Below are 115,343 nucleotides of genomic sequence, written 5' to 3'. Positions count from 1 at the left end.
GTGGCACCGGACAGGTAACCGGCCGCGCCGACCACCGCGAAGCCCAGGCCGACCGCCTGCGCGAACCGCGGCGGCCGCTCGTCCTCCAGCTCCTGCGGCGGCCCGAGACGGGGACGCACCAGCCGACGGTAGAGCCAGCCGTACGGGGACCAGCGCAATCCCAGGATCGCGCCGAGGGCGAAGACGACGGCCTGGGCCACGAGCGCCACGCCGCTGCCGGTGGCCAGGACCAGAAGGAGGACAAGGGTCGTGAGCCCGGCGGCGAAGCGCGGCCCACGCGGGTCGATTCGGACGGGCACAGCGGGGGTTCGGTCGGGCATGACGTACTCCGGGACGATACGGACGGATCCTGATGAATCGGGCGCGTGGTCAGCGACACGCGGCGGACCACACCCGACCGAAGTCGATGTGGGCCCTGATGACCAGGTGCGTCGCGGAGTACATACGGCCATTGCAGCAGCGACCCCCGCCGCGGTCAATCACCGCCCACCTGCTGGGCATGCGGGTCGCCCCTGGGGAGTTACGTGACATATTCACCCGTAATTTTCTCTATGCCGTTTTGATTCTTCCTGTGATTCAACCCACCGTGGCGTGGCGGTCTCCCTCCTCCGTTCGGCGGGGTTCGCGCGCCGTCCGGCGCAACTCCCGCCCGCCGTCAGCCCACTGACTTCTCGGCAGGAAACCGTCTGTCCCCCGGCCGCCGGGAGCCCCTCGTGCGGCGCAGCAGTGGCCCGGTAAGCACTGGATAAGTTGTGCCGGTGCACGGACCGGACAGCTGGCTGAGGCGGGCCTCCAAGGGCCTGCTCTGCGCTTCCGTGTGCCTGCTGCTGGGCGCGGTCAGCCACGTCGCCGCGGGCGGCCGACTGCCTGGGCCCGGTGGACTGGGTCTCATCCTCGCCGCTCTGACCGTTGCGGGCACCACCCTGTTCGGCGGTCGCCGACGGCGCTTCGACGTGACCACGCTCGCGCTGGGCGCGACGCAGTTCGGTCTCCACCTGGCGTTCCACCACCTGTCGATGTCGGACGGCAGCCACTCGGCCGCGATGACCGCGATGCCTGGCAGGGCCGCCGAGCACCACGCGACGCCCGGCCATGCGCCGGGCGCACATGCAGGCATGGACATGGCAGGCATGGACATGTCGAGCATGGCCCACGCGGGCTCCGGGCATGCGATGACCGCCGGGATGACACTGGCGCACGCCGTGGCCACGCTCGGGACCGCGCTGTGCGTCATCTACGGGGAACGGATTCTGCGGCGCCTGGCCGCCCTGGTCCTGCCACGTCTGCGCTTCGCCGCCCCGTCCACGCTCCCCGTGCCGCCCAAACGGCAGCTGCCACCGCCCTACGCCCCCGGCCATGCCCGCCTCGGCGTCCTGTTCACCCGCTGCCGCCCCCGGCGAGGCCCTCCCCCGGTGATTCCCGCCTGATCGCTCGTACGCGATCACGACACCCGTCGCTCTCGCGGCGACTCCCATCACCTATCGGCTTCGCTGTACGCGCCGCCCGCAATGAGCCTCGCGTACCCCTTTTGGGGAACACACATGTCTTCAACCATCATCGATCAAGAGCAGCAGAGACCCGTTTCGCCCGCCGAGCCGGCGCCCCCGAGGCGCCCCCGGCAGGCCGTACGGGCCCTGCTGGTACGGCTGCACTTCTACGCCGGGGTGTTCGTCGCCCCGTTCCTGCTCGTCGCCGCGCTCACCGGCCTGATCTACACGTTCGCGCCGCAGCTCGATCAGCTCGTCTACGGCGACCAGCTGCGCGTCGAACGGGTCGGCGAGCAGGTGCGTCCGCTGTCGGAACAGGTCGCCGCGGCACGTGCCGCGCACCCGGAGGGCAGCCTCGCCTCCGTCGTCACTCCGGCCGAGCCGGAGGACACCACCCGCGTGGTGCTGTCCGTGCCCGAGCTGGACGAGAAGCAGCGCACGGTCTTCGTCGACCCGTACACCGCGAAGGTGCGGGGTGAACTCACCACCTCGTGGGGTTCGACGCCGCTGACGTCCTGGCTCAGCGACCTCCACAAGAACCTGCACCTCGGCGAGACCGGGCGCCTCTACTCGGAGGTGGCCGCGAGCTGGCTCTGGGTGATCGTCGCGGGCGGCCTCGTGCTGTGGATCGGCCGCGCCCGCGGGCAGCGCGCAAAGTCCCCGCGGGGCGTCCTGCTGCCCGACCGCGCCGCCCGCGGTGTACGCCGGACCCGGAGTTTCCACGCGGCGACGGGCGTCTGGCTGGCCCTCGGCCTGTTCTTCCTGAGCGCCACCGGTCTGACCTGGTCCCACTACTCCGGCGACCGCTTCGGGCAGCTGCTCGACGCGGCCAAGGGCCACGCGCCGGAGCTCGACACCCTGCTGCCGGGCGCCCGGCCCGCGGCCGAAGCGGCGGGCGGCGAGCACGCGGGCCACGTCGGCCACGGCGGTGCCCACAAGAGCGCGGACCCGGATCCGGCCGCCTTCGACGCGGCCCTCGCCGCTGCCCGCAAGAGCGGGCTGGGCGGCACCGTCCAGGTGACGCCTGCCGTCGATCCCTCCAGTGCCTGGACCGTTGCCCAGAAGGACAACGTCTGGCCGGTGCACTACGACCAGGTCGCCGTCGACACCGCTATGGGCGAGGTCACCGCGCACACCCGATGGGCGGACTACCCGCTCCTCGCCAAGTTCAGCAAACTGGGTGTGCAGGGGCACATGGGCGTGCTCTTCGGCATCGTCAACCAGATCGTGCTGGCCGTCGTGGCACTCGGCCTGGTTCTCGTGACCTTCTGGGGCTACCGGATGTGGTGGCAGCGCCGCCCGACGCGCGAGGACCGCGCCGCCCGGCTGGGCAAGGCGCCGACCCGCGGCGCCTGGCGCGGCCTGCCACTGCCGGTCCTCGTCCTGGGTGCCCCGGCGCTGGCCGCACTGTGCTGGGCACTGCCGGTCCTGGGCGTGACCCTGCTCGCCTTCCTGGTACTGGACGTGGCCATCGGTCTCGTACGCCGGGCCCGGCCGGCCTAGCGGAACGGGGAGGGCCCGGCGGCACCTTGCCGCCGGGCCCTTCGCCGCCAAAGATCGCGCCGCGATGAGCGTCAGCTCACGTAAATGGGTTCCGTGCAGTAGAAGCTGCTCGATGTCGGCTCGATGCAGACCCTGATCGGATCGAAGTTGGGGTCGTTGAAAAAGGCTCCGACATTGTTGTTGAGGCACTGACCGACTGAGAGCGTTACCGTCTTGTCGTAAAGCCGATCCAGCGTCTTGAAGTCCTGGCCTATGATCTCGACGCTGGTCCTGGTGCTCTGGTGGTTGCACACGTTGAGCCAGGCGCTGCCGTCGTTGTAGTAGTAGTTGTTGCCGCTGACGAAGAACCAGTCGAGATTCTGGCCACTTATCTGGTTCGCACTCGCGGCTCCCGCACTCGTGAACGTGAGCGTGAGAGCTGCGGCGCCGGCCAGGATTCCGACTAGACGCATCTTCATCATGTGGTTCCCCCCATGAGGTAGAGGTTTGCCTGACGGTGGGTGCTGTCGGGCTTTTCCGGTTCGAACGGACAGACCTCCGCAGCACGGCGAGGAGCCTAGGATCGCCAACGGTCGTCCAACAACGCCCTGGGACAACCCGGGACAGTCTTGGACGGCCGTCCCCACACCCGCGGTCGCGCTACCACCGGTCAGGTCACCGAGCCAAACGACAACGACCTCTCAGGAACCCGGCATCACTCGCCCGGATACGGCAGCAGCCCCTTGTCCGTCCTCTCCCACGCCGCCTTCAACTCGCCCAGGAGCTTCGGCTCGTCCACGGCGCGGTCGGCCTGTTCCCGCCGGTCCTCGGCCAGGTTGAACAGCTGGTCCTGGCCGCCCTTGCCCCGGTAGTACTTCCAGTCCCCACGCCGCAGCGCCCGCTCCCCGCGCACGCGCCAGAACAGTTCGCGCTCGGCGAGCCGCTCGCCCTTCAGCAGGTAGGGGGCAAGGCTCGTGCCGTCCAGCTTGTACGCCGGGTGCGGCCGTGCCCCGCCGATCTCCAGGAGCGTCGCGGTCCAGTCCGGGGTGAAGACCGGCTCATGGCTGACCTGCCCGCCGTCGAGGCGCGCGGGCCACCGCACGATGGTCGGCACGCGGATGCCGCCCTCCTTCAGCGAGGACTTGTTGCCCGACAGGGGCCAGTTGTACGAGAAGCGCTCACCGCCGTTGTCCGAGGCGAAGAACACGAGGGTGTCCCGCTCCTGCCCGGACTTCTTCAAGGCGCGCAGCACCTCACCGATCGACCGGTCCAGGTCCTGCACCATCTCCGTGTACTTCAGTAGGGAGCCGCCGTCCTGGTGCCAGAGCGCCCCCTTCTGGCCCGCCTTGACCCTGCGTACGATCTCAGCGCTCTCCTCCTCGTCCCCCTCCGCGATCCAGGGCCAGTGCGGGGTGGTGAAGTTGAGGTTGAGCAGCCACGGCTGGTCGCGGTGATCACGCTGGACGTACTCACTGGCGCGCTCGGTCAGGATGCGCGTGTAGTAGCGCAGATCCTTGTACTCGGCATCCCCCTCCCGTACGTCCCCTTCGTACAGGTCGTACTCTCCACCGAGCCCCAGCTTCGAGTAGTACTCCAGAGCCCCGCCGAAGTTCCCGAAGAACTCGTCCCAGCCCGACTTCGTGGGCGAGTAGTCCGGCAGGTACCCGCAGTGCCACTTGCCGATGAGCGCGGTCGCGTAGCCCGCGTCGCGCAGCAGCGAGGCCAGTGTGGGATGCGTCGGTTCGAGCCCGACGGACCTGTCCGCGATCGTCTCCGCGAGACCGCCCTTCGTACGTCCGGGAAAGCGCCCCGTGTACAGGCTGAACCGCGTCGGCGAGCAGGTCGCGGACCCGGCGTAGGCATCCGTGAACCGCACCCCCTGCCGCGCGAGCCGGTCCAGGTTCGGGGTCTTGATGTGCGGGGCGCCGTAGGAGGAGAGATCGGCCCAGCCGAGGTCGTCACCGAGGATGAACAGGATGTTGGGCCGCTTGCCCCGCCGGTGCGGCGCGGCCTCGAACGGCCTTTCCTCCAGCGGGGTTTGGGCCTGGGCATCGGCAGCGGACACGCCGACAGCAGCCACGGTGGCGCCCGCCGCGACGGCACCGCCGAAGGCACGCCGGGACAGCTTGGATTCGTACGAGGACACAGTGCACTCCTGAGCAGGGCACGGCGCACCACGGCGTCACGTACCCGAAGAGAGTCGAGAGGGAGTCGGTTCAGGCAGCGCGACGACAGATGGCGCTCGCGACACGGACCAGGTCGACGTGGCGGCACTCCACAAGCGTGACCGTCGGGTCACCGGGCAGCTGCATGAGCCAGGAGCCTCGCCGAGGGGCTGCGCACGTGTCAACGAAAAGGCCCGCCTGTTCACACGGGCTTCGTACTGCGCACCTCAGCGGATACGGGACGGGATCTCGGGCACCGCAACGGGACGTAGCACCGTGAGCGACTCTTCTTGGCGAGCCATCATCGCAAAGGGGAACCTGTCGATTTCCAAGCAGAGATCGACATCGTCCGGGTGGTATCCGCTCCGCAGCCCAGCGGCGAGGTCTGCCGCGGCACGGGAACTTCTGGCTCGGTGGAGATACGGGGCCGCCTCGACATGGCCTCCGGCCATACATTCACCAATGTATTGGGCACAGGCCAGGTCCTCGTCGGCCCGGCCTCCCTCGCCGGTGACAACGAACGTCACCGGACCGGAATCCTTGCTCTGCAGGAACCGCGCGGTCGGGCCCGCAACCACGAAGCTCGCGCACAGGACCAGCGGTGCGTTCGCGACGGCCAGCGCGCCCACGGTTCCCGCCGTCGTCTTCTGCACCAAAGTACGACCAGCGAAATCGCACGACCTGAGCAGACCAGGTGAGTTCACCGCGTCGAAGCCGGCTGCTGGAGCTCCGTCCTTCAGCGCCAGCCAACCCGAGTGGCTCTCCTTCAAGGCGAGTGCCTCGCTCTCCGTTGAGGCCAGGACGAGCCGCTCGACGCCACGCGAGAAGGCCCAGGCCGCCACGGTGAAGGCACGCATGACGTCGATGACGACTGCGACACGGGGAACTCCGGTCAACTCCGGTATGCCAACAAAGTGATGATCCATCGCACCATTCTGACGCCCCTGGATCAATGCAGTGGCCGCCCTCGACAGGGATGCGGAGAGCCTCGCCGCGAACCGGGGCGGCCGGGCTCGCGGCGAGGAGGCGCGTTCCGGGAAGGTTCAGCTTCCGGTGAGGGTGATGGCCAGGTCCGTGATGTTCAGGGGGAACTGGCCGACGGCGGTGGCTTCGCCGGTGAAGAGGTTGATGCTGTAGAGGGACGGCGTGCTCGCGCCGTACGGGGTGAGCGAGGCGAAGGCGATGTTCGAGTTCGTCTTGCCGTTGGTCAGGTTGCTGAAGATGTCCAGGCCCGCGTTGGGGCTCGCGTCGAGGGTGAGGGAGCCGGTCGGGGACAGGGTGCCGTTGTTGGCGGGCGCCTGGATCACGACCTGGTCCGCTTTGGTGTCGATGTCGAACAGCGTGGTCGCGGTGGCCCCGTTGAGGTCGTTGTTCGTGTAGGCGGCCGCGGTGACAGCCCTGGCCGGACCGGTGGCCGGCGGGGTGGTCAGGGTGGTGTCCTCGACCGTGGTGTGGTCGTGGAGGTTGTGCCGCAGGTTCTGGCCGTTGTCGCTGATCACGCGGAGCCGGTCGGCCGCCGGATTGAAGTCGACGTCGAAGTTGGTGCCGTACAGCGCGACCTGGAGCTGGGAGACCTTGGTGACGACCACGTCCGCGGTGGCCGGCGGTGTCTTGATCGTGTAGATGCCGCCCTGGTCGCCGACTCCGTACATCAGGCCGTCCTGGACCCGGTAGTCGATCCCGATCAACTTCTGGTCGCCGACGAGGCCGGTGACGGCCCTGACCCAGTCGAGCACGGTGGGCCGGTCGGTGGTGAAGGTGGCCATCAGGGTGCCGTCGCCGGTGATCCCGTACGCCCGCAGACCGGCGGCGGCGCCCGAGGCGCTGCTCGGCATGCTCAGCGCGAGCGTGGTGGAAACGGACACGACCGCGACGGCCGCGGCGACGCCCCGTCTGACCCCTGTGCTGACTCTGGTTTTCCTTCCTGCCTTCACTGGTTTCTCCCTTCCGTCTGAAATCAAGTCAGTACTTGCCGCACGCACGCGAATAAGAGGGAGTGACTCCCAAGTGATGCGCCGACTGGTTTGCGGAGCGCGGCATGGGGCGGTCATCGCCGACGCTTCCCCACGCGCGGGTATGTGGTTCCCATTAAGCCCACGCCGTCAGGGCCCCACAAGCGGATAGGACACCAAGAGGGCCACCTCCCGGGAACTTTGCGCACTGTGACAAAGTCGCCGCAGATACGCCCATCATCAATTCACGCGGCGTGATGAACGTCGTCCGGTTTTCGACTGACGAAGGTTCACCGCGACGGACATGCTCCCGTCCATGGGGAGTCTCTTCGCGGAGCTGGCCCGGCAGGCGTCAGCCAACGCGTGCCGGGAGGTCGAGGCGTACGTACGCGAGATCCCGGAGCTCGGAACCCTGGACGCGTCCCCCCGGGACAGGGCCGAGACGTTGGAGTACGCACTGTGGCTCAGGCGTCGTACGAACGAACTCGCCCCGAGCAGCGGCGCGTTGACCGAGGGCGACCTCTCCTACATCGCCTCGATGGGCGAGACACGGGCCGATGCGGGCATGTCGTTGGAGTCGCGGCAGCAGGTCCTGCGACTGCATACCGCGCTCATGCTGCGCGAGATCAACGAGGCGACCGACGCCCAGCGCGGCGGCGGAGTCGACGAACTCATGTGCATGATGAACTGGTTCGCCCCGCAGGGCGTGCGCGGCATCGGCGCCTACTGCCAGGGATTCGTGAGGGTGCTGCGCCGCCGCCTACCGTACGTCGAGCAGGTCGCCCTACTGGCCCGGTCGTTGCTGATCGCAGACCCCATGGCGGCGGAACTCGCCCTGGCCGTGGGCATGGAGCTGCCCGAACACTGCGCGGTGACGGTGATCCGGGTGCCGGACAGCCCTGTCGGCGACCGTGACCTGGCAAGCGAGATCGAGGCACTGGTGAAGAGACACCAGGTGCCGGTCGTGTGGTGCCCGCAAGGCGCAGGCGGGGGCGGTGAGCTGATCGCCCTGGTACCCCTGCTTCCCGGCACCGCCGAGTCCGTACGACGGCACGCCGCACCCGACCTCGTATCCGATCTCGTACGGGACTTCGGTGAAGCTCTCGGCCGCCCCTGTGCCGCCGGGACCGCCACCGCACCGGCGTCCGAGCTCGCCGGTGCCCTGGACCGGGCCCGGCGGATCAGCCGGGCGGCCCCGCTGCGACGGGCGTCCGCGCGGCTTCGGCCGCACACCCTGGCGGACGTGTTCGTCGAACTCGCCGTCGCGGACGTACCGTTCGCCGACGACTGGCTCCGGACGGTGGCCCGGCGCCTGGCCTCCGGCCCGGACCTCCTCGTCACACTGGACGCGTACTACGGCTACGGCATGAGCCGCGGGCCGACGGCGGCTGCGCTCAACGTCCACCCGCGCACCCTGGACTACCGCCTGCGTCGGGTACAGGAGCTCACCGGCATCACCCGGGCTCGACACACGGCGTACGGATCCTCAGCTCGGTCGTCGCGCGACGCCTTTCGGGAGCGTGGCGCTGAGCCGGACGGACGCCTTTTGGAGTCCGGGGAACTTCCGTGCCACGGAGGGGCGCTCGGCAGGCCGCTCCGGCTCAGCTACGCCGCCTTCAGGTTTGCAGGTCCGCCAACTTCTTCTTTGCCGCAGCGAGTTTGGGCCCGTAGGTACTGGGGTCCGCCGCGTTGAGCTGCGTGTAGAGATCGACTGCTTCTTGGAGGAGTGCGATGGCGCGTTGCTTCTGACCGGTGCCGACGAGGAAGTCGGATGTGGGTGACATGAGCCAGTCGGCCAATTGCGGGCGGTAGGAGGGTGTTCTGGCGGCGAGGATGCGCAGGTTGTCTACGGCCTGTACCGCGAAGTCGGCTGATTTCGTGCGGAGCTCGGGCTTGGGCCACAAATGACCCGCCACCTCCATGGCACCCGAGGAGAACTGGGACGCGAGCTCGTCGTCGTTCGGAGATTCCTTGATGAGTTTGCGGTACAGGTCGACAGATTCGTCTCCCATGGCGACTGCTTCGTCCCAGCGGCCGACCATGGCAAGGAGCGACGCTGTCGGCGCAGCCGTCCAGTGTGCCAACTGGCGTCGGTACGACGGATTCCGCGCGGCAAGGGCCCGCAGGGTGTCCATGCCCTTGGCGGCGAGGTCAGCCGCTTTTACTTGCAACTCAGGCTTGCCCCACCACTTACCGGCGACCTCGACCGAGGCCCACGAGACACGATAGGCAAGGTCATCGTCGTTCGGATTCTCGGCAGCGAGCTTGCGATACAGACTGACGGATTCCTCACCAAGGGTGACGGCCTCGTCCCAGCGGCCGACCGCGGCGAGGAAGGCCGCGGTGGGGGACGTTTCCCACTGCGCCAGGTCACGCCGGTATGACGGCGTTCTCGTAGCAAGGGCCCGGAGGTTGTCCATACCTTTGACGGCGAGGTCGGTCGCTTTGGCCTGCAACTCAGGCTTGCCCCACCACTTCCCGGCAACCTCGATCGACGCCCACGAAACACGGTACGCGAGCTCGTCATCATTCGGGTTCTCGGCGGCGAGCTTGCGATACAGGCTGACGGCCTCCTCACCAACCGCCACAGCCTCGTCCCAACGACCGACCATGGCGAGGAAGGCCGCTGTCGGTGAAGTCGCCCAGTGGGCCAGTTGGCGCCGGTACGAGGGATTCCGCGCGGCCAGGGCCCGCAGGTTGTCCGTGCCCTTGACGGCGAGATCCGTCGCTTTCGCCTGCAACTCAGGCTTGCCCCACCACTTTCCCGCAACCTCGATCGACGCCCACGAAACACGGTACGCGAGCTCATCGTCGTTCGGATTCTCGGCAGCGAGCTTGCGATACAGACTGACGGATTCCTCACCAAGGGTGACGGCCTCGTCCCAGCGGCCGACCGCGGTGAGGAAGGCGGTGGCCGGGGCCACTTCCCACTCCGCCAGCTGACGCCGGTAGGACGGGTAGTCGGCCGTCAGCGGGCGCAGTGCCTGAACGGCATCCACCGCCAACTGGGCACCGACGTCCCGGTTGTCGAGGAGGCTGAAGAACATTCCCGCCATGCTGACCAGCGCCTGGAACCCTTCGGCCATCTTGCTTTCGTTCACTTCAGTCGAATGGTGGATGACGGTGCTGCGCGCCATGGGGTCCACCGTGCCGGGAGCGGAGAGCACTTTGGGGCCGGTCCAGCGGCCGAATTGCTCCAGCATGCGGAATTCGCAGAGGCTCTTGTCCGTGCGCGGCACGATCACCGATGCGAATCCGTTGTCGTACTTCACCGCCGAGACCGGTGCTCCCGGCGCGGCGAAACCGGCACCGCTGATCCTTACCGGAGTGGCCCAGGAACTGTTGTTCTGCTCCCAAGTGACATACAGCGCACCGTCGTTACCCACGATGAACGCATCGAGCTGATGGAAGTCGCCCTCATCCGACTGGGTGACACTGGCGACACCGGCGCCGGGCGGGGCGAAGCGCGACGAGGTGAGCGCGATCGGGTGGGACCAAGCGCTGTTGTTCGCCTCCCACAGCACGTACAAGACACCGTCATTGCCCACGACGAACACGTCGAGCTGGTCGTTGGCCTGCCGCCCCGTGGCAAGAGTCGCGCCGGGTGGAGCGAAACGGGGCGGGGTGAGCGCGATCGGCTGGGACCAGGGACCGTTGTTCGCCTCCCACAGCACATACAAGGCCCCATCGTTACCCACCACGAACACGTCGAGCTGGTCGTTGGCCTGTCGTCCCGTGGCGAGCGCGGCGCCGGGTGGGGCGAAGCGGGGCGGGGTGAGCGGGATGGGCTGGGACCAGGCGCTGTTGTTCGCCTCCCACAGCACGTACAAGACACCGTCATTGCCCACGACGAACACGTCACGCTGGTCGTTGGCCTGGGCGCCGGTGGTCAAGGCCGCGCCCGCAGGGGCGAAGCCCTTCGGCGTCAGAGCCGCACGCTGGCGGGCGCCGGGAGTGCTGAAGGGCCACCACGTGACCCAGAGCACGCCCTCGTTGTCGACCACGAACGCGTCGGCCTGGCGCTCGGACTGAGTGGCGCCCGCCACCCCGGCCACCGCTGGGGCGACGCCCGGATCGCCGATCGGCACTGCGGGCGCATAGGCGCCGACACCATCGGGGCTGGGGCTGTCGAACGAGTAGTTCATGAATAATCCGCCGTTGAGACCCACCGCAACGACGAAGCTGGAGCCCACGCGGTAGCTGCGGCTCAACGCGGCGGTCGGCGGTCTCCCCTGACTGGCCGCAGCGACGGCCGGCGTGCCGATCCCTGTCACACCGGCGGCCAGGGCCACTCCTCCGGCGGTCCTGAGTACCGTACGACGCGACCATGCCTGTCTGTCCATGAGCTCTCCCGATCGTGTTGGGTCGGTCGAAAAGACTGGGGCGACACCACGGAGCGTCCTGCACCGGTGCGGCGGATGCCAGAGTGCCCCGAGGGATTGGCGTGATGGGGGCAGCGACCAGTCCTGTCTCCTCTGACGCCCACTGCACGGACTCTGCCTGCACACCTGTTGCACTGCTGCGGGTGTGTTGCCTGCCCCCGGTTCGGCGAACAGCGCCGGACCGCCGTCAGGATGGACCTCGCAGAGGTCGTCTGTCGCGCCCCGGTCCGGTGAGTGGACCGCGACGCCCCCCGGCCCAGCCCGACACTGATCGTCGTCTGCGAGGTGGGTTGCGGGGTGGAGGCACACATACCTTCAGCACAAAGGCCGTAAAAATGAGCCGACGGCCAGCGGGTGCTGGCCGTCGGTGTCATCTGCTCGACCTCGCGCCGAGGCCTTCGCTGGGTCAGCCGAGCTTCTTCACCTGCGCGTCGATCACGGCCCTCGGCTGCTCCGCCTTACCGGCGAGGCTCTGGGCGTAGAAGGTGGCGAGCGTGGAGCCCTTGCGGACGGCGACCAGGTGGGCGGTGCCGGTCTCGCCGTCCAGGTCCGCGGTCAGGGTGAAGGCAACCGCCTCGTCGCCCGCGGTGTAGGAGGCCGGGGCAACCTTGGTGAAGGGGGTCCTGTCGCTTCCGGCGATCAGGGCGAAGCCGCCCGCGCAGTCCGTGCCCGCCTTCTTCAGGGCAGCCAGGGCATCGGCCGCGCCCTGGCCGTTGTAGGAGGCCACGGTGTCGGCGGTGACCGTGGCGCCCAGGGCGTCGAGGCCGGCCTTCGCCTTCTCCTCGGCCGAAGCGTTCGCGCCCGGCCCCTTGGGTACGGCCACGACCTTGCGGGTCGCGGTCGCGCCGGGCTTACCGGCGCCGCGCAGCGCCATCACGTCGACCAGCGGCGTGCACGCGGCCTTGTCGGTGGTGACGGTCTTGCCCGTGGCGAAGTCCGCCGCGGTGGCCTTGGCTACCTTGTGGTCCTTCAAGTCGGCCTCGGCCAGCACGAGGTTGTCCACCTCGGCCTGCGACAGGGCCTTGGCTCCCGAGGCCGCGGGCGCGCTCGCCGAGGTCTTGCCCTTCGGCTCGTCCTCGGCCGACTTCCCGTCCGACCCGCAGGCGCTGACGAGCAGAGCCAGCGAGAGCGTGGAGACGGCGAAGGCGGTACGGCGGACAGTGGTGCGGCGCATGATGGGATCAGCTCTCTCTGGATCGGGGGACGACGACGCCTGCGCGCTCGGCCCATCGGGCCGTGGACCTGCGGAAACGTCGTGTGCAGATCAATTTATGCGCCGTCACATCTGCGAAGGCCGCCCCTGCGGGGCAGCACCCCCGATCGTGATGACGGCGCGACCTCACCTGCATCCGATCGAGATTGAGATCCGTACAACCTTCCCACCTGCTGCTACGGGCACCGCGAAAGAGCGGGCCGACGCCCGTGTCCCGCGCCGCAGCGAATGCGGCGCGGGAGCAATGGGAGGAGAGTCAGGGGCTGACTGCCGCCCCGGGCCCGGAGCAGCCCAACGGCGTTACGGGATGGGTGTGATCGGTACCCCGACGGCCACCGGGACCGTTTCCGTATGGCCGTTGGCGTCCAGCGCGTCCGTCAGGAACGTCTGGGTGGTGGCCGTGAAGCGGCAGCTGATGGCGCACACCCGGTAGCGGACGACCGCCCGCGCGCTGCCCCCCGCCGGGATCGAGCCCACCGTCTGCGGCACCGGGCCGAGCCGGGTGATCCGGGAGTCCGTGGGCAGGGCGTCCACCAGTTTGACGCCGAAGGCGTCGCCAGGGCCGGTGTTGCGGATGCGGTACTCCACGCTCAGCGTGCGTGTGAAGTAGTTGTTGATCCCGCCCCAGAAGGCGCGCTGGGTGACGGCGACCTGCGGCTGCAGGAGCGTGACGTTCCCCGAGAGGTTCAAGGTCCACAGCTTGCCGGTGCCCGGGGTGACATCGGAGGTCACCGTGAAGGTTCCGCTGCCCGTGGCACCGCGGTAGGCGTTCGCCGGGGCGGTGTCCGGCACGACGCTCCAGGTGCCGGAGCCGCTCACCGTGGTCCCGTTGTAGGACAGGGCGGGCATGGCGCAGTCGCCCGAGGTCAGGGCCAGGGCCAGGGTCCCGCGCGCGTTGGTCAGGGCGACCCGGGCTTCGGTGCCCGGGAGCGCGGCTTGGGTGGCGCCGACGCGGAAGGGCAGGTCCACGCTCAACTGGGAAGCGAGCGAGGAGAAGACGCCGGGGTTGAGCGCGGTGCTGCCGGTCAGGTGCCGGGTCGCGTCGAGCGGCCCCGAGGGGCAGCCCGCGGCGCTCGTCACGGCACCCGCCGCGCTGGAGGCGCTCACGCTCACCGGGTCCGGCGCGCGGCTCGCCACCGCTTCCCGGCCCACCGCTCCTGCCGGGGCCGCCGTCGGCGCCAGCCACACCAGAAGCCCTATCAGGACGACCGCCGCCCGCCGGGCTGCGGAGCGTGCACGCGGTGCGGTCGTACCTCTCATGGGCATTCCTTCTGACAGCTCGACAGTCGACGACCGCGCAGCCTATACACCCAAAACGGGCATTACCTGCAATGCGTGCCCCGCATACGAGTGACAGTCCCCGCCACCTTGAACGTGGTGCTCCGAGCCCCGGTCGCGCCCATCGCCCCCTGTGCGAGCCGCCTCAGTCCTTCGTCGGTGTCTGTGGTTGGTCGCCCAGGGAGATCAGCAGGGTGCGCAGGATCCGCTCCAGTTGCTTGCGCTCGGTGGGGGCCAGTCCGCCCAGGAGGCGTTCCTCGTTGGCCAGGTGGTGTTCCACGAGGTCCTCGATGGCGCGGATGCCCGCGTCCGTCAGAGAGATGAGGACGCGGCGCCGGTGGGTGGCGTCGAGCTCGCGGTCGACGAGATCCTTGTCGACCAGCCGGTCGATGCGGTTGGTGAGCGCCGCCGAGCTGACCATCGCTGCCGTGCTGAGCTCTCCCGCGCTGACGGTGTACGGCGGGCCCGAGCGGTAGAGCGTCGCGAGGACGTCGAACTCCCACGGCTCGACGCCGTACTGCGCGAAGTGCTCTTTGAGGGCCCGCTCAAGCAGGCGGGACGCACGCGACAGGCGGCCGATGACGGCCATCGGCGAGCAGTCGAGGTCGGGCCGGACCTCCTGCCACTGCCGGATGATCGCGTCCACGCCGTCGCCCGGTGGGGTTGCCGCCATGTTTCCTCCCTTGGGGTCTTGCTGTCTCGCGCCGACCGGCTGCCGAGCCGATTTCACCACGAGCTTAACACTTCGACGTCGAAGTTTTTGACGCCACCCGAACCCTGTGGTTAATATTTCGACATCGAAATTTTCGACCTAGCGCCCAGCAGGGCGCTCGGCTTCCGCGAAAGGTGATCCCCGTGAAGGTCCTTCTCATCGGCGCCTCCGGCTACATCGGCTCCGCAGTCTCCGCTCACCTCGCCGACGCCGGTCACCAAGTGGTCGCACTGGTACGCACCGACCGCCCGGACGCCGGACACGAGCAGCGCGTCGGCGACGTGACCGACCCCGCCTCCCTCACCCGCGCCGTCACCTCCGACATCGACGCCGTCGTCCACCTCGCGTCCCCGACCGGCGACGCCGCGGTGGACGCCGCTGCGATCACCGCGCTCACCGACCCGCTGCGCGGCACCGGGCGCGCGTTCGTGTACGCGAGCGGCGTCTGGGTCCTCGGCGCCACCGGCCCGGCCGCCGCCGACGAGAACGCCCCGGTCAACCCGCCGCCGATCGTGGGATACCGCCCGGCCATCGAGCGCCAGATCCTCGACACCGCCGACGCCGGCGTGCGGGCGACGGTCATCCGCCCCGGCATCGTGCACGGAAACGGCGGCGGCATACCCGCGATCCTCGTCGGTCTCGCCCGCAAGCACGGGACCCCGATGTACGTCGGCGAGAAGGCCGTGCACTGGCCGATGGTGCACGTCGACGACCTGGCCGACCTGTTCGTCGCCACCGTCGAGAAGGCGCCCGCCGGCAGCCTGTGGCACGGAGTCACCGAATCCGCGGTCCCGGTACGCGACCTCGCCGTAGCGGCCGGAGCGGCGGCCGGGGTCGGCGGCGAGCCGCAGCCGTGGCCCCTGGTGGACGCCCGCGCGCAGCTCGGCGCACCGTTCGCCGACGCGCTCGCCCTCGACCAGACCGTCAGCGGGAACGCGGCACGCGAAAGCCTCGGCTGGCTGCCGCGGCGCGCGGGAGCGGTCGCCGACGTACGCGAGGTCTCGTACCCGCAGGTGAACACGGACGGCATCGAGGTGTTCGGCGCGGCGGACGGGCAGGAGGCCGACGTAGAGGCCATCGTCCGCTTCGTGGCGGGCGTCCAGTACGCGCAGCAGAACGAGCTCGTCGACGCGTTCATGAGCAACTTCCGCAAGCAGCACCCGGTGTGGACGACCGCGCACGGCAAGCGTCTGTCGGGCTGGGACGAGATCGACGGCTTCACGCGCCAGGTGCTGCCCGGCGCGATGAAGCAGTCGACGGCCACCTACGAGGTGGTACGGATCCTGTTCGTCCGCCCGGACGTCGCCGCGGTCAACGTCCACCAGCGGCCCGTCGCCCTCGACGGACAGCCCATCGAGGACTACCCGGAAGGCCGCCCGATGTACGTCCTCGCCAAGGACAACGGCCGCTGGCGGATCGCGGCCGCGCAGAACACCCAGGTCTTCGCCGGCTGACACGCCGGACGCCTGCCCGGCGCGGCTCCGATGGCATCGCCATCGGAGTCGGCCGGGCTCATCCGGTCCACGCTCTGGACCGAGGGTGGCCTGCCACAACCTGTTTTGCCATGATCGCCCGGTGACCGATGACCAGCGCATACACCCGTCCAAGGTGGCCGACGACCGCGCGTCGCTCCTCTCGTTCCTCGACTACCAGCGGGCGACCCTCGCCATGAAGTGCGCGGGTCTGACCGGCGAGCAGCTGAAGCGGAAGGCCATCCCGACCTCTCAGCTCACACTCCTGGGCCTGGTGCGGCACGCGGCCTCGGTCGAGCGGAGCTGGTTCCGCCTCGTCATGAACGCCGAGGACGTCAGGCCGCCGTGGCCGGGCGAGGTCGACGGCACGTTCGCCGAGTTCCACGTCGAGGACGCCGACCCCGAGGAGGCGTTCGAGGTCTGGCACGAGGAGTGTGCCCAGGCCCGTTCGGTCGCCGCCTCCTTCCACGGCGTCGACGACACCGTCGGCTTCCGTGGTGAGACCATCTCGCTGCGTTACGTCCTCACCCACATGATCGAGGAGTACGCGCGCCACAACGGCCACGCCGATCTGCTGCGCGAAGCGATCGACGGGGCCGTCGGCGAGTAGAAGCCGCGCGGAACGGGCTCAGATACGGCTCCTGGCCGCGACCAGCGCCTCCTTGACCTCCCGCGCCACCCGGGCCGCGTCCTCAGGGTTGTTCACCACGTCGGTGTGGTTCATGTCGACGACGAGGACGTCGCTGGCCGAGTAGTGCTTGTGGACCCAGTCGTCGTAGCCGGACCACAGAGTGCGGTAGTACTCGACGAGAGCGTCGTCCTGCTCGAAATCGCGGCCCCGCAGCCCGATGCGGTGCATGACCGTCTCGAAGTCCGCCTTCAGGTAGACCATGAGGTCGGGCGCCTTGCGGTACGGCAGGCCGTCGATCTCACGCATCATCTCGGCGAGCAGCCCCTCGTACACCCGCATCTCGAGGGAGCTGATCCGGCCCAGATCGTGGTTGACCTTGGCGAAGTACCAGTCCTCGTAGATCGACCGGTCCAGGACGTTGTCGCCCTGCTTGTACGCCTCCTTGATCGAGGCGAACCGCGTCTGCAGGAAGTAGAGCTGGAGCAGGAAGGGGTAGCGCTTGGCCTGGATCTCCTCGGGGCTCGCCGTGTAGAACAGCGGAAGGATCGGGTTGTCGTCCACGCTCTCGTAGAAGACGGTGCTCCCCAGCTCCTTGGCGAGCACTTCGGCCACGCTCGTCTTGCCGATCCCGATCATGCCACCAACGCAGATCACTGCCATACCTCACTTCTCCCCGGGGTCATCTGTGCGCGGGCGGGCGGCCCACATCGCCGAGACGCATGCCGACGGGGGCACCCACTCCCCCACGGCCTTCGTGCTCAGCCTCATGTGGTCCTCGTCCAGGCCAAGGCCCCGGCGCAGGCCGGGGTCCTGGACCAGCCGGACCGGCCGTTGCGCACGTGCCGCGCGCACCGCGACGCGCCCACCCTCTCGCGGCCACCCTGAAGAATAAACGGCCCCGCGACCAGGTACCGCCATCGAGGAGGGCCGGGGCCCGTCCTCGATGACGGCAACCTGGCCGACGCCGCCTACCGTCTGCTGCCGGCCTGGCGGCCCGGCCTCACCTCAGGTGCCGGGTGAAGAAGTCGGCGGCAGCGTCTCCCGCGAACTGGGGGACGCCGGTGTGCCCGCCTATGTTGGCGTGCAGCGTCTTCTCCTGGGAGCCGAAGGCGTCGAACAGGTCCAGGGCCGCCTGCCGGTCGTTGCCTTCGTCGTCCCACTGCAGCAGGACGTGCAGCGGAATGGTGACCTGCCGGGCCTCCTCGAACATGATGCGGGGCACCAGGCTCCCGGCGAACAGGACGGCGGCCGAGATACGTGGCTCGACCACCGCCAGCCGGGTCCCGATGGAGATCACTCCCCCCGAGTACCCGACCGGCCCGCCGATCCCGGGCAGCGCCAGGAGGGCATCCAGGGCGGCCTGCCATTCCGGGACCGCCCGGTCGACCAGCGGGAGGACGAGCCGGTCCACGATCTCCTCGCCGACCGGCCCGCCTGCCTCCATCGCCCGGCGCAGGTCGGCGCGGGCCTGGTCGACGGCGGCCAAACGGGGCCGGTCCCCGCTTCCGGGGAGCTCGATGGTGGCCGCGGCGAAGCCGTCCGCCACGGCGTCCCGGGCCCGGGCCACCAGCCGGGGGTACATCTTGTCCAGTCCGAGCGGGGGGTGGCCGAGCAGGATCAGCGGCACCGGTGCGGATGCGGACGCCGATGCGGGTGTCCACAGGATGCCGGGGATGTCGCCGAGGGTGAATCCGCGCTCGACGACGCCGTCGTCGAGACGCTGTTCAGAGGTGAAATGCATGGTCGTGCCTTTCGGGAGTGCACAGAACGGCGCTCCCGGACGACCTATCGCCCGACCGTGACCCCGGAGGGGAGCACCCATGTCGTTACTGCGTTCACGGGTACCACCTCCTCGTTCTCTCGCACGGCCTCCGGAACGGTAGCAGTGGCCGACGTGGTCCGCCAACGGGTTTTCGCGGCGGCTGGCGACCACAGGACGGCCGAGCGTCAGCCGGTGGAGGCGACGCGGGCCATCTGCTGGTCGGCCAGCGTGCGCTGGGCGCGGAAGTTCTCGCGGTAGGCGTCGTGCACCGCCGCGTCGTCGTACTTGAGGAGCGCCTCGTCGTTCGTCGTCAACGCGCTCTTCGTGTACGGGTGGCTGCCAGTGAAGACGATCTTCTGGTCGGCCTTGCCGAGGTATGTCCCGTCGATCAGAAGGTACTTGGAGTGCGTCGCCATGGCGTTCCGCGTCTTCGGGTCGCCGTCGCCGTCGTCCGCGTCGTCCAGCCGGTGCAGCTCGATCCCGCCGAACCTGGTCGGCTTGGACAGCTGGTCGGCGATCGCCGTACCGGCTCCTTCGACGTCGAGGTAGCGGTAGACGATGTCGACGTAGCAGCCCGCCTCGTCGAGCTCCCACAGCTTCTTGGCGACCTCGGGCCGGGTGATCTGGTGCATCGCGACCCGGACGACGGTGCGGCCGTCCTCGGTGCCGTGGCCCGCAGAGTTCCCGTAGCAGGCGGGCTGCCCGTTCACCGGGTTGTCGACGGTGTTGAGGATGTTGAGGATCGGATCGGAGGCGGCCCGGGGGAAGAAGTACGCCTTCGCGTTGCCCGCCGGGTACTCCGTCGGGTAGTCGGTGACCTGCGCCTTCGTCCCGGCCTGGGCAGCCGCGAGATCGTTGAAGTAGCCGGTGTACGCGGTGTACAGCGCGGTGTTGCCGACCACGCTCAGCGCGTCGTTGAAGGCGTGCTGCCGGTCCCACGGTGTCTGGTTGGCGGACGTCTGCACCACCACGTTGTCGACCGGGACCGTACCGGTGCCGCTGCCGGTGGTGCGGGAGAAGAGCACGAACTTGTTGTGGTTGACACCGTGGAAGGAGTCTCCCGGGTTCGGGTCCTTGGCGAGGCACGCCTGGTTCTCCGCGCACACCCGCACCCATGAAGTGCCGGACCCCGTGGCGGGCTTGAGGCCTTCGACGAGCTTCGGGTACGTGACCTTGCCCGCCCAGTGGAGCAGGCTCTCGTTGTCCAGGACGACCTGGACGTTCACGCCGCGCTGGTGCGCCGCGGTCAGCCGGGCCGCGAGGTAGTCGGAGCCGAGCACGTACATCGACATCTTGATGTCCGAGCCCTTCTGGGCCCCGTCGACGAGCCGGGCTATGTGGCCGAACACCGCGTCCTGGGCGGCCGTGCTCCCCGTCGGGTCGTTGAACACCGCGCCGGTGGTGACGAGCGGCGCCGGGTCGGCAGCGGCGGGGGCGGGAGCGGCCGCGAACAGGCCGGACGCCCCCAGCGCCAGGGCGAGCAGAGATCGGGTCTTCTTCATGGCGCACACTGTAACCAGCCGTATACCCGGGCTCGGGGCACCCCCGCCTTGCCCGGAACAGCAGGTCAAGACCCCCCCGGGGGTGGTCTCGGCAGGCAGTGGACTTCAGGACACCCGAAGTGGGGCGAGGGCCTGTTCGAGGACGGAGACGACGTGCTCGATGTCGCCGTCGGTGAGGTGCGGGTGAAAGGGCAGCGACAGGACCTCTCGCCCGAGCCGCTCGGTGACGGGCAGCGGCAGGGTCCACTTCGCGAACGCGGGCTGCACGTGGTTCGGTGGGTATTGCACGACCACGTCGATCCCGCGCTCACGCATGAACTGCCAGACGCGGTCGCGTTGGGGAACCCTGACGACGCACAGGTGCGGGACGGTGTGCGCCACGTCCACGTCCACCAGGTCGACCGCCGGTACGTCCCGCAGGGCTTCCCGGTAGGCACACCACAGGTCCTTGCGCGTCTCCTCGGTGGTGGGGAAGCGGGCGAGCTGGGTGATCCCGATCGCGGCGTTGATCGAGGACATGAAGTACCGGAACCCCGTTGCGGCCACCCGGTAGGTGGTGGACGCCGCCCTCTGCTCGGCGGACTCCACCACGCCGAGCATGCGCAGGCCGCGCAACCGGTCCGCTTCCTGTCGGTTTCGCGGGATGACCATGCCACCCTGGCCACACGTGAGGTTCTTGATCGGCCCGAAGGAGAAGCAGGTCAACTGACCGGTCCCGCCGACGCGCCGACTGCCCTCATACGAGCCGAACGCGTGCGCCGCGTCCTCGACCACCACGATGCCCCGGTCCGCGAGAGAGTCCCGGGCCGCCTCCAGGTCGACGGCCCTGCCACCGAAGAGAACAGGAACGACAGCGGCCGTAGCAGGGGTGACGGCGTCGAGCACCGCGTCGGCGGTGATGCGCAACGTGCCCGGGTCGACGTCCACGAAACGGGGGCGCGCGCCACTGGCCAGGATCGCCTGGATGGTGGCGCAGAAGGTGAGCGAGGGCACGATCACCTCGCTGCCGGATCCGACGCCCGCGGCGACGAGGGCGGTGTGCAGAGCGGCTGTGCAGGAGGACAGTGCCACCGCGTCCGGAACGCCGAGGAAGTCGGCGACCTCGCGTTCGAACTGCTCGGTGACGGCGCCGTGCCCGAAGTGGCCGCTCTCCAACACACGGACCACGGCCTCGTACTCGGGACCGTACAGGCGAGGGCTGGCATTGCGCCCGACTCCCGGGCGTGTAGCGGCGGGCAGCGCAACCATCACGGGCCTCTCTCCAGATGGTCGATGATGCTGGTCCCCAGGTCTTACCAGAACCTCCCCGGCCCAGAGCGCAAACGCGCCCGTCCGGGTGCGCACACCCCGACCGAGACCCGAGCCGCCGCCGGCGAGCCCACCTGCCCCGCTGCCTGCTTCGGCCGCGGGGCAGGGCTGCGATCGGAAGGGGTGATCAGGCGACGCGCTTGAGCGTCCAGGCGTTGTTGTTGAAGCCGGAGTTCGGGAAGGCGACGCAGGAACCGCTGTAGTACGAGCTGGTCTGGACCCAGCCGGCGGGGTAGTACGTGGACCCGCAGGCCTGGACGACGGTGCCTATGGGCAGGCCGGTGAGCTGCTTGATCTGCTTGATGTTCGGGGCGAAGTTCTGGCCACCGCAGGCGTTGCTGTAGCCCCAGTTGACGTCGACGTAGCCCGCCGGGGTGGCGGTGTTCGCGCAGGTGGTCGTCACGTCACCGGGAGCAGCCTGGGCGGGCGCGGCCGAGAGGGCGAACACCGCGGCGGCACCGGCGAGGGCGATGGTGGTGGTGCGCAGACGGGTCATGGTGGGCTCCTTGGATCCGAAATCGGCCAACTTGATATGTCGTCCTGTTTTTACGGCCTGACCCAGCAAGCACAACAGATGGTTTCCGGTCTCAAAGATCACGCCATCTCCTCGAAACGAACACAAGTCGCACCCCAACACTGGCTCCACGAGGCCGAATCCAGGCAAAATGGCTGGATGACGTCTACACCCATGGTTCCGGGCGCCAACATTCAGGTCGCCGCCTCCGTCGTACGTACCGAACTCATCTGGAAGACGGCGGACGGTGGCCCCGACGCCGACGCCTCCGCGCTGCTGCTCACCCAGGAGAGACGGGTCCGCGACGACAGCGACCTCGTCTTCTACAACCAACCACGCCATGCGTCCGGCGCCGTACGGCACTTGGGCAAGCACGACGACGGAGACGCCGTCACCGACACGGTCGAGGTGGACCTCACGGCGTTGGAGCCGGATGTCGCACGAGTCTCCCTGTGCGCGTCCGCCGACGGCGGAACGTTCGGTGAGCTGGTTGGGCTGCGGATGCGGCTGCTGGACGTCCGGACCGGGGCGGAACTCGCCCACTTCGACATGGCGGCGACGACCGAGACGGCGTTCATCGGCGGGGAGCTCTACCGGCGCGGCGAGGAGTGGAAGTTCCGGGCCGTGGGACAGGGATACGCATCCGGGTTGGCCGGACTGGCCACGGACTTCGGCATATCGGTGGCCGAGGAGCCGGAACCCGAGCCCGCGGTGACGTCCGAGCCCGCGCCCACACCGTCGCCAGCGGAACCGCAGGGTGAGAAGGGTCTGCCCGTGGACATGCGCAAGCGCCTGGACCTGCGCAAGCAGCAGGTCGCCATCTCCCTCACCAAACACGGCGCACAGGGCGCCAGAGCACGGGTGGCATTGGTCCTCGACGCCTCAGGATCGATGTACGCTCTCTACCGCGAGGGTGTGGTCGCCGATGTGGTGGAGCGGATGGCCGCCGTGGCCGCCCAACTGGAGGACGACGGCACGCTGCAGGTCTGGGCGTTCGCCACGGAGTCGACCCCGCTGGCCGACCTGCGGATCAGCGAACTGCCCGGCTGGCTGCAGACGCACGTTCCGTCCGGACAGGGCGCGGAGTTCAAGCGGCTGGTGAAGCGCCGGGGGTTCTTCGGCCGCAAGGCCCACGAGGAGTTGCAGAGCATCGGGTGGGAGAACGACGAGCCGAAGGTCATCGCTCAAGTCCGCGCACACGTCCGGGAGAACCCGGCAGCGGTACCCACCCTGGTGCTCTTCTTCTCCGACGGCGGCGTCTACAAGGACGCGCAGATCGAGCGGGAGCTGCGCGAGGCGGCCAAGGAGCCGGTCTTCTGGCAGTTCGTGGGGCTGGGGCGATCCAACTACGGCGTGCTGCAACGATTCGACACGCTGACAGGCCGGCACGTCGACAACACCGGCTTCTTCGCCGTCGACGACATCGCGCAGGTCTCCGACGAGGAACTGTACGACCGCCTGCTGTCCCAGTTCCCCTCCTGGCTGACGGCGGCCCGCGCGGGCGGCGTGCTGCCCGCGTAGCATCTGGCGCCAGGGCGGCCTGGACACCCACCCGCGCCCTCGCACGAAGTGACCACGAGGACATGGTTCGTGCTGTGGGCACGGGATGGGATCCGGATGACGGTGCGGCCGCAGGGCTAAGGCCTGGCGCGGGTCAGGTCGCATCTCCCTTCCGTGCACGACCGCCGCAGCCGTCCGGCAGAGACGGTCTCCGCGAGGCCGATCGCCCAGCACATCGGGCAGCCGCGCAGCGCGATCAGGCCGAGCGGAGCGAGCAGCAGGCTCACCAGGCCGACGACCGGTAGCAGGGCCAGGGATCCGGCGAGCGCACCGAAACCGACGGCGCCGCGCGCCAGATGGCGCGGGACGGTGACGCTGGCGAAGCCGCCGCGCGTCGGCGCCTCGCGCGCATCGGCGGAACCGGGCGTGGCGGGGCGTGTCATCGTGGTCGTGTCGTGCGTCATCGTCGGTTCCCCTCGTCGCGCACCAATTCGCCGCCCAGTGCCTCGCGTACGGTCGAACGGGCTCGGTGCAGACGGGACTTCATCGCGGCGTTGCTCAGCCCGAGCCGGTCGGCGACCGTGCGGCCGGGCAGGCCCTGGATGTCCCGCATGACCAGCACCTGCCGCTGGTCGTCGGGCAGGGCGGCGACGGCGGCCGCGACGCGTTCGGCTTCCAGGCGCAGCAGGAAGTCCTCCTCCGCGGACCGCGTGGCGCCGCCGAAGGCGTCGCCCCGGCCCGACGTACCGAGCCGGTCGGGCTCCTCGGCCGGTCCACGGCGGAGCAGCGCGCGGCTGCGGCGCAGGCACTCGTTGCGGACGATGCGGAACATCCACGATGCCAGCGCCCCGGAGGCGCGCAGCATCCCGATCTTGCGGTAGAGGATGATCAGCGCTTCCTGGGCGGCATCCTCGGCGTCCTGGGGAGTGGCACACAGCGTGTGCGCGAAGCGGTGCACGTGCGGGTAGGAGCCGTCCACCAGTGCGGTGAGGGCTTCGACGTCGCCGCGTTGCGCCGCGGCGACCATGCTCCCGCCGGGCCAGGTGTGGTCAGCCACGCTGACGCCTCCGGCGGCGCAGCAGCGTGGCAGTGCACGCGCACAACAGCAGCGCGGCGGCCGCGGCGGCGATGACGACGGTGGTCATGGGGTCCTCCTGGTGGAGTACGGGGCGGACACGGTCGTCCGCACGCCCATAAGAGGCACGGCGTGCTCCAAAGGATTCACCCCGGTTCACAGACCGGTGATTCAGTTGTCTGCTTGCCTCCAACTGCTGACCTGCGCGGTCAGGTCAGCGGACCTGGATCGTGATGTACGAGATGTTCTGCCGGTACGGCGCCGCGCACGAGGCCTTCGAGGTCTGGTACCACTGCACCCACGGACCGTTGAACGCGTACCTCTCCCCGTTGACACCATCCAGGCAGGTGATCACCACGCGCTGCTGACCTGGTCCGTAGTGGCAGGTGGAACTCGCGGTGGCGTGGTCCAGTTTCGTCGACTGGCAGCCGTGCGGGGCGGCGCTCGCCGGGGTGGCGAATGCGACAGGCATCGCGACGGACACCCCCGCGAGGAGCAGCGGCGCGGTGAGCAGAAGGGGCATTTTCTTGCGGCGGCGCATGGGATTCCTCTCCGATCGGTTCCTTGCACGGTGCCGCATGCCGCGCCGGACATCAACACGCGGTGTCGTACGGGTCTCGGCACGGCACGTCGTTCTCGGCGTGAGCGAGGCCGACGAGCTGGGCGTAGCGCTGCGTGGCCCGGTATTCGCTGGGGGACATTCCGGTGGCCGTGCGGAAGGCGCGGGAGAAGCCGTCGGGTTGGGGGTAGCCCCAGCGTGCGGCGATGGCGTGGATCGTGAGGTGCTGCAGGGCCGGGTCCGCCAGGTCCTTGCGGCAGCGGTCGAGTCGTTGCTGTCGGATGAGGGCCCGGGGTGTGGTGTCGTTGTCCTGGAAGACGCGGTGCAGGTACCGCAGGGAGAGATGGTGGGCCGCGGCGATGGTTTCCGGCCCCAGGTCGGGGTCGGGCAGATGCTCGGCGATGAAGGCACTCATCCGCAGGAACAGCGCCCGCTGACCGGAGGCACCGGACAGGGCAGGGCCGCCGGATGAGGCGTCCTGGTCGAGGTGGTGCGCCAGTACGGTCGACAGCAGGTCGAGCGCGGTGGCTTCCAGGCGGGTGGCGTCCTGCGCTGTGTACTGGGCGTACTCGTCGGCGAGTCCGCCCAGGAACTGGCCGAACAGACGGCCGACGCCCTGTGTCCACGGCAGGGACAGGCCGTACAGCCGGGTGAACTGCTCGCGCGGGAGGCGCAGGAGCTTCTTCGGGAACTGGAAGATGAGATGCCGGGCGGGGGTGTCGCCCGCATGGATCTCGATGGGGTGCGAGCTGTCGCCGAAGCCCATCTCTCCGCGCTTGAGCAGGGTTCGCTGCCGGCACTGTTCGATGCCCACCGCTCCTGACGTGGCGAGGATGACCCGGAGCATCTCCGGGTCGGACTGCCGGATGTGCCGGGGTGTCCGTTGCGCGATCACGGAGGCGTACGACGAGACGACGGAGACCTGCCCGGCACCCAGGGGCATCATCTCGATCCGCGCTTGGAAGGTTCCCGCCTCCAGGGGGGTGACGCGCTGGGGCACCCGCGCCATGGCCATGGCCCCGGCCCACGCCCCCGGCCGCTCGCTGACGGGAAACTCGGCGGTGTCGACGACTGTTGAACGCATCCCTACCTCACACACACTCTGGCAACAGTGATCCAAAACAGCCAGCAAAGTGCAGCCCGGTCGAGAACCGACAGAGCGTTCCACGCCAACAACCATGCGCTGGGAGCCAACGACGCCTCAGACCCCCTCGCCCAGAATTGAGGTGTCTTCGCAGAGGTCATGTCGCACAGGGCGCAGGGCCGTTACCCGCCAGCATCTGCGAACGACGTCCGCGAGCCCAGCCGTGGCGGCCTGCCCGGGGCTGACGCTCGTGACCGCGAAGGCCCGGGCATCCCCAGCGGAATGCCTGCCCATCACGGCACGCAGACCAACTGCCCGGCCTGGCAGCGGCCCCCGCACCCCGGGCACCGCACCCAGCCCGACTCCTCCAAGGCGCTGCCCGGATCCGCCCACCTCATCCCCCGGGCGTCCACCCCCACGTGTTCAGGAAGGTTGTCCATGACCGACGTGCTGCGCGCGCCCAGTGAGGCGCCCCGGCGGGACAGGAACAGGCTGCCCGCGACCACCCGTCCCACCCGGCTGCCCTCGCTGACCGGACTGCGGTTCCCCGCCGCGTTCCTGGTCTTCATCAGCCATGCCGGACTGACCCTCCCCCAGGTGCGCCTGCTGGGAGACGACAACCTGGCCATGGACCTCAACAGGGCCACGGAAAAGGCCGGCGCGCTGGGCGTCACCTTCTTCTTCGTACTCAGCGGCTTCGTGCTGACCTGGTCGGCCCGTCCGACGGACACGGCCCGGGCGTTCTGGCGCCGCCGGTTCGTCAAGGTCTACCCGAACTACGTGATCACCTGGGGCCTGGCGATGCTCCTCTTCGCCTCCGCCTACACCCCGACCCGGGTGGCGCTCGCCAACCTCTTCATGGTCCACGTATGGATACCTGACATCCAGTACCTCCTGAGCGTGGATATGCCAAGCTGGTCGCTGGCGTGCGAGCTGGTCTTCTACGCCTCGTTCCCGCTGCTGCACCGGCTGTTCCTGCGTATCGATCCGGCACGCCTGAAGTACTGGATCGGCGGAGTGCTCACGGCGATCATCCTCACCCCCCTGTTCGCCTACCAGGTGCTGCCCGACTCGCCGACGCTCCAGCTCAACACCTCGACGTCGGGGAACACCTCGGTGAAGCAGTTGTGGTTCGCGTACGACCTCCCGCCGGTGCGCCTGCTCGATTTCGCGCTCGGCATGCTGGTCGCGCACGCGGTGCTCAACGGGCGCTGGCGCAACATCGGCCTCGCCTGGTCGAGCCTGCTCCTGGCGGGCAGCTACTGGCTCGCCCAGGAGTCGGACTTGCTCTACGCCCAGCGCTCCACCTCGATCATCCCGATCGTCCTCCTGATCGCGGCGGCCGCGATGGCCGACGCGAAGGGGAGGTTCACCATCTTCCGCAACCGCACGATGGTGTGGCTCGGCGAAATATCGTTCGCCTTCTATCTCATGCACTCCATCGTGCTCATCTACGGCCGCAAACTCCTGGGACACGACCTCTACTCGACGCCCGTCGCATTGGGGTTGATGGCCGCGCTGCTCGCGGTGTGCGTCCTGACGTCCTGGGCGCTCTACGCCCTCGTCGAGCGGCCGATCACCCGCCACTGGTCGACATCCCGGCGGGTCAAGGCCGCGGCGGGTTGAGTGGGCTGCGGTGAGAACCGGGGAGCCGGGCCACCTGCCGGTGGCCCGGCTCCGCGGTTCTCACTCTCCGAATGCATCTGGCGCCAGGGCCAGTTGGACAAGTGGCGCGGTGGTGGGACGAGGCGAGCCGCCCTCCGGTTCATCGGTCACCGCGAATGCCCTGCTCCCGAAGGCGAGCCCGGTGACCACGAACGGCTGTTCGCTGTGCAGCAGCCCGGCCGAGCGCGGCGCCTTGCCCTGATCCGCCATCACCCACAGTTGCCGAACGCGTCCTTCGGGGGCCGCGCCGAGTCCTGACACGGTCACCACGGCGCGGTGCAGACCGGGCGCGGTGACCGCGCTGATGCCGCGGCCCCGCCCGTCCCGCTCCGTACTGGTACGCGCGTCGGGAGCCGCGAGCACCTCGCCGATCGACCGTGCCCGGGCCCGTTCGGCATCGAGCCGGTCCTGGGTGCGGTTCAGCTGCACCCCGAGCAGCACGGCGCCGATCAGCGCGAGCGCGGCGGTCGTGGCCGTAGCGAGGACCAGCGGGCGGCGCACGGCAGACGTCCGGGGCGACGGAACGGGCGCCGCCCGCTCCTGCTCAGTCGTGCGTACGTCCCTGAGTACCCGTTCCCGCAGCGCGTCCGGGGCCGGGCGGGCGGCGGCGCGGCCCAGGCGCTCGCTCCCGGCGGCGAGCTCGCGTACCTCGGCGGCGCAGGCGGCACAGCGGGCCAGATGGCGTTCGAAACGGCGCAGCTCGCGCGGCTCCAGGGCGTTGAGGGCGTAGGGGACGGCGAGGGAATGGACGCGTCTGATCCGGCTGAGGGCGGTGCGGAGGCTCATGCGGCGCTCTCCAGGCATTCTCGCAGCCGCAGCAGCCCGTCCCGCATCCGCGTCTTGACCGTGCCGAGCGGAACGGAGAGCCGCTGGGCGACCTCCCGGTAGGTGTAGCCGTCGTAGTACGCGAGCGTGACCGACTGGCGCTGGAGCGTGGTGAGCCGGTCCAGGCAGCGGCGGACCCAGTCGCGTTCGAGACCGCTCTCCACCTCCTCGACGACCTGGTCGAAGGCGGGCCCCTCGGAGCGCCGGGCGGCCTTCTCCTCCCGCTCGCCTGCCGCCCGCGCCGAACGCACCCGGTCCACGGCCCTGCGGTGCGCGAGGGTGAGTACCCAGGACAGCGCGGTGCCGCGCCCCGGGTCGAAACGGGCGGCGCAGCGCCACAGTTCGAGCAGCACCTCCTGCGCGACCTCCTCGGACTGGGCGGGGTCCCTCAGCACCCGGCGCACCAGGCCGTAGACCGGCCCGGACACCAGGGCGTACAGCTCCTCGAACGCCTTCTGGTCCCCGCCGGCTACCAGGACCAGCAGCCTGTCGGCCTCCACCGGCTCCCCCCTCTCCGCGGGCGCCATTGTCCCGTCGCGGGTCCTTCGGAGCGAGAGGCGCACATGGATTGCCCGCGCCCCCAATCCGCTGCGAGCCGGGCTCCGAATGGCTTCTCGTCAAGCACTCCACCGCACGTACGAGAAGGACGGAAGCGATGACACCGAACACCAGGAAGAGGCCGGCACGCCGCTCCATCGCCGTGCTGGCCGCTGGTGCGCTGGCCGCCGGGGGGCTCGCAGCCGCCGGTGCGTCCGCGCTGCGGCCCGGGGCGGCGACCGCCTCCAGCCACCGGGAGGCCCCGCTGATCTCCGGGCAGCCCCAGTACGACAACACCGATGTGTACGCGTTCGTCAGCCCGGACCGGCCGGACACGACGACGCTCATCGCCAACTGGACGCCGTTCGAGGAACCGGCGGGCGGCCCCAACTTCTATCCGTTCGCCGCCGACGCCCAGCACGACATCCACATCGACAGCGACGGGGACGGTCAGGGCGACCTGCTGTACCGCTGGACGTTCACGAACCACACCAAGAACGGCAACACGTTCCTCTACAACACCGGTCCGGTGACCTCGCTGGACGACCCCGACCTCAACTTCACCCAGACGTACGACATCGACCTGCTCAAGCTGAAGGACCAGAAGGTCGTCTCCAGCACCAAGCTCGCGCAGGGCCTGCCGGTGGCGCCGTCCCACGTCGGCCAGGCGTCCATGCCCGACTACGGCAAGCTGCGCTCGCAGGCGGTGCGCCAACTGCCGGGCGGGACGACGGCGTTCGCGGGCCAGGCGGACGACCCGTTCTTCCTCGACCTGCGGGTCTTCGACCTGCTGTACGGCGGGAACCTGTCCGAGGTCGGCAAGGACACCCTCAAGGGCTACAACGTCAACACGATCGCCCTCCAGGTGCCGACCGTCCAGCTGCGGCAGTCGAAGCAGCAGCCGGTCGTCGGCATCTGGTCGACGACCCAGCGCAAGAACGCCTCGGGCGGCTGGAGCCAGGTGTCCCGGCTCGGGATGCCGTTGGTCAACGAGGTCGTGGTGCCGCTCAAGGACAAGGACAAGTTCAACGCGTCCGCGCCGTGGAACGACGCCGACTTCCTTCCGTACGTCACCAAGCCCGAACTGCCGAAGCTGATCGAGTCGATCTACAAGATCAAGGCCCCGGCGGAGCCGCGCAGCGACCTGGTGTCGGTGTTCCTGACCGGCGTGAAGGACCTGAACCAGCCGCCGAAGGTACGCCCGGCGGAGATGATCCGGCTCAACACCGCCATAGCGCCGAGCAGCTCGCCCAAGCGGCTGGGCGTCCTCGACGGCGACACGGCGGGCTACCCCAACGGCCGTCGGCTCGCCGACGACGTGGTGGACATCTCGCTCCAGGTGGTGGAGGGCGAACTGACCGGCGCCAAGAACGACTTGGGCGACGCGGTCAACGCCAACGACGCGGAGTTCGGCAAGAGCTTCCCGTACGTGGCGCTGCCGGCCTCCGGTTCGCGGGGCCCGCTCGCCGGCAAGGGCGGCCAGAAGACCACCGAGGAGGGCGACGGGACCCGCACCCAGCTCACCGGCGGGGCGCGCCCCGCCTCGTCCGGCGGCGGTGACGACACCCTCCTGATCGCCTCGGCGGCGGGCGGCGCTGCGGGCGTGGTCCTGATCGGCACAGGCCTCGTGTGGTGGCGGCTGCGGCGCCGGGAGATCAACGCGTAGCGATCGCCCCGTGGGGGCCAGGGCCGCACCGGGGACGGCCCAGGCCCCCACGTCCTCACCCCGTCCCGCGGCCCTCTTCGAGACCGCGCTCTCGCACCGCTCCTTCCGCCTGCTGAAAGGATCCGACATGACAGGCACCCAGGCCGTGCCCCCGCCCCGGGGGCGCAGGAGGGTCCTGCGCCGGAGCGCCGTCGCCCTGGCGCTCGCCGCCGGGCTCAGCGCCGGAGCGCTCGCCTTCGACGGCCAGGACGCGCCGCGCGCTCCCGCCGTGACCGCCGCCCCCGCCGGCCGCCTCGACCCGGCCGACCTGCCACGCGGCATCACCGCTCTGCAGGCCCACCTCAAGGCGCAGCCCAAGGACGCCACCGCGTGGGCCTCGCTGGGAGCCGCGTACGTCGAGCAGGCGCGGACCAACGGCGACCCCAGCCGCTACGCGCAGGCCGAACAGGCCCTGGAGCACTCGCTCAAGCTGCGGCCCACCGACAACGACGGCGCACTGGCGGGGCGCGCCGCGCTGGCCGCCGCCCGCCACGACTTCACCGGCGCCCTCACCGCCGCCGACAGCGCGCTCGCCGTCAACGGCTACGACGAACTCGCCCTCGCCCTGCGCATCGACGCCCTGGTCGAACTCGGCCGCTACGACGAGGCGTTGGCGGCTGCCCGCACGGCCGACGGCCGCAGGCCCGGCATCCCCGTCTTCACCCGGCTCGCGTACGTCCACGAGCTGCGCGGCGACACCGAGGCCGCCCACCGGATCCTGGCGCAGGCCCTCGACTCGGCCACCGGCCCCGGTGACCGCGCCTACGTGGCGACGGCACTGGCCCAACTCGCGCTCGGCAACGGCCGGTTCGCGGAGGCGGGGCAGCAGGTCGACACGGCACTGCGGGCCGCCCCCGACTACCTGCCCGCCCTGGAGACCCGCGCCCGTGTCCAGTACGCGCGGGGCGACCTGCGGTCGGCGACCCTCGGTATGGAGCAGGTCGTCGCCCGCTATCCGCTGCCGAGCCAGCTCGTCGCACTGGGTGAGCTGTACGAGACGGCGGGGCGGGGCGCGGACGCCCGGGCCCAGTACCGCCTGGTCGCCGCCTGGACCGCGCTGGCCCACGCCCACGGCGTCGACACCGACCTGGACACCGCGCTGGCCGAGGCGGACCACGGAGACCCGGCGGACGCGCTGCGCGCGGCCCGCGCCGAGTGGGCCAAGCGGCGGACCGTGCACACGGCGGACGCCCTCGCCTGGGCGCTGCACGTCAACGGACGGGACGCGGAGGCCCTTCCGTACGCCGAACGAGCCACCGCACCCGGCTACCGCAACGCCGCCTTCCTCTACCACCGAGGCGTCATCGAGCGCGCCGCCGGAAACACCGCCGCGGCCCGCCGCGACCTCACCGCCGCGCTGGCGCTCAACCCGGCTTTCTCACCCACCGGTTCACAGCTGGCCCGCCAGGCTGTGGCCGCCCTGAAGGGAGCGTCATGAACCGGCCCCGGCCTCTTCGGCTCGGCACGGTCGCGGGCGGAGCGCTCCTCGCCGTCGCCGCACTCGTCGGCCCCCTCCTGGCCTCCACGGCGTCGGCCGCCGCCCCCGCGCACCCCCTGGGCAACTTCACCGTCAACCACTACGAGGGCCTGGTCGTCGCCCCCGGCAAACTCACCGTCGACCACGTCGAGGACCTCGCGGAGATCCCCGCCACCCAGGCGCGGGCCGCCGAGATGACCGCGGACGAGCGGTCCGCCTGGGCGGCCGAGCGGTGCCGGGCCGCCGCCCGGGACAGCACGGTCACCGCCGCCGGACGGCCCGCCGCCCTCACCGTGGAGAGCGGTTCCGCGCAGGTCCGGCCCGGACAGGCCGGGCTCGTCACACTCCGGCTCGAATGCCTCCTCGCCGCTCCCCTGCCCGACGCGGCCGAACTGGCCGTGGACTTCCACGCTCCGGCCCGGCACGGCCCCGGCTGGCGCGAGATCACCGCACGGGCCGATCGCATGACCCTCAAGGCGGCCTCGGTGCCCACTCGTTCGGTCTCCGACCGGCTCGTACGCTATCCGGCCGGCCTGCTGTCCTCACCGCCCGACCGGACCTCGGCCGAGCTGCGCGCCGCGCCCGGCGGACCGCCGCTGGCCACGGACTCCCCCGGCCCCGCCGCCACCGGGGTGCTGCCGCGCGGCGCCGACCGCTGGACCCGGGCGCTGACCGGTCTGGTGGCTCGGCGCGACCTCACCGCCGGCTTCGCGGCCCTGGCCCTCGGCACCGCGCTGCTGCTCGGCGCGCTCCACGCGCTCGCCCCCGGGCACGGCAAGACGATGATGGCGGCCGCCGCGGCCGCGGGCGGACGCGGTTCACTGCGCCAGGTGCTGGCGCTCGGCGCCTCGGTGACCCTCACCCACACCCTCGGGGTGTTCGCACTCGGCGGCCTGATCGCCGCGGGCTCGGCGGCGACGCCCTCGGTGGTGTCCTGGCTGGGCGTGGTCAGCGGCGCACTGGTGGCGGGCGCGGGCACGGTCCTCGTACGCAGGGCATGGCGCAACCGGCGCCACCAGAAGGAACACCCGCACGGGCACGGGCACAGTCACGAGTCCAACTCTCCTCACACGCACGGCCATTCACACCCGCACGACGACCACCATCACGATCACCACCGGCCCGTCGGCCTGCGCGGAACCGTCCTGCTCGGGTTCGCGGGCGGGCTCGTGCCCAGCCCCTCGGCCGTCGTGGTGCTCGTCGGGGCGGCGGCGCTCGGGCAGGCGTGGTTCGGGGCCCTGCTGGTCCTCGCGTACGGGGCCGGGCTCGCCCTCACCCTCACGGCTGCCGGGTACGCGGCGGTCCGGATCGGGGAACGCCTCGTGCGACTGGGGCGGACACGGACGCGCGGACGACTCGCCGCAGCGGCCAACCGGTTCGCACCGCTCGGCACCGCGTTCGTGGTGCTCTTCCTGGGATGCGGGTTGGTACTCAAGGGGGCGGCGGCCGCCTTGGGCTGAGCGACTGGGGAGTGGTTCCTCTCCTCTGCAACCGGACCCGGCACGGCTCGGTGATCCGGATCATGCCCACGATTACTGCGCGGCGCAGCAAATGCGCTACTCTTCTGCGTAGCGCAGTCAATGCGTCTCGCAGTAATAGAACCCTTTGGAGAATCATGCTCACCGTCGCCGTCACCGGGGCCACCGGCGCCCAGGGTGGAGCCACCGCCCGCGCCCTGCTGTCTGCCGGCCACCAGGTCCGCGCCCTCACCCGCACGCCCAGCTCACCCGCCGCCGACGCCCTGCGCGGCCTCGGTGCCGAGATACGTCACGCCGACTTCGACGACCACCCCTCGCTGGAGGCCGCCCTCGCCGGAGCGGACTCCCTCTTCGCGGTCACCACCCCGTTCGGCACCGACACCACCATCGAGGTGCGGCAGGGCAAGGCACTCGTCGACGCGGCGGCCAAGACCCGTATCGAGCACATCGTGTTCACCTCCGCCGCCCACGCCGACCGCAACACCGGCGTCCCGCACTACGACAGCAAGCAACTCATCGAGCACCACCTGCGTGCGGCGGGAGTTCCGTGGACGGTGATCGCCCCGGCCGCCTTCATGGACAACTACGCCAGCGGCTGGACCCTCGACGGGCTGCGCGGCGGCACCTTCGCCTGGCCGATGCCCGCCGACCAGCCCCTCACGCTCATCTCGGCCGCCGACATCGGCGCCTTCGCCGCGCTGGCCCTGCAGCGCCGTGACGAGTTCACCGGCCGCCGCATCGACATCGCCTCCGACGAGCTCACTCCCGCGCAGATCGCGGAAACCCTCACGACGGCCACCGGCGTCGCGATCGCCCACCAGGAGGTACCCCTGGCTTACGTCCGGACCCACTCGGAGGACCTGGCAGCCATGTTCGAGTACTTCACCACCGTCGGCCTCGACGTCGACGTCACCGGGCTGCGTCGCGACTACCCCGAGGTCGGCTGGCGCAGCTTCACCGACTGGGCCGTTACCCAGGACTGGCCCACCCTCCTGCCCCAGGCGCCCACACCTCACTGACCTGCCGGAGCCTCAGACCCGCACCACGGAGGGACGCCTCATGAACGGCTGGGCACACCGCCCGCTACGAGAATCCATGACCCACCTTGCCATTACCGCAAGATTCCGTGCCAGGCCGTGGTGCGCCTGCCCACACTGGGCACCCACCGACGCGAGGAGTCTTGAATGAGCACCACCGATGCGGTCGCGTTCTGGGACCGCCACTACGCGGCCCGGCCGTCAGCCGACAATCCGCAACCCAACGCTCGCCTCACCGAGACGGTGATCAGTCTGACGCCCGGTCACGCGCTGGACCGCGGATGCGGCGCCGGCGGTGACGCACTGTGGCTCGCCCGCCGGGGCTGGCACGTCACCGCCACCGACATCTCGGCCGTCGCGGTCGAACGTCTCACCACTCTCGCCCAATCACACGGCCTGGGCGACCGCGTGAGCGCCGTGCGGCACGACCTGCACACGTCCTTCCCGCCCGGCGACTTCGACCTGATCTGCACACGCCCTTGGACCTGGACCGGACGGCCGTCCTGCGGGCGGCCGCCCACGCCCTGCGCCCGGGCGGAAGGCTGCTGGTCGTCGACCACGGCTCGGCCGCACCGTGGTCTTGGTACCAGGACGCCGACACCCGCTACCTCAGCCCGCAGGAAGTCGCCGCCGGTCTCCAACTGCCCCCGCGGACATGGACGATCGATAGGGCCGACACACCCCGCCGGACCGCGACCGGGCCGGACGGGCGCACCGCCGAGGTCACCGACCATGTCCTTCTCGTCCGCCGCACCGCCTGACTCGGCGCCCGACATGGCCAACGACGAAAGAAGGCGAGCCCCGATGGCCGGCACCACCCACGGCAACCGCCGTCGCGACACCCCGCCGCCCCGGACCGGAAGCAGCGAAACCGAGGTGTTGCGCGGATTCCTCGACTACCTCCGGGCCTCCATCGCCGCGAAGGTCGACAGCACATCCGAGCCACAGGTCCGCACGGCCGCAGTGCTCTCGGGCACCAACCTGCTCGGCCTGCTCAACCACCTGACGTACGTCGAGCGTTCGCTGTTCCTCGGCGACGACGTCACCGACTGGCAGGCCACGTTCCAGGCCGCCCCGGCGGACAGCGTGACCGATGTCGTGGCCCGCTACCGAGACACCATCGAGCGTGCGAACGACGTGCTCGACGGGTGCACCGATCTCAGCGCACCCGTCCCCCGACGACGGCCGGGGCGCGCCGGTCCCAGCGTCCGCTGGGCCTTGACCCACATGATCGAGGAAACCGGCCGTCATGCGGGCCACGCGGACATCCTCCGCGAACTGATCGACGGGTCGACCGGCCGCTGATCCGCCTTCGACACGAGCGCGGCGGTCGAGCCGGTGCGGCACCTCAGTGGGCCGGAGCGGGGTCGGTCCTCTTGCGGGCGCGGTACGCCGCTGCCTTGATCTTGTTGCCGCAGGACTCCATCCCGCACCACTGCCGACGCATCCCCCGTGAACGGTCGATGTAAGTGCGGGTGCACTCCGGGTTGCCGCACTCCTTGAGCAGGGGGACGTCCGGTCCGCTCAGGAGCTCGATGGCCTGGCGGGCCACCATGGACAGGGCTTCTTCCGGCGTTGCCTGCGTCCAGCGCCCCGACGGGGTCAGCTGGGGCACTGCGGACGGTTTGCGTGCCGCGTTGTTGAGTACGGTCAGTGCCGCCCTGTCGTAGTCTTCCGCGAGCCGACGGGCGGTGACCAGCTGATACATGGCTTCCCGTACGGTCGTCGCCTCGTCGACGTCGGTCTCCCGGCTCGGGGAGACCGCGTCGACGATGCCCGACTCCACGTACCACGCGTTCAGCCTGTCCGGCGTCACGAACATCTCGAAGCACAGCGAACGGCGCGCTCGGAGCGTGGCGACGAAGTCGAGCGCCGGGTTTCCGCAGACGAAGACATGGTCGAGGTTCACATCACCATTCTGGCAGGTGACGGTATGCCCGACAAGTTCCTCACAGCCCCAGGTCGACGGCGAGGCAGGAGAAGGACCGCCATGAGCCCTCGGGATTGAAGGCGTACCGTGCCGGGTCGCTCGCCGTCGCCGACTTCTCTTTGACCATGTCCTCTTGGCGGATGCGCTCCGGCAGACTGCCGAACCGCGCTCGTCGCGCCGCCGCACCACTGTCCGTTATCTGCGTGCTCTCCATGACTGGACTCCGTTCGGTCGCTGCTCGGACTGGCGGAACAAGCTCACGTACGTCACCTGACCAACAGGTGAGACTTCAGATGCGGCTCACGTCGACGACGGCCTGGGAGAAGGCGGCGGGTGCCTCCTGCGGCAGGTTGTGGCCGACTCCCTTCAGGGTCCGGTGCTCGTACTCGCCGGTGAACCTGTCGCGGTACGAGGCGCCGTCGCCCGGAGCGGTGAAGGGATCCCGTTCGGGGTCGAGGGTGATGGCGGGAACACCGATGAACGGCCGTGCGGCGAGCCGCCGTTCCAGGAGGTCGTAGCGGCGTTCCCCGTCGGCGAGCCCCAGCCGCCAGCGGTAGTTGTGGATGACGACGGCGGCGTAGTCGGGGTTGTCGAAGGCCTCGGCGGTGCGCTCGAAGGTGCCGTCGTCGAAGTCCCACGTCGGGGAGACGGTTTCCCAGACGAGCCTGGTCAGATCGTGGCGCAGGGTCTTGTCCTCCATGGCGAGCCTGCCTCGCTCGGTGGCGAAGTAGTACTGGTACCACCAGGTGTGCTCAGCGCTGGCGGACAGCGGCTTCAGGTTGGCCTCAAGGTTGGTGATGAGGTATCCGCTCACCGAGACGAGGGCCTTGCAGCGGTCGGGCCGGAGCGCGGCGATGATGTCGGCGGTGCGCGAACCCCAGTCGAAGCCGGCCAGAACCGCCTTCTCGATCTTCAGGGCGTCCATCAGGGCGATGATGTCGAGCGCGATGGCGGACTGCTGGGCGTTGCGGAAGGTCCGCTCGGAGAGGAAGCGCGTCGTGCCGTGGCCGCGCAGGTACGGAACGACTACTCGGTAGCCCGCCTCGGCCAGCATCGGGGCGACGTCGACATAGCTGTGGATGTCGTACGGCCAGCCGTGCAGGCAGATGACGGCGGGGCCGTGGGCGGGGCCCAGTTCGGCGTAGCCGACGTTCAGCAGGCCGGCCCTGATCTGCTTCAACCGCGAGAAGGCGGCGTGCGCGACGGGGGCGGCGGACGCCGCCGTTGCCGTGGACGCGCGCCGCGGAGCGGCGGACGCGGCCCGCGACCCGTGCACCCCCGCCAGCGAGACCGCAGCCGCGCCCGTACCCAGTCCCACAGCCGTACCGAACCCACGCCTGTTGATCATGTGACGCCCCTCGCTCGTTCACGTGTACCGACGATGCGCGCACTCCGACTGTCGCACGGGAAGACGTCACCAGTCAAACCGGTGACGCACTCACTTCAGGTCCTACCTCAACGACGTCGGACACCAGCTGGCACCTCCGGCAGGTTGCGGTCACCCTTAACCAAGGGTGATGATGCAATTACCCTTCGAAAGCGCACGCCGCTGCCACGCGCTTGATTCCGGCAAAAGAAGAAGGGCACCCATGCCGATCGCCGAAATGAACTGGAACATCCTCTGGTCCAGCACCGGAGGCGGCACGCTGGAGATGAACATCGGCGCCCAGAAAGCCGTGGGACAGGTCAGCCTGGGGCAGGCCGATGGCGAAGGCCTTTGCAATTCGGGCATTCGCGGCTTCCGGACACGCCCGAATCCCGCAGGGCCGGAGAACGTGACGGATTTCGGCGACAACTTCTACAACTGGCCGAACACCGTGTTCGACGAGCATCTGACAAGCGTCACGTTCGCGCTCGCGCTCGGCTCAAGGCAAGAAGGCACCGCCGTTTGCAATATCTTCCGATGGAGCTGATCACATGCTGTCGCAAGACCCTCTCGGCGGAACGGACGGACCCGTAGAGCCCGAATCACGGTATGTGTTTGTCGTGTACAACAGAGGCAGCGGGGCAATCCACCACATTCATCAAGTGGTCAACCTGCCCGGAGCCGAGGTCCGCACCCGCGAACAGATGGAGCAGACCGCTCTTGGTTACGTCTCCCCTGAGACGAGAGAACGGGAATCGGCTGACCTCGCGGTGCTGAGCGTCCCCCATCACCAGCTGGAACGGGGGAAGTTCTACCGTGTCGACCATGAACGGCAGGTGCTGGCGACTGTGGAACGGCCACGCTAGTCCAGACCCTGACTAGAGCCTGTCCGAGGCGTCGGGTGACGGGCATGTCGGCGGATCGTTCTGTCGGTTTGTGGGACGGGGCGATCTGTGTGACACCGCCTGGGCTCGGCAGCCGCGGCGGTCGCCCCACCAGTTTCGACCGGGCACGCTATTCCCCGAGAAACGAAGTAGAGCGGACCGTCAACGCGCTCAAGGGCTTCCGGTCCGTGGCAACCAGGTACGACAAGAGAGCGTACGTTTTTCACGGCACGGTCACCCTCGCGGCGATCCGGCTCTGGCTTCGCTGATGGTCCGCTCAACAGCCCATGAGGACTCGTGGGGGCCGACCCCAGGCAGGTGTGGTGCCGGTTTCACGGCCCGTAGATCAGGGTCCACCGCTGATTGGGTCGTCCGTCGTAGTCATTGGTCACAACCGGAGACTCGTTGGCCCCGCCCCATCCGCGGTCGGGTTCGAGGGCGCGGCCAAAGAGGTTGGCGATCCGGGCGGGGTCGGCGCTGTGGGCGGGGTCCACGTACCAGAGCTGATCCACGTTGGTGAACGATCTGTCGCAGTCGCTCAGCCACGTCGCCCAGCCGGCGGGCCCTTGGGCATAGATTCCTCCGTCCTCACTCGAGCAGCTGTCTCGACCTCAGGCAGCAGCCCCATGTACTTGGAAACAGGGAGACCCCACCGGACACGCTCCAGGTGGCCACGCCGCCGCTCGGCATGGCCACCCCTGCACCCGCACACGCCGGCTCACTCCTGGGGCAGGGCCTCGAGGAGCCTGCGCAGGGAAGCCGTGTTGTTGCCGAACTGGTTGATCGCGGGCGCTCCCCGGTGGGACGGGCCGTAGCCGTGCTTGAGGAAGTTGGCGAACGAGCCGCTGGCGCTCAGGTCGACGAAGAAGTGGCGCTCGGGCTCCGGGAACGCCGACGCCATCAGCTCGTCGAACCGGATGCGCTCGCGGACCACGTCCCACAGGTAGCGCTCCCGGTGCTCCGGCGCGCCCGGGTCCACGGTCGCCGCGTGCGTGGCGGAGTACAGCGGCAGGCGTGCGGAGCGCAGCGGGACCGCCCGGGCCGCGTCCATGACGTCCGGGCGGATGGTGTCCAGGTGCGGGGAGTGGAAGGCCTGGCGGACCGGGAGGCGCACCGCGATCACGCCCTCCCGGTCGAGTCCGGCGCGCAGCTCGGCGAGCCGGTCCGCCGCGCCGCTCACCAGGAAGTTGCCGTCGTAGTTGACCCCGGCGAGGGTCACCGCGCCGAACAGGTCGGGCCGGTCCGCGAAGAGCGAGGGCGCGGCCAGGACGCTCAGCATGCCGCCGTCGTCATGCTGCGCGAGCAGCCGGGCCTGGCGCATCACCAGCCGCAGCCCGTCCTCGAAGTCCATGGAACCGGCGACGGTGGCCGCGATGTACTCCCCCAGGCTGTGGCCGAGGACCGCGTCGGGCCGCACCCCCTCCTCCCGGAGTGTCTCGGTGAGGCTGTAGCCGATGCTGTAGAGCGCCGCGTGCGTGGTGAGGACGGAGTCGTACTCCTTGCCCTTGCGCGCGTCGTCGTAGACCGCGTCCACCAGGGAGGCGCCACCCGCCGCCCGGTGGGCCGCGCTGCACCGGTCCAGGGCGCGGCGGAATACCGGGTGGGTGTCGTAGAGCTCGCGACCCATCTGCTGGTACTGGGTGCCCTGGCCGCCGTACATGAACACCAGCTCGGTGCGCGGCCGGGCGCTGACCGCCGGCGCCGGGGGTTCCTCAGGCAGCGGCAGCGGGTCCTTGAGGATCTGGTCGGCGAGTTTGGCCAGGACCCGGCCGGGGCCGATCTCGTGGAAGGTGCGGTACCCCTGGCCGATCAGCCAGGAGATGGACTCGTACCACTTCACAGGGCTGGATATCTGGCGCGTCAGATACTCGGCGTACCCCTGCTTCGGGTAGTAGCGGGCCGTGTAGTTCGCGACGACCGGGATCGTCAGCTCCCGCAGCTCGAACCTGGCGAGGTAGCGGGCGAACTCCTCCTCCACCTCCTTCATGCAGCGCGAGTGGAAGGCCGCGCTCACGTTCAGCGGGATGAAGGCCGCGCCCGCGTCCGTGAAGGCGGTGCGCAGCTCGGGGGCGAAGACCTCGTCGTACTCGCCGGAGACGATGCACTGCTGACGCGAGTTGATGTTGGCGATGTCGAGGTTGCGGAACGGCAGGCCCTGGAGGATCTCGTCGACCCGCCGCTGGTCCAGGCGGACGACCGCCGCCATCGCGCCCTTGGGTGCCCGGCTCATCAGCTCGCCGCGCTTGCGCACCAGTTGGAGCCCGGTGAGGAAGTCGAAGGCTCCGGCCGCGAACAGCGCGCAGTACTCCCCCAGGCTGTGCCCGGCCACCACGTCGGGCAGCTCGCCGCCCGCTGTACGGTCCAGATAGGTGAGGGCGTTGACCACATAGAGGGCGGGCTGGGTGTACTCGGTCCTGGCCAGCACCTTGTCCGGGTCGCGCAGGCAGAGGTCCTCGATGGAGTAGCCCAGGCACGCGTCGGCCTGGGCCACCAGCTCCGGGAACTTCTCGAAGAGCCCCTCGCCCATGCCCTTGTGCTGCGAGCCCTGGCCGGGGAAGACGTAGACCGATTTCATGAGTAACTCCCGTACGTTCCGAGCCGTTGGCCCAGCAGGGCCGCTGTTTCCCGCAGCAGGTGCTCCGCGACGGCGGCCACCCGGCGCTCGCGCCACTTCTCCAGCGGGGTGTCCCGCACCCAGGCGTTGAACGCGCCCATGGCCGGGCCGCAGTGGATCTGGTAGTCGACGCGCTGCTCGGTGCTGCCCGCCATGGCCAGGCGGGTGGAGTGGACGAAGTACCAGCGGAAGACAAGAGCCATCTTCTGCTTGGGGCTGCGCTCGATCTCCGCGAGCCGTTCCGGGAAGCGCCGGGCGACATGGGCCCGGGTCTCCGCCCAGACCTCGTCGATGGAGCGCCGGAAGAACCTTTCCTCCAGGGTGGTGCGCGTGCGCGCGTCCAGGTCGTCGAGCGAGTCGTGGCGCAGATACAGCTCGTACAGCTTCTGGGCGCGCGCCGGGAAGAACAGCCCCTTGCGCACCGCCTGGACCTTCGCGCCGACCTCGAACATGTCCCCGGCGGGCGCGTAGTCGGTGTCGTGGACGCCGAGTTCCTGGAGGATGTCCTTGACGGCGTCGCTGGTGCCCGCCTCGACCGTGCACTGGTTGATGGAGCCGGTCACGACGAAGTCGGCGCCCAGGGTGTAGGCGGCGAGCGCCGCCTCCGGGGTGCCGATGCCGCCGGCCGCACCCAGGCGCACCGGCTCCGGGTACCCCTGCTCCTCGCCGATACGGTCGCGCAGCGCGCGCATCGCGGGCATCAGCACGTAGGCGTTGCCGCCGTCGGTGTGGCCCGCCGAGTCGGCCTCGACGCACAGGTCCTGGGCGAGCGGCAGCCGCGCGCCCAGCTCGGCCTGTTCGGCGGTGACCAGGTCGCGCTCGACCAACTCCCGTACGAGTTCGGGCGGCGCGGGCCGCAGGAACCGCTCGGCCACCTCGGTGCGGGAGACCTTGGCGACGATGTGGTGGTCCTGGACCACGTTCCCGGCGGTGTCGCGCGAGAGTCCGGCCAGGCGGTAGCGCACCAGGGGCAGCGTGGGGCGGACGTAGGCGGACGCCTCGACCGTGCGCACGCCGTGGCGCAGATACAGCTCCACGGTACGCATCTCCAGGTCCGGCTCCTGCGGGTTGCTCAGCAGGTTCACGCCGAACGGCTGGCCCTGGTGGAGCTCCCGGCGGATCCGGGTCAGGGCGTCGTCGATCGTGTCCAGGCCGAGGCCGCCGGTGCCGAAGAAGGAGAGCAGACCGGCCCGGCCCATCGCGGTTACCAGCTCGACCGAGGCGATGCCCTTGTACATCGCGCCCGCCGCATAGGCGTACCGGACACCGTGCACCTCGCGGAACCGCGCGTTGCCGAGCGCCTCGGGCGGCACGGTGAATTGCATGGGGGCCTCGGTGGGTCGGGGGGTTTCGACGGGCTTGGGTGTGGTGTCCAGGGGCTCGGCGGGGGCCGCCTCCCACGGGAACACGCCCTCCTGCGCGTACCGCTGGATGGCCCGGACGTTCTCCGGGTCCTCGAAGACCAGGCGGTTGGTGGCCAGCGCCGCGCTCCTGGCGTGCTCGGGCACCGGCGACAGCTCGCGCAGATACGCCTTGTACCGGGTGACCGCCTTCTTCGACAGCCGTCCGAGCCGCTGGAGGTGGGTGCGCAGCAGCGCCTCGCTGTCCGGCCCGTACGCGTCGACGAGCCCCCACTCGCAGGCCCGCGCCGCGTCGGCGGTGCGGGTCGTGGCGGCGAGGTAGTGGGCGTGCTGGAAGCCGGTGCGGCGGATCAGGAACGGGAGCACCACGGCCGGTATGAGACCGAAGAGGAGCTCGGAGAGGCTGAAGGTGGCGCTCTCGTCGGCGATCACCACATCGCTGGCGGCCACCAGCCCGACCCCGCCCGCGTTCGCCTTGCCGCGCACGTGCGCGACCGAGAGGAAGTCGCCGTACGCCAGGAGACGGAACAGGTCGAACAGCGGCTCGGGGTCGGCCGCCGTGCGCCCGCCCTCCCGGACCGCCGCACCGATCGCCCCGAAGTCGGCGCCGAAGCAGAACACTTCGGGCAACCCCTCGAGCACCACCACGGTGGCGGACGAGCGCGAGGCTCGGGCCAGGACCTCGGTGAGCTCGCGCACCAGGGTCTCGTTGAGCGCGTTGTCCGCCTCGGGCCGGTGGATCCGCACGTACCAGGTGGTGCCCTGCTCGCGCAGCCGCAGCGTGGTGGGGGCCGTTCCGTGCGTCAGCCCACCCATGCGTACTCCCGGTGGTAGTCCTTGATCTCCCGCAGGACGAGCCGGGGCCCGCCGCCGTTGCCGGTCACGACGACGAGGTCCTGGTTGACGGCCGTGTCGCGGGTGCCGAAGCGGATGAAGTCGCGGTCGCTCAGCAGCCGGTCGTACTCGTCCAGGGAGAGCCGGTAGCGGCCGTCCAGATGCGCCTCGATGGCCATCTCCCTCAGCCGGGCGGCCCCGTCCGGGGTGACCACGCCGCTGTAGAACTCGGAGCAGCAGCCCGACCCGTAGGAGAAGCAGCCCAGGCGCCGGGGCGCGTCGAATCCGCCGTTGCAGACGGTGCTCGCCAGCGACAGGAAGACCGTCGCGCCCATGATGTTGCCGACCCGGCCGCAGTACTCCAGGCCCGGCATCACCCGGCGCTCGAAGTCCTCGGCGATCTCGGCGCCCTTCGCCTTGGCGACCTTGCGCATCATCGTGCGGTGGGCGCCCTTGACCATGCCGCCGAAGGGCGTGTGGAAGGCGAGGTACTGGAAGGAGTCGCGGTAGTCGGCGCCCGCCACCTTCTTCTCGTACGCCCGGTAGGACTGCTCGCAGCAGTCCAGGTACGACATCAGGGACAGGTCGACGTCGCCGGACTCGCTGTCGGGGGCCGGACGGCAGGTGTCCATGACCTCGTAGCCGTAGTAGCCGCTGGCGCCCACGTCGAGCTGGAAGACGTGCGGGGTGTCACTGATCAGCATGGCGACCGCGCCGGCGCCGCCGCTGGGCTCGGCGTACGCCCACTCCTGGGCGGCCGCCTCGTCGCCGTCCTCCAGCAGGTAGCGCGAGATGTCGGTGGCGATGACCAGCGCCTTCGCGCCCGGCGAGGTCTGCGACAGGATGAAGTTGCAGGCCATCTGGAACCCGGCGGTGCCCGCGTAGCAAGCCTGCTTGAGCTCGAACATCCGGCAGTTGCGGCTCAGACCCAGCTGGTCGTGGAGGTAGGTGCTGGTCGACTTGGAGAAGTCGATGCCCGACTCGGTGCAGGTGATCAGCAGCTCGATGCTGTCCTTCTCCTCGGCGCTCAGCCGGTCGAGGAGCGGCCGGGCGGCGTTGGCGCCGAAGGTCACCGGGTCCTCGAAGGGCAGCGCCACGGTCTTCTCCCTCATCAGGAGGTTCTCCAGGCGCGGGAGGTCGAGCCCCCGGTGCTGCGCCAGTGCCTTGACGTCCAGCACTGCCGAGCCGCCAAACACGTTCATCGCTTCGATACCGACGCGGGACATGACCTTACGCTCTCCGTGATTCGCACTTGCTCATGCAAAGTGCCGTGTTGATGCCGCCGAAGCCCATGCTCAGGCTCAGACAGTGGCCGACCTCGGCCTCGACCGCCTCACCGCGCACCCAGCGCAGCCGGTCGTCAATGGGCTCCACCAGATTGCGGGTGGGGTGCAGCCTGCCGTGCCGCATCTGGAGCAGCGCGGCGACCGCCTCCACCGCCCCGGCCGCGGTGAGCCCGTGCCCGGTGATCGACTTTGTGGCGTTGACCCGGGCCCGGGTGAGCCCGGCGGCCAGCAGCGCGTCGGCCTCGGTGCGGTCGCCGACCGGCGAGGCCGTGCCGTGCGGGTTGACGTAGTCGATGTCGGCCGCCGTCAGCCGGGCCCGCTCCAGGGCCTGCCCGATCGCCCGTACCTCGCCCTCCAGGGACGGGTTCGGGTTGCGGTTGCCGTCCAGCTGGACCGACCAGCCGGTCAGCGCCGCGTACGGCTCGGCGGGCGCCGGGCGGGCGCCGACCCGCTCGACGACCAGCGCGCCGCACGCCTCGCCGAAGACGAAGCCGCCCCGGCCCGCGTCGAACGGACGGCAGGCCAGCTCCGGCGCGTCCGCGCAGGACTCCGGCGCCATCGCGCCCATGGCGTTGAGGCCCAGGTACTCCCAGTACGAGAGGTCCATCAGGGCACCCACCGCCACGCACGCGTCGACCCGGCCGGACGCCACCGCCTCGGCCGCCTCGATGACGGCCAGCTGGCCGCTGGCCGAGGCCCCGCCCACGGTGTGGGCGAAGCCGCGGATGCCGAACGCCGCCGTGGCGAGCCCGCACAGATCGGTGTCCAGGAACGACATCCCGTAACTGGGCCGCAGAAAGCGGGGTTTCGCGCGGTGGCGGTCCTGGGCGAGGGTGAGCTCGCGCTGCTGGAGGTTGCTGCCGCCGACGACCAGGCCGATGCGCTCGGCGGGGACCTCGTCCAGGCGCGCCTCGGTCCAGGCCTCCTCCAGGGTGGCCAGCAGGACCTGGCCGGTGAGCGAGACGGTCCGCAGCTCGCGCGCGGCCAGCCGGTTCGTCGGCGCGAAGGCGGGGATCTCCGCGCCGACGAACCGGGTGCCGGCCTGGCGACCGGGCCGCCGCATGACGGCGAACCGTTGCGCCCCGGCGAACAGCGCATCAGCGAAGGCGGTCTTGCCCTGGCCGACGGCCGTGGTGACCCCCAGCCCGGTCACGGCGATCTCGGGCACGTTAGCGGGCCACCGCGGTCTTGTCGGCGAGGTGCCGGGCGAGCTCACCCAGGTTCTGCGGGCCGAACGTGTCGACCAGCGGAATCTCCAGGTTCATCGCCTCAAGGACGATCATCACGATCTCGGCGCGGTCCATCGAGTTGGCGCCGAGCGCGTCCAGCGAGTCGGTCTCCTGGAAGTCGTGCCCGTCGAGCTCCGGCAGGACCTCGACGATCGCCTCGTGGATCAGGGGGAGGATTTCTTCGCTCTTCATAGTCACACCATCACTAGGGGAAACAGGGAAAACAGAGGGAACACGGAACAGGGATCGGTGGGGAGGGGGCAGGAGGGACGGCAGGTCACAGCTCCGCGTCGGCCGCGGCCGCCCGTAGCCCGGCCAGGTCCGCCCCGGGGTTCGCGACGATCTTCAGCAGCAGCCGCTCGTACAGCGCGGCCATCCGCTCGGCCGTCCGCCGGGCGAACAGGTCCGTGCTGTACTCCAGATAGCCGTCCAGGCCCGCCGCGGTCTCCCGTACCACCAGGTTGAGGTCGAACTTCGCCACCCCGGCGTCCGAGGAGACCGGCAGCGTGGCGAACTCCGGTACGGGTACCGCCTCGCCCGGCGGGGTCGGCGCGGGCGCCGGGATCAGGTTGAACATCGCCTGGAACAGCGGCGAGTGCGCCGGATCGGGCTCGGCGACCAGCTCCTGGGCGAGCCGCGCGAACGGCACGTCCTTGTGGTCATGCGCCTCGGCCGTGACCCGCTTGGCCCGGGCGAGCAGCTCGTCGAAGCTCCGCTCCCCGGCCGTGTCGAGCCGCAGCACGAGCACGTTGATGAAGTAGCCGATCAGCTCTTCAAGGGCCGGGTCCGGGCGGTTGGTCACCGGCGAGCCGATGGCCGCCTCGCGGTCCTCGCTGTACGCGCCGAGCAGCACCGCGAACGCCGACAGGAGCGTCATGTAGAGCGTGACGCCCCGCTCCTGGCCGTACCGCCGCAGCTGTACGAGCAGCTCGGCCGGGACGTTCACCGCGACCGTCGAGCCCCGGTGGGACTTGACGGCGGGGCGGCGGTAGTCGGTGCGCAGCGAGAGGCAGGCGGGCAGCCCGGCCAGCTGACCGCGCCAGTACGCCTCCTGCCGGGCGAGCTCCGCCGCGTCGACCGCGCGGTGCTGCCAGTGCGTGAAGTCGGCGTACTGGAGCGCGAGTTCGGGCAGCTCCGGCTCGGCGTTCCGGCGCAGCGCCGCGTACACCGTGTTCAGCTCGGTCAGGAAGACGCCGGTGGACCAGCCGTCGAAGATGCCCCACGGGCGGGTGACGACGGCGATGTGCTCGTGCGGCGACAGCGTCAGCAGGTGCACCCGCAGCATATGGTGGTCCTGCGGCGCGAACGGCCGGGCGCGCTCGGCCCGCAGCCACTCGACGGCCGCCGCTTCCCCGGCCATCTCCTCGAAGGCGACGGCGAAGCCGCCCGCGTCGTTGACCTGCTGGACGTAGGCCCCGTCGCGCAGGACATAGCTGGTGCGCAGCACCGCGTGCCGGGCCACCAGCACCTCGAAGGCGCGGGCGTAGGCGGCGCGGTCCAGGGCGCCGACGATCCGGTAGGCCATCTGCACGTTGTCGTACGCCGTGCCCAGGTGCTCGCGGTGGTTGAGGAACCACAGCTCGCTCTGCTGGAGGGAGAGCGGCGCGCTCAGGGAGCTTTCGCCGGGCGCGGGCAGCGGTAGTGCCCCCGGCCGGTCCGCCGGGGACTCCAGGGCCGCCGCCATCTCCTGGACGGTGGCGCCGCGCAGGATCACCTGGAGCGGAAGGTCCTTGCCGGTCTCCTGCTTGACCCGGATGGTGAGCCGGGTGGCGAGCAGCGAGTGGCCGCCCAGGTCGAAGAAGCCGTCCTCCAGACCGACCCGGCCAAGGCCCAGGACGTCCTCGACCAGACGGCACAGCGTCCGCTCGGTCTCGGTGCGCGGGGCGACGTACACCTCCTTGTGGACGTCGCTCTCGTCCGGGGCGGGCAGCGCCTTCTTGTCGACCTTGCCGTTGGTGGTGATCGGCAGCTCTTCGAGCGCCACGAACACGCTGGGCACCATGTACTCGGGCACCCTGGCCGACAGGTGCTCGCGCAGCACCCGGGTCATGGTCTGGCCCATCCGGGCCACCTGCGGGGCGTTGGCGAGCCGCGGGCGGCGGTAGGCGCCGCGCGCCCGCACCCGGGGCAGCTCCCCCTTGCCGAGGACGAGGTCGAGGCCGTCGGGGCGGTCCTGCGACCAGGTCACGGCGACCCGGAACCCGCTCTCCTCCGCGTGGCGCAGGGCCGACTCCAGTTCGCGCACCCGCTCGGTGGCCGCCGTGGACAGGCGGGTGCCGCCCGGCAGCGGGTCGACCTGGCGGTTGGCGGGCCAGCGCGTGAGCCCCTCGGCCACCAGGACGTCGTCCTCGACGCGCGGGTTGGTCAGGCCCGTGACGCCGAAGCGCTCGGGCACCTCGCCCGCGAGCAGCGCGCGCAGCGCCCGCGGCGAGTCGGCCTCCAGCCACGGCAGCGGCTCGGCGGGCGCGGCCGCGCCCTTGGTGAGGACCACGTCGTAGCGGTAGCTGAGCATCTCGTTGTCGCCCAGGCCCCGCTTGACCATCAGGTCCACGGCCCCCAGCTCCGGGAAGCGCTCGCCCAGGCCCGCGAAGAAGGTCGGGCTGACCAGCAGCTCGCCCTCCTGCCGACGGCGGCGCTGGACCTGGGCGGCGAGCGCCCCGGCCGGGACGCGCACCTGCGTACGGCTGCGCTCCATCGCGCCCAGGTGCGCGGAGAACAGGTCGAGGTTGCGGACGTCGCCGATCAGGATGCGGCCGCCGTCCTCGACGAGCGGCAGGATCCGGGCGATGGCCTCTTCCAGGTAGACGCGGTTGGGGAAGTACTGGACGACCGAGTTGAGGACGACCGTGTCGAACGTGGTGCCTTCCGGAGCCGTCACGGACAGGGCGTCGCCCTGGTTCAGGGAGACGTGCGACCAGCCGCGCCGCTCGGCACCGCGCTTGACGCCGGCGAGCGCCGAGGCGGAGATGTCGACGGCGTGCACCGACTCGCAGGCGCCCGCGTAGCGGTACAGGAGCAGTCCGGTGCCGCAGCCGATCTCCAGGAGCCGCCGGGGCCGCAGCTCCTCGATCCGGGCCACCGTGCCGTCGATCCACTCGCGCATCTCGGGCTCGGGGATGAGCTCGCCGGTGTAACTGCTGTTCCAGCCCACCAGGTTGAGCTCGGCGTCGGTGGCGTCCGCGGTGGCGTCGTCGGCCGCCGCGTACTGGTCCTCGAAGAGCTTCTCCCACTGGCCCAGGTGTTCGGCGTTCTGCTCCTCGGCGGCCGTGTCCAGCCAGGCGTCCGTGGGGCGGACGTAGGCGACGAGCTTCTTGGTGTCGCCGCTGTCGCGGGTGGTGACGACGGCACTGTGCACCGAGGGGTGGCTGTGCAGCGCGCTCTCGATCTCGCCGAGCTCGACGCGGAAGCCGCGCACCTTCACCTGGTCGTCGATCCGGCCCACGAACTCCAGGGCACCGTCGGGCAGCCGGCGCACCAGGTCGCCGGTGCGGTACAGCCGCGCGCCCGGGGTGTCGGAGAAGGGGTCGGCGACGAACTTCTCGCCGGTCAGCTCGGGGTTGCCGAGATAGCCGCGCGCCACGCCCGCGCCGCCCACGCACAGCTCGCCGACCACGCCGCAGGGCACCAGGCGCAGTTCCGGGCCGGTGACGTGGGCGGTGGCCTGGCCGATGGGGCGGCCGATCGGGATCGGCGTGTCCTCGGCCAGGTCGCGCGGGATCTCGTGGCAGGTGGAGGCAATGCTGTTCTCGGTGGGACCGTAGGCGTTGACGATGGTCAGGCCCGGGTGCGCCGCGTACAGCGTACGCACGTCGCGGGCGGAGAACGCCTCGCCGCCCACACCCAGATAGGCCAGCGGCAGCGTGCGGTGGCGGGAGGCCTCGGCGAACGCGGGCAGGAAGGCGGCCGACAGCGCCATCATGGTGACCCCGGAGCGCTCGACGCGGTCCAGGAGCTGTCCGACGTCCTTGGAGTCGCCGTCGTGCAGCACCAACCGGCCGCCGTTGAGCAGCGGGCCGAGCACCTCCTGCGAACCGACGTCGAACGAGATGGACGAGTGGTGCAGCACCACGGTCCGCTCGTCGGTCGGGAAGTACTCCCGGTTGCGCACCAGCCGCACCACACCGCGCTGCTCGACGAGCACGCCCTTGGGCACGCCCGTGGAACCCGAGGTGAAGATCACGTACGCCAGGTGGTCCGGAGTGAGGCCGAGTTCGGCGCGGGTGAGGTTGTGCTCGGGGCGGTCCGCGAGAACCTGGGCGCCGTCCGCCGCGCGCTCCCCCGTGTCCAGGTGCAGCACGTCGGTACCGTCGAGCACCGCGCCCGGCAGATGCGACTGGCTGAGAACCAGGGCGACGCCGGAGCTCTCGACGAGGGTGCGGATGCGGGCGTCGGGGTAGCCCGGGTCGATCGGCACATAGGCGCCGCCCGCCTTCAGGATGCCCAGCAGACCGGCGACGAGCTCGGGCGAGCGCTCGGCGCACAGCCCCACCAGGGTGTCCGGGCCGACGCCCCGCTCGCGCAGCTCGTGGGCGACGCGGTTGGCGCGGGCGTTGAGCTCGGCGTAGGTGAGCACGGTGGCGCCGTGCTCGACGGCGACGGCGTCGGGCCGCCGCTCCACCTGCTCCTCGAACAGCTCGAACAGACAGCTGTCCTGCGGATACGGGTGCGCGGTGGCGTTCCAGTCGGTGAGCAGCCGGCGGCGCTCGGGCGCGGGCAGGATGTCGACGGCGAGTGCCTCGGTGCTCGCGCCGCCGTCGGTGGCCAGCGCGGCGACGATGCCGGTCAGCGCCGCTTCGAGGTAGCCGATCAGCGCGTCGGGCGACAGCGAGGCGTCGACCTGGGCGTTGAGGGAGAGCTCGGTGCCGATGTCGTCGATGGACAGGCCGACGGGATAGTTGGTGCGGTCGACAGAGCCGAGCCAGCGCACGCCCTGGGCGTCGGTGCCGGTGGGGCCTTCGTCGTCGCGGCCGGGCTCGAAGTGCCGGAAGTTGATCATCGAGCTGAAGAGCGGGACGTCGCCCTCCACGCCGCTGCACCGCTGGGCCGCGATCAGCGAGCTCTGCTCGTACGTGATCAGCTCCTTGAGCGCCGAGTCGACCTCGGCGACCAGCTCGCCCACGGTGCGCCCGGCCAGGCGCACCCGCAGCGGCAGGGTGTTGATGAAGTTGCCCAGCATCCGCTCCACGCCGGGCACGCCCTGGAGGCGGCCCGACAGGACGGTGCCGAACACCACGTCGTCGCGGCCGCTGCACGCCGCCACCACCACGGACCAGGCCGCGTGGCACAGGGCCGCCGGGCTGGTGCGCAGCCGCTGGGCCTCCGCGCGCAGGTCGCGGGTCAGACCCGGCGCCAGCGAGCGGCGCAGATCGCGCACCCCGCGCCCGTCGCCGCGCACATCGGTCAGGCCGAAGGGCGCGGTCGACTCGGTGACGTCGCCGAGCCGGTCCCGGAAGAACGCCTCGGTGTCGTCCGAGGCCAGCCGGTGCAAGGTGTGGGCGACGAAGTCGCGGTAGGGCGCGGGCGGCGCGAGGCGGTCGACCCGCCCGGACATGTGGGTGACGAGCTCGTCGAGGATGAGGCGCAGCGAGGTCGCGTCCTCGATGAGGTGGTGTGCGCTCAGCAGCAGGAACCGCCGTGCGGAGTGCGGGTCCTGGGCGATCGCCAGCTTCAGCAGCGGGGCCCGGCCGAGCGTCATCCGCCCGGGCTGCTCCAGCAGGGCGCGCGCCTGCTCCTCGGCGTCGCGGTCCGCATCCAGTGTGACGTGCTCGACGGGCAGCTGGGCGCTGCGGTGGACGACCTGGACGGGTTCGGGCAGCCCGGCCGTCAGCACGGCGGTGCGCATCACGTCGTGCCGGTCGATCAGCGACTGGAGCGCCGCGGCGAACGCGTCGCCGGCGGCCGCGTCCTCGGCGGCCAGCAGGATCGGGATGACGTAGGGGTCGCTGTCGGGATCCATCAGGTGATGGAAGAGGATGCCCTCCTGCGAGGGCACCAGCGGGTAGACGTCCTGCACGTTGGGCGCCCCGCCGGGCACGGTCGCCACCACCGCGTCGAGCTGCGCCTGGGTGAGGTCCACCAGCGGCAGCATCGCGGGGGTGATCCGCTCGCAGGCCTCCGGTATGAGGTTGGGCGGGACGGTGAAGTCGACGGGCGCCTCGGCGCCGTCGATCTCGGCCGCGAGCAGGGCCAGCGTCGGGGCGTTGAACACCGCCCGTACGGTGACGGCGAGGCCGTGCTCCTTGAGGCGGGCGATCAGGACCGTGATGAGCAGCGAATGGCCGCCCAGCGCGAAGAAGTTGTCCTCGGCGCTGATCTTCTCCCCGTCGAAGCCGAGCAGCTCGGCCCAGACGTCCGCGAGCAGTTGCTCGGTGCCGGGGCGCGGGGCGACGTAGGCCCGCTGCGCGTAGGCGTCGATGCCGGGGGCGGGCAGGGCCTTGCGGTCGAGCTTGCCGTTGGCGGTCACGGGCAGCTCGTCCAAGGCCACGAAGGCGCTGGGCACCATGTAGTCGGGCAGGGCGCGCTCCAGGTGCGCGGCGAACTCGGCCCGATGGTCAGCCGGTTCGCCCTCCACGACCGTGTACGCCACCAGCTGCGGGCTGTCGGTCTTGTCCTCGCGGACGACCACGACACAGGCGCGCACGCCGGGGTGCTGGGCGAGGCGGTGCTCGATCTCGCCGAGCTCGATGCGGTGGCCGCGCAGCTTGACCTGGTCGTCGATGCGCCCGAGGAACTCCAGGGTGCCGTCGGCGAGCCGCCGCACCAGGTCGCCCGTCTGGTACATCCGGGCGCCCGGGGCGTCGTCGAACGGGTTGGGCACGAACCGCTCGCGGGTCAGGTCCGGATTGTTGAGGTAACCGCGCGCGAGCCCGGCCCCGGCGATGTACAGCTGGCCCACGCACCCGACGCCCTGAGGCTCCAACGCCTCGTTGAGGACGTGCAGTTGGATGTTGTGGATGGGGCTGCCGATGGGGACCGTGCGCAGCGGCCGGTCGGCCGGGCAGGTCCAGTGGCTGACGTCGACGGCCGCCTCGGTGGGGCCGTACAGATTGTGCAGCGGAGCGGGGTGCAGGGCGTAGTGCCGGGCGCACAGGTCGCCGGGCAGGGCCTCGCCGCTGCAGAACACCTGGCGCACCGAGGCGCAGTCGGCCCAGCCCGCCTCCTCCACGACCGAGCGCAACATCGAGGGCACGAAGTGCAGGGTGGTGACGCCGGTGCGGCGGATGAGGGAGACGAGGTAGGCGGGGTCCTTGTGGCCCTCGGGCTCGGCGACGACCAGCCGTGCGCCCGCCATCAGCGGCCAGAAGAACTCCCACACCGAGACGTCGAAGCTGAACGGCGTCTTCTGCAGGACGACGTCGTCCTCGCCCAGCTCGTAGGTGTGCTGCATCCACTCGATGCGGTTCACCGCCGCGCGGTGCTCGATCATCACGCCCTTGGGGCGGCCGGTGGAGCCGGAGGTGTAGATGACGTACGCCAAGTGGCCCGCGTTGAGGCCGAGTTCGGATGCGTCGAGGTTGTCCTCGCCCAGGCCGGTAAGCTCCTCGCCCGCGTACCCGACCCGTCCTTCGGCGTCGACGGTGAGCAGGTACTTCACCCCGGACACCGCCTCGGTGTCCAGGTGCGGCTGGGTGAGGACGACCTCGACGCCGGAGCTCTCGACCACGTACGCGGTGCGCTCGGCGGGGTGGGTCGGCTCGATGGGCAGATAGGCGCCGCCGGCCTTCTGGATGCCGAGGATCGCGGCCACCATCTCCGCCGAGCGCTCCATGCGCAGGCCGACCACGGTGTCCGGGCCGACGCCGTGGCGCCGCAGGGCGTGCGCGACGCGGTTGGCGCGGGCGTTGAGCTCGGCGTAGCTGAGCTCGTCCGCGCCGAAGACGACGGCGGTGCGCTCGGGGTGACGCGCGACCGCCGCCTCGAACAGCTGGTGCAGACAGCTCTCGTCGGAGAAGGGATGCCGGGTGTCGTTCCACCCGGTGACCACCTGGTGGCGCTCGGCCTCGTCGAGCGCGGAGAGCCGGGATATCCGTGCGCCGGGCTCGTCGGCGACGGCCACGAGCAGCCGGGTGTAGTGGGCGATGAAACGCCGCACGGTCGCGCTCTCGTACAGAGCGGTGGTGTACTCGACCGCGCCGACCAGGCCGTCCGGCGTCTCGCGCAGGTCCAGGGTCAGGTCGAACTTGGTGATGTCGAAGTCGAACTCGATCAGCGACACGTCGAGCGCGCCGAGCCGCACCTCGCGCTCGGACTGCGCCTCCTGGAGCACGAACATGGTCTGGAAGACCGGCGAGTGGCTGAGGCTGCGCTCCAGGTTCAGCGCGTCCACGACCGCCTCGAACGGCACGTCCTGGTGGTCGTAGGCCCGCAGCGCGCCCTCCTTGACCCGGGCGAGCAGCTCGGGGAAGGACGGGTCGCCGGACAGGTCGGTGCGCATCACCAGGGTGTTGGCGAAGAACCCGATCAGGCCCTCGGCCTCCAGCCGGTTGCGGCCCGCCACCGGGGTGCCCACCGCGATGTCGCTCTGCCCGGTGTACTGGTGCAGGGCCAGCGCGTACACCGCGAGCAGCGTCATGTAGAGCGTGACGTCGTGCCGCTCGCTCACCTCGCGCAGCCGCCGCAGCAGCTCGGGCGGGCAGCTGAACCGCTCGTGCCTGCCCTGGTAGGTCTTGATCTCGGGGCGCGGCAGGTCGGCGGGGAGGGTGAGGCGGGCGTCGACCCCGGCGAGGCGCTCCTTCCAGTAGCCGACCTGGCGCTCCTGCACCTCGTCGACCAGCCACTGGCGCTGCCACTGCGCGTAGTCCGCGTACTGGATCGACAGCTCGTCGAGCGGCGACTCGGCGCCCGCGCAGTACGCCTCGTACAGCGCGACCAGGTCGCGGAAGAAGACGCCGAGCGACCAGCCGTCGGACACACTGTGGTGCATGGTGACCAGCAGCACGTGCGCCCGCTCGGACTCGCGCAGCAGGCGGACCCGGATCAGGGACTCGCGCGCCAGGTCGAAGGGGGCGACCGCCTCGCGCTCGCACACGCCGGCCAGCTCGGCCGGTTCGGCGAGCTCCTCGTAGGCCACGGCGAAGTCGCCACCGTCGCCGATCTCCTGGTACGGGACGCCGTCGCGCTCCACGAAACGGGTACGCAGCACCTCGTGGCGGCGGACGATCTCGGCCAGCGCCCGCTGGAGCGCGGGGCGGTCGAGGGGGCCGCTGAGCCGCAGCGCCATCGGAATGTTGTAGTACGCGCTGGTCCCGTCCAGCTGGGCCAGGAACCACAGCCGCTGCTGGGCGAAGGAGAGCCGCACCGGCTCGGCCTCGGACCGGGGGTGCCGGGGGATGGTGTCGAGCGCGGAGAGGTCCACGCCCTGCTTGCGCAGCAGCGCGATCAGGGCGCGCTGCCGCTTGGCGGGCAGCGACCTGATCTTCTTGATCAGGTCGGCGCTGTCGTCGTTCACAGTGGTCATCGTCGGCCCCGGGTTTCCTGGTTCTGGCTTTCCAGAGCGTCCAGCTCTTCGTCGCTCATGCTCTCGATCAGACCGAGGCTCTCGCGGATCCTATCCACGTCGAGCAGGCCCTCGTCCCCGCCCGTCGGCGCATGTCGTTCCAGCTCAGCGGCCATGCCGGCGAGCGTCGGGGCGTCGAAGACGACCTGGATGGGCAGGTCCGCCCCGCTCTGCTGCTTGAGGCGGTTCACCAACCGGGTCACGAGCAGCGAGTTGCCGCCGAGGGCGAAGAAGTTGCTGTCCACGCCCAGTTGCTCCATGTCGGTGTGCAGCAGCTCGGCCCAGACGGCCGCGACCGCGCGCTCGGTCTCGGTGCGGGGTGCGACCAGGCGCTCGCCCCGGCCACGGGTGCTCTCGGGGTCGGGCAGCGCCCGGTGGTCGAGCTTGCCGTTCTGGGTGAGCGGCAGCGCTTCGAGCAGGACCTGGGCGGCCGGGACCATGTACTCCGGCAGGGCCTCGGCCAGGGCGGCGCGGACGTCGTCGAGCAAAGGGGTGCGTGCCGACCAGCGCGGCGCTGCCTCCTGCTCGCCGGAGTCGGGCGCGCGGGCGCCCTCCTCGCGAATCGCGTACACGTTGTAGAGCGGGGTGCCCTGGAGCAGCCGGTTGTCCTGCTCGCTGACCACCCGGTAGCCGAGCGCCCGCAGCAGCGTCTCCACCTTCTCCAACTGGCCGTCCACGTCGTGGAGTTCCACCACCAGCTGGCGGATCTTGGGCCAGTCGCGCCAGTGGATGCCCTTGAGCACCTCGTACTCGGCGTTCTCGACGTCGATCTTCAGCAGGTCGACCCGGTCCAGGCCCTGCTCGGCGACGATCTCCGAGAAGGTGCGCAGCCGGCAGGTGAACCGCTCGCTGTCCAGGCGCGCGTCGACCAGCTCGGCCACCAGCTCGTCACCGGCGACCGTGCCGTCCTCGGTCAGCTCCTCCTGGTTGCGCAGATAGGAGCGGACCATCTCGTGCGCCTGCTCGGCGGTGGTGACGCTGCTGGAGATGACGGTGTTGTGGCGGTAGAAGGTGAACGTCTCCTCCTTCGCCTCGGCCGCCAGACCGCACGCGAACACCTGGGCGTTCAGCCCGTGCAGCTCCACGTTGCGGCGCAGCGAGTCGAAGACCGGCGGGATCGGCTCGAAGGCGAGGATCCGCGCGCCGGGGCAGCGCGTCCCCGCGAACAGGGTGAACATCCCGATGTTGGCACCGACGTCGACGATGGTGTCGCCGTCGCGGATGGTGATGCCGTTGCGCAGGTATTCGAGGTTGGTGAAGATCTCCTCGTAGACGAAGTCCGTCTCGCTGCGGTTCTGCTGGAAGACCGTCATGCCGTTGGGCAGTTCGTACGTCCGCTCCAGGGCCTCGGGTTCGGTGCGCTCGATGCGCAGCAGCTCGCGCACCGCGTGCGCGCGCTCGGCCGAGGGCACGACGTAGGACACCAGGCGCCGGTCGTGCTCGCCGTACTCGCGCACGACCACGCGCGCGTCCTCGACACCGGGGTGGGCCAGCAGCTTCGCCTCGATCTCACCGAGCTCGATGCGGAAGCCGCGCACCTTGACCTGGTCGTCGTTGCGGCCCAGGTACTCCAGGGTGCCGTCGGGCAGCGCCCGGGCCAGGTCGCCGGTGCGGTACATCCTGGCGCCCGGCTCGGGGCAGAACGGGTCGTCGAGGAAGCGCTCGGCGGTCAGCTCGGGGCGGTTGAGGTAGCCGCGGGCCACCCCGTCGCCGCCGACGTACAGCTCGCCGACCGCGCCGACGGGGGCGGGCCGTCCGTGCCGGTCCAGGACGTAGGTGCGCAGGTCGGGGATCCGCTCGCCGATCGGGCTCACCGCGAGGTCCGCGTCGGCCTCGGTGAGCGGCCGGTAGGTGACGTGCACGGTGGTCTCGGTGATCCCGTACATGTTGACCAGCCGGGTGCCCCGGTTCGCCTCGCGGCGCAGCCACGGCTTGAGGGCGGCCACGTCCAGCGCCTCGCCGCCGAAGACGACCGTGCGCAGCCGGTGCGCGGCCGGGCTGTCGCCCTGCGCCGCGATCAGCTGCCGGAAGGCGCTGGGCGTCTGGTTGAGGACGGTCACCCCCTCGGCGCACAGCAGGGCGTAGAAGTCCTTCGGACTGCGGGTGGTGGCCTGCGGCACGATCACCAGTCGGCCACCGTGCAGCAACGCGCCCCAGATCTCCCACACGGAGAAGTCGAAGGCGAACGAGTGGAACAGCGTCCACACGTCGTCACGGCCGAAGCCGAACCACGGCTCGGTGGCCGTGAACAGCCGGGTGGCGTTGCGGTGTTCGACCATCACGCCCTTGGGCGTACCGGTCGATCCCGAGGTGTAGATCACGTACGCCAGGTGCGAGGGCGTCACACCCGTGGTGGCGGCGGGCAGATCGGTGTCCGGGCGGTCGGCCCAGAGCGCCGCGTCGGCCCGTACGTCCACCACCGGCACCTCGGGGGCGCGCAGGCCCTTTGGCAGCGGGCCGTCGACCAGCAGGGCGCGCGGCGCGCTGTCGGTGAGCAGATGGCCGAGCCGGTCCACCGGCGATGCCGGGTCGAGCGGCACATAGGCGCCGCCCGCCTTGAGGACCGCGAGCAGGCCGATCACGATGTGCTCGCTGCGCGGCAGGCAGAGCGCGACCAGGACGTCCGGGCCGACGCCGAGCTCGCGCAGATGGCGGGCGAGCCGGTTGGCGCGGGCGTTCAGCTCGCGGTAGGTCAGGCTCTGGGCGCCGTGGGAGAGCGCGACGGCGTCGGGCGTCGCGGCGGCGGCCGCCTCGAACCGCTCGTGCAGAGCGCGGTCGTCCGCGTACGAGCGCGGGCGCCGGTTGTCGTCGACGAGCAGCCGTCGGCGCATCGCCTCGGGCAGCACGGAGATGTCCAGGGCGGCCACCGGCTCCTCGGCGTCGAGCGCGCCGAGCAGCCCGGTCATGGCGGCCTCCAGGTACGCGATGACCAGGGCGGCGTCCTGCGCCTGGTCGATCTGCGCGTCCACGGAGAACGAGTGCCCCAGGTCGTCGACCGAGAGCGCGACCGGGTAGTTGCTGCGCTCGATCACCCCGGCCAGCGACTTGACGCCGGCGCGCTCCAGCTCGTCCTCGTCGATGCGGTCGTCGGACTCCAGATGACGGAAGTTGAAGATCGCGTTGAAGAGCGGGGTGTCGCGGGGCACGTCGCTGTGCCGGTGGGCGACGGCGAGCGGGGTCTGCTCGTGGCGCACCAGCTCGCGCAGCGCGCGGTCGGTCTCGGCCACCAGCTCGCGCACGTCGCGCCCGGTGAGGTCGAGCCGGACCGGCAGGGTGTTGATGAAGTTGCCGAGCATCCGCTCGATGCCCCGGGGGCCCTGGAGGCGCCCGGACATCACGGTGCCGAACACCACGTCGTCGCGCCCGGCGCAGGCCGCGACGACCAGCGCCCAGCCCGCGTGGAAGAGCGTCGCCGGGCTGACCCGCAGCTCCTTGGCCCGGGTGCGGACCCGCTCGCCGAGCTCCGGGTCGAGCGGCTTGCGCAGATCGGCGACCCGGCGCCCGTCGCCGTGCACGTCGTGCATGCCGAAGAGCACGGTCGGCTCGGTGACGTCGCCGAGCCGCTCGCCGAAGTACGCCGCCGGGTCCAGGGCCTTGGCCCGGTGGGCGGCGTGCGCGATGAAATTGCGGTACGGCTCGGGGGCGGCCAGCTCGGCGGCGCGGCCCGTCATGTGCGCCACGAGCTCCTTGAACAGGAAGCCGAGCGAGGTGGCGTCGTCGATGACGTGGTGCAGGTTGAGCAGGGCGTACCACTGCCCGCTGTGCGGGTCGCGGGCCGCGCGCAGCCGGATCAGCGGCGCCCGGTCCAGGCGCATCGCCTGCGAACCGGCCAGCAGCCGCTGGATCTCGTCCGCCGCGGAGCTGCCGGGGGCGACCGTGAACTCGTCCACCGTGAGCTCGGCGTGCCGGACGACGACCTGTACGGGCTGCGGGAGTCCGTCGGTGAGGATCGCGGTGCGCAGCGCGTCGTGGCGGGCGATCACCGCGCGCAGGGCATCGGTGAAGCGGTCCAGGTGGTCGCGGCTGTCGAAGGAGAACACCCCGGACAGCACATACGGGTCGCGGCCGCTCTCCTTGAGGTGGTGGAAGAGCATGCCCTCCTGGAGGGCTGCCAGCGGGTAGACGTCCTGGAGGTTGGCGGCGCCGCCGGGTACGGCCGCGACGACCGCCGCCAGCTCGTCCTCGGTCAGCTCCACCAGCGGCAGCATGTCGGGCGTGATCTCGGTGCTGCCCTCGGGGACGCGCGCGGCCGGGACGACGAAGGTGTCCGCCGCGCCGCCGCCGTCCGCGGACGCGGCGAGCTCCGCCAGCGTGGCCGCCGCGAAGACCGCGGGCAGGTCGCAGTGGAGCCCGGCGGCCGTCAGCCGCGCGGTGAGCTTGGGGATGAGCAGCGAATGCCCGCCCAGCGCGAAGAAGTTGTCCTCGACGCTGATCCGGTCCGTCGCGAATCCGAGCAGTTCGGCGCAGATCCCGACCAGGGCATGTTCGGCCGGGGTGCGGGGGGCGACGTAGGCGCGCACCGCGTACGCACCGGCGTCGGGGGCGGGCAGCGCCTTGCGGTCGAGCTTGCCGTTGGCGGTGACGGGCAGCGCGTCGAGGCGGACCAGGGCGCCGGGGACCATGTAGTCGGGCAGCGCGTCCTTGAGGTGGGCGAGCAGCTCGGCGTGGTGGTCGCGGCCGGGCGTCTCGTCGAAGCCCGGGTCGAGCACCACATAGCCGACCAGGCGGGTATCGCCGGGATCGTCCTCGCGGGCCAGCACCGCGCAGGCGCGCACCTCGGGGTGGGCGCCGAGCCGGGACTCGATCTCGTCGAGCTCGATGCGGAAGCCGCGCACCTTGACCTGGTTGTCGATGCGGCCGAGGAACTCCAGGGTGCCGTCCGCGAGGCGCCGTACGAGGTCGCCGGTGCGGTACATCCGGGCGCCGGGCACCGTGGCGAACGGGTTCGGCACGAACCGGTCGCGGGTCAGGTCCGGGTTGTTGAGGTAGCCCCGGGCCAGGCCGTCCCCGGCGATGTGCAGCTCTCCGGCGCAGCCGACCGCCGCCAGGCGGCCGAAGTCGTCGAGCACATGGAGCTGGATGTTCTGGATGGGGCGGCCGATCGGGACCGGGCGGGCCCCCTCGCCGGGCGGGCACGTCCAGTGGCTGACGTCGATGGCCGCCTCGGTCGGGCCGTACAGGTTGTGCAGCGGCGCGCGGTGCACCGCGTAGTGGCGCGGCGGCAGCTCGGGCGGCAGGGCCTCGCCGCTGCAGAAGACCCGGCGCACCGAGGTGCACCGCGCCCAGCCGTCGTTCTCCACCATCAGGCGCAGCATGGACGGCACGAAGTGCAGGGTCGTCACACCGGTGCGGCGGATCAGCGAGACCAGGTAGTCGGGGTCCTTGTGGCCCTCGGGCTCGGCGACTACCAGACGGGCGCCGTTGAGGAGCGGCCAGACGAACTCCCACACCGACACGTCGAAGCTGAACGGCGTCTTCTGCAGCACGACGTCGTCCACGTCGAGGCGGTACGCGTTCTGCATCCACTCGATGCGGTTCACGGCCGCCCGGTGCTCGACCATGACGCCCTTGGGGCGGCCGGTGGAGCCGGAGGTGTAGATGACGTACGCCAGGCTGCGCGCGGTGGCGGCGCGGCCTGGCGCGACGGCCCGCCCGGACCCGCCGCCCTCGACGCGGCCCTCTCGGTCCAGGTACAGCACCTCGCGGGCGGCGGACAGGCCGTCGCCCCTCATGTGCCGCTGCCCGAGCACCAGTTGGGCGCCCGAGTCCTCGATCATGTACGCGAGACGGTCGGCCGGGTAGCCGGGCTCCAGTGGCAGATAGGCGCCGCCCGCCTTCATGACCGCCCACAGGGCGACCACCATCTCCACGGACCGCTCCATGCAGACGCCGACCACGGTGTCCGCGGTGACGCCGCGCCCGCGCAGCTCGGCGGCGACCTCGTCGATCCGCGCGGCGAGCTCGGCATACGTCAGGGAGCGCTCGCCGAACACCACGGCGGTGCGGTCGCCGTGGCGCGCCACGGCGGCGTCGAGCAGGTCGGGCAGCGAGCTGTCGTCGGAGTAGGGGCGCCGGGTGTCGTTCCACTCCACAAGGAGCCGGTGCCGCTCCTCGTCCGACAGGTGCGAGGCGGCCGACAGCGGCCGCTCGGGGCTGTCGAGCAGCGAGTCCAGGAGCCGCTGGTAGTGGCCGAGGAACCGCTCGACGTCGGCGTTCTCGAAGCGCTGGGCGTCGTACTTCAGGTGCAGCGCGTAGTCGTCGGCGTTCTCGAAGACCTCCAGGTGGAGCTTGAACTCCCCCTCCTGCGAGATCCCTTCGACGAACCGCATCGACCGCGCGAGCTCCAGGCCGAGCACCTCGTCGGTGACGTGCATCATGCGCTGGTTCTGGAAGACGTAGGAGACCTGGAAGACCGGGGAGGATTCCGGGTCGGACTGGAGGTTCAGGTCCCGCACCATGCGCGGGAACGGGTATCCGGCGTGATCGAGTCCATCGGCAAGGACCAACGAGAGCTCGCGCACGTAGTCGCGGAACGGCACGTCCTCGCTCGGCCCGAACCGCACCGGCACCATGTTGACGAAGTAGCCCACGGAGTCGGCGTACGCGAGGTCCGGGCGGCCCATCGAGGGCACGCCGACGATCAGGTCCCGCTCGCCGCTGTAGCGGTGCAGCAGCAGTTCGTACACCGCGAGGAAGAGCACGGCGGGCCGCACTCCGCTCGCCGCGCACCAGGTGCGCACCCGCTCGCCGGCCGCGCCGGAGAGCGCGAGCGAGGCGGTCCGGCCCAGCACCGGCGCGCCGGGGGCCGGGGCGTGCTCGACGCCGAGGCGGAGCACGGGCAGGTCGCCCGCGAGCGTCCGCTGCCAGAACGCGCGGTGGCGCGCGCCCTCGGGCCCGTCGACGAAGGCCTGCTCCCGTCGGACGAACTCGTCGTACGCGTCCGGCGCGGGCGGGCTCCAGTCGGCGCCGCTCCCCAGAGCCTCGTACGCCGACGCCAGGTCCCGCAGGAACAGCGGGGTGGAGGCGCCGTCGAAGACGAGGTGGTGGAAGACCAGCAGGACGACCGTCCCGGGGGTGTCCGTCTCGTAGACGTACGCCCGCGCCAGCGGGTCCGCCGCGAGGTCGAACGGGGTCTTCGCCGCCCGGCGCACCTCGGCGAGCAGCGCGTCCTCGGACAGGCCCGCCACCCGCTCGTGGCGGAAGTGGACCGGCCGGTCGGGGCGGGCGACGAGGTACGGCACGCCGTCCCGCTCCGTCACCGCGCTCGACAGCTGGCCGTGGGCCGCCACCACCAGGGCGAAGGCCCGGCGCAGCCGGTCGACGTCGAGGGGCGCGTCGGTGCGGAAGCAGACCGGGACGTTGTAGACGTCCGCGTCGGGCCGCAGCCGGTGCAGCAGCCACAGGCCCTTCTGGCCCTCGGAGAGGGGGCGCTCGACCGGGTGCCGCTGGAGCTCTTCGTAGAAGGCGAGAACGTCGTCGGCGGAGAGGGTGCCCGCCTTGAAGCCCGCCAGTATCTGATCCTCGTTCACGCGCTCGGTGCTTCCTTCATGAGTGCCTTCAGATCTTCGAGGCTGACGTGCCCCTGCCGGAACTGCTCCAGCGCCCGGGCCTTGGCGGCACGGGGGTCTTCGGTGTCCGGCCCCGGGCCGGGGGCCGGGTCGGTGGCGGGCTCGGCGGCGCCGGTCGCGGCGCGGAGCTCGGTGAGGCGGGCCGCGATGCGTTCGAGGGTGCCGCCCTCCAGCAGGTCGCGGGTGGACAGGCGCAGGCCGAGGTCGGCCTCGACCCGGCGCTGGAGCCGCGACCAGAGGATGGAGTCCACGCCGAAGCCGTGCAGGTCCTTGTCGGCGGGCAGTTCGCCCGCGTCCAGGCCCAGGGCGTCGGCGAAGAAGCCCGCGAGGTAGCGGGTCAGGTCGTCGGGCGCCTGCCGCACCTCCGACGGCTGCGGGGCGCCCACGGCCTCGCTCGGCTGCTGCCAGGTGCGGCCGATCCAGTACCGCTTCCGCCGGAACGGCGTGGTCGGCAGGGCGATCCGCCTGCGCGGGCGGTCCGCGTGCAATGCCCGCCAGTCGACCTCGGCGCCGCCGGTCCACAGCCCGGCGAGCCGGTCCAGGTCGCCGTCCGCGACCAGCGCGGCGACGAACGCCTCACCGTGCGCACCGGAGAGCAGGGCGGTCAGCGGGTTGGCGCCGTCCTCGGCGCTGCCCGCGTGGACCTGCACGCCGAGCGCCTCGGCGGCGTCCGCCTCGCCGAGGTGGCCGGCGAGTGCGGCGCGCAGCTCGGCCCGCGAGCCGACGACGACCGCGAACCGCTCCGGCAGCGCCTCACGCCCCGTCTGGAGGGTGTACGCGAGGTCCCCGAGGTCGATGGTGGCCTCGCCGTCGACGAAGTCGAGGAGCTGTCGGGCCGTGTCGCGCAGCCGCTCGGGGTCCTTGGCCGAGACCACGACGAGCTGGGGGGCGCTGTCACCCGTCGCCGGTTGCGCGACGGTTGCCGGAGCCTCCTCGACGACCAGGCTGACGTAACTGCCGCCCGCACCCACGGAGTTGATGAGACCGCGGCGGACGCCCTGCCCTCCGGCCGGGCGCGGCTGCCACGGCGCGAGCCGCTCGGACAGCGCGAAGGGCGCGGCCTCGAAGTCGAGGCTCGGGTTGGCGGTGCCGCCCTCGACCAGCGGGGCGAGCTCCTGGTGGCGCAGCTGGAGCACCACCTTGGTCAGCTGGGCGATGCCGGAGGCCGCCTCGGGGTGGCCGAGGTTGGACTTCACCGAGCCGAGCGCGACCGGCTCGGGCACGGCGCCGAAGACCTCGCGCAGCGCGCTGAACTCGACGGCGTCACCCAGCGCCGACCCGTTGGCCGCCGCCTCCACGTATCCGATCGACTCGGGCGCCGCACCGGCCCGCTCCAACGCCCGCCGCATCACGGCGACCTGGGTGCGGTGGCTGGGCGTCATGAAGCCGTTGGCCCGGCCGCCGTGCAGCGAGGCGCTGCCCTTGACGACCGCGTGCACGGTGTCGCCGTCGCGCAGCGCGGCGGCCAGCGGCTTCAGCAGCACCGCGCCGACGGCCTCGGCGGGCAGGTACCCGTCGCCGTCGCGGAAGCTGCGGCTGCCCGGGTGGCTGCCCAGGAGCTGCGCCTGGGAGAGCGCGAGGTACTTGTCCGGGTGGACCGTGAGGTTCACCCCGCCCGCGATCGCCAGCTCGCTCTCCCCGCGCAGCAGGTCCGCGCAGGCGAGGTGGATCGCCTGGGCCGAGGACGAGCACATGCTGTCCACGGCCAGGCTCGGGCCTTCGAGTCCGAAGAAGTACGAGACGCGGTTGGCGATCATGTTGTACGAGGTCGCCGAGGTCAGTGCCGCGCGCGGCACGTCCGCCTCGTCGGCCCGGTACATCTGGTACATCGAGCCGACGTACACCCCGACCCGGCGGCCGTAGTGCCGCTCGATGGTGTCCTGGGTGACCCCGGCCCCCTCAAGGAGCTCCCACACCGTCTCCAGGAAGAGCCGCTGCTGCGGGTCCATCGCCTCGGCCTCGCGGGGCGAGATGCCGAAGAACAGCGGGTCGAACCGGTCGATCCCGTCGAGGAAGCCGCCCCAGCGGCAGTAGGTGCGGCCGGGCGCGTCCCGGTCCGTGTCGAACAGCGCGTCGTGGTCCCAGCGCTCGGCCGGCACCTCGGTGACGCTGTCCTTGCCGGACCGCAGGTTCCCCCAGAACGCGTCCAGGTCCGCGGCCTGCGGGTAGCGCCCGCTGATCCCGATGATCGCGACGTCCTGGTCCAGGGGCGCAGGTACGGGACGCGGGGACGGCTCGGCCACGGCCGCGACGGCCGCCGCCGTGCGCACGGGCTCGGCGGGCCGAGCGGTGCTCACCGCCGGGCGCGGCGCACGGGGCTCGCCGAACATCGTCCGCAGCACATCCTCGTACTCGGCCACGAAGTGCTCCGCCAGCGCGCGGACCGTCTGGATCTCGAAGAACAGGGTCTTCGAGAGCGGGCCGAAGCTCTCCTCCAAACGGGCGATCAGATCGGTCGCCACGACCGAGTCCATGCCGTACCGCTCCAGCGCCGTGTCGGCGTCGAGCCGCTCGACGCCCAGCTTGAGCGCCCCCGCGAGCAGCTGCCGCAGATAGCGGACGGTACGGTCCACGAGCGCGCGGTCGGCGCCCTGTACGGGCTGCTCCTGCTGCACCGGTTCCTCTTCCCCAGTAGTCATGTGACGGTTGGTCAGCCTCGGCAGGAGGGCTTCGCGGTCGCCCGCGACGACCACCAGCCGGCCGTCGTCCAGGCCGTTGTCATGGGCGGCCGCCCCTACCCGCAGGGCGTGCAGGGCACTGTCGGTGTCCAGGGGCGCGAGGTCCATCTGCCGGAGCTGTTCCCTGGTCGCGTCGTTGACCCGCATGCCGCCGTCCTCCCAGAGCGGCCAGTTGACCGAGAGCGTCGTGCCGTGCCTCAGCCCGGCGCCGACGAGGCGGTCGCGGTGGGACGCGAAGGCGTCCATGAAGGCGTTGGCGGCCGCGTAGTCGGCCTGCCCGGGGTTGCCGAAGGCGCCGCTGGTGGACGAGAAGCAGAGGAAGAGCTCCAGCGGGTGGCCCTTGCTCGCCTCGTCCAGGTTGACGAGGCCGGACACCTTGGGGGCCAGCACGCGGGCCAGGTCCTCGGGCGTCTTGCGGACGATGAGGCCGTCGCTCAGCACACCGGCGCTGTGCACGATGCCGGTGAGGGGCCCGTGGGTGGCTTCGACGTGGGCCATCAGCCCGTCCACCGCCGCGCGGTCGGTGACGTCGACCCGCCGGTGGTCGACGCGCAGCCCGGCCGCCCGCAGGGCGTCGAGCGCGCGCGACTGCTCCTCGTCCAGCGGGGAGCGGCCGGTGAGGACGACCGTGGCGTGCTCGACGCCGTCGGCGATCTCCCGCGCCGTGACGAGGCCGAGGGCCCCGGCGCCGCCGGTGATCAGATAGACGCCGCCGGTGCGCCACGGCGCCGCCGCCGGGCGCGCGGGCGCCACTTCGTCCAGGCGCCGCACATACCGCCGCCCGTCCCGGTACCGCACCTCGGGCTCGGCCGCGCGATGCGCCTCGGCGAGCAGGCGGGCGGCGACGGCCGGGGCCGGGGCCCCGTCCAGGCAGTCGAGGTACTGGGTGCGCAGCCGGGGGTTCTCCAGTTCGGCGGTCTTCAGCAGACCGGTCAGGCCGCCGAAGCACTCTTCGGCGCCGCCGCTGCCCACCAGGACCACCTGGAGCAGCACGGGCCGGCGCGGGCCGCCCGCCAGGAGTTCACGGGTCCGGGCGAACACCCGCCGGGTGACGTCCAGATACCGGGCGTCCAGCGGCCCCTCGCCCGGCTCCACCACCTCGAAGGCGGTCGTCCCGGCGAGCGCGGACGCGTACGCGTCCCGCACGGCGGCGTCCAGCGAGCCGATCAGGACGACGTGGTGCTCGGCGTACTCCTCGGCAGTGCCCGTGTCCGCTGCGGCGGCCTCCTCCCACACCGGCCGCAGGAGCAGCAGTTCGTCGTGGCGCGGCCGGGCCGGTACGGCCACGGCGTCCTCGGTGTCGAGCCAGTACCGCTCGCGGGCGAACGGGTAGCCCGGCAGGCTCACGCGCCGCACCGGCGCGTCCGTCCCGTGCAGCGGCGCCCAGTCGACCGCGAGGCCACGCACCCAGCGGGCCAGGACCTCGTCGTACTGCCCCTGCTCCCACCAGGCACGCACGGTCTCGGCGGTCTCGCGCGGCACGTCGCCGTCGGGCCGTACGGTCCCGCGCAGCCGGGTTCCGGGCGCGGCGGGGTCGGCGACGAAGGCGTCCAGGTGCTCCTTCAGGGACTCGATCGAGGTCGCCGTGAAGGCGAGCCGCTCGTCGAGCGCGACACGGCCGGTCTGGAGCGTCCGGGCGACGGCCACCAGGTCGGCATCGTCCAGCTCCTCGGCGCGGGCCCGCAGTCGGCGAGCCTGCTCGACGAGCTGCTGCTCGCTCATCGCGGACAGCACGACGGGCACCGGCCGGTGCCCGTCGGCGGGCACCTCGCGGTGCGCGGTCTCCGGCTCGTACTCGGCGAGGATCACATGGGCGTTGGAGCCGCCCGCGCCGAAGCTCGACACCCCGGCCACGCGCGGCAGTTCACGCTCCTCGCCGCCGACGACGAGCGTCGGGCGGTGCCACGGCTCCAGGTGCTGCTGGACCCGGAACGGCGTCCGCTCGAAGTCGATGTGCGGGTTGGGCACGGCCGAGTGCAGGCTCGGCACCAGCTCGCGGTGCCTGAGCTGGAGCAGCACCTTGGTGACCGCGGCGATGCCCGCCGCGCTCTCGCAGTGGCCGATGTTGGACTTGACCGAGCCGATCGCCAGGCTCTGCGGCAGCGCGCCGCCACCGGCCGTGCGGAACGCCTTGGCCAGGCCCGCGATCTCGATCGGGTCGCCGAGCGCGGTGCCGGTGCCGTGGGCTTCGAGGTAGCTCAGCTCGGCCGGGGAGACCTCGGCCTCGGCCAGCGCAGCCGCGATGACCTCGCCCTGCGCCGCCGGGCTCGGCACGGAGAAGCCGTGGGTGCGGCCGCCGTGGTTGAGCGCGGTTCCCTTGATGACGGCGTGGATGTGGTCGCCGTCCGCGATCGCCCGGTCCAGCGGCTTCAGCAGGACCGCGCCGACGCCCTCACCGGGCACATAGCCGTCGCCGCCCTCGCCGAAGCTGCGGCAGCGGCCGTCGCTCGCCGTGAACCTTCCCTGACTGAGCATCAGATACTTGTTGGGGTGGACGCTGACGTTCACGCCGCCCGCCACCGCCGACTCGCAACTGCCGCTGCGGATCGCCTCGCAGGCGAGGTGGATCGCGGTCAGCGACGAGGAGCACATGGTGTCCACGGCCATGCTCGGCCCGTGGAAGTCGTAGAAGTACGAGACGCGGTTGGCGATGGACGAGGGGCTGCCCGACAGGGCGACGTGCTGCCCGCGCGCCTGCGCCTGTGCGCCGTGGAGCTGGTACTCCTCGTACATCACCCCGACGAACACCCCCACCTTGCCGCCGGGGGCCAGGTTCGCGCCGGTGTATCCGGCGTCCTCCAGGGTGTGGTGGACGCACTGGAGGAACAGGCGCTCCTGCGGGTCCAGGTACTCGGCCTCGCGCGGCGAGATGTGGAAGAACAGCGGGTCGAACCGGTCGACGCCGTCGAGGAAGCCGCCCCACTTCCCACCCGGGTGCTCCCGGTGGTCCCAGCGGTCGCGCGGGACCTCCCTGATGCAGTCGCGGCCGGAGCGCAGGTTCTGCCAGAAGGCGTCGAGGTCCTCGGCCTCCGGGTAGCGCCCGCTCACGCCCACGATGGCGATGTCGGTGCGCGCACGCGGGGCACGCCGCTCGCCGCCGGACGCGCCGGTGGACTCCACCAAGGCGGGGGCCGCGGTCACCGGTTCGGCGCCGGACGCGCCGAGGGCCGCCCGCACCTGCTCCGGGTACTCGGCCAGGAAGTGCTCGCTCAGCGCCCTGATGGTGCGGACCTCGAAGAACAGCGTCTTGGAGAGCGGTCCGAACGGCCCTTCGAGGTGGCGGGTGAGCTCCATGGCCATCATGGAGTCCATGCCGTAGTGCTCCAGCGGGGTGTCCACGTCCAGCCGCTCGGGGGCGACTTCGAGCGCGGCCGCCAGCTGCTCGCGGATGTACTCCAGCGCGCGGTCGGCGGTGGGCGCGCCGGCGGACGCGGCCACCGGTGTCACCGGCGCCGCCCGCGGAACCGGTGCGGGCGCGGGCCGTTCGCCGGGGCCGCCCGGGAGCACCCGGGCGCTCAGCCCGGTCAGCTCCACGCACACCTCGCCGTGCTCGTCGAGGACGGTCACGTCGAGCTTGGCGGAGGGGGCGTCGGGGCGGCTGCCGTCCTGGTGGCGGATCCAGGCGTACGCCGTCGCCGGAGTCGCCCCCGCCGCAGTCAGACCCTGGAGGGCGAAGGGCAGCGCGGGCCGCCCGGCCCGCTCGTCGCGCGCGGCGGCGGTGAGACCGAGGCCGATGGTGGCCTGGAGGGCGCCGTCGACGATGCTGGGGTGCAGCCGGTAGCGGTCCACGGGCTCGGCCGCCGCCGGAAGACGCAGCTCTGCCAGGACCTGCGGCCGCCCTTCGTCGTCGGTGCCCACGCCGAGCCCCGCGAGGGAGCGGTGGGCCGGGCCGTACTCCATGCCGACGTATCCGTACAGGTCGTACAGGTCGTCGGCGGTGAAGGCCGCCTCGGCGCACTGCGCGCGCAGTTCGGCCAGGAGCGGCGGACGGCTCCCGGCGCCGCCGGTCACGCCCGCCCGGCCCTGGCTGCACAAGGTGCGCGCGCCGTCGCGGTCGACGGCGTGGATGGTGTACTCGTACGCGCCCTCGGCCGTTGTCCGCACGGTGACGCGCAGGTCGAGACCGTCCGGCCCGCACAGGGCGGGGCGCAGCCACACGACGTCGGACAGCCGGACGCGGTCGGCACGCTCCGGGCCGATCACCCGGGCGAGCGCGGCGCACGCCATCTCCAGGTGCGCGGCCCCGGGCAGCACCCGGCCGCCCTGGACACGGTGGTCGCGCAGGAACGGCTCGCTGCCGTCGAAGCGCGACTCGTACGCTTCGGCCCCGTCGGCGTCGTCGGACGCGGCCCGGTGCAGCAGCGGGTGCGGGTGCGCCGGTGCGGCCTGGCGGCGGGTGCGGCCCGCCCAGTAGCGCTCGTCGGAGAAGGGGTAGGTGGGCAGGCCGAGGCGCTGGGGGCGGGCGTCCGAGCCGTACAGCCGCTGCCAGTCCACCGGGTGCCCGGTGACCCACTCGGCCAGTACGCGGCTGTCGTCCCGGGTGTCCAGCCAGGCGTGCGAGGCGGCGAGCCGTGCGGTGTCGCGCCCGGCGGCCTTCGGGGCGCGGCGGGGCGCGGAGCCCCGGTGCCAGCCGTCCGTGTTGCCGTCCAGGAGGTGGGCGAGCCGGTCGCGCAGTTCCGCCACCGAGGTGACGGCCACGGCGAGCCGCTCCTCCATCGCGTCACGGCCGGTCTGCAACGTGTGGGCGAGGGCAGGGAGTTGGGCGTCCGATGCCTGATGCACCGTCAAGTGGTCCAGCAGGTCCCGGGCCCGGCCGGTGAGCTGCTCGTCCGTACGGGCCGACAGCACGACCAGGGCCGGACGGCTCCCGGCCGCCGCCCGCCGGGGCTCGCCGCCCCGGTACTCCTCAAGTACGACGTGGGCGTTTACCCCGCCGAACCCGAACGAGCTGACACCCGCGCGACGCGGCACGCTGACGCCGTCGGCGTCCCGCAGCCGCCGCCACGGCGTCCGCTCGCGCACGACGTGGAAGGGGCCATCGGCGAGGTCCAGATAGGGGTTGAGCTCCGCGCAGTGCAGGCTCTCGACCAGCTCACCGTGCTTCATCTGCAGCAGCGTCTTGATCACCCCGGCCACGCCCGCGGCCAGTTCGAGGTGCCCGATGTTGCTCTTGACCGAGCCGATGCCGCACCGGGCGGGCTCGCCCAGGCCGTCCGGCGTCTCCTCGGCGAGCGCGGCGAACGCGCTCTTGAGACCGCCGAGCTCGACGGGGTCGCCCAGCTCGGTGCCGGTGCCGTGCGCCTCGACGTACGTCACGGTGCGCGGGTCGATCCCGGCCTGGCGGTAGGCGGACTTGAGGAGTTCGGCCTGCGCCTGCGGATTGGGGGCGGTGAGCGAGTGGGCCCGGCCGCCGTGGTTCTCGGCGGTGGCGCGGATGACGCCGTGGATGCGGTCGCCGTCGCGCTCGGCCGCCGCGAGCGGCTTGAGGACGAGGATGCCCACGCCCTCGCCGCGCACATAGCCGTCGGCGCCGGCCGCGAACGTCTTGCAGCGGCCGTCCTCGCTGAGCATTCCGGCCCGGCTGTAGCTGATGTGCAGATCGGGGCTGACGATGGTGTTCACACCGCCGACCAGGGCGAGTCCGCTCGCCCCCGAGCGCAGCAGTTCCACCGCGCGGTGCAGGGCGACCAGCGAGCTGGAGCAGGCGGTCTCGACCGGCTCGCTCGGGCCGTGCAGATCCAGCAGATAGCTGACCCGGTTGGGGCCGACGGAACCGGAGACCCCGGTGGCCGCGTACCCGTCCTCGCCCTGCTGCTCCTTCAGCACCAGGGTGCCGTAGCCGCTGGGTGCGGTGCCGACGAGCACGGCGGTGTCGCTGCCGGCCAGGCTCGACGGCGCGAGGCCGGCGTCCTCCAGTGCGTTCCACACATGGGTGAGCAGCAGCCGCTGCTGCGGGTCCATGGCGGTGGCCTCGCGCGGCGAGATGCCGAAGAAGAGCGGGTCGAACCGGTCGACGGCGTCGAGGAAGCCGCCCCAGCGCACGTGCCGCCTGTTCGCGGGCGTGGCCGGGTCGTCGTGCATCGCCCGCCAGTCCCAGCGGCCCTCGGGGATCTCGGTGATGCAGTCCCTGCCGTCGCGCAGGTTCCCCCAGAAGGCCGCGAGATCGGGCGCCTGGGGGAAGCTGCCGCTCATGCCGATGATCGCGATGGGTTCGGCGGGGCCGGTCGGGGCCGTGTGCTGGGGGGCGGTGTCCTCGGACGGCGCGGCGGGCGCGGACGTCCGCACGGGCTCCGGCGTCGGCACCGCCTTCGGCGCCGTCCGCCGCTCGCCGTGGACGCGCGCCAGCTCCGGCGCGTACGCGTCGACGAGGTGGGCCGCGAGGCTGCCGACGGTCCGGTACTCGAAGAAAACGGTCGGGGCCAGCGCCAGACCGTGTCGCTCGTTCAACCGGTTCGCCAACTCGGTCAAACTGATCGAATCGAACCCGTACTCCCCCAACTCACCATCCGCGTCGATCTCTTCGACGGGCACGTTGAGCTGGGCGGATATCTCGGATACGAGAACGTCCTGAGTCGCCAGAAGATCATCGGCGGCCGAGGAGGCGGACGCGGCCGCAGCCGTGTGCCCCTGGCCCGCGAGGTGCTCCGCCAGGCGGCGCGGGGTGGCGTACTCGAAGAAGACGGTCGGGGCCAGCGCCAGACCATGTCGCTCGTTCAACCGGTTCGCCAACTCGGTCAAACTGATCGAATCGAACCCGTACTCCCCCAACTCACCATCCGCGTCGATCTCTTCGACGGGGACCTTGAGCTGGGCGGACATCTCCGCGACGAGCAGTTCCTGCCACGCCGACGGCGTCGGACCACTGGGCGAAGACGGCTCGGACTCCGGCTCCGATGCCGTGGCGATCAGCGCCGACAGCCGTGCAAGGAGTCGCTCGCGGTCGCCGGAGAGGACCAGCGTCCGCTCCCGGCCCGAGGCGATGGCCGCGTCCAGGGCGCGCAGGCCGTCACGGGTGGCCAGCGGGGCGACCCCGAGCCGCGCCAGCCGGTCGAGCCCGGCCGCGTCGAGACGCATCCCGCCGTCCGCCCACAGCGGCCAGCCGATGCTGACGGCGCGGCCGGAACGGCGGCCCTGTGCGGCCAGTTCGTTGCGGTGGGCGGCGTAGGCGTCGAGGAAGCCGTTGGCCGCGGCGTAGTCCGCCTGCCCGGGGTTGCCGAGCGCGGCCACCGTGGACGAGAAGGAGAGCAGCAGGTCGAGCGGCTGGTCCCGGGTGGCTTCGTCGAGGTGGACGAGCCCGGCGACCTTGGGCGCGAGCACGGCCCGTACGTCGTCGTCCGTCTTCCCGGCGACCAGCCCGTCCCGCAGCGCGCCCGCGCAGTGCACGATGCCGTGGATCGCGCCATGGCGCGCGACCACCTCGCCGACGAGCGCGTCCACGGCGCCGCGGTCGGCGATGTCGGCCCGCTCGTAACTGACGGTCGCACCGTGCTCGGCCAGGGCCGCGAGGGTGCGGCGGGCGGTCGCGTCCGGTGCGGAGCGGCCGACGAGGACGAGCGCGCCCTCGCCGATGCTTCCGGCGATCTCGCGGGCCAGGACGAGGCCGAGCCCGCCGAGGCCACCGGTGATCAGATACACGCCACCGGCTCGCCAAGGCGCGCTCACCGCGCCCTCTACGACCGGAATTTCGGCCAGACGGCGCACGGAACGCACTCCATCGGCCTGGCGAACCTCCGGCTCGTACGCGTCGCCCGCGCACTCACGGACGAGCCGGGCCAGGGCGTCGGCCGACAGCGGGTCGGCGTACTCGACGCACTGCGTGCGCAGCCGGGGGTGCTCCAGGCTCGCCGTACGCAGCAGCCCGGAGACGCCCGCGAGCACGCGGGACTCCCCCGATCCCGCCACGACCACTTGGAGCAGACCCTCGCGCGCGCCGCCACGGCCCCGCACATCGGCGAGGAGCGAGCGGGTCAGCCGCAGATAGTCCGCGTCCAGGGTGTCGGCGCCGGTCGTGAGCGTCCGTACGGCGGTGGCGCCGGACAGCCGGTCGCGCACCGCGTCCGCGAGGGTGTCGTCGATGCCCGGTCCGACGAGCCACACTGTGTGCTCGCCGGGGACGACAGCGGCGCCGGACGGCCGCGCGGGCTCCCAGCGCGGCTCCAGCCACAACGGCTCGCCGGCCACGGGGGCCGCGTCGCGGGCCGGTTCGGCGGTGGGGCCCGCGAGCCAGTACGAGTCGGTCGCGAACGGGTAGGTCGGCAGTGAGGTCCGGGCCGGGCGGCCCGACTCGAAGAGCGCGTCGAACGACGGGGTGCGGCCCTGTACGTACTCCTCGGCCAGCGACTCCAGGTGGCGCCGGTCCAGCCGGTCGGCCGTCCCCGTGGGCACGGTCGACCGGTTGCCGCTCGCGCGCTCCGGCTTGCGGTCGCCGGTGCGGACCGCCGGGTCGGCGCCGGTCTCCAGCCAGGTGCGCAGGGCGCGGGCCACGTCGCCGGGCGCGGTGGCGATCAGCGCGAGGCGGTGGCGGAAGTGCTTGCGGCCGAGCAGCAGCGTGTGGCTGAGTGCGCGCAGGCTCTGCGCCGGCTCGGCGTCCAGGTGCGCGAGGAGCTGCCGTGCCTGCCGGTCGAGCTGGTCGGCGGTGCGCGCGGACAGCGCGATCAGCCGGGCGCCCGGCTCGTCGGCCCGCGCGGCGACCGGCGGGGCCTCGGCAACCACGAGATGGGCGTTGGTGCCGCTGTAGCCGAACGAACTCACCGCTGCCATACGGGCGTTGGCGTCGCGCTCGGGCCAGTCACGTACCTCGGTGTTGACGTAGAACGGGGTGTCGCTCAAGTCGATGTGGGCGTTGAGGCGGTCGTACTGGATCGTCGGCGGCAGCGTCCGGTGCTTGAGGGCGAGCACGGCCTTGAGGGTGCTGGCGACTCCGGCGGCGCAGGCGCTGTGGCCGATGTTGCTCTTGACCGAGCCGATCGCGCAGTAACCGCGTTCCTCGGTGTGCGCGCCGAAACTCCCGACCAGGCCGTCGATCTCCACCGGGTCGCCGAGGGCGGTGCCCGTGCCGTGCGCCTCGACGAGGCGGATGTCCGCCGGGTCGATGCCGAACCGGTCGTGCACCCGCCGCTGGAGCTGGGTCTGCGCCTCGGCGTTGGGGGCGGTGATGCCGTTGGACTTGCCGTCCTGGTTGACGCCCCAGCCCTTGATCACGGCATGGACGCGGTCGCCGTCGGCCTGTGCGTCGGCGAGCCGCTTGAGCAGCAGGACCCCGACGCCCTCCGCCGGGACGAAGCCGTTGGCGCCCTCGTCGAAGGCGTGGCAGCGGCCGTCCGGGGAGAGCGCGCGCAGCTGGCTCATCGCCACGTGGACGCCGGGGCCGGGGATGACCCAGACACCGCCCGCCAGTGCCGTGTCACTGTCGCCGAGCACCAGGCTGTCGCACGCGGCGGCGATCGCCACCAGCGACGACGAGCACGAGGTGTCGATCGACAGGCAGGGGCCCTTGAGGTTGAGGGTGTACGAGATCCGGCTGGCCAGGATCGCGCTGTTGCTGCCGAGGTTCTGGTGGGCGCTCAGCTCGGTCTCGTCGAGCCGTCCGCCGTAGCCGTTCACCGAGCAGCCGACGAAGACGCCGCACTGGGTGCCGGAGAGCGCCTCGGGGTTGTACCCGGCCTCCTCGACACACCGCCAGCTCTCCTGGAGCAGGACCCGCTGCTGCGGGTCCATGTACTCCGCCTCGCCGGGCGAGATGCCGAAGAACAGCGGGTCGAAGCGGTCGGCGTGCTCCAGCACGCCCATCCACTTGCTGTACGACTTGCCGGGCGTGCCGGGCCGCTCGTCGTAGAACGTCTCGACGGACCAGCGCGAGGCGGGCACCTCGGAGACGCAGTCGCGCCCCTCCACGATGTTCCGCCAGAACTCGTCCAGGTTCTCCGCCTTGGGGAAGGCGCCGGACATCCCGACCACGGCGATGTCGACGAGGTCGACGGCCGGGCGGGGCGTGGATATACGTACGGGCTCCGGCTCCGGCTCCGGCTCCGGCTCCGGCTCGACGATCACCTCGACGACCGGCACGTCCGCCACCGTCGGCTCGGCCGGGAGCGCCGCCCGCTGCTCGGCCGCGAGGTACGCGGCGAGTGCGGCGACGGTCGGGTGGCCGTACACCGTGGTCGCCGAGAGCGACAGCTGGAGGCGGGTGTTGATGGAGCGCGTCCAGGTGACGCCGGTGATGGAGTCCAGGCCCAGCTCGACGAACGGCGTCTCGTCGTCGAGGTCGGCCTCGTCCAGCTCCAGTTCCTTGGCGAGGCTCGCACGCAGCCAGGAGGCGAGCGCGGCGCGCTCCTCGTCACCGGTGCCGTCCTCGGGCACGGCCTCCGGCTCCGCGGCAGGAGCGGGGACCGGTGCGGCGGCCTCCTCGACCGCCGTCGGCGCACCCGTGCCGCCCAGGCATCCCACCAGGTGCTCGGCCAGTTCGGCGATCGTCGGGTGGCTGTAGACCTGCGTCGCGGAGAGCGACAGCTGGAAGTGCGTGTTCAGCTTGCGGGTCCAGGTGACGCCGGTGATGGAGTCCAGGCCCAGCTCGACGAACGGCGCGTCGTCGTCGATGTCCGGCTCCGCCAGCTCCAGCTCGTCGGCAAGGCTCTGCCGCAGGTACGACGCCACCTGGGCAGCCGAAGACCGAGGGCTCGTGACACTCATCAGATCTCCCATGGCCCCCTGGATGAGGGCGGCCAGCTCGCCGAAAGTGGGGTGACCGCATACCTCGGCCACCGTGAGGGAAAGCCCGAAGGTCCGGTTGACCTCGCGCAGCCACACGACGCAGCTGATCGAGTCGAGCCCCAGCTCCACGAGGGCAACGCTTTCGGAGCTGGTGGCCAGATCGGTTCCCAGGACGCCGCTCAGCGTCTCTCGCAAGAACCGTTGCAGGTCACGCTTCACGGGGATCTTAGTACCTGTTTCCCGGTTCATCGCTCAGTGGCCCCGTTCGCTCCGCGGCCGCCGACGAACCCCTTGACCAGGCGTTCGAGAGAGGCGTTCAACACTTCGGGCGCCTCCAGCATCACGAAGTGCCCGACGCCGTCCACGAACTCGACGTCCACGCCGTACTTCGCGGCCGAGGCCGTGTCCGTAGGCATCCACGACGTCGAGTTGACCAGGGTCACGGGCGCCCCGAACCGCTTGGGCAGCCGCTGGAGGTAGCTGAGCATCTCGCGGAAGGACGCCGAGACGATCGTCTCGCCGACGTGCGCGCGGGTGCGCTCCACCAGGGCGACGAGGTCCGCCCGGCGCGTGTTCAGGAAGAGTTCCTCGGCCCGTACCGGCGCGTCGACGAAGCTCTGCACGAACCGGTCCAGTTGCTTGGCGCTGAGCGGCTGCGGGTCGAAGGTGTGGAGCGTGTCCACGCCGACCATGCCCCGCACACGTCCCCCGAGGAGCGGTTCGGCCGCCAGCATGACCGGCCCGCCGAGCGAGTGGCCGGCCAGGACCACGTGCTCGGCGCCGACCCGGGCGACGACGTCGGCCACGTCCCGCGCGTAGGCCTCGACGGTCCAGTGCCGCCGGTCGCGGCCGGAGCCGCCGTGGCCCGCGAGGTCGAGGGTGACGACGGTGTACCGGTCGGCGAAGTACTGGGCCTGCTCCTCCCAGTACGTCATGTCGCAGCCCAGGCCGTGGATGAGGACCAGGGCCGTGGTGCCGGTGCCGAGCACCCTGTAGGCGATGTCGCCGACGCGGGCACTCTCGTCGCGCGGCACGACGGCGGCCGGAGCCGCCTCGGCGGTGTCGGTGGTGTGCGGCTTGCGCGCGATGATGCCGACGTGCTCCATGTCGGGGCCCGGCGCCCCGTACGAACCCCGGTCCACGCCGACCGCGCCGAAGTACCCGGCCCGCTCGACCACGAACCCGGCCGCCTCGCACTCCCGCCGGAAGACCTCGGGGTCGAGGGCGTTGATCAGGCTCGGCCCGCCGACGACGTGGGCCGCCTCGAAGTGGGCCGCCACGTCCGCGATGTAGCCGGGCCACGGGTCGCCCGCCCGCCTGCGCGCCTCGTAGTCGGCGGCCTTGGAGGCCCAGTAACCGAAGTAGGGCGAGTCGGTGCTCAGGAAGACCTTTCCGCCCGGTTCCAGCCAGCGGAACATCTTGCGCAGGGTCACCCCGACGCCCTCGGGCGTGAGGAAGTGCATGACGCGGCTGGCGTGCACGGCGGTGAACCGTCCGTCCTCGAAGTCGACGTCCGGCAGCACGCCCTGACGCAGTGTCAGGCGGGTGCGGGCATCGTCGTTGACGCGCTGTCCCAGGATGTCGAGGTGCTTCTTCTCCATGTCGAGCGCGACCACCCGCGCGCCGCGCTCCAGCGCCGCGATGCTGGCGATGCCGTAGGCACAGCCGAGGTCGAGGACCTCGCCGCCGCACTCGCCCGCGTACTCGGCGAACTCGGAGGAGTACGGGATGAGGTGCTCGACCATCACACCGGTCCGGTTGAGGGTCGCCACCATGCCGCCGAAGTCGATGTTGGCCGCCGACTTCAGGTCCTCCAGGATGTCGTGCTCCCGCGTGACCGGACGCGCGGGCGCGGGCAGCGGGGCCAGCGTCACGGTGTGCGGCCGCGCCTCGACGGGCTCGGGGAGCCGGTGCGGGAAGCCGGCCAGGTCGGCCAGCACGACGGGCTTCTCCGGCGCGGCGGGCCCGGCCGGAGCCGAGGCCTGGACGGCAGGCGCGGCCGGAGCCGGGGCAGCGGGCCGATCCGGGGCCGGAGCCACGCCCTCCGCGACCACCGGCGTCTCCTCCCGCACCCAGTACCGGTTCCGTGCGAAGGGGTACGTGGGAAGCCGCAGGCGCGCCGGGCGGCGGGCGGCCGACTCCGCGTCCGGGGACGGCAGGTCGTGGCCGCGCACATAGCGCTCGGCGAGCGCGGACAGCGCCCGGCGGCGCTCGGTGGCGTCCAGGCCGGCGCCGGGTGCGGTCATCCGCACGGCGTCCGTGCCGTCAGCCGACCGCGCCGGGAAGTCGCGCGCGACGGTTCCCGCGAAGCACCCCGCCCCGGCCGAGCCGTCGCGCCAGCCGCGCCACAGCGCGGCCGCCTCGTCGACGGTGTCGGCCACGACGGCACAGCGGTGCCGGAAGTGGTGACGGCCGTCGCCGAGCGTGCGGGCCAGGGCGGGCAGGTCGGCGTCGCGCAGCTCGCCGTCGGCGATCAGGTCGAGCAGCCGGTCCACGAGCTGGGCGAGCGCCGCCTCGGTCTTGGCGGACAGCGGCAGCAGCTGCCCCACCGCACCGGACTCGGCGGCGGGTGCCGCGGCGGCGGGCACGTACTCCCGTACCACGACGTGCGCGTTCGTCCCGCTCATGCTGAAGGCGCTCACCGCGCCCGTCCTGGGCGCACCCGTCGGGGTCGCCCACTCCTTCGTCGCCTTGTTGACGTAGAAGGGGCTGTCGCTCCAGTCGATGTACTCGTTGTCCTGCTCGCAGTGCAGGCTCGCCGGGATGACGCCCCGGCGCACCGACTCGGACAGGCTCATCAGACCGACCAGGCCGGACGCCGCGAAGGTGTGGCCGAAGTTGGTCTTGGTCGAGGTCAGCGCGCAGAACCCGCGCTCGGTGACGCCCGCGTCCGTACGGAAGGCCGCGCGCAGGGCGTTGACCTCGACCGGGTCGCCGAGCTTGGTCCCGGTGCCGTGGGTGACGATGTGGCCGAGGTCCCTCGGGTCGATGCCGCCGCGCTCGTAGACCGAGGACAGCAGCTCGCGCTGGGACTCTCCGGCCGGTGCGGTGATGCCGTTGGTACGGCCGTCGTAGTTGAGGCCGCTCGCGGCGATCAGGCTGTGCACCGGGTCGCCGTTCGCCTCGGCGGCGGCGAGCGGCCGCAGCACCAGGGCCGTGACCGCCTCGCCGGGCACCATGCCGTCGGCGCGCTGGTCGAAGGTGAAGCACCGGCCCGCCGCGGACAGCATGCCCGCCCGGCTCATCGCGTCCAGCGACTGCGGGGTGAGCACGAAGTTGGCGGCCGCCACCACCGCGATATCGCACTCCTTCTGCCGCAGGCTCAGACAGGCCTGGTGCAGGGCCACCAGGCCCGAGGAGCAGGAGGTGTTGACGGCGAGGACGGGGCCCTTGAGGTCGAGGAAGTACGAGAGCCGGGCGGCCAGGACGCCGTCGTGGTTGGAGGTGACGTTGCCGCCGTCCTTCACCAGGAACTGGTAGTCGCCCTGTTCCACGCCGACGAACACGCCGACGCGCTTGCCTTTGAGCTCCTCGGCGCCGAGCGCCGCGTCCTCCAGCGCCTTCCAGGACTCCTGGAGGAGGTGGCGCTGGCGCGGGTCGATCGTTCTGGCCTCCTTGGGCGCGATCTCGAAGAAGGGGGCGTCGAACTCGTCCGCCCAGTCGATGCTCCCCATCCACCGGTAGCGCTCGCCGTCCGGCCCCGCCGGTACCGAGGCGCCGAACCGTACGGGCGGCAGCTCACGGACCATGTCCTTGCCGTCGGCGAGCGCGTCCCAGAACTCGTCCACCGAGCGGCAGCCCGGGAAGATCCCGCTCATGCCGATGATGGCGACGGGCTCGTCCCCGACGGCGGGCCCGGCCACCACGACAGGCTCGGCGGCCGCCACGGGATCGGCGGTCACCGCCGGAGCCTCCGCCGCCATCCGGACGTCCTCTCCTGCCAGGTGCTCCACCAGTCGTTCGATCGACGGGTGGTCGAAGAGGACGGTGGGCAGGAGCCGCACCCCGACGCGGTCGGAGAGCTGGTGGGCGAGCTGGGTGAGGCGGATGGAGTCGAAGCCGAGGTCGATGAAGTTGCTGCGGTCGTCGATCCGGTGCGCCTCCGCCTTGAGGACGTGCTGGACCACTTCCCGTACCGCGGACGTCAGTTCACCGGTCTTCGGCACCTGGGTGCGCTCGGCGGGCGCCGGCCGCGCGGCCGGTCCTGCCGGGTCGGCGACGGGTGCCGACGCCTGCGCGGTGGGCCGCAGCACCATTGGTGCTGCGAGGTCGGCCGCCAGCAGGCGCTCGAACGCGTCGAGCCCCGCCGTCGTCTCCAGCGCCCGTCGGCCGCTGGAGCGGAGGTAGGCGTCGATGAACTCCGGGTCGGCGGTCCGCTGCGCGGACGCGCCCATACCGCCCTCCTCCCACAGCGGCCACTGGATGGCGAGCGTCCGGTGTCGCGTGGGCCGCTCGGCGAGGGCGCGCGCGTAGGCCGCCTGGAAGCGGTTGGCCACCGCGTAGTCGCCGCTGCCGAAGTCGCCGAGGACGGCGGCGGTGGAGGAGAAGTGGCAGACGAAGCCGGGGCGTTCGGTGTCGAGGCCGAGGGCGCGCTCCAGGGCGAGCGTGCCGTGCGCCTTCGCGCCGAGCACCGCACCGATGGAGGCGGCGGTCTTCGCCGGAAGTGCGACCGGCTCGGCCGCGCCCGCGAGGTGCAGGACGCCGTCGAAGGCGCGCAGCTCCTCGGGCAGTCCCGCCCGCAGCCCCGCCAGCGCGGCCGGGTCGCTCACATCGGACCGGCGGCAGACGACCCGGCTGCCGGAGCGCCGCAGCCCCTCGGCCCAGGCCTCGTCGGCCGCGCTGATCTCCGAGCGGCCGAGCAGGACGAGGTGGGCGCGGTACTCGCGCGCCAGGTATTCGGCCAGGCGGCGGCCGAGGCCGCCGAAGGCACCGGTCAGCACATACGTGCCGCCGTCGCGCAGGACGCTCCGGGTGGGCCGGGCCGGGGTCGCGACGCGCTCGACCCGGCAGGTCCGGCGCACACCGTCCGCCCGGTACAGCACGCTCACCGGGTCCGGCCGACGCTGCTCGGCGAAGAGCAGCGCGGCCCACTGGGAGGCGTCGATCGCCCCCTCGTGCAGGACCACGCGCAGGGCGGTGTCCGGCAGCACCTCGGCGAGCGAGCGCTCGTACCCGATCAGGGCGTCGAGGGCGGCCTGCTCCACGGCGTCGCGGAAGTGCCCGGCCACGAGCAGGTGCGGCACGTCCAGGCGGGCGGCGACCACCGCCCGGATCAGCGAGGCGACGTCGCGCAGCTCGCGCAGCAGGGGCGCCTGTTCACCCGGACCGGCCTCACGGTGCCCGGACGGCCAGAGGTAGTGGATCGCGTCGACGCGCCCGTATTCGGCCGCGACCGCACCGAGCGCCCGCTTCCAGCTGCGCTCGTCGTCGCGGTCCACGGGATACGGGGAGCCGGCGCCGACGAAGACCGGTTCGGCACCGGGCGCGCGCTCGCGCAGGGACCGCTCGTAGGCGGCGCGGTCCCCAGCCCCGTCGAGGAAGCACAGCACGACCTGCGCCTCGGACGCGGGAGCGTCGGGGACGGGGGCGGCGGCCGTCGGCACCCAGCGCTCCTCGAAGAACTCCAGGTCCGGCGAGCCGTCGCTTTCCTCGCGGGACACCTCGGCCGAGGCGGGTTCCGGCGCGGCGGCCTCCTCGCGGCGCAGCCAGAAGTACTCCTCGGTGAACGGGTACGTGGGCAGGCTGATCCGGCGCGCGGGGTGCGCCGCGTCGGTGTGCGGCCAGTGCGCCTCGCCACCGTCCACCCACTGCCGGGCGGTGTGTGCCAGGACGCCGTCGGCGCCGTACATCCGCTGCTCCCCACCGGAGGCGAACTCACCCAGGGCGTCGATGAGTTCGCGCACGTCGTGCACCACGAACGCCACGCGTTCGCTCTGCTGGGTGCGGCCCACCTGGAGGGTGAAGGCGACGTCGGCGAGGCGGCGGGCGCTCGGGCCCGTCTCCTCCAGTTCGGCCAGCCGGTGGGCCAGGTCCTGCGCGTACCGGCGCAGGTTCCGCGGCCCGCGCGCCGACAGCGGCACCAGGTGCGGACCGGCCAGGACGGCGTCCTCGGCCCCGCGCGCGGGCGGCTCCTCCAGAACGGCGTGGACGTTGGTGCCGCCGATGCCGAACGAGCTGACGGCCGCGCGCATCGGCTCGGCCGAGGGGGCGAGCTCGACGAGCCGGTCCACCACGTAGAACGGCGAGGCCGCGAAGTCGATCTGCGGGTTGGGCGCGCGGTGGTTGACGGTCGGCGGGATCCGCCGGTCGCTGACGACCAGGGCGGTCTTGACGAGACCGGCGAGCCCGGCCGCCGCGTCCAGGTGGCCGAGGTTGGACTTGACGGAGCCGATGCCGCAGAAGCCGGTGCGGTCGGTGCGGCGGCGGTAGGCCTCCGACACGGCCATGACCTCGATGGGGTCGCCGAGCCGCGTGCCGGTGCCGTGCGCCTCCAGGTAGCCGATGCTCTCGGGGTGCACTCCGGCGCGGTCCAGGACCGCTGAGACCAGCTCGGCCTGCCCGGCCACGCTCGGGGCGTAGTAACCGGCCTTGCGGTCGCCGTCGTTGTTCATCCCGGCGCCGCGCAGCAGCGCGTAGATGTGGTCGCCGTCGCGGACGGCGGACTCGGCGTCCTTGAGCAGGACCACGACGACGCCCTCGCCGCCGATCATTCCGCTCGCCTCGGCGTCGAACGGCTTGCAGTGGCCGTCGGACGAGAGGGTCATGCCCTCTTCGAAGAGGTAGCCGACGGCGTTCTCGCCGTACATTCCGGCGCCGCCGACCAGCGCGTGGCGGGTCTGGCCGGACTGGATGCCCTGGACGGCGAGGGTCAGCCCGGCCAGCGAGGACGAGCAGTTGCTGTGCACGTACAGGCTCGGGCCGGTCAGGCCCAGCTTGTGCGAGACGGTGGTCGGGATGGTGCCGGGCTGGGCCTGGAGGAAGCCCACCAGCGACTCGGAGTCGCGCCGCGCGTTCCGGGCCGCCAGCGGTGCCTGGTAGAGGGCGTTGCTGGTCGACATGTAGACCGCGCTGTCGGTGATGTCACCGGGCAGCCGTCCGGCGTCCTCGACGGCCTTCCAGGAGTGCTGGAGCAGCAGCCGCAGCTGAGGGTCCATCAGCTCCGCGTCGCGCGGCGAGACCTGGAAGAAGTCCGCGTCGAACAGGCCCTTGCCGCGCATGCTCGCGCGCACCGGAACGTAGTCGGGGTGCGCGATCAGGCTCTCGTCGACGCCCAGCTCGCGCAGTTCGTCGGTGGAGCAGAGCTCGACGCTCTCCTCGCCCGCGAGCAGGTTGCGCCAGAACGCGTGGTGGTCCTCGGCGCCGGGCAGCCGGCAGGAGATGCCGATGACGGCGACGCTGCCGGTGGGAGGCGCGGCGGGGGCCGGTGCGGGCGGCACGCTCTGCGCCTCGGCACGCGCCCCGGTGCCGGCGCTCGCCCGCAGGTGCTCGCTCATCCCGCGCGCGTTGACGCACTTGAAGGTCTCGGCGGCCGTGAACGGCACCCCGTACCGCTTGGCGGCCCGGTCGGCGAGCACGGCAGCAAGCACCGAGCTGCCGCCCGCGTCCAGGAACGCGTCCGTCGGGCCGAGGTCGTCGACGCCGAGCACCTCGCGCCACAGGGCGAGCACATCGCCCTCGTGCGGCAGCGGGGAGCCGGGTGCCGCCTCGACGGGCCGGGGCGCGTCCGCGCGGGTGTGGGCCAGCGCCACCGGACGCTCCTCCAGGGTCTTGCGGTCGACCTTGCCATTGGGGGTGCACGGCAGCGCGTCGATGGGCAGGACGAACGACGGGACCATGTACGGCGGGACCTTCCGGGCCAGGTGCCGGGTCAGCTCCTCGGCCGCCACCGGGCCCGCCGCCGGCACGTAGTACGCCACCAGCTGCCTGCCGTCCGCACGCGTACGGGCCACCACGACGCACTCGCGCACGGCCGGATGAGCGGCGAGGACGTGCTCGATCTCGCCGAGCTCGACCCGGAAGCCGCGGATCTTCACCTGGGCGTCGATGCGGCCCAGGCACTCGATCCGGCCGTCGCTCAGGCGGCGCGCCAGATCGCCGGTGCGGTACATGCGGGTGCCGGGCTCGAACGGGTTCTCGGGGAAGCGCTCGGCCGTCAGCTCCGGCTTGTTCAGATAGCCCCGGGCGAGCCCGGCGCCCGCGATGCACAGCTCACCGGGAACACCGGCGGGCGCGAGCCGGCCCAGGCCGTCCAGGATATAGATCCGGGTGTTGTCGATGGGCGTGCCGATGGTGATGCGGCCGTCCGCCTCGATCCGCCCGGCCGTGGACCAGATGGTCGTCTCGGTCGGCCCGAACAGGTTCCACGCCTCGCAGTCGAGCGCGGTCAGCCGCTCGCGCAGGGTCTCCGGCAGCGCCTCGCCGCCGCACAGCACGCGCACGCGCTCCTCGTTGGTCCAGCCCGAGTGCAGCAGCATCGTCCAGGTCGACGGGGTCGCCTGCATCACCGTGGGCCGCACCGCGCCCAGCAGCGCCGTGAGCCGGCCCGGATCGCGCGCGGTGTCGGCGTCGCAAAGGTGGACGCGCGCCCCGACGATCAGCGGGAGGTAGAGCTCCAGGGCGGCGATGTCGAAGCTGTGGGTGGTCACCGCGAGCAGCCGGTCGTCGGCCCGCAGGCCCGGCCGGTCCGCCATCGAGCAGAGGAAGTTGGTGAGGGCGCCGTGCGGCACCATCACCCCCTTGGGGTCGCCGGTGCTGCCCGAGGTGTAGATGACGTACGCGAGGTCGTCGGCGGTGGCGCGGGCGCCGACCGGGGCGCCGGTGGGCCACGGCCGGTCCATCAGGACCGTGCTGGGCACGTCGGCGAGCTCGCGCAGCCGGGTGCGCAGCGCGCTGTGGGTGAGGACGGCCTGGGGGCGGGCGTCGCCGAGGATGTGGGCGAGCCGGTCCTGCGGGTAGTCGGGGTCGAGCGGGATGTAGGCGCCGCCCGACTTCAGCGTCGCCAGGAGCGCGATCAGCAGCTCGGGCGAGCGCTCCAGGTACACCGCGACCAGGCTGCCGGGGCCGACACCGAGGTCCGCCAGATGGCTCGCCAGACGGCCGGAGCGCTCGTCGAGCTCCGCGTACGTGAGGGAGTCCTGCCCCGCGACGACCGCGAGCGCGTCCGGAGTGCGGGCCGCCTGCTCGGCGAACAGCTCGTGCACGGGAAGCTCGGGGTGGGCGGCCTCGGTGGCGTTCCACTCGACGGCGAGGGTGTGGCGCTCCTCGGGCGAGAGCAGCGAGCACGCGTCGACGAGCCGCTCCGGATCGGCCGGGATCGTCTCCAGGAGGTGGACGTACTGGCGCAGCAGCTGCTCGGCCGTCGCTGCGTCGAACAGGGCGGTGTCGAACTTCCAGTTGACCATCCAGGAGCCGTCGGGCCCGGCGGGCTCGACGACCTCCAGGACGAGCTCGTACTCGCCCTCCTGGTGGATGCCCTCGACGTAGGAGAAGGCGGGGGCACCGGCGGTGATGTCCTCGTGCCAGTCCTGGTACATGAACGCGTACCGGAAGACCGGCGCGCCGCCGTCGCCCGCCGACAGACCGAGCTGGCGCACCAGGGCCGTGAACGGGTACTGCCGGGCGAGGCCGTTGACCAGGTTCTTCTGGACGTCCTTGCACAGGTCGGCGAAGCGCGCCGCGCCGCTGACGCGGCTGCGGACCGGCAGCATGTCGACGAAGTGGCCCACCGTGCGCGCGAAGCCGGTCGCGGGCCGGGTGCTCACCGGCATGCCCACGATCACGTCGTCCTGCTGGGTGTACTGGCGCAGCAGGACCTTGAACGCGGCGAGGTAGGCGGCGGACGCGTAGACGCGCCGGCCGCGGGCGAACTCCGCGATGCGCGCGCCGAGTCCGGCCGAAAGGCGCCGGGTCACCGTGGCCCCGGCGCCGGAGGCGGTGGAGCGCGGCCGGTCGGCGGGCAGGGCCACCGCGGGCAGCGGCTGGGAGAGCCGCTCGCGCCAGTACGCCAGCCGCTCGTCGGCCCCGGCCTCCCCCAGCGCCTCGGCCTCGGCGGCCACGAACTCCTGGTAGGGGGCGCTGGGCTGCGGCGCGCCCGCGATCCGGCCCTCGGCGAGAGCCGTGTACTCCGCAAGCAGGTCCTTGACCAGCAGCACGGCGGAGGCTCCGTCGAGGACGAGGTGGTGGGTGTTGAGGAGCACCCAGGCCACGGCGCCCGGGCCGTGGAAGACGTCGAGTCGGCACAGCGGGCCGCGTTCCAGGTCGAACGGCTTCTTGGCGTGCGCGCGGATCAGCGTGACCGCCTCGCTCGCGTCGGCCACGGAGAGCTGATGCTCCGTCACCACCGGCTGCCCGTGCTGCTGCTGGGCCAGCAGGAGGCTGCCCCCCGCGACCTCGACGGCCGCGCCGAGCACCTGGTGGCGGGCCCGGACCCGGGCGAAGGCGGCCCGCAGGGCGCCGACGTCCAGGCCGGTGGCCTTGAAGCAGAGCGGCACGTTGTACGCACCGGACTCCGGGGACGCCTTCTGCAGCGTCCACAGCCCCTGCTGCCCCTCGGAGAGCGGGTGACGCACGGCGGGCGCCACCGGCTGCGGCGACGCGGCGACTCCCTGCCCGGTGAGGTGGGCCGCCAGCTCGTCGACCGTGGCGTGCTCGAAGAGCAGCGCGGACTCGAACCCCGGGTCGAGATCGCGCTGGATCTCCTTGGCCAGCCGCACCAGCCCCATCGAGGTGAGGCCGAGGGCGGGGAAGTCCACATCGGTGCGGACCTCGGCGGGGTCCACGTCCAGCTGTGCGGCGACGGCGTCCAGGAGCATCTCGCGGACGCCTCCGTCGCCGGTGGGTCGGGGTGCGGACGCGGGCGCGACGGACCGGGCCGCTGCCGTCGGAGCCGCGGCGAGCCGCTCCCCGTACCAGTGCGTCTTCCCGGCGAACGGGTACGTGGGCAGGCTGACGCGCCGGGGCAGCGGCGCCCCGCCGTACAGCGCCTCCCACACCAGGGCCGTCCCGGACAGCCACTGTCGGGCCGCCTCGCGGGGGTCGCCGACGGTCGCCGGCGTCCGTCGTCCGGCCTCACGGCCGGTCAGGTCGGCGTACTCGGCGCCCGGCGCGCCCGCGCCGAGGAACGCCGCCAGCCGAGCGGAGAGTTCCGGCACCGACCGTACGACGAGGGCCAGCCGCACCGGCAGCTCGTCGCGCCCCACCTGCAAGGTGTACGCGAGGTCGCGCAGCGGCACCGCACGGTCGGTGTCGCTGACGAAGTCCGCCAGCCGCCCCGCCACCTCACGCAGCTGGTCGGGGGTCCGGGCGGAGAGCGCAACCAGGCAGGGCTCGTCGGTCAGATGCGCAAGCGCCGGGGCCACGTCGCCGCCTCCAGAGTGTTCCTCGATGATCAGATGTGCGTTGGAGCCGCCCGCGCCGAAGCAGGAGATCCCGGCGCGCCTCGGCAGCGGCCGCCCGTCGGCGTCGGCCGGGGTCCACGGCGCGAGCTCGCGCTGCACCGCGAACGGCGTCCGCTTGAAGACGATCCCGCCGTTCAGCTCCTCGGCGTTGATCGACGGCGCGAGCTGTCCGTGCTTGAGCTGCATCAGGACCTTGGTGAGACCGGCGATGCCGGACGCGCTCTCGGCGTGGCCGAGGTTGGACTTAAGCGAGCCGACCGCGCAGTACTGGCCCGCGCGTGCGGTGCCGAACGCGCGGCTGAGCGCGGAGATCTCGATGGAGTCGCCGAGCGCGGTCGCCGTGCCGTGCGCCTCCACGTAACTGACGGTGGCGGGCTCGACGCCCGCCTTCTCCAGGGCGCGGGCGACGACGTCGCGCTGGGCCGTGAGGCTGGGCATGCTGTACCGGCTGGTCCGGCCGCCCGCGTTCACCGCGCTGCCCTTGATGACCGCGTAGACGTGGTCGCCGTTGGCCAGCGCGTCCTCCAGCGGCCTGAGCACGACGGCGCCCACGCCCTCGGCGGCGAGGAAGCCGTCCGCGTGCTCGGAGAACGGCCGGCACCGGTCACCGGCGGACAGCAGCCCGTGCTCGGCGAGCACGTCGAAGTGGTCGGCGTTCAGGAGCAGGTTGACGCCACCGGCGACCGCGCAGTCGTTGTCGCCGCTGTACAGGCTCTCCAGGGCGAGGTGGATCGCCGTGAGCGACGACGAGCACGCCGTGTCGAGGGCGATGCTCGGACCCTGGAAGTCGAAGAGGTACGAGGTGCGGTTGGCGATCGAGGAGTGGGCGGTGCGCCCGTTGTACGTGGCGTTCATGGCGCCCGCGAACACCCCGACCCTGCCCTGCCGGTTGAGCGCGTCGGCCGTGTATCCGGCGTCCTGGAGGGCGCTGTGGACCGTCTCGATGAACAGCCGCTCCTGGGGGTCCATGGCGGCGGCCTCGTCGTCCGGGATGCCGAAGTACTCGGCGTCGAAGGCGGCGACGTCCGCCAGGAACCCGCCCTTCGGGCGCTCCCTGCCGTCCTCCTCCCAACGCAGCCACCAGCGGTCCTCGGGGTACTCGGTGGTGCAGTCGAGGCCGTGGCGCACGTTCTCCCACAACGCGGCGGGGTCGGCGGCCCGGGGATAGCGGCCGCCGAGGCCGACGATGGCGATGTCGCGGAGGCGGGGAGCGGGCACGGCCACGGGCGCCTGGACCGGGGGCACGGCCGGAGCCGCTTCCTCGACCGGGGCGGCGGTGTGCGGCGGCTCCTGGGCGCCCAGCACCTCGGCCAGCCGCACGGGGTGCGCCCCGGTGAAGTACCCGGCGACCTCGCGGACCGTCGGGCAGTCGAAGAACAGCGTACTGCTGAGCTCGTCGAAGTCGCGGCCGAGCGCGTTGTTCAGCTGGATGACAAGGATCGAGTCGAGACCGAGGTCGAAGAGGTCGGCGTCGGGGGTGAGGTCCCCGGGCGCCATCCGCAGCGTGTCGGCGACCAGCGCGGTGACGTACGCGACGGCGCGCTCCGCGAGGTCGGTGGACGGCGGCTGGGCCTGCGCCGGGCGAGCGCCGAAGAGCCTGAGCAGCTCCGGGCGGCGGGTGTCCAGGAAGTGGTCGGTCAGCTCGTCGAGCGTCCGCAACTCGAAGAAGAGCGTGCTGGGCACGTCCTCGAAGTCCCGCGCGACCGCGTTGTTCATGCCGGAGACCAGGATGGAGTCGAGACCGTAGTCGTGCAGGTTCCGGCCCGGATCGAGCTGATCGTCCGTCAGGCGCAGGGCATCCCGCAGGAGTTGCTCGAAGTAGGCGAGGGTGCGCGCCCGCAGGCCGAGGTCGGGGACAGCGGCAGTGACCGCCGGGAGGGCGTCCGCGTGCGACTCGTCCGTACGGACCGGCGCAGCGCCGCCGTTCTCGGCGACGGTCACCTGCTGGCCCAGGACATGCGCCCCGGCGTCCGGCTGCCCCACCTTGTGGAAGCCCTCGGCCCGCAGTACGTCCACCCAGCTCTCGGGCGTGAGCACCGGGCTGCCCGGGATGCGCAGGTCCGCGTCCCGGTACAGCCACCAGCCGTCGACCAGGCCGAACGTCAGATGCGCCAGGAGCGTGTTGCGGCTCATCTCGTTCATGAAGAGCAGCCCGCCCCGCCGCATGGCCGCCTTCACGTTGCGCAGGGTCAGCGCGATGTCCGCGGTGGCGTGCAGCACGTTGGTGGCCACCACCACGTCGAACCCGCCGGGCTCGATGCCCTGCTCCCCGGGCGGCTTCTCCGCGTTGAAGATACGGGTCGTCAGATACGGGTGGCGCGGCAGCAGTTGCTCCTCGGCGCGGAACAGGAACGCCTTGGAGAGGTCGGTGTAGCAGTACTCCGCGACCGCGTCGCCCAGCGGCTCCAGCGCCGCCAGCACCTTGGCGCTGGTCGCGCCGGTTCCGGCCCCGACCTCCAGGATGCGCGGACGGCGGCCCGGGTGGGCCCGGCGCCAGCGGCGCACCGCGTCCACGACCAGCTCGCTCAGCCGGTCGTTGAAGTAGTCGGCGATCGGGTCGCCCCGGTAGACGCCCTCCACACGGGACATCGAGGAGCCCGGGAAGAGGATCTCGGTGGCGGGGCGCTCCCCGGCGAGGACCTCGCGCAGGGCCAGCAGACAGGACTCGACGAGGTCGACCTGGGCGCGCTGGTTGGCGCCCGGCTGCCAGTCGGCGCGCTCCGCGTACCACTGGCTCCACAGCTCGGCGGGGTCCAGGTCTCGCGCGGCGGGCAGGGCGCGCCGTCCGCCGCGCACCTCGATGAGCCCGGCGGCGGTCAGCACGCGGTCGCTCTCCGCCAGCCAGCGGCCGTACTTGGCGGGGATCCGCCCTTCCAGACCGTCCAGGCCGAGATCGCGCAGCGTGGTGAAGAGCAGCCGCTCGGCCAGCTCGCACAGGCGCGGGTGCGGCAGGAACCGGCCGAGCCGTTCGACCTCGCCGTCCGGTGCGCGGTGCGCGGCCACGACCGCGTGGAGCACGGAGGGCAGCCGGTCCGGCCCGTCCTCGGGCACAGCGGCGGGCGCGCCCGGGCGCGCGTCGGGCACGAGCCCACGCAGCGCCGCCTCGTCGAAGGTGCGCATCAGCGCGATCTGACCGTGCTCGCCGCCGAGGAAGTGCGCGAGGGTGCGCAGGGCTTCCTCGGGGTCGAGGGAGTCGATGCCCGCCGCCGCCATGCGGGCGCGGTAGAAGTCGTCGCTGACGACGCCGGCGACACCCCAGTAGCCCCAGTTGACGGACTTCACCACGGGCCGGGCGGTGCCCGGCGCGGTGGGCCACCGGTCCGCCAGGTCCAGGGCCAGCGCGTCCTTGAAGGTGCACCCGGCCGCGTAGTTTGCCTGGCCCGCGTCCCGTACGAAGCTCTCCACCGAGGAGAAGAAGAGGACGAAGTCCAGCGGCTCGGCGGCGAACGCGCGGGCGAGGTGGACGCCCACGTCGACCTTGGCGGTCAGCGCCGCGCGGAACCGGTCCTCGTCCATGTTGGCCAGCGTCTTGTCCGCCAGCACGATCGCGGAGTGGACCACGCCGTCGATCCGGTCGTGGCGCTCCTTGATGCGCCGGTACGCGGCGGCCAGCGCCGCCTCGTCGCTCGCGTCCGCCTGTATGTACAGGGGCTCCCCGGCGCCGAAGGCCCGCGCCCGCGCCGCCAGGTCGGCGAGGGAGGCCGCGACGGCGCCCTCCAGGGGACGTCGGCCTATCCACACGATCGCCGCCCGGTGGTGCTCGACCATGTGGCGGCTCCACAGCTCGCCGATGCCGCCCGCCCCGCCCACGACGACATAGCGGCCGCCGTCCCGGTAGGGCGCGGTGGCGGGGGCGAGCGGGGCCACGGGCCGCAGCTCCTGGGCGAGCCAGCGGCCCTCGCGCAGGGCGAGCGTGGTCCCGGCCGGGACTGCGGGCAGGGCGAGTCCGGCCGCGCGCAGCGCGTCGCCGGGCGCCTCGGCGGGCAGGTCGAGGAGGCGGACCGTCCAGCGGGTGTGCTCCTTGGCGGCGCTGCCAAGGAGGCCGTGCACACCGGCGTGGGTCGCCGCGACCAGGTCGCCGGCCTGCGCGCGCTGGGTGGCGAAGGTGAGCGCGGTCCAGGTCAGCGACTTGGTGCCGAGGCCGAGCGAGAGCAGCGCCCGCACCAGGCGGTACACCTCGACGGCGCCCCGCTCCTGGCCGGCGACGGGGTCGGACCCTTCGTACGGCGCCACCCAGACGAGGTGCGTGGGCGTCCGCCCAGTGCTGCGGATCCGCTCGGCGATCTCCGCCACCGAGGCCCCCTCGGGCAGCTCCACCAGCCGGTGTCCGGGCGCCAGCGCCCCGAGCTCATCGCGCAGGCGCCGGTCGGCGTCGAAGACGAACACGTCACCGGGCAGTCCCGCCATCTCACCGGTGGCGGAGGGGAGTTCGGCGGGCTTGGGCTCCCACACGGGCAGGAGGGTGCGCAGGGCCGAGGCCCGGCCGCCGTCCATCTTCCCGTCGAGCACCCGGTAGGCGAGGCCCCGCAGCGCGGCGCAGACCCGCCCTCCGGCGTCGGTGAGGTCGATGTCGAGCACCTGGCCCGCGCCCTCGGCCCGCTCCCCGGGCGCCGGGCGCACCCAGGCGTACATCTCCTCCTCGCACTCCGCGAAGACGTCGAGCCGGTCGAGCGCGAACGGCACCGGTGTGGCCGACGCCGCCCGGGGCCGCGACGCCGCGCCCGCCTCCGTGTCGAACCGGGGGTCGAGGCCGAGCGAGGCGTGGATCGCCGCGTCCAGGAAGCCCGGGTGCAGCGCGTACGACTCCAGGGAAGCGCGCGAGCCACCCGGCAGCCGCAGCTCGGCCAGCACCTCGCGCCGCCCGTCGGGGGCGCCCCGGTGCAGGGTGCGCACCAGCCGGAAGCCGGGGCCGTAGGCGACTCCGGCGCGGGCGATGTAGGCGTAGCACTCGTCGCCCGACAGCGGCCGCAGCCGCAGGGCGGCGCGCAGCCGGTCGAGCGCGACCGCGGGCCGCTCTCCGGCGGGCGCGGCGCTCGCGCGTCCCTGGACGTGGACCTGTCCGCCGTCCTGGGCCGAACCGGTCAGCTCGAAGCGGGACGAGTCCGGCGCCGCGTCCTCGGTCAGGGTGAACTCGACCGTGCGGCCCCGGCCCCCGACCGCCACGGGCCGTACCCAGCTGACGTTCTTCAACGTGACCCGCGATCCGGCGGCGGGCAGCGCACGGCGCACGGCCGTGTACGCCATTTCCAGGCTCGCCACGGCCGGGAGCAGCCGCTTCCCGTCGACCACGTGGTCGCGGAGCACGAACTCCTCGCCGGTGAACCGGGAGCGGTAGCGGACCGCGCCGAGCCCGGACACGTTCTCGTGGAGCAGGGGGTGCGCCGGCGCGGGCCCGGATACCTCGACGGCGCGGGCCGGCCACGGGTGGACGACCCGGCTGAACGGGTAGGCGGGCAGGCTGGTCCGGCGGCCTGGCGCGGTCCTGGCCAGCCGCCGCCACTCGACGTCGGCGCCCCGCACCCACGCCTGGGCGAGCTTCTTCGGCTTGCCTCTCTCCAGCCAACCGGCGACCTTGGCCGCGCCGGGGCCGTCGGCGGCGCCGCCACGGGGAACTTCGCCCGTGAAGCGGCGGGCCGAGTCCCGGCCGACGAGGAACAGCGCCAGCTCGTCGGCGAGTTCACCCAGGTCACGGACGACGAACGCCACCCGGTGGGCCATCGCCACCCGGCCCACCTGGAGCGTGTACGCCACATCGCGCAGTCGCAGCGTGGGCCTCGGGCTCTCCAGGGCCGCCCGCAGCTCGCGCGCGTAGGCGGCCAGGTTGTCCGGGGTGCGCGCCGACAGCGGGACCAGCTGCGGGGAGCGGTCGTCGGTGGCGGGCGCGGCGGCCTCGTACTCCTCGAAGATCGCGTGCGCGTTGCTGCCGCCCAGGCCGATGGAGCTCTGCGCCGCCCGGCGCGGGCCCTCGCCCCGCGGCCACTCCCGCAGCCGGTCGACCACGTGGAACGGCGACGTCCCCAGCTTCAGCTGGGGGTTGGGGGTGGTGTAGTTGAGGGTCGGGGGAAGCTCGCCGTGGTAGAGGCCGAGCAGCACCTTGACGGTCCCGGCGAGCCCGGCCGCCGAGTCCAGGTGGCCGAGGTTGGACTTCACCGAGCCGATGCCGCAGTAGCCGGTCTCGTCGGTGGCCTCGCGGTACGCCTCGGTCAGCGCGGCCAGCTCCACGGGGTCGCCGAGCTTGGTGCCGGTGCCGTGCGCCTCCACGTATCCGATGGAGCGCGCGTCGACGCCGGTGCGCTCCAGGGCCCGGCGGATCACCCGGCTCTGGCCGTCGACGCTGGGGCTGTAGAAACCGGTGGCCTGGGCGCCGTCGCTGTTGGTCGCCACACCGCGCAGCAGGCCGTAGATGTGGTCGCCGTCCGCGACGGCGTCCTTGGCCCGGCGGATCAGCAGCGCGGCGACGCCCTCGCCGCCGACCATGCCGTCGGCGGTGGCGTCGAACGCCTTGACGCGGCCGTCGCCGGAGAAGTTGAGTCCGGGCTTGTGGACGTAGCCGCGTCCGTCCGTACTGGCCGCCGAGGCCGCCGCGACCAGGGCGAAGTCGCTCTCGCCGCTCTGCACCGCGCGGGCCGCGAGCGAGAGGGCGCTCAGCGAGGACGAGCAGTTGGAGTGGACGGCGAGGCTGGGGCCGCCGAAGCCGAGCTGGTACGAGATCATCGAGGCGACCGTGCCGCTCTGGGCCATCACCCACGACAGGTACTCCTGCGGATCCTCGATCACGGGCGCCGCGTCCGGGGCGGGCGCTCCGTAGAAGTGGTTGCCGCTGGTGACGTAGACGCCGGTGTCCGGGATGTCGCGGTGGTCGTAGCCCGCGTCCTCGACGGCCTTCCAGGCATGCAGGAGCAGCTGGCGGAACTGCGGGTCCATCAGGGCGACGTGGTTCGGGGAGAGCCGGAAGAACTCGCCGTCGAAGACGTCCTTGTCCGCGAGGGCGGAGCGCAGCGGCACATAGCCGGGCTCGCGCAGCACCCGCTCGGGCACCCCGGCCCCGCGCAGCTCCTCCTCGGTCCAGAACCGGGTGGTGCCGTCGCCGCGCCGCAGGTCCTCCCAGAACTTCCAGTGGTCGTCGGCGTCCCCGAAGCGGCAGGCGATGCCGACGATCGCCACGGCGTCCTCGGGCAGGTCCGCGGCGGCGTCCGGGGCGACCGCGACGGTCTCCTGCTCGGCCCGCGCAGCCGGGACCGCGGCGAGCGAAGTGTGCTCGCGCACATACGCGGCGATGCTGCGCGCGCTGGCGTACTTGAACAGGTCGGCCGCCGCGAACGGCACGCCGAGGCGGTCGGCGATGCGCTCGGCGAGCACCACGGCCGCCAGCGAGTTGCCGCCCACTTCGAAGAAGGAGGCGGTGGGGCCGATGTCGCGGACCTGGAGGACGTCTTGCCAGCAGGCCAGGACCCGCTCCTCGATGTCGGCGAGCGGCACCCCCTCGGGGGCGGCAGGCGTGGGCGCGGCCGTGGCGGGCGCGAGGGAGATCTCGCGCCGCATCAGCGCGTTGCGGTCCACCTTGCCGCTGCCGGTCAGCGGAACGTCGTCGATCGGCACGTAGAAGTCCGGGACCATGTACGACGGCAGCCTCTCGCGCAGGTGCTCCTTGAAGCCGGCCGCGTCCGCCGTGCGCCCCGGGCCCGGCCGGTAGTAGGCGACGAGCTGCTTGGCCGCGTCCTCGCCGCGCGCCACCACGACGCACTCGGCGACGGCCGGGTGAGCGGCCAAGTGGTATTCGATGTCGCCCAGTTCGACCCGGTTGCCCCGGATCTTGACCTGGAAGTCGAGCCGCCCGAGGTAGTCGATCTCACCGTCCTCGTTCCAGCGCGCCAGGTCGCCGGTGCGGTAGAGCCGCGCGCCCGCCACCAGCGGGTGGGGCACGAACTTCTCGGCCGTGAGCTCGGGGCGGTTGACGTACCCCTCGGCGAGCCCGGTCCCGGCGATGCACAGCTCGCCCGGCTCGCCCTCGGCCACCGGCCGCAACCCCTCGTCCAGGATGAGGACTTCGGTGTTGGCGATCGGCCTGCCGATGGTGATGGGCGCGTCGGGGCGGACCAGGGTGCCGGTCGAGTAGACGGTGGTCTCGGTCGGCCCGTACAGGTTCCAGGCCTCGGTGCCGGTGCTCAGGAAGTGGTCCTTCAGCGTACGGGACAGGGCCTCGCCGCCGGTGAAGACCCGCACGCCCTCGGTGTTGCGCCAGCCCGAGTGGAACAGCATGCTCCAGGTCGCCGGGGTGGCCTGCATGACCGTGGGGCGCACCTTGCCGATGCGCTCCTTCAGCCGGTCGACGTCCTTGATCGTCGCGCTGTCGCACACATAGCAGCGCCCGCCCGTGACCAGCGGCAGGAACAGCTCGACCTGCGCCATGTCGAAGCTGACGGTGGTGACCGCGAACAGCGTGTCGGTGCGGCCGAGTCCGGGTTCGGCGGCCATCGAGCGCAGCAGGTTGGTGAAGCCTCGGTGCGGGATCATCACGCCCTTGGGCTTGCCGGTGCTGCCGGAGGTGTAGATGACGTACGCGAGGTCCGCCTCGGTCACCCTCACCCCGGGCCGCTCGCCCCGGGCCGCTGCGGCCGCGAGGTCGTCCCGCTGCTCGTCGAGGACCACGAGGCCGCCCGGCGCGGCCGCCCGCGCCTCGGCCGGCCGCGCGTCGAGCAGAGCCTGGGCCCGCGCCTTGAGCCGGGTCTGGGTGACGACCAGGGAGGTGCCGCTGTCCCCCACGATGTCGGACAGCCGCGCGGCGGGCAGCTCCGGGTCCAGCGGAACGTAGGCGGCGCCCGCCTTGAGGATGCCGAGCAGCGCCACGACCATCGCGGCCGAACGGTCGAGGAAGACCGTCACCAGGTCGTTGGGACGCACGCCCCGCGCCACCAGATGGGCCGCCAGCGCGTCGCTGCGGCGGCGCAGTTCGTCGTACGTGAGGATCTCGTCCGCACCGGTCACCGCGACCGCGTACGGGGTCCGGGCCGCGGCCGCGTCGACCAGGTCGTGCACACAGGGGCCGTCGGCCGCCACGGGACCGGCGTCGGCCGCGAAGAGCGCGCGCAGCTCGTCCAGGCCGACCTCCGGGTCGGAGGTGACGGCTTCGAGGACGCGCCGGTAGCGCTCGCCCAGGCCCGCCACGAAGTCGGCGCCGAACAGCTCCGGGTGGTACTTCCAGTGCAGCGCGTACCCGTCGCCCTTGCCCCACACCTCGACGGACAGCTCGTACTCGCCCTCCTGGTGCAGCTCCTCGACCAGCTCGTAGGGGCGGTCCGGGTCCGCGATGCCGTCGAGCACGTCCTGGAAGACGAACGCGGTCTGGAAGACCGGCGAGCGGCCGGACGGCGCGGCCTGGGCCAGCTCGCGGGCGAGCGCGGCGAACGGGTAGCTGTGCAGCATCCCGTCGGCGACCTCGCGCTGCACCTGGGCCACCAGCTGCCCGAAGGTTCCGCCCCCGGCGAGATCCACCCGGACGGGCATCATGTTGATCATGAGCCCCATGGCATCGGCGAACCCGTCGCCGCCCCGCTCGTTCACCGGCATCCCGACGACGACCTCGCGCTCCTCGGAGTAACCCGCGAGCGTGACGGCGTACGCGGCGAGCATGACCGTGGAGGCGAAGGCGCGCCGGTCGGCGGCCGTCTCCCGGACGGCGCGGGCGAGTTCACCGGACAGCTCGCTGAAGCGGGTCTCCCCCGCGAAGCGGTCCACGACCTCGGCGTACGGCCGGTCGGTGGGCAGGCTCAGCGCTGCGGGCGGGCCCGCCAGCTTCTGTCGCCAGTAGCCGAGCAGCTCCGCGCGCCGGCCCGGCAGCGTCGCGCGCTCCTCGCGCACGAACGCCTCGAAGTCGGCGCCCGATCGGGCCGCGTCCGGCTCGCCCCCGGCCAGCAGCGTCTCGTACGTGTCGAACAGCACCCGCGCGAGGAGCCGGGCCGAGCTTCCGTCGAAGACGAGGTGGTGGACGCTGACGAGCACGATCGAGGTGTCCGCCGGGCGGGCGAAGACCCGGATCCGCAGCAGCGGCTCCCCCTCCATGGCGAACGGCCGCTTGTGCTCGGCCTCCACGGCCGTCAGCGCCCCGGCCTCCGCCGACGCGCGCAGATCCACGCGCGCGTAGTCGAGCTCACGGCCCGGGTCGACCGACTGCACGGGCCGGTCGCCCTCGCGGCCCAGGACCGTGCTCAGCACCGGATGCCGCCGGACGACCGCGCGGCAGGCCCGCTCGAACACCGCCTCGTCGAGCCCGGAGACCCGGAAGCAGAGGGGAACGTTGTAGGCGGCCATCTCCGGATACGCCTTCTGGAGCGCCCAGAGACCGCGCTGGCCCTCGGAGAGCTCGTACGTCCGCGCGCCCGCCCTGAGCCGCCGCAGCAGGTCACCGACCTCGCTGTCGGTGACCTTGCCCGCCCTGTAGTCGGCGATGAGGGCGCTGAGCTCGTGCTTCACTTCTGAGTTCTCTCTCCGTCGAGGAGCGCGATGGCGTCGTCGAGGTCCAGGTCGCCGTCACCCAGGCGCTCCAGCACCTCCAGGACCTCGGACTGCGGGGCGGTTTCGGGGGCGGGGCGCGTACGCCCCACGGGAACCAGCCGGGCGACCCCTTCGGGGTGGGAGGCCGCCAGGTGCGCGGCCAGCTCGCCGACCGTGGCGTACTCGAACAGCGCGCTGGGCACGAAGCCCGGCGCGACGGTCGCGGCCAGCTCGCGGGTCAGCCGGACGATTCCCAGCGAGCTCAGGCCCAGCTCCAGGAACCCGGCGTGCGGTGCGACCTGCCGGGCGTCGTGGCCCAACTGGTCGGCGAGCAGCCCGCACAGGAACCCGAGCGCCCGCTCTTCGGCGACCTCGGTGGTCACGGCGCGGTGCGGCACGGGCTCGCCGTCGGCGAGGAAGCGCCAGTGCGCGGCGGCGGGCCGAAGCCGCGCCATCGGCGTCGGCCGTACCGGGGCCGCGGGCTCCGGTGCCGGCGCGGGCCGGGCGTCCGCTGCCGCCGACACCCAGTGCCGGTCCTTGGCGAACGGGTACGTGGGCAGGTGGAGGCGGCGCGGCGGGACCTCGTGCAGCGCGCTCCAGTCGACCGCGTACCCCTCCAGCCACAGCTCGGCGATCTTGCGCCAGTTGCCCTGCGCGGCCCATCGGCCGACCAGTTGCTCGCGCACCTCGTCCTCGTCCAGCAGCCGTGCGCCGGACGGGCGTGCCTCGACGCGGCCCCGCCAGAGGTCCGTGGCGGCGGCGCCGTCACCGGTGAGGAAGCGGCCGAGGCCGTCCTTGACCTCGTCGAGGCTGTGGGCGCGCAGCACCAGCCGCTCCTCCAGGGCGACCCGGCCGGTCTGGAGGGTGTGGGCGAGGGCGGACAGGTCGAGGTCGTCGTGCGCGTCCAGGAAGCGCAGCAGCTTGTGCGCGTACGCGCGCAGCCGGTCCTCGTCCTTCGCGGACAGCGGGACCAGCACCCCGCCGGGGACGTCCGACGGCCGCGCCGCCTGTGGCGCGGGCGCCTCCTCCAGGACGACGTGCGCGTTGGCACCGGTCGCGCCGAACGCGCTGACCCCGGCCCGGCGCGGCGCGCCGTCCTCGCTCTCCCACGCCGCCAGCTCCGTCTGGAGCCGGAACGGCGAGTCGGCCAGGTCCAGGTACGGGTTGGCGCGCTCCGCCGGTACCAGCGGGGTGAGTGTGCGGTGGTGGAGCTGGAGCACGGCCTTCGTCAGCGCGCTGATCCCGGCCGCCGACTCGGCGTGCCCGATCGCCGACTTGACCGAGCCGAGCGCACAGAAGCCCGTACGGTCGGTGTGCGCCCGGAAGGCCCGCTCCAGGGCCTCCACCTCCATCAGGTCACCGATCTCGGTGCCGGTGCCGTGCGCCTCCACGTATCCGAGCGAGGCGGGGTCGACCCCGGCCCGGTCCAGGCAGTCGGCGACGACGGCCTGCTGCGCGGCGGCCGACGGCACCCGGAAGCCGGGGGTGCGGCCGGAGTGGTTGACCGCGCTGCCCTTGATGACCGCGTACACCGCGTCGCTGTCCTCGACGGCCCGGCTCAGCGGCTTGAGCAGCACCGCGCCCACGCCCTCGGCCGACACATAGCCGTCTGCCCCGGCCCCGAACGACCGCGCGGGCGCCTCCTGGGCGAGCAGACCGAGCAGGCCGTACGTGCGGTACTTGCCGGGATGCAGGGAGAGGTTGACCCCGCCTGCGAGCGCGGCGTCGCACTCGCCCCGGCGCAGCGCCTCCACCGCCAGGTGCACGGCGCTGAGCGAGGACGCGCAGACCGTGTCGACGGCCAGGGACGGGCCCTGGAAGTCGCAGAAGTGCGAGACGCGGTGGGCGATGGTGGCCGCGTTCAGGGCCTGCGCGACGCGCTGCCCCTGCCGTACGGCCTCCTCCTGGAGCAGGGCGTAGTCCCGGTGCATGACACCGACGTACACGCCCACCGCACGCCGCCGCTCCCCGTCCCCGGCGGCGGTCAGGGCGTCCGGGGTGTACCCGGCGTCCTCCACGGTCTCCCAGCACACTTCGAGGAACAGCCGTTCCTGCGGGTCGAGTTGGGCGGCCTCGTCCGCCGGGATGCCGAAGAAGGCCGCGTCGAAGGAGTCGACGTCGTCGACGAACCCGCCCCAGCGGGACAGGCCCGGATGGGCGTCCCGCGCCCACCGGCCGGCGGGCACCTCGCCGACGCAGTCCCGGCCCGCCTTCAGGTTCTCCCAGAACTCGGCGACGTCGGCGGCCTTCGGGTAGCGCCCGGCGATGCCGACGACCGCGATGTCCTGGCTGTCGAGCAGCTGGGACCGTCCAGCCTGCGGCTGCCGGGTGCTCCGGCGCTCGCGCGGAACCGGAACCTGTACGGGTCGCTCGGCGACGGCCGTTCCGGACGCGCTCAGGTGGTCCGCCAGCGCCCCGACCGTCGCGTGCTCGAAGAGCAGCGTCGGCGACAAGCGCGTGTCCAGCGCCTGCTCCAGGCGGCCGGCGACCTGGAGCAGCTTGGCCGAGTCCAGGCCCATCTCGTAGTAGCTGAGGGTCCTGGAGACCTCACCGGCGGGTACGCCCAGCTGCTCGGCGATGACGGACGCGACCACCGAGCCGACGGCGTCGGCGGAGGCCGACGGCGTCACGGCAGCCGCGAGCGGTGCCACGGGCGCGACCGACGCCTGCGTGCGGCGGGCCGGGTCGATCAGGCCCGCGTGCCGCACCAGCTTGCTGCTGAAGTCCGTCAGTTCGCCGGTCTTGCGGCCCTCCGCGTCGAAGAACTCCATGGTGAAACCGAGCAGTTCCTCGCTCCGGCGGACCGAGGACCGCCGCACGCGGGTGCGGCAGGCGTCGCCGAAGGCGGCGGACGCGCGGAACGAGCCGTAGTGCAGCGGCAGGAACAGCTTGGCATCGCCGCTCTCCGCGTACGCCAGGGCGCCGCTCGCGCCGACGGCGCTGCCGTCGATGAGGGTGGGGTGGAAGAGCTCCCCGCCCGCACCCCCGGCCACGCCGAGCCGCACCCAGATGTCCTCGGCGCCGACGGACACCGTGCCGTCGGCCTTCATGGGCCCGGAGTGGGCCACTTCCCGGGCCCGGTAGGCGCCGTACACCTCGTCGAGGCCGGTCACTCGCGCCCCGGGCTCGGCGTCGGCGGAAAGGTGCTCGCTGAAGGAGACCGGGCTGGTGAGGCGGTGCATCTCGGCGGTGACGTACCGCTCCGCGTCGGCTCCGGTGACCTCGATGCGCCAGCCGTCCGGGGCGTGCTCGACGGCCTCGACACGGAGGTCGAGGGAGCTGTCGGCGTCCACGCCCAGCGGGCGGTGGATCGACAGGTCGCGCAGCTCCAGCGTGTCGTGGGCGAAGCCCGACTCGGCGAAGCACCGGTACAGCAGGTCGATCCAGGCCAGGCCGGGCAGCAGTCGGCGGCCGTAGACGCGGTGGTGGTCCATGACCGGGTCCCCGGCCGTCACGCGCCGGGTCCACACCTGCGTCCCGGCGGATCCGGCCCGCGTGACCCGCGTGCCCGTGCGCACATCGGTCCGGGTCAGCTCCGGCAGCGCGACCGGACCGCGGGTGGCCGGACCCGCGGGCGCGGGGCGGTGTTTGAGGATCACGTGTCCGTTGGTGCCGCCGTCGGCGAAGCTGCTCAGCGCCGCGTACGGCAGGGCCGCCTCCGCCGCCTGCCGGGGGAAGGCGAGGCCGGCCGCGTCGAGGGAGAAGTGCTCCATGGGCTCCTGGCCCGAGCGGAACGGCACCATCCGTTGGTGGTGGACCATCAGCGCGACCTTGATGAAGGCGGCGATGCCCTCCGCGCACAGCGGATGCCCGATGTTGGGCTTCATGGAGCCCAGGTGCAGCGGCGCGGCGGTCGGCTCGCCGTCGCGGTAGACCGCCTGGACGGCCTTCAGTTCGAGGAGGTCGGTCAGCTGCGAGCCCGAGCCGTTGACCTCCAGGTAGCGCACGTCCAGCGGCGCGCGGCCCGCCTGGCGCAGCGCGTCGCGCATGACCTGCTTCTGGGCCTGGAGGTTGGGGGTGGCGGGCCCGGCCGTACGGCCGTCGTTGTTGATGGCGATGCCGTCGACCACGGCGTACACCGTGTCGCCGTCCCGCTCCGCCTGCTCCAGCGGCTTCAGTACGACGACACCGCAGCCCTCGCCGAGGACCACTCCGGCGGCGCGGCGGTCGAAGACGTGGAACTCGCCCCGCTCCTGCAACAGGCCCCGTCGGCGGAAGAGTTCGTGGTCCTCGGGGTCCGTGAGCAGGCTGACGCCCGCCACCACCGCGAGGTCCACCGACCCGGCCGCCAGCGCGTCGGTGGCGAGCTTCATCGCCACCAGCGAGGAGGAGCAGGCCGTGTCCAGGACCATGGCCGGGCCGCGCCAGTTGAAGAACTGGGAGATGTTCGCGGCCAGGTAGTTCTGCCCGACCGTCATGATCGGGTTGCGCGCCCCGGCCACCAGGCCGTTGTCGGCCCGGCCCCGGCCACGTGCGCCGACGTACACGCCGGTGTTGCTGCCGTCGAGCTCGCCGAAGCGGTAGCCCGCGTGGTGGACCGCCTTGAGGCTCTCCTCCAGGAGCACCAGCGCCTGCGGGTCCATCGCCCGGACGTCTTCGGCGTGGAGCATGAAGTACCCGGCGTCGAAGCCGTGGATGTCGTCGACGAGTCCGGCGGTGAAGTCGGTCGCCCGTCCCCAGCGGTCCTCGGGGACCGTACGGATGGCGGAGCGGCCCTGCGAGAGCAGGTCCCAGTACGCGTCGAGGTCGGGCGCGCCGGGCAGTCGGCAGGCCATGCCGATGACGGCGACCGGGCCGGCGGTGGGAGCGGCGGGCACGGCCGGTGCCGTGACCACGGCCTCGGCCACTGCGGGGGCGGGGGCCGCCGGGAGCGGCGCGGGCGGCTCCTGCGGGAGCGGCGCGGGCGCGGGGGCGAACTCGGCCGCGACCTCGGCTCCGTGCGCGCCGAGCAGCCACCCCGTCAGCTCGTGAAGGGTGGGGTGCTCCAGGAGCACGGACGGTTCGAGCGGCACGCCGAGGCGCTGCTTGATCCGCTGGAGGATCTGGGCGAGCAGGATGGAGTCCGCGCCATAGTCCGCGTACGAGGTGCGCTCGTCCAGCACACCGGGCTTCAGCTTGAGCTCGGCCTCGAAGGTCTCGCTCAGGAACGCCATCAGACGCGGACCGGCGTCGCCACCGTCGGCGGACACGGGTACGGACACAGGCGCGGCGGGCGCCACGGCGTCGGCCGCCGGGGCCGTCCGCGCCGCCGTGCGCCGCTTCGGCCGCGGCAGCGCCGCCACGTCGAAGCCTGCGGGCTCCACGTGCACCGGCATGACCACCGGTGCGTAGCGCGAGGTGACGACCTGGTCGAGGAGGTCCAGCCCCTGACGGTCGGTGATGCTGAGCAGCCCGGTGTCGGTGTACGCCTGGTTCTTGACCTCGCCGAAGCCGGTCTCGCGCCAACTGGGCCACTGGACGCTGGTGATCGGCAGGGCATGGGCGTGCGCCTGGGCGAAGTAGTCCAGGAACGCGTTGCCCATGGCGTAGTCGCTCTGGCCCGCGCCGAGCGCGGGGACGGCGGCGGAGACGGAGGAGAAGAGCACCACGAACCGGAGCGCCGTGGCGTCCAGTGCCGCCAGCAGGTTGCGGGTGCCCTCGATCTTCGGCGAGACCACGCGCGCGATGCCCTCGGCGGACTTGCGCACGAACGCCGGGTTCTCCGTGTCGACAAGACCGGCGGCGTGGATGACACCGGCGATCCGGCCCATCGTCGTCTCGATCGCCTCGATGCCGGCCGCGACCTCGTCGGCGCGGTCGAGCGGCAGCGCCAGGACGCGCACCTCCACGCCCCTGGCCTCCAGGTCGAGCACGGCGCGGATCTTCGCGCGGACCGCCGGGGCGCAGGCCTCGGGGTCGCTCCACAGGTGGCGCGGGGGCAGCGGCTCCTTACCGGTCAGCACCAGTCGGCGCACTCCGCGCCGCTCCACGAGATGGCGGGCGCAGAGCAGGCCGAGGCCCCGGGTGCCGCCTGTCACCAGCAGCACCTCGTCCTCGGCGAGGTCCGCCCGTCCGCTGGTCTCGCGCGGGGCGAGATCGTCGAGGGCGGGGGCGTGCCGGACGCCGTCGTGGTGGCAGATCTCCGACTCGGCGCCGGGTCCGTCGAGTTCGCGCCGGACGACGGCGGCGAGCTCGGCGGCTCCCCGGGTCGCCGGGTCGAGGTCGAGGTGGCGGGAGGTGAGGCCGCCGTATTCGCTCTGGAGCATCCGGTACAGCCCGACCCGCGCCGCACCCGCCAGGTCCTCCCGGGTCCGGGTGCGCCCGAACGATTCGAGGCCCTGGGTCACGTACAGCAGATCGATGTCCCGCGAGGACTTCGCCGTGAGGACGTTCTGGAGCAGCGCCAGGCACTCGCCGGACGGCTCCCGCTCGGTGAGGCCGGTGAGATCGACGAAGGCGTTGGCGCGCTCGATCCGCCCGGCGAGCCGCTGCTCGGCGCCGGGGCCCGGCTCCACCAGGGTCGCCTCGTCGCACAGCCCGGCCAGCGCCGAGGCGAGCGGCGCGGTCGCGGCGTCGTGCAGGACCAGGGCGCTCACCCGGCGCGGGGGGACCCCGTCGAGCGGGGCCGGGAGCCACCGCTTGGCCAGGAAGCGCACGTCGGCGCGCGGGGTGGCGGTCAGGTCGCGGCCCCCGGCGTCGGCCGTGCTCGCGGCCGGCTCCGGCACCCAGTGGCGGTCCCGGGCGAACGGGTACGTCGGCGCGCTCACCCTGCGCGGCGCGTCCGCGCCGACGTACAGCTTCTGCCAGTCCAACGAAGCACCCCGTACCCAGAGTTCCGCGAGCCGTGCGAGATCTCCGCGCTCGGCGAGCCGGTCGGTGGTCCGTGCGAGCTCCTCGGCCGGGATCAGCGACAGGGCTTCGCGCCCCGCCTTCACGCTGCCGTTCACCAGGCCCACGACCTCGCCCTCGGCCGACAGGTACCGCTCCAGGCGGTCGGCGAGCGAGGCGAACGAGTCGGCGACGACGGCGAGCCGGGCGTCCATCGCCTCGCGGCCGGTCTGCAGCGTGTACGCCAGATCGGCGGGCGCCACCGCGTCGGGGCCGTCCGCCGACTCCCGTACGAAGCGCAGCAGCCGCGCCGCGTAGGCGCGCAGCCGCTCCTCGTCCTTGGCCGACAGCGGGAACAGCAGCGGCTGCCCGGAAACGCCGGTGCCCGGGCGGCTATCCACGTACTCCTCCACCAGCAGATGCGCGTTGGAGCCGCCCGCGCCGAACGAGGAGATCCCGGCGAGCCGGGGACGGACCTCGCCGTCGACGACCGGGCGCTCCCACGCGCGCAGTTCCTGGTTGACGACGAACGGCGTACTGCTGAAGTCGATGTTGGGGTTGAGGGTGCGCGAGTGCAGGGAGGGCGCGATCTGGCCGTGCCGCAGTTGCAGCAGCACCTTGGTGAGCCCGGCGATCCCGGCGGCGCTCTCGCAGTGGCCGATGTTCGACTTGGCGGAGCCGAGGTGGCAGTACTGGGTGTCGGCGGATCCGGTCGCCGCGCCGAACGCCTGGCTGAGACCGGTGATCTCGATGGGGTCGCCGAGCTTGGTGCCGGTGCCGTGGGCCTCGACGTAGCTGATGGCGCGGGCGTCGACGCCGGCCTCGTCGAGCGCCTCGCTGATCGCGGCTTCCTGCGCCCGGGGGTTGGGCACGGTGTAGCCGTTGGTGCGGCCGCCGTGCGAGACACCGCTGCCCTTGATGACGCCGTAGATGTGGTCGCCGTCGCGCTCGGCGTCGCGCAGCGGCTTCAGCAGCACCACTCCGACGCCTTCGCCGGGGATGTAGCCGTCGCCGCCGATGCCGAAGCTCTCGCAGTGGCCCTTGCTGGAGATGAACTGGCCCGCGCTCAGGCTCAGGTACTTGTTGGGGTGGACGGTGACGTTGACGCCGCCCGCGAACGCCAGCTTGGTCCGGCCCTGGCGCAGGTCCCGGCAGGCCAGCTCGATCGCGGTCAGCGAGCTGGAGCACATGGTGTCCACGGTCATGCTCGGGCCGTGCAGGTTCATCACGAACGAGACGCGGTTGGCGACGCTCGCGTAGCTGCTGCCCAGCGCGTTGGGGTTGCCGCGCGGGGCGCCGCCACCCGGGAAGAGCAGCTGGTACTGGCCCCACATCACGCCCGCGTACACACCGACCCGGCCGCCGAGACGGCGCAGCTGCTCGCGGGTGTGGCCCGCGTCTTCGAGCGCCGTCCAGGCGTGCTCGAGGAACAGCCGTTCCTGCGGGTCGAGGTAGTCGGCCTCGTGCGGGGAAATGTTGAAGAAGAGCGGGTCGAAGCGGTCGACCTCGGCGATGAAGCCGCCCCACTTGCTGTAGTGGCGGCCGGGTGCGGTCCGGTCCTCGCTGTAGTGCTCGCGCCAGTCCCAGCGGTCCTGCGGCACCTCCACCACGCAGTCACGCCCGTCGCGCAGATTGGCCCAGTACTCGGCGAGGTCACGCGCCTCGGGGTAGCGGCCGGAGAGGCCGATGACGGCGATGTCGAGCGCGGAGGAGCGGGGCGCGGCGGGCTCGGCCACCTCGACGCGGGGCGCGGGCGGCGCGTCGGCGACCGCGGCGCCGGCCGGCCCGACGGCGTCGGCCGCCTCGGCGGTCCCGGCTGCCTGCGCCACCTCGGCGAACAGCGCCTCCAGCACCGCACGGTGCCGCGCGACGAAGTATCCGCTCAGCTCGGCGAGCGTGTGGTACTCGAACAGGAGCGTCTTGGAGAGCGGGCCGAACGTGGCCTCAAGACCCGACGTCAGCTCGGTCGCCAGGATGGAGTCCATCCCGTACGCACCGAGGAGTTCGTCCGCCTCGATCTCCCCCACGGCCAGCCCGGTGAGCTTGCCCAGCGCCTCCTTCAGGAAGCGGACGGCCCGCCCGGTGAGCGTACGGTCGTCGACAGCGTGCGACTCGACGACGGTGGCCTCGGCGACGACGCCCACGGGCTGCGGGGCGGCGGAACCGGTCTCCAAGTACGCCTGCAGCCGGGCCCGTTCGCCCGCGCCCACCACGATCTGCGGCTCGCCGGCCGCGAGCGCACGATGGAAGGCGTCGATGCCCGCCGAGGTCGCCATGGGGACCATCCCGGCGCGCGTCCGCAGCGCGTCGCGCGTGGCCGCGTCGACGCCCATTCCGCCGCTCTCCCAGAGCGGCCAGCCGATGGCGACGCTGCGCCCGGCGCGCTCGCCCGCGCGCACCAGGGCGTCGCGGTGGCGGGCGAAGCGGTCGAGGAAGGCGTTGGCCACGGCGTAGTCGGCCTGGCCGACGTTGCCGGTCGCACCCATGATGGAGGAGAAGAGGACGAAGAAGTCGAGGCCCTCGTCCTTGGTCGCCTCGTCGAGGGCGACCGCTCCGGCGAGCTTGGGGCGCAGCACTCGGGTCAACTCCGCCGCGGACTTCTTCAGCAGGAAGTTGTCGTGCAGCACGCCCGCGCCGTGCACCACTCCGTGCACGGCCCCGTGGCGGCGCACGAGGTCGGCGACGAGTGCGGCGGTGCCGTCCGCGTCCGCCGCGTCGAGGACGTGGTACTCGACGCTCGCGCCGGTCCGCCGCAGCGCGTCGAGCCCGGCCCGCCGCTCCGCGTCCGGCTCGGCACGACCGGTGAGGCACAGCACCGCGCCGCTCGCCCGGCGGGCGATCTCCTCGGCGAGGATCAGACCGAGGCCGCCCGCGCCCCCGGTGACGAGGTAGACACCGCCCTCGCGCCACACCACCGGCCCGGCGTCCGGGAGTTCGCCCACCGGCTCCCAGCCGAGCACCTGGCGGCGCCCGCCTTCGCTGCGGACCTGCTGGTCCCAGGGGGTGCGCGCCCCCTCGGCGAGCGCCTCGGCGAGATCCGCGGCCGGGGCGTCGGCGGGAACGGCGACGACCTGCCCGAGGAGCAGCGGGTTCTCCAGGTGCGCGCTCTTCAGCAGACCGGCCAGGGCTTCGTACGCGTACGGTCCGCCGTCGGCGGGCACCAGCGCCTGCACCAGTACGGGAGCGGTCGGCCTGCCGAGGAGGATGCCCTTGACGGCGTGCAGCAGCTCGACCGCGTGAGCGGTGACGGCCTCCGGGGCGCCCCCGCTCCCGGCCGTCTCCGGCGGGTCCAGGAATGTGATCTGCGGCGCCAGTCGGCGCAGCTCCGCGAGCCGCTCGCCGAATCCGCAGGCCAGCACCGTCTGGGCGGTGGGAGCGGCGGACTCGACGTTCGCGGGGGCGGGCCGGTCGTGCCAGACGGGCCGGAACAGGGTCACCGGGGCATCGGCCCGGCCGACGGCGCTCTCGCGCGTGGAGTAGCCGCGCAGGGTCGTGAAGATCCTGCCGTGCTCGTCGCACAGGTCCAGGTCCCACCGCCGCACCCCGGCGGTGCCGCCGGAGGCCGCGCGGATCCAGGCGTACGCGGTCACCGGGGTCGGGCCGTGCACCTCCAGCGCGTCGAGCGCGAACGGCAGCGCAGCGCTCCAGACCGTGCCCGTGCGGGCGTCGTGGATCTGCGGGGCGTAGACGGCCTGGAGGGCGCCGTCGAGGATGCTGGGGTGGAGTACGAAGCCGTGCCGGTCCTCGCCCAGCGCGTCCGGCAGGGCGAGCGCGGCCAGCATCTCGCCGTCGCCCAGGCGGACTTCGCGCAGCGAGCGGTGTGCGTCGCCGTAGTCGAGCCCGGCGCCGCGCAGAGCGGCGTAGCACTCCTCGCGGCCCAGCTCGGCCGTGCCCATCCGGGCCTTCAGCGAGGCCAGGTCGAGCACGCCGGGCTCCTGGGCGCCTCCGCGCGAACCGGTGCCGCGCGAGTGCACGATGCCGTCGCGCCCTCCGGTGCCGATCGCGTACGTGAAGCTGCCCTCGCCGTCGTCGGTCAGGGCGGTGTAGGCGGTGCGGGGCTCGTCGGCGGCGACGAACGGCCGCTGCCACACCACATGGGCGAGCCGCACCGGGGCGTCCGGGTCGGCCGCCGTGGCGCGGACCAGAGCCTCGCGGGCCATCTCCAGATACGCGACGGCGGGCAGTACCTTCTCGCCGCGCACCCGGTGATCCCGCAGGTAGAAGTCCCGGCCGGAGAGGGTGGCACGGTAGCGGCAGGGGTCGCCCGACACCGGGGCCCCGAGCAACGGGTGAGCGCGCAGCGGCGGCTCGGCCGCAGGGGCCGTGCCGGTTTCCGGCTCGTCGTGGAGCCAGTACCGCTTCTTGGCGAAGACGTGCGTGGGCAGGGGTACGCGCCGGGGCCTCGGCCCGTCCTCGTACAGCCGCTCCCAGTCGACGTCCGCGCCGCGCACCCAGGCCTCGGCCAGCGGGCCGCGCTCGCGCCCGGACACGAGGGTTCCGGCGCGCCGCTTGGCGCTCCCCCGATGGATGTCCACTCCGCCGTCACCTGCGAGGAAACGTTCCAGCAGAGCCGCGAGAGCGTCGGGGTCCGCCACCACCAGTGCGAGGCGCTCGGTCAGGGCCGCGCGGCCGGTCTGCGAGGTGTACGCCAGATCGGCGAGCCCGGCCGCGTCCGGCCGCTCCCGGCGGACGTGGTCGAGCAGGAGCTCCGCCTGCCGTACGAGCTGCGGCTCGCTCTCGGCCGACAGGAGGACGAGGGAGGGAACGGCGGGCGACTCGGGCCTTTCGGCGCCTCCCTCGACGTACTCGGCCACGATCACATGCGCGTTGCTGCCGCCGGAGCCGAAGCTGCTGACTCCGGCGAGCCGCGCCCGGCCGCCCCGGGGCTCCCATTCGGTGAGCCGGTCGACCACCGAGAACGGTGAACCCTCCAGGCTGATCTGCGGGTTGAGCTCGGTGTAGTGGAGCGAGGCGGGCAGGGCGCCGTGCCGCATCGACAGGACGATCTTGAGCAGGCCGGTGATGCCCGCGGCCGCTTCGAGGTGGCCGAGGTTGGTCTTCACGGAGCCGAGGCCGCACGGGGTGGCGCTCCCGGCGAACGCCCGCGTCAGGCCCTGGACTTCGATGGGGTCGCCGAGCGCAGTCCCGGTGCCGTGCGCCTCCACATAGCTCACGCCCGACGGCTCCACGCCCGCGTCGGCCAGCGCGGCGGTGATCAGCCCGGCCTGCATCGCGGCGCTGGGCACGGTCAGACCGCCCGACTGGCCACCGTGGTTGGTGGCGGTGCCCTTGATGACGGCGTGCACATGGTCGCCGTCCGCGAGCGCCTTCGCCAGCGGCTTCAGCAGGACGACGGCGCCGCCCTCGGAGCGCACATAGCCGTCGGCGGACGCGTCGAACGTCTTGCACAGGCCGTCCGGGGAGAGCATGCCCGCCTGGTGGTAGGCGACGCTACTGGCCGGGTGGCACAGTACGTTGACACCGCCGACCAGCGCGGTCTCACAGTCGCCCGCGCGCAGCGCCCGTACCGCCGAGTGCACGGCGACCAGCGAACTGGAGCAGGCGGTGTCGACCTGGACGCTGGGGCCGCGAAGGTCGAAGAAGTACGACACGCGGTTGGCGATGATCGCCATGGATGTGGTCAGGCCGCTGTGCGCGCGCACCGGCAGCCTGCGGGTGTCCATGACGCGCTGGTAGTCGGAGCCACTGGCGCCGATGAACACGCCCGTCGGGGTGCCGGAAACGGCGCTCGGCGAGTATCCGGCGTCCTCCAGACAGGCCCAGCCGAGCTCCAGCATCCAGCGCTGCTGGGGGTCCATGCGCCGGGCTTCGTTGGGCGAGATACGGAAGAGCCCGGGCTCGAAGCATGCCGCGTCCTGGACGAAGCCGCCCCGGTCGATGCCGGGGTGGGTGTCGGGGCCGATGCCGTCGGGCCACTGCCAGCGGCCGTCCGGGAGGGTGCCGACGGCCGAGCGCCCGTCCGCGAGGAGCTCCCACAGCGCGCTGTGGTCGTCGACGCCGCCGGGCAGCCGGCAGGCCATGCCGATGATCGCGATGTCGCCGTCGGCGGCCTCGCGAGCCGTCGGCACCGGCTCGCGCACATCGGCGGATTCCACCGGATCCGGCTCCTCGCCGCGCACGCCGTCGAGGAAGGCAATGATTTTGGCGCCGGTGTTGTACTCGAAGAAGAAAAGGGGTTCGAGCGAGATGCCGTAGCGGCCCTCGATTTTGTCCTGGAGGTCCAGGAGACTGGCCGAGTCGAGGCCGAGCTCGAACAGCGGGCTGTCCAGGGAGAGTTGTGCGTCTTTGGCGTCGGAGGTGTCGCCGAGGAGCTCTTCCAGGAATGCCAGGATTTCGACGGCCAATTCAGCGGCCCCGGGTATCACGGCCCGGGAATTCGTCTGGGATTCAACGACCGTATCCCGATCCAGCCGCTCCAGTCGCTTCGTGCGATCGCGCCGGGTGGCCAGATCGTATTCGACGAGGACGCCGTTTCCGCCGTTGACCAGATCGCCCGGCCGATAGCCCGGCACGAGGGAACGTACCTCAGCGCCGTGCAGCTGGTGCATGCGCAAAACGGTATCCAGGCAACGATCTTGCGAATTCTTTGCCTGGATGTAGTCCGCGAGCTCGATCCCTGGGTGCCGCTTGAAGTCCCTGCAGCGGGTGACGCCGACGGCCGTGGCCACGCCTGCGACCTCGCCGCTCCACTCCAGCAGGTGTTCGAGCAGGGCATCACCATACCCGAAGCTCTGCTTCCGCGGATCGATGTTGAGGGACAGCACATGAGCGACGGCCCCGTCGGCCCGGTGCAGCCGGTCGGCCGTGTCGAACCGTACGGTGCGAAGGGCGTGGGGATCGGCGATGCGCTGGGAATAGATGACGCCCCAGACAGCACCCTCGTCCTCGATGACGAATTGGCTCTGCGGGTTGACCGTCAGACGCCGACGGACGACCCGTGCGGAGACCCGCAATTCCTCGGCCCAACACATCTCTTCCAGCTCCATGAGCCGGGTGAGATCGGACAGGCGGGCACGACGAATGGTTCCCTTGTGCTCGCGAAGCATAGATGTGGTGACCCGTCCCCCGAGTGCCGGGCACTTCACAGTGGCCGAACGACCGTAAGTTCTGCTTGCGGCAAGTTGCGGCGCCGCAAAATATACACTCGATCGGGCAGTTGACCAGAACAGGTTGACCACCCGGTTCCGTATCTCACATGACGCTCCGGATAACGTCAAGCGCCGCACGTCGAGGCCTTGGCGAGTGCTCGGCGGCTCCCGCGGGCCCTAGGCTGACGGACGGCTCCACCAAGAACTTGAATACTGGACTTCACCCGCAAGCGCGCACGAGGAGAAGCATCGACCGTGGCAGGATCGTCCATGAGCAGCCCCTGGATCCGGCGGTTCCACCCCGCCCCGCAGGCCGCCACCCGGCTCGTCTGCTTCCCGCACGCGGGTGGCTCGGCCACGTACTACTTCCCCGCCTCCCGGGCACTCTCGCCCGAGGTCGATGTGCTCGCGATCCAGTACCCCGGCCGCCAGGACCGGCTGGCCGAACCGTGCATCAAGGACATATCCACGCTCGCCGACCGCATCACCGAGGAGCTGACTCCCTGGACGGACCGACCCCTCGCCCTCTTCGGGCACAGCATGGGCTCCGCGGTCGCGTACGAGGTCGCACTGCGCCTGGAGCGGCGCGGCACCGTCCCGCTGGGCCTGTTCGCCTCGGGGCGGCGCGCGCCTTCCGTCGCACGTGACGGATATGTCCACCTCGGCAGCGACGAGGACCTGCTCGCCGAGTTGAAGCGGCTCAGCGGCACGAACGCGCAGGTGCTCGCCGACGAGGCGCTGGTGCGGATGGTCCTGCCGACGATGCGGGGCGACTACCACGCCATCGAGACCTACCGCCCCACCCCGGCCCCGCCGCTGAGCTGCCCGGTCGTCGCCCTCTCCGGTGACGACGACCCGGTGGTCGAACTCGACGAGGTCGCCCTGTGGGAGCGGCACACCTCGGCGTCCTTCCGAATGCGGGTGTTCGCGGGCGGCCACTTCTTCATCGATGACCATCTGCCGGCCATCACCCGTGAGATCCGCGAGCACATCGCGACCGCGAACGCCCGCTGACCGGTTTCGACGCCGAGTCCTTCGAACCCCGGCGCCGACCGGCTCGTACCCGTATGTCACGCTGACCCGGGCACGCAATCGAGGAGTGGACGACCGCATGGAGCCGCACGCATACGCAGCCTTCGACGCGGTCGGTCTGCGCGAGCTGATCCGTACGCGCGAAGTGAGCGCCGCCGAGGTGGAGGTCGCCGCCCGGCGTGCGGTCGAGCACGTGAACGCCGATCTCAACGCCCTCACCGGGCCGTTGTTCGATCCGGCCCCGGCGCACGATCCGGACGGCCCGCTGGCCGGGGTGCCGTTCGTCATCAAGGACAGCGGCCCCTTCACCCAGGGCGTGCCGTTCACCCTGGGCAGCCGCAGCATCCGGGGCGCCTATGCCCTGGTCGACCACGATCTGATGGCCCGCTTCCGCACCGCCGGACTGGTCGCCCTGGGCCAGAGCACCGTTCCCGAGTTCGGCCTCAACTTCGCCACCGAGTCGGTGCGCTACGGCGTGACCCGCAACCCGTGGAACCTGGAGCGGGGCGTCGGCGGGTCCAGCGGCGGCTCGGCCGCACTGGTGGCCGCCGGGGCCGTACCGTTCGCACACGCCAATGACGCGGGCGGCTCGATCCGCGTCCCGGCCTCGTGCTGCGGCCTGGTCGGCCTCAAGCCGAGCCGCGGCCGCACCCCGTCCGGACCGCTCGCCGGCGAAGCGGCGTTCGGGCAGCTGGTCGAGTTCGGCCTCACCCGGACCGTACGGGACGCGGCACACCTGCTCGACGCCGTGTCAGCGCCGACGGTCGGCGAGAAGTACCAGCTGGCGCCGGTCACCCGCCCCTACGCCGACGAGGTCCGCACGGACCCGGGCCGGCTGCGGGTCGCCGTCACCACCGTGCCGTGGTCGGGCGTGCCCGTCGACCGCCAGATAGCCGAGGCGACCGTCGCCGTCGGCCAGGTCCTGGAGTGGATCGGCCACATCGTGACGGAGGCGAGCCCCGACGTCGACGCCGACGAGGTGGTGGAGGCGGTCATGCTCAGCGCCGTCTCGACCGGCGGAGCGGTGCTGCGGGGCGCCCCGCGCCGCCCCGACCCGTCCGCACTCGAAGGCGTCTCGCGCCGCGTCCTGGCCGAGGCCGAGTCCTTCACCGCGCTGGACGTCCTGGCCGCGATGGAGGCCCAGCACCTGGTGACCCGGCCGATCGGCCGTTTCTTCCTCGACCACGACCTGCTGGTCACCCCGACGCTGGCCCAACTCCCCGCCCCGCACGGCACCCTGGACTACGACGACGCCCGCCACAGCGTCCGCTCCTGGCTCCGCCGCATCTTCGAACACGGCCCGTTCACGGCCCTGTTCAACGTCTCCGGCCACCCCGCGATCAGCCTCCCTCTGGGCCAGAGCCGCGAGGGACTGCCCATCGGGGTTCAGCTGATCGCCGCCCACGGCCGCGAGGACCTGCTACTGCGGGTTGCGGCGCAGCTGGAGCAGGCGGTGCCTTGGGCGGAGCGGCAGCCCGGGGTCTATGTGGACTGACGGGGCTGACCCCCTCCCGGGGGCCGGGGTGGCGATTACTTGTTCTGGGAGCCCGCCGGGCCCGGGCGCCTGCGGCCGGAAGCACCGGGCTTTCGCGCCGGGGCCTTGCGCGGGGCGCGGGCGGGCACGGCCGGGGTGGTGGCGTCCTCGTTCCAGTGCGACGGGCGCTCCAGGCCGGTCGGGAGGAGGGTGGCGGCGTCGCCCTTGGCGGCGTTGACCTGGGTCTGGGTGAGGAAGAGGCAGTCGGTGAGGTCC

At 72.0% G+C, this 115,343-nt stretch carries 49 protein-coding genes and 8 pseudogenes (1 of these 57 running past the window's edge); 19 read left to right on the top strand and 38 right to left on the bottom strand.

Annotation, left to right across the window (positions count from 1 at the left end; translation table 11 throughout):
- Positions 1-320, bottom strand: the 5' portion of a protein-coding gene (locus IE252_RS34940) for a DUF4395 domain-containing protein (protein WP_190093487.1). It extends 130 nt beyond the left edge of the window; only the first 320 of its 450 coding nucleotides appear in the window; the start codon lies at positions 318-320; its stop codon lies beyond the left edge, outside the window.
- Between the two features lie 438 nt (positions 321-758).
- Between IE252_RS34940 and IE252_RS34935 the strand changes: the two genes are divergently transcribed.
- Both IE252_RS34935 and IE252_RS34930 read left to right on the top strand, forming a co-directional pair.
- Positions 759-1,427 (top strand): hypothetical protein, encoded by a 669-nt coding sequence (locus IE252_RS34935; protein ID WP_190093486.1) that lies wholly within the window; start codon positions 759-761, stop codon positions 1,425-1,427.
- 114 nt (positions 1,428-1,541) lie between these two features.
- Positions 1,542-2,990, top strand: coding sequence for a PepSY-associated TM helix domain-containing protein (locus tag IE252_RS34930; protein WP_190093485.1), 1,449 nt, complete (start codon positions 1,542-1,544; stop codon positions 2,988-2,990).
- A 71-nt stretch (positions 2,991-3,061) separates the two neighbouring features.
- Here IE252_RS34930 and IE252_RS34925 read toward each other — a convergent pair whose 3' ends face one another.
- From IE252_RS34925 to IE252_RS34910, 4 genes are all read right to left on the bottom strand, one after another.
- Positions 3,062-3,451, bottom strand: a complete 390-nt coding sequence (locus tag IE252_RS34925; RefSeq protein WP_190093484.1) for a hypothetical protein — start codon at positions 3,449-3,451, stop codon at positions 3,062-3,064.
- A 233-nt stretch (positions 3,452-3,684) separates the two neighbouring features.
- On the bottom strand, positions 3,685-5,115 hold the full coding sequence (locus tag IE252_RS34920) for a sulfatase family protein (RefSeq protein ID WP_190093483.1): 1,431 nt from the start codon (positions 5,113-5,115) through the stop codon (positions 3,685-3,687).
- Positions 5,116-5,361: 246 nt separating this feature from the next.
- Entirely contained in the window at positions 5,362-6,060 is a 699-nt protein-coding gene (locus IE252_RS34915) for a 2-phosphosulfolactate phosphatase (protein ID WP_190093482.1), read from the bottom strand.
- A 117-nt stretch (positions 6,061-6,177) separates the two neighbouring features.
- Complete coding sequence (locus IE252_RS34910; protein ID WP_190093496.1) at positions 6,178-6,969, bottom strand: DUF4394 domain-containing protein; 792 nt, start codon at positions 6,967-6,969, stop codon at positions 6,178-6,180.
- A 433-nt stretch (positions 6,970-7,402) separates the two neighbouring features.
- On the opposite strand from IE252_RS34910, the pseudogene IE252_RS34905 reads away from it, so the two are divergent.
- Positions 7,403-8,616 (top strand): annotated as a pseudogene (locus IE252_RS34905) (PucR family transcriptional regulator).
- 86 nt (positions 8,617-8,702) lie between these two features.
- Here IE252_RS34905 and IE252_RS34900 read toward each other — a convergent pair.
- From IE252_RS34900 to IE252_RS34885, 4 genes are all read right to left on the bottom strand, one after another.
- Entirely contained in the window at positions 8,703-11,378 is a 2,676-nt protein-coding gene (locus tag IE252_RS34900; RefSeq protein ID WP_190093481.1) for a beta propeller lectin, read from the bottom strand.
- Positions 11,379-11,874: 496 nt separating this feature from the next.
- Positions 11,875-12,642 (bottom strand): hypothetical protein, encoded by a 768-nt coding sequence (locus IE252_RS34895; protein WP_190093480.1) that lies wholly within the window; start codon positions 12,640-12,642, stop codon positions 11,875-11,877.
- Positions 12,643-12,981: 339 nt separating this feature from the next.
- Complete coding sequence (locus IE252_RS34890; protein ID WP_190093479.1) at positions 12,982-13,941, bottom strand: hypothetical protein; 960 nt, start codon at positions 13,939-13,941, stop codon at positions 12,982-12,984.
- 163 nt (positions 13,942-14,104) lie between these two features.
- Entirely contained in the window at positions 14,105-14,632 is a 528-nt protein-coding gene (locus tag IE252_RS34885) for a MarR family winged helix-turn-helix transcriptional regulator (RefSeq protein ID WP_190093478.1), read from the bottom strand.
- Positions 14,633-14,814: 182 nt separating this feature from the next.
- Between IE252_RS34885 and IE252_RS34880 the strand changes: the two genes are divergently transcribed.
- Positions 14,815-16,125: an SgcJ/EcaC family oxidoreductase gene (locus tag IE252_RS34880; RefSeq protein WP_190093477.1), complete on the top strand. Its 1,311-nt coding sequence runs from the start codon at positions 14,815-14,817 to the stop codon at positions 16,123-16,125.
- 121 nt (positions 16,126-16,246) lie between these two features.
- Positions 16,247-16,753: a DinB family protein gene (locus IE252_RS34875; protein WP_190093476.1), complete on the top strand. Its 507-nt coding sequence runs from the start codon at positions 16,247-16,249 to the stop codon at positions 16,751-16,753.
- Between the two features lie 18 nt (positions 16,754-16,771).
- Here the strand turns inward: IE252_RS34875 and IE252_RS34870 are convergent, their stop codons facing one another.
- The 6 genes from IE252_RS34870 to IE252_RS34845 all read right to left on the bottom strand — a co-directional run bounded on the left by IE252_RS34870 (position 16,772) and on the right by IE252_RS34845 (position 21,842).
- Positions 16,772-17,434 (bottom strand): deoxynucleoside kinase, encoded by a 663-nt coding sequence (locus IE252_RS34870; RefSeq protein WP_190093475.1) that lies wholly within the window; start codon positions 17,432-17,434, stop codon positions 16,772-16,774.
- A 3-nt stretch (positions 17,435-17,437) separates the two neighbouring features.
- Complete coding sequence (locus IE252_RS34865; RefSeq protein WP_190093474.1) at positions 17,438-17,626, bottom strand: hypothetical protein; 189 nt, start codon at positions 17,624-17,626, stop codon at positions 17,438-17,440.
- A 148-nt stretch (positions 17,627-17,774) separates the two neighbouring features.
- Entirely contained in the window at positions 17,775-18,515 is a 741-nt protein-coding gene (locus tag IE252_RS34860) for a dienelactone hydrolase family protein (protein WP_190093473.1), read from the bottom strand.
- A 206-nt stretch (positions 18,516-18,721) separates the two neighbouring features.
- Positions 18,722-20,038: a phospholipase D-like domain-containing protein gene (locus IE252_RS34855; RefSeq protein WP_190093472.1), complete on the bottom strand. Its 1,317-nt coding sequence runs from the start codon at positions 20,036-20,038 to the stop codon at positions 18,722-18,724.
- Between the two features lie 105 nt (positions 20,039-20,143).
- Complete coding sequence (locus IE252_RS34850) at positions 20,144-21,205, bottom strand: DegT/DnrJ/EryC1/StrS family aminotransferase (protein WP_229848985.1); 1,062 nt, start codon at positions 21,203-21,205, stop codon at positions 20,144-20,146.
- Between the two features lie 268 nt (positions 21,206-21,473).
- Positions 21,474-21,842, bottom strand: a complete 369-nt coding sequence (locus IE252_RS34845; RefSeq protein WP_190093470.1) for a hypothetical protein — start codon at positions 21,840-21,842, stop codon at positions 21,474-21,476.
- Positions 21,843-22,019: 177 nt separating this feature from the next.
- Between IE252_RS34845 and IE252_RS34840 the strand changes: the two genes are divergently transcribed.
- Positions 22,020-23,381 carry a VWA domain-containing protein gene (locus IE252_RS34840; RefSeq protein ID WP_190093469.1) on the top strand — a complete coding sequence of 454 codons (1,362 nt, stop codon included), beginning with the start codon at positions 22,020-22,022 and terminating at the stop codon, positions 23,379-23,381.
- A gap of 116 nt (positions 23,382-23,497) precedes the next feature.
- Here IE252_RS34840 and IE252_RS34835 read toward each other — a convergent pair whose 3' ends face one another.
- From IE252_RS34835 to IE252_RS34820, 4 genes are all read right to left on the bottom strand, one after another.
- The gene (locus tag IE252_RS34835) at positions 23,498-23,824 is read right to left on the bottom strand and encodes a hypothetical protein (RefSeq protein ID WP_373298664.1); all 327 of its coding nucleotides are present in this window, start codon (positions 23,822-23,824) and stop codon (positions 23,498-23,500) included.
- A complete protein-coding gene (locus tag IE252_RS34830) occupies positions 23,821-24,387 on the bottom strand; it encodes an RNA polymerase sigma factor (protein WP_190093494.1) in 567 nt (188 codons plus the stop codon). Before IE252_RS34830 ends, IE252_RS34835 begins: the two co-directional genes overlap by 4 nt.
- 262 nt (positions 24,388-24,649) lie before the next feature.
- Complete coding sequence (locus tag IE252_RS34825) at positions 24,650-24,976, bottom strand: hypothetical protein (RefSeq protein ID WP_190093468.1); 327 nt, start codon at positions 24,974-24,976, stop codon at positions 24,650-24,652.
- A gap of 52 nt (positions 24,977-25,028) precedes the next feature.
- Entirely contained in the window at positions 25,029-26,078 is a 1,050-nt protein-coding gene (locus IE252_RS34820; RefSeq protein ID WP_190093467.1) for an AraC-like ligand-binding domain-containing protein, read from the bottom strand.
- A 282-nt stretch (positions 26,079-26,360) separates the two neighbouring features.
- On the opposite strand from IE252_RS34820, the gene IE252_RS34815 reads away from it, so the two are divergent.
- A complete protein-coding gene (locus IE252_RS34815; RefSeq protein ID WP_229848984.1) occupies positions 26,361-27,704 on the top strand; it encodes an acyltransferase family protein in 1,344 nt (447 codons plus the stop codon).
- Positions 27,705-27,764: 60 nt separating this feature from the next.
- Here IE252_RS34815 and IE252_RS34810 read toward each other — a convergent pair whose 3' ends face one another.
- Both IE252_RS34810 and IE252_RS34805 read right to left on the bottom strand, forming a co-directional pair.
- Positions 27,765-28,529, bottom strand: coding sequence for an anti-sigma factor (locus IE252_RS34810; RefSeq protein WP_190093466.1), 765 nt, complete (start codon positions 28,527-28,529; stop codon positions 27,765-27,767).
- Entirely contained in the window at positions 28,526-29,095 is a 570-nt protein-coding gene (locus IE252_RS34805; protein ID WP_268248447.1) for a sigma-70 family RNA polymerase sigma factor, read from the bottom strand. Before IE252_RS34805 ends, IE252_RS34810 begins: the two co-directional genes overlap by 4 nt.
- Before the next feature lie 128 nt (positions 29,096-29,223).
- On the opposite strand from IE252_RS34805, the gene IE252_RS34800 reads away from it, so the two are divergent.
- The 6 genes and pseudogenes from IE252_RS34800 (at position 29,224) to IE252_RS34775 (ending at position 36,107) form a co-directional block, all read left to right on the top strand.
- On the top strand, positions 29,224-30,771 hold the full coding sequence (locus IE252_RS34800) for a DUF4331 domain-containing protein (RefSeq protein WP_190093464.1): 1,548 nt from the start codon (positions 29,224-29,226) through the stop codon (positions 30,769-30,771).
- 127 nt (positions 30,772-30,898) lie between these two features.
- Positions 30,899-32,248, top strand: a complete 1,350-nt coding sequence (locus IE252_RS34795) for a tetratricopeptide repeat protein (protein ID WP_190093463.1) — start codon at positions 30,899-30,901, stop codon at positions 32,246-32,248.
- A complete protein-coding gene (locus IE252_RS34790) occupies positions 32,245-33,747 on the top strand; it encodes a sulfite exporter TauE/SafE family protein (RefSeq protein WP_190093462.1) in 1,503 nt (500 codons plus the stop codon). The genes IE252_RS34795 and IE252_RS34790 overlap by 4 nt, the downstream gene beginning before the upstream one ends.
- Positions 33,748-33,902: 155 nt before the next feature.
- Positions 33,903-34,784 carry an NmrA/HSCARG family protein gene (locus IE252_RS34785; RefSeq protein WP_190093461.1) on the top strand — a complete coding sequence of 294 codons (882 nt, stop codon included), beginning with the start codon at positions 33,903-33,905 and terminating at the stop codon, positions 34,782-34,784.
- A gap of 165 nt (positions 34,785-34,949) precedes the next feature.
- A pseudogene (locus IE252_RS34780) lies at positions 34,950-35,563 on the top strand (class I SAM-dependent methyltransferase).
- A 43-nt stretch (positions 35,564-35,606) separates the two neighbouring features.
- The gene (locus tag IE252_RS34775) at positions 35,607-36,107 is read left to right on the top strand and encodes a DinB family protein (protein WP_190093460.1); all 501 of its coding nucleotides are present in this window, start codon (positions 35,607-35,609) and stop codon (positions 36,105-36,107) included.
- 43 nt (positions 36,108-36,150) lie between these two features.
- Here the strand turns inward: IE252_RS34775 and IE252_RS34770 are convergent, their stop codons facing one another.
- The 3 genes from IE252_RS34770 to IE252_RS34760 all read right to left on the bottom strand — a co-directional run bounded on the left by IE252_RS34770 (position 36,151) and on the right by IE252_RS34760 (position 38,080).
- Entirely contained in the window at positions 36,151-36,711 is a 561-nt protein-coding gene (locus IE252_RS34770) for a CGNR zinc finger domain-containing protein (protein ID WP_190093459.1), read from the bottom strand.
- Between the two features lie 40 nt (positions 36,712-36,751).
- Positions 36,752-36,946: a hypothetical protein gene (locus IE252_RS34765; RefSeq protein ID WP_190093458.1), complete on the bottom strand. Its 195-nt coding sequence runs from the start codon at positions 36,944-36,946 to the stop codon at positions 36,752-36,754.
- A gap of 75 nt (positions 36,947-37,021) precedes the next feature.
- On the bottom strand, positions 37,022-38,080 hold the full coding sequence (locus tag IE252_RS34760) for an alpha/beta fold hydrolase (protein ID WP_190093457.1): 1,059 nt from the start codon (positions 38,078-38,080) through the stop codon (positions 37,022-37,024).
- A gap of 241 nt (positions 38,081-38,321) precedes the next feature.
- Here IE252_RS34760 and IE252_RS34755 point away from each other — a divergent pair, with 241 nt between their 5' ends.
- From IE252_RS34755 to IE252_RS34745, 3 genes and pseudogenes are all read left to right on the top strand, one after another.
- Complete coding sequence (locus IE252_RS34755; protein ID WP_190093456.1) at positions 38,322-38,645, top strand: hypothetical protein; 324 nt, start codon at positions 38,322-38,324, stop codon at positions 38,643-38,645.
- A 4-nt stretch (positions 38,646-38,649) separates the two neighbouring features.
- Positions 38,650-38,964: a hypothetical protein gene (locus tag IE252_RS34750; RefSeq protein WP_190093455.1), complete on the top strand. Its 315-nt coding sequence runs from the start codon at positions 38,650-38,652 to the stop codon at positions 38,962-38,964.
- Positions 38,965-39,071: 107 nt separating this feature from the next.
- Positions 39,072-39,251: pseudogene (locus IE252_RS34745) on the top strand (IS5/IS1182 family transposase); the annotation flags it as partial.
- Positions 39,252-39,700: 449 nt separating this feature from the next.
- Here IE252_RS34745 and fabD read toward each other — a convergent pair.
- From fabD to IE252_RS34695, 13 genes and pseudogenes are all read right to left on the bottom strand, one after another.
- A complete protein-coding gene (gene fabD, locus IE252_RS34740) occupies positions 39,701-41,557 on the bottom strand; it encodes an ACP S-malonyltransferase (protein WP_190093454.1) in 1,857 nt (618 codons plus the stop codon).
- Positions 41,554-43,773: an enoyl-CoA hydratase/isomerase gene (locus tag IE252_RS34735; RefSeq protein WP_190093453.1), complete on the bottom strand. Its 2,220-nt coding sequence runs from the start codon at positions 43,771-43,773 to the stop codon at positions 41,554-41,556. The genes fabD and IE252_RS34735 overlap by 4 nt, the downstream gene beginning before the upstream one ends.
- Positions 43,761-45,017, bottom strand: coding sequence for a hydroxymethylglutaryl-CoA synthase family protein (locus IE252_RS34730; protein ID WP_190093452.1), 1,257 nt, complete (start codon positions 45,015-45,017; stop codon positions 43,761-43,763). The genes IE252_RS34735 and IE252_RS34730 overlap by 13 nt, the downstream gene beginning before the upstream one ends.
- A 4-nt stretch (positions 45,018-45,021) precedes the next feature.
- The gene (locus tag IE252_RS34725; protein WP_229848983.1) at positions 45,022-46,245 is read right to left on the bottom strand and encodes a beta-ketoacyl synthase N-terminal-like domain-containing protein; all 1,224 of its coding nucleotides are present in this window, start codon (positions 46,243-46,245) and stop codon (positions 45,022-45,024) included.
- Position 46,246: 1 nt separating this feature from the next.
- Positions 46,247-46,498 carry an acyl carrier protein gene (locus tag IE252_RS34720; RefSeq protein ID WP_190093451.1) on the bottom strand — a complete coding sequence of 84 codons (252 nt, stop codon included), beginning with the start codon at positions 46,496-46,498 and terminating at the stop codon, positions 46,247-46,249.
- An 85-nt stretch (positions 46,499-46,583) separates the two neighbouring features.
- Positions 46,584-55,763 (bottom strand): non-ribosomal peptide synthetase, encoded by a 9,180-nt coding sequence (locus IE252_RS34715; RefSeq protein ID WP_190093450.1) that lies wholly within the window; start codon positions 55,761-55,763, stop codon positions 46,584-46,586.
- Positions 55,760-56,998 (bottom strand): annotated as a pseudogene (locus tag IE252_RS44565) (FkbM family methyltransferase); the annotation flags it as partial. The gene IE252_RS34715 and the pseudogene IE252_RS44565, both read right to left, overlap by 4 nt.
- A 216-nt stretch (positions 56,999-57,214) precedes the next feature.
- Positions 57,215-58,558: pseudogene (locus IE252_RS44560) on the bottom strand (amino acid adenylation domain-containing protein); the annotation flags it as partial.
- Positions 58,559-58,774: 216 nt separating this feature from the next.
- Positions 58,775-61,825 (bottom strand): annotated as a pseudogene (locus IE252_RS44555) (non-ribosomal peptide synthetase); the annotation flags it as partial.
- 81 nt (positions 61,826-61,906) lie between these two features.
- Positions 61,907-63,331, bottom strand: a pseudogene (locus IE252_RS44550) (condensation domain-containing protein); the annotation flags it as partial.
- Positions 63,328-76,977: an SDR family NAD(P)-dependent oxidoreductase gene (locus tag IE252_RS34705; protein WP_229848982.1), complete on the bottom strand. Its 13,650-nt coding sequence runs from the start codon at positions 76,975-76,977 to the stop codon at positions 63,328-63,330. The pseudogene IE252_RS44550 and the gene IE252_RS34705, both read right to left, overlap by 4 nt.
- A gap of 26 nt (positions 76,978-77,003) precedes the next feature.
- The gene (locus IE252_RS34700) at positions 77,004-98,624 is read right to left on the bottom strand and encodes a non-ribosomal peptide synthetase (protein ID WP_190093447.1); all 21,621 of its coding nucleotides are present in this window, start codon (positions 98,622-98,624) and stop codon (positions 77,004-77,006) included.
- A complete protein-coding gene (locus IE252_RS34695) occupies positions 98,621-111,817 on the bottom strand; it encodes an SDR family NAD(P)-dependent oxidoreductase (protein ID WP_190093446.1) in 13,197 nt (4,398 codons plus the stop codon). Before IE252_RS34695 ends, IE252_RS34700 begins: the two co-directional genes overlap by 4 nt.
- Between IE252_RS34695 and IE252_RS34690 the strand changes: the two genes are divergently transcribed.
- From IE252_RS34690 to IE252_RS34680, 3 genes are all read left to right on the top strand, one after another.
- Positions 111,749-112,633, top strand: coding sequence for a hypothetical protein (locus IE252_RS34690; protein WP_190093445.1), 885 nt, complete (start codon positions 111,749-111,751; stop codon positions 112,631-112,633). The genes IE252_RS34695 and IE252_RS34690 overlap by 69 nt on opposite strands.
- A gap of 198 nt (positions 112,634-112,831) precedes the next feature.
- Complete coding sequence (locus IE252_RS34685; RefSeq protein ID WP_190093444.1) at positions 112,832-113,575, top strand: thioesterase II family protein; 744 nt, start codon at positions 112,832-112,834, stop codon at positions 113,573-113,575.
- 97 nt (positions 113,576-113,672) lie between these two features.
- Positions 113,673-115,088, top strand: coding sequence for an amidase (locus tag IE252_RS34680; RefSeq protein ID WP_190093443.1), 1,416 nt, complete (start codon positions 113,673-113,675; stop codon positions 115,086-115,088).
- Between the two features lie 35 nt (positions 115,089-115,123).
- Here the strand turns inward: IE252_RS34680 and IE252_RS43525 are convergent.
- A pseudogene (locus IE252_RS43525) lies at positions 115,124-115,343 on the bottom strand (pentapeptide repeat-containing protein); the annotation flags it as partial.

It is taken from the genome of Streptomyces melanogenes, assembly GCF_014649795.1.
Classification (GTDB): Bacteria; Actinomycetota; Actinomycetes; order Streptomycetales; family Streptomycetaceae; genus Streptomyces; species Streptomyces noboritoensis.
This window is presented reverse-complemented; position numbering and strand designations above follow the sequence as displayed.

What these genes read in the sequence shown, in the direction of transcription:
- IE252_RS34930 (WP_190093485.1), top strand. Translation starts at nt 1,542, where the DNA reads ATGTCTTCAACCATCATCGATCAAGAGCAGCAGAGACCCGTTTCGCCC.
- IE252_RS34925 (WP_190093484.1), bottom strand. Translation starts at nt 3,451, where the DNA reads ATGATGAAGATGCGTCTAGTCGGAATCCTGGCCGGCGCCGCAGCTCTC.
- IE252_RS34915 (WP_190093482.1), bottom strand. Translation starts at nt 6,060, where the DNA reads ATGGATCATCACTTTGTTGGCATACCGGAGTTGACCGGAGTTCCCCGT.
- IE252_RS34910 (WP_190093496.1), bottom strand. Translation starts at nt 6,969, where the DNA reads ATGCCGAGCAGCGCCTCGGGCGCCGCCGCCGGTCTGCGGGCGTACGGG.
- IE252_RS34895 (WP_190093480.1), bottom strand. Translation starts at nt 12,642, where the DNA reads ATGCGCCGCACCACTGTCCGCCGTACCGCCTTCGCCGTCTCCACGCTC.
- IE252_RS34890 (WP_190093479.1), bottom strand. Translation starts at nt 13,941, where the DNA reads ATGAGAGGTACGACCGCACCGCGTGCACGCTCCGCAGCCCGGCGGGCG.
- IE252_RS34885 (WP_190093478.1), bottom strand. Translation starts at nt 14,632, where the DNA reads ATGGCGGCAACCCCACCGGGCGACGGCGTGGACGCGATCATCCGGCAG.
- IE252_RS34870 (WP_190093475.1), bottom strand. Translation starts at nt 17,434, where the DNA reads ATGGCAGTGATCTGCGTTGGTGGCATGATCGGGATCGGCAAGACGAGC.
- IE252_RS34860 (WP_190093473.1), bottom strand. Translation starts at nt 18,515, where the DNA reads ATGCATTTCACCTCTGAACAGCGTCTCGACGACGGCGTCGTCGAGCGC.
- IE252_RS34855 (WP_190093472.1), bottom strand. Translation starts at nt 20,038, where the DNA reads ATGAAGAAGACCCGATCTCTGCTCGCCCTGGCGCTGGGGGCGTCCGGC.
- IE252_RS34845 (WP_190093470.1), bottom strand. Translation starts at nt 21,842, where the DNA reads ATGACCCGTCTGCGCACCACCACCATCGCCCTCGCCGGTGCCGCCGCG.
- IE252_RS34840 (WP_190093469.1), top strand. Translation starts at nt 22,020, where the DNA reads ATGACGTCTACACCCATGGTTCCGGGCGCCAACATTCAGGTCGCCGCC.
- IE252_RS34835 (WP_373298664.1), bottom strand. Translation starts at nt 23,824, where the DNA reads ATGACGCACGACACGACCACGATGACACGCCCCGCCACGCCCGGTTCC.
- IE252_RS34830 (WP_190093494.1), bottom strand. Translation starts at nt 24,387, where the DNA reads ATGGTCGCCGCGGCGCAACGCGGCGACGTCGAAGCCCTCACCGCACTG.
- IE252_RS34825 (WP_190093468.1), bottom strand. Translation starts at nt 24,976, where the DNA reads ATGCGCCGCCGCAAGAAAATGCCCCTTCTGCTCACCGCGCCGCTGCTC.
- IE252_RS34820 (WP_190093467.1), bottom strand. Translation starts at nt 26,078, where the DNA reads ATGCGTTCAACAGTCGTCGACACCGCCGAGTTTCCCGTCAGCGAGCGG.
- IE252_RS34815 (WP_229848984.1), top strand. Translation starts at nt 26,361, where the DNA reads ATGCCTGCCCATCACGGCACGCAGACCAACTGCCCGGCCTGGCAGCGG.
- IE252_RS34810 (WP_190093466.1), bottom strand. Translation starts at nt 28,529, where the DNA reads ATGAGCCTCCGCACCGCCCTCAGCCGGATCAGACGCGTCCATTCCCTC.
- IE252_RS34805 (WP_268248447.1), bottom strand. Translation starts at nt 29,095, where the DNA reads ATGGCGCCCGCGGAGAGGGGGGAGCCGGTGGAGGCCGACAGGCTGCTG.
- IE252_RS34800 (WP_190093464.1), top strand. Translation starts at nt 29,224, where the DNA reads ATGACACCGAACACCAGGAAGAGGCCGGCACGCCGCTCCATCGCCGTG.
- IE252_RS34795 (WP_190093463.1), top strand. Translation starts at nt 30,899, where the DNA reads ATGACAGGCACCCAGGCCGTGCCCCCGCCCCGGGGGCGCAGGAGGGTC.
- IE252_RS34790 (WP_190093462.1), top strand. Translation starts at nt 32,245, where the DNA reads ATGAACCGGCCCCGGCCTCTTCGGCTCGGCACGGTCGCGGGCGGAGCG.
- IE252_RS34785 (WP_190093461.1), top strand. Translation starts at nt 33,903, where the DNA reads ATGCTCACCGTCGCCGTCACCGGGGCCACCGGCGCCCAGGGTGGAGCC.
- IE252_RS34775 (WP_190093460.1), top strand. Translation starts at nt 35,607, where the DNA reads ATGGCCGGCACCACCCACGGCAACCGCCGTCGCGACACCCCGCCGCCC.
- IE252_RS34765 (WP_190093458.1), bottom strand. Translation starts at nt 36,946, where the DNA reads ATGGAGAGCACGCAGATAACGGACAGTGGTGCGGCGGCGCGACGAGCG.
- IE252_RS34760 (WP_190093457.1), bottom strand. Translation starts at nt 38,080, where the DNA reads ATGATCAACAGGCGTGGGTTCGGTACGGCTGTGGGACTGGGTACGGGC.
- IE252_RS34755 (WP_190093456.1), top strand. Translation starts at nt 38,322, where the DNA reads ATGCCGATCGCCGAAATGAACTGGAACATCCTCTGGTCCAGCACCGGA.
- IE252_RS34750 (WP_190093455.1), top strand. Translation starts at nt 38,650, where the DNA reads ATGCTGTCGCAAGACCCTCTCGGCGGAACGGACGGACCCGTAGAGCCC.
- fabD (WP_190093454.1), bottom strand. Translation starts at nt 41,557, where the DNA reads ATGAAATCGGTCTACGTCTTCCCCGGCCAGGGCTCGCAGCACAAGGGC.
- IE252_RS34735 (WP_190093453.1), bottom strand. Translation starts at nt 43,773, where the DNA reads ATGGGTGGGCTGACGCACGGAACGGCCCCCACCACGCTGCGGCTGCGC.
- IE252_RS34730 (WP_190093452.1), bottom strand. Translation starts at nt 45,017, where the DNA reads ATGTCCCGCGTCGGTATCGAAGCGATGAACGTGTTTGGCGGCTCGGCA.
- IE252_RS34720 (WP_190093451.1), bottom strand. Translation starts at nt 46,498, where the DNA reads ATGAAGAGCGAAGAAATCCTCCCCCTGATCCACGAGGCGATCGTCGAG.
- IE252_RS34715 (WP_190093450.1), bottom strand. Translation starts at nt 55,763, where the DNA reads ATGACCACTGTGAACGACGACAGCGCCGACCTGATCAAGAAGATCAGG.
- IE252_RS34685 (WP_190093444.1), top strand. Translation starts at nt 112,832, where the DNA reads ATGAGCAGCCCCTGGATCCGGCGGTTCCACCCCGCCCCGCAGGCCGCC.
- IE252_RS34680 (WP_190093443.1), top strand. Translation starts at nt 113,673, where the DNA reads ATGGAGCCGCACGCATACGCAGCCTTCGACGCGGTCGGTCTGCGCGAG.